We start from the raw sequence: 115,343 nt of genomic DNA, 5'->3' as shown, positions 1-115,343 counted from the left end.
TGCCCGGATTCCGATCAAGTTTGGTGGAATGTGAAGTGGTCCGAGCTCTGTGTAAGACTCGATATCGTGCATGACTTCATCTGTAATCAATACAGAGTCTGCATATTTTTCTTTACCATGAAGCACACGGTGTCCAACACCTTTAATCTCATCGTAAGACGAGATGATTCCGAACTCCATTAATTTTTCGAGTGACAACTCGACTGCTTCTTTATGTGTTGCAAGCGGGAGGACATCTGTATACTTTTGTCCTTCACCATATTTAATCGTAAAGATTGCATCGTCTTTACCGACGCGTTCAACGAGTCCGACTGCGATCATCGTTTCGTTCGGCATTTCGAGCAATTGGAACTTCAAAGACGAACTACCTGCGTTTACCGCCATAATTTTTGCCATGATTTTTCCCCTTTTCCATTTGAATCCAATGAACATTCACATCTGTTTAGGTTTTCTTCTATTTCTGTTCTACAACTAGAATAGTCAAATTAACGACAGATTTCAATCACTTTGCGTAATTCATTTTAATTCTGTGTTAATCCATTCATCAATCTGTTTCACCATACCACCAAACGCGCGGGCATCTGTGAACGATGGCAACTCAGCAAGCAATGCTTGTTTTGGCATCTTCATACCGGCTAAATGATTACGGACGATCAAATAACTTTTTGCTGCCTGTTCTTGTTTGAACATCGTGAGCGGCAACTGCAAAATACCGATGACATGCGCTTTGGATTCGAAGTACTGTTTCAACTTCCCTTCCGTATCATGCTGGAAAAGACCGTTCGGGATGACGAAGACACCGAATCCACCTGGTTTGACGTATTGCATCGCTTGTTCAATCAACAAGAAATGACTGTAGCTCATGCCTTCGTCTCGTTTCAAGATGTAAGAAGCGGCAGCCTCTTCATCCGGATAATAACCGACAGGAAGATCAGCCATCGCAAGATCAACTGGATCTAACAATAATGGTCGTAACGCATCTTGATGGGTATACGTGACTGGATAGTCGAGTAATTCCGTTACCGCTGCCGATAAACGAATCAATGTCTCATCCACCTCGACCGCCTCAGCAGATGTACCTGTCGAAAGTTGACTTAAGACAGCATGTAACATGCCACCTGTCCCACTCCCCAACTCAAGTAGTCGGATGTCCTCCTTACCTACCAATTTCCCGATTAGATAACCAGCAAACAAAGCGACGCTATCTGGCGTCGGCAAATGGTTCGGTTGCGCTTGTTTCATCCCTTCTAGAATAGCAAGCGATACTGCCTTCCGAATGACTTCTTTGTCTACATTTTCAGTATGACGATCGTTCAATCGATCAATCACCGTCGTCAACGCTTCTAAATAGGGCATATCAAGATCACGTTCGATTTGTTTTGTTTGACGTGTTAATTCCTTATATAACTTTTCTAACGGCTCCATGTACGTCATCCTCTCCAAAACGAAACGGCCCCCCGTAGAGCGGGAGCCGTTTCTATCATTAGTTCCATTGTAACGCTTCAGCGGCGTTTGTAAACCATTCTTACTTCGCTTCACGTGCTGCAGCGAGTGCTGCTTCGAAATTGACTTCGTCTGTTGATTCTTCAAGATATTCAACGTACGTAATCTCGTTGTTTGAATCAAGAACGAAAACAGAACGGGCAAGCAGGCGTAATTCTTCGATGGCTACGCCATACTGTGTACCGAATGAAAGATCACGGTGATCAGACAACGTCACGACCTGATCGAGACCGCTTGATGCGCACCAGCGACGTTGTGCGAATGGAAGGTCGTTTGAAACCGTCATGACCGTCACACCTTCGATTGTTGCTGCTTCTTCATTGAATTTACGTGTTTGCGCATCACAAACGCCTGTATCGATCGATGGGACGACGCTGATGATCCGGACACCTTGATATGTATCACGTGTTACCGGTGATAAGTCGTTAGCTAACACTTGAAAGTCAGGTGCTGTTTGTCCGACTTGAACCGCTGTACCTTGAAGTGTGATTGGATTTCCTTTAAACGTTGCCATTATGAATTCCCCTTTTCCCCTGATTGGATATACTATATTTTCTATTTAACTATAGGAATGATCCGCGAAGATGGCAAGCATTCTGCCATAATTGATGGACTTCAGTACCCGTCTTTCTAAAAAACAGGTATAATGAAAGAGTTCATGAAACGCTTTCAAGGGGGAATTGACCATGGCTCGAAATAATGTCTACCTGTACTACCGAAATACACAAAGACACGAGACGCAGGTGCGAAAGTTGATTGATGTCGGTACACGATACGGACTGAACGTCGTCCAAGATCACCGACAAGCAAACATCATCGTCTCGATTGGTGGAGATGGGGCTTTCTTGCAAGCGGCACGCTTCACAGGTTTCCGTGATGATGCGATCTATGTTGGATTCGCTGAAGGACCCAACTCGTTCTACTGTGATTTTGATATCAATGATCTTTCGGCGGTCGAAGCCATCTTTAAAGAGACAGGCAACCGTGTCTCGGATGGCGAAATCGAAGTACGTCGTTATCCACTGCTCGAAGCATCCATCAACGGTGGACCACCGATGCTCTGTCTGAACGAATGTTCCGTGAAGTCGAGCATCATCAAATCACTCGCAATCGAAGTCTATATCGACGACTTCCTGTTTGAGACATTCCGCGGGGATGGAATGGTCATCTCAACACCAACGGGCTCTACGGCTTATAATAAGTCACTCTCTGGTGCGATCGTCGATCCATTGATTCACTGTCTTCAAGTCAGCGAAATTGCTTCCGTCAACAACAACCGGTACCGGACACTCGGTTCTGCTTTCCTACTGAACCGTGGACGGAAACTTTCGTTACGCATCATCGAGGACGGAAACGACTATCCGATCATCGGGATGGATAACGAAGCACTCAGTCTCACACGAACAGATTCAGTCGATATCCAGCTTTCTGAAAAAGAACTGAAAACCGTCAAATTGACGAACAATACATTTTGGCATAAGATTCAACGCTCGTTCTTATGACCATAAAAAAATCTGCCTCCTCGGGGCAGATTTTTTTATTGCGTCTTCCGTTACGTCACCCTTTATACTCCAATCAAAGGAGGTACACAAATGATGTATTCCACTCAGGAAATCGCCAAACTGACCGGCGTCACAAAACGAACACTCTATCATTATGAGACGATCGGTCTCCTCGTGCCAAAGCGTACCAATGCTGGTCACCGAAGTTACAGCAGAGAGGATCTTTTACGTTTACAACAAATCCTGCTCTACCGCTCTCTTGATTTCCCACTGTCAGAAATCCAAAGATTACTCACGCAATCTGATTCCAATCATCATACGACACTGAAAAAGCAGATTGCACTCCTTCAAGAAAAAGCTTCGCATTATCAAATGCTTGCTCGACTCGCTGAACAGACATTACTCACCTTAAAAGGAGGAATTCCGATGAAAGACGAACAATTATTCCGCGGTTTGCGCCACGAAGAGATCGTTACGCATGAAAAGCAACATGCAGATGAAGTCCAGCAACACTACGGTGACACTGACGCCTATCGAATCAGTGCAAAAAGACAACAACAACGAACACCGAAAGAGAAAGAACAACTGAGCAGCATGCATAAGCAACTCGATCAGCGCTTGACGACCCTTTACCGCGACGGGCACGCGACGACGGATCCGGACGTTCAACAAGTCGTCAAAGAACAACATGATTTCATCGATACGTACTATTACCCGTGCGCATTATCTCTCTTTGCCTCACTCGGTCAGATGTATGTGTCTGACGAACGATTTCGTGCCTATTACGATGCGTATGCACCCGGACTTTCGACGTTCTATTCGGAAGCTATTTCACACTATGCGCAAACATCACACTAACGCGGCTTCCGCCTGATAAACGGTTTTTCCAGCTTGGACTGTCTCGACCAAACGGTTATTCAAGATGGCTTCCCCACGCAAGCGATAGAAGTCTTCTTCAAAGATGACGAAGTCGGCATCATAGCCTGGTAAGAGCAATCCTTTTCGACCGTGTGTTTCCGTCGCGAGATGTGGATTTTTCGTAAAGAGCAACAAGGCTTCAAACATCGATAACGTCTCGTTCGTCTTATTGACACGCCCTGCCGTTCCTTCCGTCGCTGCATAAAGCGACCGTCGGACATCGGGGTCAGAGATCGGCGCATCTGCTCCGCCGCACAACAGTGCGCCGGTCTCAGCTAACGAACGTAAACGATAACTCCAGTCTAAGCGGTTCAAGCCGAGTCGATCGACGATGAAGTCGGCGTCATCTAGTAAAAAGACTGGTTGAACGTCAATCAAGACCGGTAACTTCCGAATTCGCGCAAGCGTTTCTGGTCGGACGACTGTCGCATGAATGATGCGATCTCGTTTCCCTTTTGGTGCCGGATACTTCTCGAGCACCTGTACGAACCGCTCGATCGCTAAATCACCGATGACATGTGCCGCGACTGTGAACCCGTAACTACGTGCGCGTTTGACGAGTTGTTCGAGTTGTTCTGGCGTATGCACTTCGATACCACGTGTCGTCGGATCATCGGAATAACCACGACCGAGAAGAGCTGTTCGTCCTCCGAGCGCGCCGTCGACGAACAGTTTCATCGCACCGATTGACATCGTTGACGGTAAAGTAGGTTGTTGTTGCACGAACTCATCGATGACAAGATGATGCACGAGCAGATGCGTATGGAAGCCTGTCTCTTGCGTCACTTCCTTATAAGCTTGCAAAATGTCCGCGACATCTCCGTGATACGACAAGTCTTCTGTGTGTGCCGCAATGATGCCATATTGGTATAAGTTCTTAATCGCTGATCGAAGGGACGCTTTATTCCGCTCCAAGTTTCCAGCTTGTAACGCATATAGAGGTTCAAGCGCCGCATCGTACAAGAATCCGTCAGCTTCTCCATTATCCGATAAACCGACCTTTCCACCTTCGATGACAGTCGACGCTTTATATCCGAGCTGTTGGAACAAGACATCGTTGACAAGTGCTGTATGCCGGTCTGTTCGTTTCAACAAGGCAGGTGCGTCAGGGAACAACTGATTAAGCCATGCTTTCGTCGGTGCACGATCAAGCTTCGTTTCGTCATAGCCTTCTGCCACATGGATCCCATTGACTGGTTCCGCCTTGAGAAAAGCTTGCCCTAACGCTTCAAGCGTCGTATAGCGCGAGGCATCGACACGATTGATCGCTTCCCCGTAACCGATCAGATGAATATGCGCATCCGTAAAGGCTGGATATACAGCTTTTCCGTTCAAGTCGTGAATTTGATCAATGCGTCTACCGAAACGGCGGCGTAGCTTTCCTTCCTCTCCCATCGCGATGATCCGCGTCTTCTCGACGAACATCGCTGAATGGACATCCTCTTCGTGTGCCATCGTTCGAATCAATCCGTTTACGTATAGTGTTCCCATTCCACTCACTCCTCTTTTTACAAAAATAGGGTGACCATGACGGTCACCCTGAATTGTCGATCCTGATTTAAACGTGCAATGTTTCTTCTGGTGCACACGACCGTTTAATACGTTCGATCGCGGCCGGATCGTATTCATTTAGGACACGTTCCGCTAAGACAATCGTTCGTTCATAGTCTCCCGCTAAGAACTTCGTTTCCGCGATCGTCAGCGACATATGTATCTCGTTGTCGTGGCGACGGTACCGGTTCGCATACTGGACGAGCCGTTCGGCATACGTGACTTCGAACACTAATGTATCTAACCGTTCTTGCACATGTTTAAACGTTTCTTGGACGTCTTGACTTTGTGCGACGATCGATCGAACGTTAAACGGTAACTCCTCTAACCGTGTTTCAAGTGTCTGCAGTGAACGATTCGCATTTTTGAGCGCTTCTTCCACCTCAGCCGGTAAGTTCGGTAATCCGAGTCGTTTCAGACGGAGACGTGTTTGCGACAGCTGATGACGCCATTCGACGATTCGTTCGCGAACTTCCGTCTCTTCTTTTCGAAGTGCCTGGAGTTCGACCGTAAAGCGTTCGTACTGAATCATCAACTGTTCTTCGAGGCGAATCGCATCGCGCATCTGATCTTCGAGCATACTGAACGGGATGATTTTTCCGGCAATCGACTCATCAAGATCTTTCGCTGCTTCAAAGAGCAGCTCTTCGTCACGCTGAATCGTTTCATAGTGAATCCCTAAATCTGCTGAGATTTCATATTTTTCACGTAAGATACTGAACTCTTGTGCCAATTGATGAATCCGTTCACGCATCCGTAGCGCTTTTTGTTTCAAGAATTGGTTTTCTTTTTTCACTTGATGACGCGCATCGACCTCACGACGGAACGTATCATACATTTGATCCACATCGGCTGATAACTGTTGAATCGCCTCTTCCAAACCATCGACTTCTAGCATTTCGATTTTTTCAGAAAGGCTTAGACGTTGTTCCTCGAACCGTTTGATCTCGGATTGGAGACCGAGTGGTTCAAGTGGATACCCATCTAACGACATTTCCTTATAGCCTGCTCCGAGCTGATCAATCCGTTGACGTAATTCATGAGCAAGAATCTTCCATTGTTTCGGTACAAGTTCGACGAGTTGACGCGTCGTTGCTACTTCTTGCTCGAGTAGCAAGCTTGTTTCATACGCCTTCGTCACTTCACCTGAAGCTTCGTACTGACACATCTCATTCCAGTGCGCATCGATTTGTTCACTCCGTTCTTCGAGACGCGCAAGCGCCGGACCGAATGAGTTCGCTTGAATCAATAATGATTTCCGAACTTGCCCTGAATCGGCTTCCCCTTGCGCTTTCAGTTCGGCTAGAACCGATTGATTCGTTTTGAACGTCGACATCTCGACGAGCATCTCATCGATCAACCCTTCGAGTTCCGCAATCAATTGTTCCGTTACTTCGAGGTCATTCTTGACGGCGATGAAACGATATTTATCGAGCGCTTCCTCCGCCCGGTAAAGGGTCTCATCGATTTGGGCGACGTGGACCGTTAATAACTCTTCCCACGCTTGATGCCAGGAGCTGAACTTCGTCTCCGTCTCACCCGCCATCGGTAGTTGCTTTAAGTCCTGCAACTCCTTTGGAATCGATGCACTGACGATGCCTTGTTTGCGCATATCAAGTTCATCGATTTTCGTGTAGTATTTTTTTCGACTGATCATGCTAAATAGCATGACGAGTAATACGATGACGATGACTCCGATCACCCATGCCCACATTTGTCACGACCTCCACTCTGTCCTACGACTTTAGATTTTCTCTAAATCGCAATAATCTTATCCTTATAATAGTATAGCGCAACCGTTTTGCATAGATTTACAAGGGCTTTTCCTGATTTCTTCCGCTGTTTTGAATCCTTTTTCCAAAAATCAATTGTTTGTCAGCCACGCGAAAACTCGTTAAACTAAAAAAAATACGCTTTTTACGGGAGGAATTTTTATTATGTTCGAAACAAAGACATATGAAGGTGACCGGACGAAACAATACGACATGCTCTCAAAACAACTGGATGCGCTATTAATGGGAGAAGACAATCAAGTTGCAAACTTATCGAATGCGAGCGCGTTGCTCAACCAGTTCCTCGACCGTATCAACTGGGTCGGCTTCTATTTGACGGATACGGAGCAAAACCAACTCGTCCTCGGACCATTCCAAGGACTTCCAGCATGCGTCCGTATTCCATTCGGTCGTGGTGTCTGCGGAACGTCCGCAGCAGAACAGACGACACAACGAATCGAAGATGTGCATCAGTTCCCAGGTCACATCGCATGTGACGCGGCTTCGAATTCAGAAATCGTCATTCCACTCGTCAAAGACGGACAAACGATCGGTGTCCTCGATATCGACAGCCCAGAATTCAACCGTTTCGACGAAGTCGATCAAGCTGGTCTAGAAGCATTCTGTACGACACTGCTTCGCCATCTGTAATTCTGATTGACAGTCGATTGTCCACACCGTATACTTGTAAAAGTGCAGAAATGATAACGATAGCGGTCAAATCGCTTACGTATCACATTTCATGACTCGGTGAATAACCGGAGGGGCATCGTGTAACTTTGCTATCAAGCGAGGGTGCCACATCATGAAATGGGCGTAATGTGGGTTTGATGGCGTTATTATTTTTATGCAAATAATAACGAACAATAAGGAGGAGTCTTATTATGGCTCGCTATACAGGTCCAGCTTGGAAACTCTCACGTCGTCTCGGTATCTCACTTACTGAAACAGGAAAAGAAATCGCAAAACGCCCTTACGCACCAGGTCAACACGGTAACAGCCGTCGTAAAGTATCTGAGTACGGTCTTCAACTTCAAGCGAAGCAAACACTTCGTCACATGTACGGAGTAAACGAACGCCAATTCAACCGTATCTTCAACGATGCTGGCAAAATGCCTGGTATCCACGGTGAGAACTTCATGTTCTTACTCGAAGCACGTCTTGATAACGTCGTTTACCGTATGGGTATGGCTCGTACACGTCGTGCTGCTCGTCAGCTCGTCAACCACGGTCACATCCAAGTTGATGGACAACGCGTTGATATCCCATCATTCCGCGTGAAACCAGGTCAAACGATCTCAGTTCGCGAAAAATCGAAGAACTTTGTCGTTATCAAAGAAGCACTCGAAGTTGCTCCAGCAACTAAAGACTTCGTTACTTTCGATGCTGAGAAGCTCGAAGGAACGTTCGTCCGTCTTCCTGAGCGTTCTGAATTGAACGATCAAATCCAAGAACAACTCGTCGTCGAGTACTACTCACGTTAATCGATTGTTCCAGCACTCACTTCGGTGGGTGCTTTTTTTATGCCTATGACTAAAATGTATACCTGGTCTTAAAAAAAGAGTGACGTCATTCATTCGTTTGTGTTAACCTTTAAATATAAATAGTTAACACAAACAGAAAAGAGGACTTCATTTATGAAAACAAGAGATTTAACATTCGTCGCCCTTGGTGCTGCCATCATCGCAGCCGTCAGTTCTTTGCCACAAATTCAACTTGTCGGCGCTGTTCCGATCACGCTCCAGATGCTCGCGATCATGACGGTCAGCGCGATTCTCGGCGGAAAACGTGGTGGACTCGCTGTCTTAATCTTCTTATTACTCGCAGCAGCTGGTCTACCGGTGCTTGGCGGAAAAGGCGGACTAGCCCCATTCGTCGGACCAACCGTTGGTTATTTGATTGCCTTTCCGATTGCTGGATTCTTCATCGGTCTTGTTGCTGAAAAAACGCGTCGCTTCGTTCCCCTCTTCATCGGGATGATCGTCTTTGGTCTTGGTTTAGTCTACTTGCTTGGAACATTTGGTCTAATGGCTGTACTCGATCTATCGTTCAAAGATGCTTTTGCGATTAACTATCCTTTCGTCTTATGGGATACGATCAAAGCTGTCATTGCCACGACGATTGCCGTTCGCTTGTTGCCACTCCGTTTATTCCGAACAGCTTAAAAATATGGGGCTGACTCATAAGTCAGTTTATACAAAGATAAGGGTGGCAGATTCATAATCTGCCACCCTTATCTCGTAAAAAGAAGAATGACTCGTTGCACGCAACTCCTACAGGAATAAGCGCATTTTTGCGCTGTCAGAGATAAACAAGACCCGCTTTCCTGCTGGAGTGAAGCAGGAAAACTGGCTTGTGTCTCGCCTGAGGAAAGGGCGTGAAAAGACGAGTCATTCTATTTTTGAGTTAACCCCATTTAATTGATCATCAAGCATGCTCGACGACGAAGTATTTTTTCTTTCCGCGACGTACGATCGTAAAGCGACCGATTGCATCAGCTTCCGTGATTTCTTTCGTTAAATCTTGCTCGCGTTCTCCGTTTAGGTAGATTGCACCGTTCGTGACGTCTTCACGTGCTTGACGTTTTGACGGACTGATCTTCGCCTCAACGAGAACGTCGACAAGGTTTGTCACTTCACCGAGTGTAAAGCGCGGCATTCCTTTGAACGCATCTTCGATATCTTCGACTTGCAACGATTTAATATCTCCACTAAAGAGTGCTGTCGTAATACGTTGTGCTTGTGTCAGACCTTCTTCACCATGGACGAGAACGGTCATCTCTTCTGCAAGACGACGTTGCGCGACACGCTTCTCTGGTGCTGCCTTGACTTCTTCTGCGAGCGCGTCGAGTTCTTCGTGCGTTAAGAACGTGAAGTATTTCAAGAACTTGATGACGTCAAGATCGTCAACGTTGAACCAGAATTGGTAGAACTCGTACGGTGACGTTTTGTCAGCGTCTAACCAAACCGCACCACCTGCTGTCTTACCGAATTTTTGACCGTCTGCTTTTGTAACAAGCGGTACCGTCAAACCGAATGCTTTTTCTTCATGACCCGCACGACGAATCAATTCCATCCCTGCTGTGATGTTCCCCCATTGGTCACTTCCTCCGACTTGAAGGCGGCATCCTTTGTCTTCGTAGAGTTTCAAGAAGTCAAACGATTGAAGTAACATGTATGAGAACTCAGTGAATGAGATCCCGTTTTGAAGGCGTGAGTCAACAGAGTCTTTCGCCAGCATGTAACTGACCGGGAAGTGTTTTCCGATATCGCGTAAGAAATCGATGATCGTCAAATCTTTCGTCCAGTCCAAGTTATTGGCGATCGTGACCGGGTTTTCTCCTTCAAGTGGTAAGAAACGTGACAACTGGTCCTTAATCCGATTCGCGAACTCTTCGACGATATCCGATGTATTCAACGAACGTTCTGTTGCGCGACCACTCGGGTCTCCGATCATTCCCGTTGCTCCACCAACGAGACCTACGACATGGTGACCTGCTTGTTGGAATCGTTTTAAGACTAAGATCGGCAACAAGTGTCCGATATGCAATGAATCAGCTGTTGGATCAAAGCCTGTGTAAAGCGTCGTTGGTGTCTCGAGTAATGTCTTCAATCCTTCTTCATCCGTCATTTGGTTAATTAAACCGCGAAATTCTAAATCCTCTAATAACGTCATTGTGTCTCCTCCTAAAGTTCACTTTTAACAATAAAAAACCGCCCCTTCGTCTAAGACGAAGGGACGGAAGATTCCGTGGTACCACCCTGATTGCCCTTTACATAAAAGGACCACTTGGTTCGTCGATAACGGGACGGACCGCTTGATTTCTCAAGAAACTCCTGGAAGCGTAATTCGTAAGTTCACTGTGTCCTAGTTCGCAGCACCACTAGGTCTCTGTCACAGGGAGTGACTTACTACTGTATTCCGATCACTGTTTAACGTAATATATGAAAATAAGATGGTTTCATGATACGTCGAAGACGAATCCGCTGTCAAGTCCGATTTCACTGGTGGATTTATGGTATAATACGTCTATCTGTGATTTAATATTAATTTACACCTAAGTTTAAGATGCAAAGGAGATCATTTATGCGCGAGAACTGGTTCAAGTTTTGGAATCACCCCCGGACGAAAGCCGTTCGGCACTGGTCGAATATCACATACGATGTTTCGTGGAACATCATTTTATTCCTCATCATAGCAGTCCTTCTCATCGGCAGCTTCTCTGTCGGAGCGGCTGGAGGATATTTCGCTTCCCTCGTCAAAGATACGAAAGCCCCACCTTTGACTGAGATGAAACAAGAAGTGAACAGTTATGCGGTGACAAGTCAAATTTATTGGGGAAGTGGCGAAAAGCTGACGAACATCTCAACGGATGAAGAACGTCAGCCGGTCGATATCAAGAACATCTCCCCTTATTTAATTGATGCGCTTCTATCAACGGAAGACGTAGATTTTTATCAACATGATGGAGTCGTTCCAAAAGCGACTTTACGAGCAGTCTTACAAGAATTGACGAATTCAGCGTCACGCACCGGCGGAAGTACGCTGACACAACAATTAATTAAAAACCAAATCCTGACGAACGAAGTTTCATTCGAACGGAAAGCAAAAGAGATCATCTTAGCGCTCCGCCTTGAAAATGCGATGTCAAAAGATGAAATTTTACAGGCATACTTGAATGTCGTCTCATTCGGACGAAATTCACTCGGGCGTAACATCGCTGGTATCGAAGCTGCTTCCCAAGGGGTCTTCAACAAATCAGCGAAAAAACTGACGTTACCACAAGCAGCTTTCCTCGCTGGTATTCCGAAAAACCCTTACTACTACACACCTTATCTACAAGGCGGTGTCGTCAAAAAAGACTTGACGCCAAGTGTCAATCGGATGAAGACCGTGTTGAAGCGGATGTATGTCGCAAAAAACATTTCGAAAGAACAATATGAAAAAGCAATCAAACACGACATCACGAAAGACTTCGCGAAACAGTCGAAACGTTCGCGTGACACGTATCCGTATGTCTATGATTTAGCAGAACGTGAAGCGACGAAGATCATGACGAAGTACTTGATGAAACAAGATGGTGTGAAAGAAGACGAAGTCAAACCGTCTGAACTGGCAGAAGTCCGGGCAAACTATCAAGATCAAGCACTGGTTGCACTCCGTCAAGGTGGATACAAAGTTCACATGACGCTAGATAAAAAAATTCATGAATCGATGCAACAACCTGCGAAGAACAACGGGAACTTCCCTGGTGGCATGCAGTACAAACAAGTCGTCGATCCAAAAACGAAAAAAACCGTTTCGAAACAAGATCCAGAAGAAACAGCAGCAGTCATGGTTCAGAATGAGACGGGGCGTATCCTCGGATTCGTTGGTGGACGTTACCTTGATGGAAAAGCCGATGATTTTAACCGAGCATTCCAAGCGAAACGTCAAATCGGGTCAACGGCAAAACCAATTCTCGTCTACTCGAACGGGATTGAAAATCGTTTGATCACTCCGGCATCTACTGTCAATGATGAAGAGTACTACTACCAGACCGTACCACGTCAACCAGGTGATCGTCCGATCAAGAACGAAGGTGGACGTTATCGTGGAAACGTGACGGTTCGTACAGCACTTGAACTCTCATTAAACGTACCTGCCGTTAAGATTTACGAGAAGATGAACATGTCGAACTCGATTCAAAAACTCGTCGATATGGGTGTTGAAGTACCGGATGCGATTCGTTATGCTCCTTCGGCGGCACTCGGAACGATGGAGATTACACCGGTCGAACTTGCTGGTGCTTACGCGACACTCGCCAACTATGGTGAATTCGTGCAACCATACGTCATTTCGAAAATTACGAAAGACGGAAAAGATATCTATAAAGCAAAACCGAAGAAAAAACGAATTTATGAACCACGAACAGCTTACCTGACACTTGATATGATGCGTGGCGTCTTCTCAAAAGGTACAGCAACGTTTGCAAAAGATCGATTGAACGTTCCTGGAGATTGGGCTGGTAAGACAGGTACGACGAACGATGTCAAAGACTCTTACCTTGTCGGTTCCACTCCTGGTGTGACGCTTGCCGTTTGGACAGGACACGATCAGAACAACTCGCTCATCGGTCCAACGACGTATTACCAACGAACACAAACGCTGTGGTCACAAATGGCGAATGCGACGTATGCCGCGAACAGTAGTTACTTCAAATCCGGTGCCCGCTTCACACAACCATCTTCTGTAACAGCAAACGACTTTAAGAACAGTGGTCGCTTCAAAGAAGAAGATAAGAAGAAAAAAGCGGAAGAGGCAAAGAAAAAAGCCGAAGCGAAGAAAAAGAAAGAAGCAGAAGAAAAGAAAAAAGAAGCAGACGCACAGAAAAAAGAAGAGCAACAGAAAGAACAAGATCAGGCGAAAGAAAAAGCGGAAGCTGATGCTAAGAAAAAAGCAGCCGACGACGCCAAGCGTGCTGCCGATGCAAAAGCAAAAGCCGAAGCAGAGGCAAAAAAGAAAGCGGAAGCGGACGCTAAGAAAAAAGAAGCTGATGCTAAGAAAAAAGAAGCGGACGCTAAGAAAAAAGAAGCGGACGCTAAGAAACAGCAAGAACAACAGAAGAAACAAGATGAAAAGAAAAACGATGCTGCTTCTGAAAACTAACAAAAAGGATGAATCACCTGTTGCGGTGATTCATCCTTTTTTACGTTCAATCTTCCATCGTCGACAGATCACCTGTTTCAAGATTCAACTCCCATGCTTTTAGAACACGGCGCATAATTTTACCACTTCGTGTCTTCGGCAATTTATCCCGGAAATCGATTTCTCTCGGTGCCGCGTGAGCAGCAAGCCCCTCTTTGACGAATGCTTGGATTTCTTGTTTTAGCTCATCCGTTGGCTCGTAACCATCACGCAAGGCAATGAATGCCTTGATGATTTCACCGCGGACTGGATCTGGTTTCCCGATGACTCCAGCTTCTGCGACAGCTGGGTGCTCGACGAGACGACTTTCGACCTCGAACGGACCAACCCGTTCTCCAGCCGTCATGATGACGTCATCGACACGTCCTTGGAACCAGAAGTAACCTTCGTCATCCATATAGGCAGAATCCCCTGAGACATACCATCCTTTAAAGAAATACGATTCATATTTCTGCGGATTGTTCCAAATTTGACGCATCATCGATGGCCATGGTGTTTTTAAGGCAAGGTTCCCCATCCGAAATGGCGGTAACTCATTTCCTTGATCATCAATGATCGCAGCCTGAGTTCCTGGAATCGGTTTCCCCATTGATCCCGGTTTGATGTCCATCGACTTGTAGTTACAAATCATCATCGCGCCTGTCTCCGTCATCCACCATGTATCATGGATCCGTTGATCAAAGGCTTCTTTCCCCCAACGAATGACTTCCGGGTTCAACGGTTCTCCGACAGACAATACATGACGAAGACTTGAGAGATCATGATGATTTGCAACATCCGCTCCTGCTCCCATCAACATCCGGAAAGCCGTTGGTGCGCTATACCAGACCGTTACCTTGTACTTCTCGATGACACTGTACCAGAAATCCGGATTGAAGCGTCCACCGACGACGATGTTCGTCGCGCCATTCAAGAATGGTGCGAAGATACCGTAACTTGTTCCTGTGACCCACCCCGGATCAGCCGTACACCAGTAGACATCATCTTCTTGGAGATCAAGTACCCATCGGCCTGTCATTAAGTGCTGAATCATCGCATTTTGAACGTGGAGGACACCTTTTGGTTTCCCTGTCGATCCTGAAGTGTAGTGCAGGATCAATCCGTCTTCACGATCTAACCAGACCGGTTCGAATACATCGGATGCTTGCTCGAACGCTTTGCGGAAATCGAGTAATGTGTCCGATTCTTCGACATCTTCGTCGACAAGTACTACCTTTTCAAGTGATTCCAGTTCCCCAACTGGAACACGTGGGAGCAATGCCTTCGTCGTCACGAGTAACTTCGCTTCAGAATCAAGCAAGCGATCACGGACCGCTTGTTCCATGAATGCTTCAAATAACGGACCGACGATTGCGCCTACCTTCAGTGCGCCAAGCAAGGCAAAATACAATTCCGGTGAACGTGGCATGAAGATGAAAATACGGTCACCCGTTTTGACCCCTGCATCGACTAATACGTTTGCCGCTTTATTCGTCAATCGTTTCATATCTGCATATGTGAATCGTTGTTCCGTCGTTCCATCGAAATAGATCAGCGCATCCTTGTTCGCCCGCTCGCCTTCTGCGTGGCGGTCGATTGCTTCATGAGCCATGTTGACTTTCCCCGTTGTCGCCCATGAAAAGTACTGCTCAGCATCTTTCCAGTCGTACGTGTTCGTTTCATCATACTCTGCTAACCAATGCTTCCCCGGAAGCGCTTTCAAAACTTTCATGTCTCGTTCCTCCCCTTCTATGTTTTCCTCTTTATTATAAGCTAGTTATCCGTCAGTTCAATCCATTTGCCGTCAATTTGTTAAAAAATCCCTCTCTTTGCTCAAGCGCTTTCGTCTATAATGAATAGGAAGGTGGTGACGCTTACATGTTTGAAAAACAATTCAATCATCGGACGCATGAAACATCACTCGGTCCTGTTGACATCGAAGGTCCCGTACCGAGTCAAACACTAGCAATGTATACACTCGATTCAGGGTTGACGGCTTTTCGTCCACCCGCTGAACAACATCAAGCGCTCGTTGAGATTGCAGACCTTGAGGAAGGACGGATCATCGTCGCCCGTCAAGGAACGGAAATCATCGGTTATGTGACTTACTTATACCCTGATCCATACGAAACGTGGAGCGAAGGAAACAATCCGTACATCTTGGAACTCGGAGCGATCGAAGTCTCCTCTCGGTTTCGCGGACAACAGATCGGTAAAAAATTGCTTGAAATCTCTATGCTCGATCCAGCTATGGAACACTATTTGATTTTAACGACTGAATATTATTGGCATTGGGACTTAAAAGGGAGCGGACTATCGGTCTGGGATTACCGAAAAATCATGGAGAAGATGATGAACCATGGTGGTCTTGTCTTCTTCCCGACCGACGATCCGGAAATCGCCTCCCATCCTGCCAACTGCCTGATGGCGCGTATCGGAAAACACGTCTCACCTGAAGTCGTCGCTCATTTTGATGCGCTACGCTTGAGAAGACGTTTCATGTATGACTGAGCTCGAGGAGGAATCGTCATGTTAATCGAACAAATCATGAATACGACGTGCATCACGATGCAACCGACGAATTCCATCGCGCATGCGGTCGAACTCATGCAACGTCATCAGATTCGTCATGTTCTTGTCGTCAATGCCCGCCATGAACTCGTCGGTCTTGTCGGACTAAAGGAAATTCAAAGCGCAAGTAGTATCTTTCATCCGGATACGGCAAAACAAGACCTACAGTATCCGGTCTCAAGCATCATGATTGAAAGTCCTGTCACGGCTCACCCGCTCGATTTTCTCGAAGATGCGGCTGTGCTGTTTTATGAATATCGATTGACGTGTCTGCCAATCGTCCGCGGTCGACGCCTTGTCGGTGTCGTCACGGAAACGGATTTGTTGCGGACATTCGTTCAATTGACGGGTGCACTCGAACCAAGTTCTCAAATCGAAATCCGTGTTGAGAACACTGCTGGAACATTAGCAAAGATTGCCGCACTGCTTGCCAAAACGAATATCAATATCTTAAATGTACTCGTATATCCAACAGACGATCCGTATGTCCGGATCGTTGCGTTTCGTGTCCAGACGATGAATCCGATTCGGATCATCGAAAAGTTGCGCAAAGAAGGATTCGATGTACTTGGACCGGATGTGAGCAGATGAAGGATTTTGCCTATCTGTACAGTCCTGAAGAGGCGACTTATCGGTTTTCGGAGACACATCCATTCAATCCGATTCGCCTCGAATTAACGGTTTCTTTGCTTGAAGCGATGCATCAATTAGATGACATTCCTTGTATCGCGCCACGTCATGCGACTGATGAAGAATTGTCACTCGTTCATGATCAGGATTATATTGCTGCCGTCAAAGCAGCCGGGACCGGAGCATTAACGCCTCTGAAGGCACAGATGTATGGTCTTGGGACAGAAGACACCCCTTTGTTCCAGGGGATGCATTCGGGCGCTTCTCTCCTTGTCGGCGGCACGATCGAAGCATGTGACCTCGTCTTATCTGGTCAATATAAACGGACCTTTCATATCGGTGGCGGATTGCATCACGGATTCCGTGGGCGTGCCTCTGGTTTTTGTGTCTATAACGATACCGCTGTCGCCATGGCAGCCATGATTGAAAAATATCACTGTAAAATTCTTTATGTCGATACGGACGCTCATCATGGCGATGGAGTACAATGGGCCTTTTATAATCGAAAGGACGTCATGACATTGTCTCTCCATGAGACGGGTCGCTACTTGTTTCCAGGAACGGGAATGGTGACGGAACGAGGGTCTGAAGAAGGATATGGATTTAGCTGGAACGTGCCACTGGACGCCTTTACGGAAGATGATTCGTTTTTACTCGCTTATGAGACGGCACTCTTTGAAGCCTGTGAATTGTTCCAACCGGATCTCATCATTACGCAAAATGGTGCCGATGCACACGCGCTTGATCCATTGACTCATTTATCCTTAACGATGAAAAGTTATGAGCAGATCCCTCAAATCGCCCTCGCTGCAGCAAATAAATATACGAATGGAAAAATCGTTGCTTTAGGAGGCGGTGGCTATGACTGGTATCGTGTCGTCCCCCGCGCGTGGAGTCAAGTTTTTGCTGCCATGACCGGACAAGCTCCGTTTCGTGGAGAGATTCCTACTTCATGGCAAGAACGTTGGAGTGGACAAGAAACACCCCCACCAACACACTGGCATGATCCAACACCACTCTACCCCGCCATTCCGCGACGACCTGAAATCGAAGAAAAAAATTGGGAGACCGTCAAACGACTAATTTGGCCGTTCGTGAGCGATGAGCGTAAAAAACAATTGACTGCGACTTCCCCTTACTCCGTTGATTAATCGACTTTATATCTTCACATTTATTTCGTTCGGAGTTCACAACTTGTTGCTATACTAAATATGGAATTTTTACCTAGTAAATGAATAATAGTTGGGGGAATCATCATGAAAAAGGCATGGCTTTATTCCGGTCTTATTCTATCGACGGGGATCGTACTCGCAGGGTGCGGTAATGAAAAACAGGCAATGGATCACGATAACATGCAAGGGTCAGGAAAACCGACGGTCGAGGTCAACGTCAATGTTCCGGCCAAGACAATGGAAGAAGATAAAGTTGTTTTTAAAGCGTCAGCTGTCGAACAAAAGAAACCAGTCAATCTTGAGGACGTGACATTTGAAGTTTGGGAAGCCGGAAAACAAGACGGTGCCCATCAAAAGTTCAAGGCAACCTTGAAAAAGACGGGTTCTTATCAAGCAGAAGCTAAGCTTGCTGAAGGTGAGTATGAAGGACTGTATCATATCAATGATAAAAAAGGACTCCATCATATGGATAAGATCTCATTCGTCGTCATGGATCATTCACATGAAAAAGAGGAAGCATCGCACGAGCATGGACATGATCACGAAGCCGTCGACGGTCTGTCTGTCCATTACATGGGCGCAACAAAAGCGAAAGCTGGTGCTGAACTTCCCGTCTCCTTTCATGTTTTCCTCGATGGGAAACCGCTAAAAGCGAACGTACAAGTGGAAGTCATTGAAACGGGCATTGAAAAGCATAACTACGTTCCTCTAGAAAAAAAGGGCGATGCCTACAGCGGGAAAGTGACATTGACTGCACCTGGTCAGACGACGGTTCGACTCCATGTCGAAAATGACCAACTCCACCATCACCAAGATGAACTTATTACCGTCGCGAAATAAAAAACGTCCCTTTTTTCAAGCAGCTTGCTTGAGAGAAGAGACGTTTTTTCGATTAAGGACGTGTCGAATCCCGTTGTTCGATCCGGTGTGGTAACGTGACATCGTTCGTTTCAATTTCTTCTTTGTTCAAGATTTTCGTCAATAGACGCATCGAGACTGCTCCGATATCATACATCGGTTGAACGACAGTCGTCAGTTTCGGACGAATCATCGTCGCAAGACGTGTGTTATCGTGTCCGATGACTTCGAAGTCTTCCGGTACACGGTGTCCAGCATCCTGTAAGGCATGGATGACACCAAGAGCCATCTCATCCGTTCCAGCAAAAATCGCGCGTGGGCAATCTTCTCCAAGTTCAAGCAATTGATTCATCGCCTTCATTCCTGAATCATACGTATAGTTTCCAAGGACGACATTTTGCTCGTTAAACGGAAGATTTGCTTCTTCGAGTGCTCGGCGATAACCCGCAAATTTCTTTTCACCATTGATTTGCTGTTCGAGTGGTCCAGTGATGAATCCAATCCGTTCATGTCCACGGTCGATCAAAGACTTAACAGCATCGTGCGCAGCACTCTCATAATCGATGTTGACGGCAGGAAGATCATAATCTTGATTCAACGTCGCAGCAAGAACGATCGGAACTGGTGATGTTTTGAACTCACGAACGAGATCCTCATGCAAACGTCCGCCCATGAAGATGATTCCATCCACCTGTTTTCCGAGTAATGTATTGAGCAAATGAATCTCTTTTTCCCGGTTTTGGTCGGAGTTACATAAAATGATGTTATATTTATACATTGTCGCGACGTCCTCAATCCCGCGTGCTAAATCCGCAAAGAAGATGTTCGAGATATCGGGCACGATGACACCGACCGTCGTTGTTTTTTTACTTGCCAGTCCACGGGCAACAGCGTTCGGACGATAACCAAGCTGTTCGATTGCGTCTTGGACCTTCTTTCGTGTAGATGGTTTGACATTCGGGTTTCCGTTGACGACACGCGATACGGTCGCCATTGAAACAGCAGCCTCTCGCGCGACATCGTAAATCGTAATATTACTATTCAAAACAAATTCCTCCTTTAGTATGATCCATCTCAAGTGTTTTCATTTCGTTTTCATTTTTAGGCAACACGAAAGGAAGACAGGAAAAGATAGTTTTCTTTTCCCATTCTTCCTTCATTGTAAAACGTTTTCATTCGCTTTAGGTTACCCTTTTTCGGAAATCATTGAACGTTTAGTGCCGGAAAGGTAGTCGTCAAGTTTTCGATGAACGTATCGAATTCTTGGAAATCGAGTTGTTGGTTCGCATCAGACAATGCAAGTGCTGGGAACGGATGGACTTCGACCATGACAGCGTCTGCTCCAATCGCGTATGCCGCTTTTGCTGTTGGCAAGAGTAAATCCTTACGTCCTGTCGAGTGCGTGACATCGACCATGACAGGGAGATGCGTCTCTTGCTTCAGAATCGGAACTGCCGAGATATCAAGCGTGTTCCGTGTTGCACGTTCATACGTCCGAATGCCACGCTCACATAAGATGACTTGATCGTTACCACTCGCCATGATGTACTCAGCCGCGTACATGAATTCCTCGAGCGTTGCAGAAAGACCTCGTTTTAAAAGAACCGGTTTATTCGTACGACCGACTTCCTTGAGTAAATCGAAGTTTTGCATGTTGCGTGCGCCGACCTGGATGATGTCGACATATGGTAAAGCAGATTCAACGGCGCTCGGTGTCATGATTTCAGTGATGACATGCAAACCGTGCGCGTCCGCTGCTTTTTTCAACATCTTTAGACCTTCGAGTCCTAGACCTTGGAAGTCGTAAGGCGATGTACGTGGTTTGTACGCTCCGCCTCGCATGAACTTCACGCCGTGTTTCGCGAGCTGTTCCGCGACCTCAAATACTTGTTCTTCGCTCTCGACCGCACACGGTCCAGCGATTAATTGTTGCGAACCGTCTCCGATGACGGCATCTCCGATCCGGATGATCGTATTCGTCGGTTTTTGTTTCCGTGATACGAGTAATTTCCGAGTCCGATCTTCTCCTTGTAATTCGAGAGAAGCTTTGAAAATTTCTTTAAATACATGCTGAAGGCGTCCTGTTTCAAAAGGTCCATGGTTATTAGCGGCAATTGATTCGAGCATTTGACGTTCTCGAACAGGGTCGTATCGATCAAGCCCTTGTGCTCGTTTGACTTTTCCGATTTCAACGGCAATTTGACCTCGTCTGTTCATCAATTCCAATAATTCTGCATTCACTAAATCGAGTTCATCACGTAATCTTTTTAATTCTGCATGTTGATCCATGTCCTACCACTCCCTAATCAGCATATAGCTCGTAATAGCAACTAATTATAGCGAACTCTTTCCCTGTTGTACATAAAGAAGCTGCATGATTTCTTAAAATATGAAAATAAATTACGTTTTTTCATATAATTTTTTTGTGTTTTCTCTATAAGGAAACATAGAAAAAGAGCCCTCGTGATGAGAGCTCCTCATATATTGATTATTTCTTATGATTCACATCAGACTGCGGATCATTGTCTTCCTCTTGTTCGTCTGCTAACTGTTCGCGTAACTCCGAAAGTTCAACGACCGTCTCCGTGTCGATCTCTTCTGCAACAGACGCCCCATCCACTTCGTCGCCGATTTCACGTTCGATGTCACGTACGAGTTGCTCCGCTTCTGCGAGAGCAGCATCAATGCTTGCTTGATCCTTCTCAAAGCCCGCATATTGTGCCGCTTCTTGAACCGTTGAATTATTCTTCGCTTTTTCAATGACAGGTGCTGCCTTATCTTTCGCTAGTTGAATCCACTCACCTACGAGTGGCTCCGCTTTTTCACGGACAACTTGTGTCTGTTCCGTCAAACGTTGACGCGCAGGCGCCGTACGCTCGTCAATCAGATTGCGTACTTCACGACCTGATTTTGGGCTAGAAAGGAGAGCTGCCGCAGCACCAATCAATCCACCAACGATGACTCCGGCAAGGAAGCCTCCTCCTTTAGAAGAATCTTGTGCTTGATATGGGTGTTGTTTCGTCATGATTTACGATCTCCCTTCAACTCATCTGGAATGCTTTCAACGTCCGGTACTGACACGACTTCCGGTGTGACCGGCGCCTCTGCCTTTTTCCGGAATCGACGACGTGGCTTTTTCTCAACCGTCGTCGTTGCCGTCGAATGATTTTGAACCGTAGTCTCTGCCGGTTTATTTTTCTTAAATAACTCTACAGCGACTGAGCCCCAACGGACTGCTTGCGCAATCTGTTCTTTATTCGTATCCGCTGCACCAGCAACCGTATCGGATACTGTCCGGACAGAATCTGTCACTTTGTTTAAAGACGTACCGAGTTCTTCGATCGAGTTTGCGACAGGTGCAAGCAATTCTGTTTTTTCTTCAATCGTATCGACCAGACGATTCGTCTTATGTAACAACGCTGTCGTCTCCATCATGATACCGTCTAATTGACGTTCAAGTCCTGCTGTCGTGTTGGCTACATTGTTGAGCGTCTTACTCGCAGCACCTAATACACGGGCAAGGAAAATGACGAGCACTACGAATGCGATCGCAGCGACTAATCCGGCGATTCCGCCTAATGTGATTTCCATGGTTCTTGCCTCCAATTTTTTTGCATAGTCTTTTGTTGTTAGTTCGACATGTAGCAAGTCGTTCCTGCTACTCCAAATGGTTTATTTCCGTTACAATGATAAATGAAACCTACATAATCCATTTCGAGGGGGAAATTTCATGCGTGACCCACGTCTTACTCAACTGGCAACGAATCTCATTAACTATTCGGTTGCCCTTGAACCTGGTGAAAAAGTATTGATTGAAAACTTCGGCATCGAACGCGAACTGGTCGAGGCACTCGTTGAAGCTGCCTACGCGGCTGGCGGACATCCGTTCGTTTTACTTAAGGATAATCGTATCCTACGAAAATTATACCGAAATGCTTCAGAAGAGCAACTCCAATTGATGGCAGACATCGAACGCAAGCAAATGCAAGCGATGGACGCATACATCGGACTACGTGCTGGTGATAACATCAATGAATTGTCAGATGTGCCGGCTGAACAGATGAAACTTTACGGTCAAACGATCGGTAAGATGCACACACAAGATCGTGTCAAAGGAACGAAATGGGTCGTACTTCGTTTCCCAACTGCATCGATGGCGCAACTTGCGAATCAATCGACAGAAGCATTCGAAGACTTCTACTTCGATGTCTGCACGCTTGATTATGAAAAAATGGGACAAGCGATGGAACCACTCGTCGACTTGATGAACCGGACGGATCGTGTTCGTCTCGTCGGACCAGGAACGGATCTAACGTTTTCAATCAAAGACATCCCAGCCATCAAATGCGCCGGAAATGCTAACATTCCAGACGGTGAAGTCTTTACGGCACCCGTCAAGGATTCGGTCAACGGTGTCATCTCATATAACACACCATCTCCGTATCAAGGGTTCACGTTTGAAAACGTCAAACTGACGTTCAAAGATGGTAAAATCGTCGAAGCGACGGCGAACGATACGGATCGGATCAACCAAGTCTTCGATACAGATGCTGGTTCTCGTTTTGTCGGCGAATTCGCGATCGGCGTCAATCCCTTCATTCAGCATCCAATGAAGGATATTCTATTCGATGAAAAAATCGATGGCAGCTTCCACTTCACACCAGGTCAAGCTTACGAAGAAGCCTACAACGGTAATGACTCATCCGTTCACTGGGATCTCGTCAACATCCAACGTCCTGATTACGGTGGTGGAGAAATCTGGTTCGACGACGTATTGATCCGTAAAGACGGTCGTTTCGTTCTTCCAGAACTTGAAGTCCTCAATCCTGAAAACCTGAAATAAGAAAAAGCGGATGGCTCGTCCTTCATTAGGACGGGGTCATCCGTTTCTTTATCTTATTTTTTCAATGTCGCACGAAGCATCCAAATTTGTTTTTCGATTTCCTTCGCTTGACCAAGTAGATCATCTTCAACCGTCACGTCTTGTGCCTCAAGATGTTCAATCGCATCGAGCATCTCTTTTCGGACTTGTTGGAAGTCTTTGATGACAGAATCAATCATCTCATCTGCCGATAATCCCGATTTCGCTTCTTCAAGCGTTGTTTGCTCTAAATACTCTTTTAGTGTCGCAGAAGGTGTTCCGTTATTCATCAGGAGACGTTCTGCAACGACATCATATTGTTCAGACACCCATGTATAAAGTTCTTCAAGCTTCTCGTGAAGCGTTAAGAAGTCTGGTCCTTTAATGTACCAATGATAATTGTGGAGTTTGACGAACAGTACCCCATAGTTTGCTACCTGTTGATTCAAAGCTGATTTTGCATGATTACTAATCATCTGATATTCCCCTTTCCTGATTTCAAATGACGTTCTATTTCATCTTTATCCTTAAATAACAAAGAATAAACATCATTCTCAGGAAAAGTGCTCTATCGAGGACGCTTTAATCCTTTCAACATATACCCACCTTTGAAGTCGACAGAATCGAATGCGACGAGGAATGCTTTCGGTTCGTATTCTTCGACGAGATTACGAAGCACTTTCATACGTGTTCGAGCCGCGAGCACATCTAACCGATAACGGACACCGTCTCGTCCTTGACCTTGATAATGTGTCACACCAAAACCATTATCGCGAATGACTTGAATCAGTTCCGCTGGAAATTCTTGCGTATGCACTTGAATCATATTGTAACCGATGGCGAGTTTTCGCTCGACATATCCACCGACGAGTATTCCTAGACCAAATCCAAGCGCGTAAACGACCATACCGAGTGTCGTTAAGTCTTGGAATACGATTCCTAGTGCAAAAATGTAAATCAATGTTTCGACTGTGCCAAATAATCCGGCAATGACAGTTCGCCCTTTGACGAGCATGATCGTCCGTAATGTCAAAACAGGAACGTAAATCAACTGGAGCAATAAGATGAGTAAAATCTGTCCCATGGTGTCTTTCCTTTCTGTTAATAACTTCAACACATACACACTATTTCAAACTTTTTTTCAAGATGCAATCCTATTTTAGATTTTCCTCATCGGTTTTTTGAAATTACTATCATAATTCAAAAATACGACAAAAAAAGTGCCACTCGAGTCGAGTGACACTTTTGATTCTCGCTTATTTCACACTTTGATACTGATGCTGATACGTTTGGATATCGCCCGCTCCCATGAACAGAAGCACAGCATTTTCATGCTGACGTAGAACAGACACGTTATCGCGCGTCAGAATAGAAGCTTGCGGGATTTTCTCCTGCAGATCTTCGACGCGAACTTGCCCTTCCTGCTCACGTGCCGATCCAAAGATTTCGCATAGATATGTCGCATCTGCTTCACGTAAAGAAGTCGCGAAATCATCCATGAATGATTTCAAGCGTGTGTACGTATGCGGTTGGAAAATCGCAATGACTTCGCGGTCCGGATATTTCTTCCGTGCCGACTCAATCGTCGCGCTGATTTCCTTCGGATGGTGCGCGTAGTCATCTACTAGGATTTGTGTGCCGAATTCCGACTCACTAAAGCGACGTTTTACACCACCAAATGTGGCTAAACGTTCAGCAACGTCGTCTTTGCTCAGTCCTTCGTACTGACAGATCGCAATGACAGAGAGTGCATTCAAGACATGATGACGACCGAATCCTGGAATGAGGAACGTGCCGTAGAAATCATCACGTAAATAAACATCAAATGATGTACCATCTGGCGTTGACGTCGCGTTTTCCGCGCGGAAATCATTGTTTTCTCCAAATCCATAATAGAGAACAGGTACATTCGCTTGAATGTTTTGAAGATGCTCATCATCTCCACAAGCAACGATCGCTTGCTTAACCTGCATCGCCATTTCTTGGAATGCCGAAACGACGTCATCGATTCCTGTGAAATAATCCGAATGATCGAAGTCGATATTCGTCATGATAGCGTAGTCCGGCTTGTAATATAAGAAGTGACGTTTGTATTCACATGCCTCGAAGACGAATGCTTTCGCATCCTCTACTCCTGCCCCTGTCCCGTCTCCGATCAAGAAAGCTGTCGGCGTGATACCGCTCAAGACGTGTGAAAGCAAACCTGTCGTCGACGTTTTTCCGTGTGAGCCTGTAATGGCGACCGAACGATATTCATTTGCTAGGTGTCCTAAGAAATCGTAATAATGATGGATGGTTAAACCAAGTTCATTTGCCCGTGCGATTTCTGGATGATCATCTCCAAAAGCATTCCCTTGGATGATGACATAATCTTCTTTGATGTTATCCGCATTGAACGGGAAAAATGGAATTCCCTTAGCCCGTAACGCGTCTTCAGTAAAAATGTGCTTTTCGATGTCTGAACCTTGCACCTCATGATTCATCTCATGTAGTACTTGGGCGAGCGCACTCATCCCTGTTCCTTTGATTCCAACAAAATGATACTTTGTCATATAAAAGCCCTCCAATTCACGTTCCGGTCCGTACCATCGGGCTCGGGTACAAAACCTGTACCATTATAGCAAACCGATTTATTTTTTACCATGTAAATTATTTTGTTCTCGACGTGCGCGATACATCGCCATCAAGTCTTTCGTCGTCATGACGACGTTAACAGGCGGTCCGACCGGTTTTTTCACTTCCGACTGAACAGGCTTATCCACCTCAGTAACAGATGGATCTTGATCTACTTCAACAGCAGATGGATCAAAAGTCGGTGCGAAGCTCTCCGCTTGTTGCTCAGCTTCTTTTTCATCAGCAGACTCTTCACTTGATGTCTCTGTCGGAACAACTAATTGTTCCACCGTCTCACTGTTGGAAGATGTTTCAGTTCCGTCCGCTTCTTCTACTTCGGTTACGGTCGGCACTTCTTCTCTCACGAGCTCTTCACTTGTGTGAGGTTCCGGTACAAGTAATTCGACGTCCGTCACCGGTACAAGACCAGCATTCGCTTCGTCTGATACGACTTCTGTCGGATCAACTGATTGTTCCATCGTCTCACTGTCGGAAGATGTTTCAGTTCCGTCCGTTTCTTTTACTTCGGTTACGGTTGGCACTTCTTCTCTCACGAGCTCTTCACTTGTGTGAGGTTCCGGTACGAGTAATTCGACATCCGTCACCGGTACAAGACCAGCATCTGCTTCCGCTTCTTCTAATACGACTTCTGGCGCGATCAGTTCTTGATCCGTCAAAGCAACCTCATCAGTATTTCCCTCTTCGACTGTTTCCGAAACCTGCTCACTCATTTCCGTTTCTTCCGCAGCTTTTACGGTTTCCGATGCAGATTGCTTCGGACGTTGGAATCCATAAATCGGTGAAGGCACATCCGTTAAAACGAAGCGATCTTCACGCTCCTCTTTTTTCGGACGTTCCACCGGCTTTGTCTCACGTTCCCCTGCAAGCTCTCGACGAATCCGGGCAGCCTGCTCTTTTAGTGACTGTTCATAACGATTACTCATACGTTCACCCCTCCATCTTGTTAAAAAATCGGTCGAATCATCGACCGATTGAGAATGCTTCCCCTACTGCTTTTGTATCATCGAGTACAAGAATCCCTTTTTCTTGTGGTGCATCGACAAGTCCGAGCTCACGCGCTGAACAGAGCATACCGCTTGATGGTACGCCGCGTAACGCTGAAGGACGGATGATTAACCCAGACGGCATGACCGCTCCCGGTTTAGCAACGACTACTTTTTGACCCGCCGCTACATTCGGTGCTCCACAAACGATTTGTAAAGTTCCGTTATCTACTTCTACCTGACAGACCGATAATTTATCAGCATCCGGATGCTTCTCGCAAGAAGCAACGAACCCAACAACGAATTTCGGAGAATAATCCACTTGTTCGAGTGACAATTCGATATCTCGACTCGCCAGTTCCTTTTGGATGCGTGTTGCCAATTCTTCCGTCAATTCAACCGGTCCTTGTGTCTCGATCGTAAACGTAGTCGAAGCATCAAACAGGTTGTAACCGACGACACGATCACCATGCTTGATAGTTGCTACATCTCCTTCACGAGTCGCTGTCACTTCCGCACGTGGTGCGTCTTCCAAAATGATCATTAAGACGTCGCCGACGCCCTCTTTATTATAAAACACATTCATTCAATCCATGACTCCCTTCCGTCTTTCTCACAATGCCTATTGTATCAGATTCTTCACTCTTTCGGCTGCTTGTTTTTCGCAAGGACGAAGACCGGCTCCAGATTGCCATCTTCATATAAGAATGGCAGTGCCGTGACCGGTACACGACCGTTCGAGAAGAAGTCAAACATCAATTGCTGTAAGACATCATATCCGGCGTCATTCCGAATATCAGCGAAAATCAGGACATCCTGATGCGGAATTCCGACTGCGAATTCTCCTTCGATTTGCGCCGCATAATCGGCTAATAAAGTCTTGTTCAAAACACGACTCGCCTCATATCCGTCGCCGAGACTCAAGAAATAAAAGATATTCCCTGCGACTTCGTCTTGTTTAAATGGCGCTTCAAGCGATTTCACATTAAAACGCGCTGCTTCTGATAACTGTTCAGCTGTCCATTCAGCAGACGCCAGTAACTCCTCATCAATCAAACGATACGTCGCCCCTAAATCAAGTGCGTACATGATTTTCGTCTCACCCGTATGTGGTGTACTGACGAGCGTCTTCCCTTCTTTTGTCGTATCGGCAAACGATTTAGCGCGAATGACAGGAAAGATTTTTTGTTCTTGTCCAACGAGTGAGATTTGATCCGTTTGTCCGAGTACAGCACGGATATATTCGATCGTCTCTTCGACTGCGATGACACCTCTTCGTTTTGCTTTTGCGACAAGCGGATTCAATCCGACATCAACGCCTGATTTATCGTGCTTTCGCTCAATTCGTAATACAGACTTTTCACGATCGAAATATGTCGTGTACCCTTCTTCTTCAAATGTTTGTGTCATCATTCTTCGGATTTGTTGTAGTTCCATTCGAATTCATCCTTTCTATCATGAAAAAAAGCGAGTCAGCGCTCGCTTTTTTTCTTAAACCGTCTCTAAAAATGCTGTCACCTGTTCTGGTGTCTTCCGCTCTTTCCCGACATAACGCCCTGTCTCTTCACCATCGCGGAATGCAACAAAACTCGGAATTCCGAAGATGTCCATTTCCTGGGCAATTTCAATATGATCGTCGCGATCGACGTAGTAAAACTCGAAGCCGTTAAATGTTTGCTCGATTTCCGGCATGAACGGATCTAAGAAGCGGCAATCCGGGCACCAGTTTGCTGAGAATAAAAAGACGGCATTTCCTTGTTTTGCTGTATCGAATTCTTGTTTGGATTGTAATGTTTTCATGATGATTTCCTCCTTTGATTTCCCTAGAAGTCATTGCCCTCATCATAGCATATTCAATTGTGGCTGTGCGTTTTCGTGCTTGGTTTGCTATACTGCAACTAGAAAACACCTGGAAAGGACTTCACTATGGCAGATCAACCAATCAAACATCCGTTCGAACGCTTCGTCGGCTTCGTTGGCATGACGAGTTGTTTACGTTACGGCTATTCCTTCATTGATTCCGAACGAAGCTTACCCGAAATCTTTTTGTATTTGGTCGTCGGTTTTGCGATCATCATTTTACTCGAAGCACTCGGAAAACGACTCGCTCGAAAATTGCCTGTCGTACGCATGCGGTATTTGACTCCACTTTACCTCATTTACCTCTACGTTTTCTTTACGAGTTTTTATTCAAGTTCATTCGGATTCTCTTTATGAAAAAAGCTGATTCAAAAAGTCATATGCTTGTTCGTCCACCATCCGGTCAAACAGGCGTATCCTTTAGAATCAGCTTTTTGTATTTAATATTCGATTTTTAAATCGCCATCTTGAATCCGACCGAGACGTCGTAATATGCGATAAATGAAATAACTGATGATGCCGGGCGCAAGGAAACAGAGGACAGCGACTGCTAGGTAATACTCCATTTCGAACCCCATCGTTTTTAATAACATCAACGGACCAACGAATCCGCTCGTACCCATACCAGAACCTTCCGGATTGCTCTCAAGCATTAATAGAACAGTCGCAAATGGCGCTAGGATTGCACCGGCTACAGTTGGTGGTAGAAGAATCCAAGGATTTCGAATGATATTCCCTACTTGTAACATCGATGTTCCAATCCCTTGAGCAACCACACCACCGATTCCGTTATCACGGTAACTGATGACGCCAAACCCAATCATCTGTGCCGCACAACCGATCGTCGCTGCCCCTGCAGCAAGTCCATCCAAACCAAGCATGATTCCAAGCGCAGCACTCGAAATCGGCGCTGTCAATGCAAGACCCATGACGGTAGCAACGAAAATTCCCATGAATAATGGTTCGCGTTCCGTTCCCCAACGAATCAACTCACCAAGATCCGTCATCCCTTTTCCAATCCACTTTCCTGCGTAACGTCCGGCAACGAATCCGGCTAGTAACGTAACGAACGGCGTCAATAAAATATCGAGTCGCGTCGTCTTTGAAACGAGTTTTCCAACCTCTGTCGCAAGAAGTGTTGCAATGTAGCTACCTGCTGGTCCTCCTGCTTCATATCCGAACGCACCAACGGCAACTGCTGCGAACAAGATCAGCGGTGGTGCCTCAAGTGCAAACGCTACAGCCACACCGATTGCTGGCCCAGTCAGTGCGATCGCCTGCTCTCCTAACTGAATGAGGAACTTCGCCTCTACACCACGATCGACCAGTCCCTCACCAATCGTTCGGATGATGAGACCCATGATCAACGAACTAAACAAACCAAGTGCCATATAACTTAATACGGTGATGAAATATACTTTAGGGCTAAGTGAGATCCCTTTTTGTTTGAACATCTTGTCACGTCCTTTTCTTAACATCGCGTATCATTATATCAAATCTCCTTTCTATCCGACTACATTGTTTTTCCAACTGACAAGACAGTTCATGCTTACGTCGTTCTTATTAAACAAAAACAGACAGCGGATTCACATCCACTGTCTGTCATGTCATTCACTTGACTTGTAGCGTCGCGAGTGTCGTCGTATCGAGGTTCGTGACGAGTTTCCGAAGCAATTCCTTCGCCGCATCATAATCATCTGTATGCATGATCGATGCATGCGTATGGATGTAGCGTGCTGGTAAACCAACGACTGTCGTTGGAATCCCATTATTCGAACGATGGATGACACCACCATCGGTTCCACCTGCACCGACATAATATTGGTACGGAATCTTGTTCGATTCTGCCGTATCGAGGACGTAATCCGTCATCTCTTTTGAGAGGATCATGACACTGTCTTTAATTCGAAGCAATGGTCCTTGTCCGAGTTGACCAAATTCCGTTTTGTCTCCTGATGCATCATTGGCAGGAGAAGCGTCGACGACGAACGCGACGTCGGGATCGATGAGTGCCGTCGCTGTTTGCGCACCGCGCAATCCAACTTCTTCTTGAACCGTTGCACCCGAGAACAAAATGTTCGGATGATCCGCCGCTGTCGTCTCTTCCAACAATTCAATCGCCATTCCGACACCATAGCGGTTATCCCATGCTTTCGCCATGATCTTCTTCGGATTCGCCATCGGTGTGAACGGGAAGAATGGTACGGCAGGAATACCTGGACGTACTCCAAACGATTCTGCCTCTTCTTTTGAGTCTGCACCGATATCGATGAACATGTCTTTGATCGCCATTGGCTTATTGCGCACTTCTTCTGTCAATAAGTGTGGTGGAATCGATGCGATGACACCAGGGATGACACCGTTGTCCGTACAGATCGAGAAGCGTTGCGCAAGCAACACTTGGCTCCACCAGCCACCGAGCGGTTGAATCCGCAACATTCCGTTCTTCGTGATTTGCGTCACCATGAATGCCACTTCGTCCATGTGCCCGGCAACCATGACTTTCGGCCCTGTCGCATCGCCTGTTCGTTTTCCAAAAATCGAACCAAGCCCATCCGTAACGATCTCATCCGTGACAGGTGTGATGCGCTCGCGAACGAACTGACGAACGTCGTGCTCAAACCCCGGTGCCCCGTTCAATTCCGTCAGTGTTCGAAATAACTCTCTCGTTTTTTCATTCATATGTATCGCCTCCTGCTTCTCATTATACAAAAAATTGCTTCTATCACTTAACCTTTTGTTTCTCTCTGAACGAATTATTTGGTACAGTAGGAATAGAACCTGTAAGGAGGGGAATTTTAATGAAAAAACGCTATTGGATTATCGGATTGGCAGCAGCTGTCGTCGCCGCTTTCGCAGTGAAGAAAGCCGTTGATAACAAACAACTTTCTGCCGAGGAAGCGCTCGAAATCACGAAACGCACATTTTCAGCAAAAGGACGTGTCCAAGGTGCATGGATCTCTGCAACACCAGAGGCTTACGCATATGAGTCACGTGACTACCAAAGCTACAAAGGTGGCATCTCGGTCCTTGAAGGTGATGACGAAAAAACGTATCAATTCACAGTTGATGCCGAAACTGGCGCTTTACTCGAATACGCTTAATCAAAAGACCGTGCTTCGATCGACGAAGTACGGTCTTTTTTCCACGTTCATCTGAAGGAGGTATGATTCATGTCGATTCTTGCTACGCTGTTCGTTATCCTCGTTGCTTTGGAACACTTTTATATTTTAGCACTTGAAATGTTCTTTCTTTCTTCCAAAGCGGCTCGTCGAACGTTCGGTTTAACGGACGAAGCTGTTGCATCACAACAAATTCGGACACTTTTTGCGAATCAAGGCTTATATAATGGATTTTTAGCAGCCGGACTAGTATTTGGTCTGATTCGTCAGGATGTGGCTGTTCAATTGTTCTTTTTAGCATGTGTCATTATCGCTGCGCTTTATGGCGCCGTGACTGCCAATCGCTCCATTTTACTCAAACAAGGCTTGCCTGCCATACTTGCTTTCATCTTCGTGTTGCTTGCATGAGAAAAGCCTCTATCCGATCGGATAGAGGCTTTTTTTCTTAATTAACGCGGGTTGTCGTTGCGTTCGTAGATCGGGTTCATGTATTCCGTCGTCGAGTATAGACGTGGAACAACGATGTATAAGATGACCGCTGGTACAGCGATGATCAACAACATCAAGAGCATCGGTAACCAGTAGACGACTTTTTGTTGAAGATTATCCGAGTTACCGTCGATGTATTCTTTTACGCCATCAACTTTTGCAGCATCGGCACTCGTCAACAATTTACCGCTATCGGCATTGAAGAAGTGGATTTCACGTTTGATCGTGATGAAGATGCCGTCACGGACTGTCTCGATGACAGCGATTCCGCCAATGACTTCTTCTCCTTTTTCATTCGTGAACGTCTTCGGATCCTCGATTTCGACCGAACCTTTTTTATAATCGTAATGCGTCGTTGGTAATTCCTCATTTAATGCTTTCGTCATTTCTGAGGTATCAACCGCAGCAAGTACCGATTGACCGATACTTAATGCGAGAAAGAGCGCCGTTACGAAGGCTAAGCTTTTCTGCCACATCCCCAAATTCCCCCTTTACCTATAAGTACAAGTTCTTCAGTCAACAACATTGTACCAATTAATAAGAAAAAAGTGTGAAAGAAATACCAGGAAAATAAGAAAACTTTTTGTCTAAATTAATTTTGGTACGTTGCTTCCATCCGATAAATCGGTTGACCCATTGATGAAAAACGCTCTTCGTACTCTGTTCGGACGTTATCTTCCGGTTCATTCGCATGTAAATCAAGTGACATCCAGTCGAAGCGCATGCCGTATGCTGACATCGTCATCAAACTCGATTCGAACAACTTCCGATTATCTGTCTTGAAGTGGATTTGACCTTTCGCCGGTAAAATATCTTCATATGTCGAGAGGAATGTTTTATACGTCAAGCGGCGTTTCGCATGACGTGTCTTTGGCCATGGATCAGAGAAGTTCAAGTACACGCGGGACACTTCACCTTTTTCAAAGTAATCACGTAGGTCTTTTGCATCGACCGTCAAGACGCGAACGTTCGATTGTGGTGTTTCGACCAATTTTTGAACGATCGTCACGGCAACGCTTTCGAATAGTTCGATCGCGATGAAGTTGATATCCGGGTGTTGGTGCGCCATTCCGGTAATGAAAGCTCCTTTCCCTGATCCCACTTCGATGTAGATCGGGTTATCATTCTTGAACTCGCTAGCCCATGCTCCTTTAAGAGATGCTGGTTCTGCTATATAGATCGAGGATTGTTCCTTCATATAATCCTGCGCCCATGGTTTATGTCGTAAACGCACTATCGTTCATCCTTTCCAAACTTAAATTATCCGCAGATAAGTTTATCATGATTCGGGTAATTATATAAGAACTTCTTCGTTTCCTATCGAAGAATGTTCAGCAGTTCGTCACTTGAGAAATAGTGAGCATTCTAATACACTTAAGGTACGTAAGAACCGAAAAGGAGGGCTATACTGTGGATGATTTCTTGATTAGTTGGGCATCTCCCATCGTTCTCGTCTTGGGAATCACTGCTTTGTTCGTCTGGGCGACTTTCGGAAAAGTCGACGTCGAATAAGGGCAATCTCTGTACCTTGTGTAATCATACACAAGGTACTTTTTTTATTTTCTAAATGATTTTAGGTTGGTTTTACCATGAAACAGATGTATACTTTTTTTGAAACAGATACTTTATTACAGCTATCGAACACCAAAAACGTTGGTAAAAAGGAGAATTGTAATGAACGAAAATAAAAACAGTGATTCAAAAGAACTAGTACAGAAGAAAACAGGTGCGGATCTCGTCGTCGATTCACTCATCGAGCAGGGTGTCGATTACATCTTCGGTATTCCCGGCGCCAAAATCGATTCCGTCTTCAATGTGTTACAGGACCGGGGACCTGAACTGATTGTTGCACGGCACGAACAAAATGCTGCATTCATGGCTCAAGCCATCGGACGCTTAACGGACAAACCGGGTGTCGTCCTTGTGACATCTGGTCCTGGCGCATCAAATTTAGCGACTGGTCTTGTGACAGCGAACTCTGAAGGTGACCCTGTTGTCGCAATTGCCGGAGCTGTCACGCGAGCCGATCGTTTAAAACGAACACATCAGTCGATGGACAATCAGGCACTCTTTACACCGATTACAAATTTTAGTGCTGAAGTGCAAGATGCCGACAACATTCCAGAAGTATTATCGAATGCTTTCCGAACAGCTGAAACGACAGCTGGAGCTGCTTTCGTCAGTATCCCGCAAGACGTCGGGCTAAGCGAAGCGAACGTCACGGCGTTCCGTGCAGTTGAAGCACCAAAGCTTGGTGTTGCACCAGAAGCATGGGTCGATGAAACAGCCCGTCTGATTCAAGAGGCAAAACTCCCTGTCTTGTTACTCGGTATGCGTGCGAGTCAACCAGACGTCGTACACGCGATTCGTTCGTTACTCAAAAACGTCTCGATTCCTGTCGTTCAGACATTCCAAGCAGCCGGCACATTATCACGTGAGCTTGAATCGAATTTCTACGGACGTGTTGGATTGTTCCGCAATCAGCCGGGGGATGCGTTACTTGCAGAAGCGGATCTCGTCCTCTCGATCGGATATGACCCAATCGGTTATGACCCGAAATTCTGGAACCAACCAACGCACGATCGGACGCTTGTGCACATCGATCAAATGCGTGCTGAAATCGATCATTTCTATCGTCCAGATCATGAGCTTGTCGGTGATATGGCGAAAACCGTCGATGCGATCGCTGAACGCCTACGACCACTCACATTACCTGAAAGCTCTGTTCAGTTCCTTGAAGGATTACATCAACGCCTTGTCGATCGCGATGTTCCTCCTGTCGCGGATTCTCCGTTGACGCATCCACTTTATTTCATGAAGACGTTGCGTGAAAAAATTGCGGACGATGTCACCGTCACGGTCGATGTCGGCTCACATTATATTTGGATGGCACGTCACTTCCGTTCGTACGAACCGCGCCACCTCCTCTTTAGTAACGGGATGCAAACGCTCGGCGTCGCACTTCCATGGGCAATCGCAGCTACACTCGTTCGTCCCGGAAAGAAAGCTGTCTCGATTTCAGGTGACGGCGGATTCCTCTTCTCTGCAATGGAACTTGAGACAGCTGTCCGTTTGAACTCACCACTCGTCCACTTCGTCTGGCGCGACAGCGGATTTGATATGGTCGCGTTCCAACAAGAGATGAAATACAAACGGAAATCCGGTACGTCATTTGGTGACGTCGATCTCGTCAAATATGCGGAAAGCTTTGGAGCAAAAGGACTCCGCGTCAATCATCCTTCGGAACTCGCAGCAATCATGGATGAAGCACTCGCGACAGACGGTCCCGTCATCGTCGATGTACCGATCGATTACCGTGACAACATCGCGCTCGGAGAACAAGTTCATCTCGATCAATTGAACTAAGGAGGATTCACATGGCACACGATAAAACACTCGTCCAGATTTCAACGATGATGGCACTGCTTGACGGCGTATTTGAGAGTGAAGTCACGTATGCTTCCGTCCTTGATCAACGTGATTTCGGTATCGGAACGTTTGACCACTTAGACGGTGAGATGATTGGATTCGATGGTCAATTCTATCAACTCCGCTCAGATGGTAGTGCTCGACCGCTCCAACCTGAGACGACGACACCTTTCGCGACATTAACCCGTTTCGAGCCGGAACAAACCCTGACCGTGACGGAAGAGATGTCAAAAGCGACGTTTGAGCACTGGCTGAACGAACAACTCCCAACGATCAATAGCTTTTATGCTATCCGGATTGACGGAACATTCACGGAGGTTCAGACACGCACCGTCGCACGCCAGGAAAAACCGTTCGTTCCAATCACGGAAGCTGTCGCTTCTCAAAGCGCTCGTACGTTCGAGCACACGGAAGGAACGCTTGCCGGATACTATACACCACGATTTGGTCACGGTATCGCCGTCGCCGGATATCACCTTCATTTCATCGATGCTGCTCGCGCAGGTGGTGGTCACGTCTTTGACTACACAGTTAAGAACGTCACCGTCACATTCGAAGAAAAGCCGCAACTTGATTTACGTCTACCGACGACAGCGGCTTATCGATCGGCAGATCTCGAAAGTCACGATATTGAAAAAGAGATTAAAATCGCAGAAGGTTAAGCAAAAAAGCGTGTCGTTCCCTTTCGGAATGACACGCTTTTTAGTCGTTTGAGTATTCAAGTAGCTGTTCAAGAAAATGATAACTGTCGTCGACATCCGGATGACGAGTATCTTCATACCAGTAGAGTGACAATACTGCTTGCGCTACGACATACCAGTGCATGCGTCGCTTCAAATCACTCGTCAAAGGATGTCCATAATGTTCGAACCATTCTGGCCAAGCCGCTTCGTCGACATAACTATATAACATCATTCCAAGATCGTACGCACGGTCAGCAATGATCGCATCATCCCAATCGTTCAGATAGAGTTGGCCGTCTGCTCCCGTCAACCAGTTATTATGGTTCAAATCTGAATGACAAACGACCTGCTCATCCGTTCTGACCTGCTCCAGATTTTGTTCGAGGTAAACCATCGCATGTTCCACGAGCTCCGGATCCTCTAAATCATCCGGTTGAAAGTACAAACGACATTGTCGCAATAACTCATCAGGTTCGATCGGGCGCTGGTCAAGCTGTTGTAGCATGAACAGTAATTCCTTCGAATCATGGATTTTCCCAAGCAAACGTGCTACTTCAGGACGTTCCATCATTTCGGGCTCCAACTCGTCGCCTTCAATGAACTGTTGGGCGCTGATGACGTCCCCACTATAAATCCGTTTCGTCCATAATAGCTTCGGAACGATTCCGTCTGCGGATAAAATCGCCAAAAACGGCGATGAATTTCGTTTTAAGAACAACTTCGATTGTCCGGTTGAAGCGATGTACGCTTCTCCTGTGATTCCACCTGCTGGCGTAAGGGTCCAGCCTTCGCCAAGCGCATCTAAAATATCTAATTCCATTATAATCCGCTCAACTTTTTTAGTAGATTTGCCTAAGGCACAATGCTTATCTTAACACGTTGCGATCGTCGTTGACAACGGAAGGACCTGAATCCTGTCGACACCTTTCAGAAGCGGGTCGACCGAGGCCTCATCCCCTTGTACATGCACATTCCAGCGCGAATGATCAAGTGAGACTTCAATGATTTCTCGCGTCGTATTGTAAACGATGAGCGTGCGTTGCCATGCATCATACGAGTGGACCGCTCCAAGTTCATAAGCAATGACACCCGGACGTAAATCGATGAAATGAAGCAACTCGCGAATCTGATTCGCTCGGTGCAACCGGAATCCGCCATGCATTCTGCGAATCTGCAAAATCGTCTTGATGTATGTGACAAGGGACAGATGATCATCCCGCCGTTCCCAGTCCATTCGATTGATCTCGTCTGATGCGTTATAGCTGTTTTCAACACCTTGTTTCGTGCGCAAGAACTCTTGACCTGCGTGAAGAAACGGAATCCCTTGCGCAAACAAGGCAATCGTCTGAGCTAGGCGACTCATCCGCAATAATTGCTGTTCATCTGCCTCTGGACAAGATAACTTTAATTTATCGTATAACGTATGATTGTCGTGCGCCTCGACGTAATTGATGGAATAGGTAGGTTCCGGAAAACGTCCGTACGTTTGATTGTCGATATGGACACTTCCGGCAATCCCGTTTCGGACCTCCCCTTCCTTCCAGCCATCTCCCGCAACGAATCCTCGGTCGAATTCACTGAACGTCGATCCTTTTAACGCGTCACGGAACACATCATTAAAATGGGCGATCCGCGGCATTTGCGCAGCGGAGGCACTCATCGCCTTTAATCGTTCCGGCAACGCTGTCGCAAGATCCCACCCTTCTCCATACACCAGAATCGTTGGATCAATCGCATCGAGCGCCGCACGAACATCGTTCATCGTCTCAATGTCATGAATCCCCATCAAATCAAATCGAAAGGCATCAATCTGGTAGACTCGAGCAAAGTACGTCAAACAGTCAACGATCAGGCGGCGCATCATGAATCGCTCGGATGCGGTATCATTTCCGACACCTGTTCCGTTCGATAGTGTCCCGTCTACTTCGTAGCGGAAATAATAACCAGGGACAAGTTGTTCGAGAGAAGAGCGTTCTCGAATGAAGACGTGATTCATGACGACATCGAATGTGACACGAATGCCTGCTTCATGGAGTCGCTCTACCATTTCCGCGTATTCTCTGACGCGAACGAGTGGTTCAACCGAACTCGCATAACTCCCAGCTAGCCCGAACCAAAGCATTGGGTCGTATCCCCAGTTATATGGAGACCGTGTCCGTTCATCGGTCGTCTCAAAAAAGTGAACTGGTAGCAATTGCAGATGGGTGATCCCGAGATCTAGGAGATAATCAAGTCCCGTCGCATGACCTCGAGGAGAGCGCGTTCCTCGTTCCGTCATCCCTGCGTATTGCCCCGGATGACTTGAACCAGCTGAGTGATCGATCGTGAAATCACGGATATTCGCTTCGTAGATGACAGCGTCTGACGGTTTGACGAACAGAGGACGCGCGACGCGCTTCGGGAACCACTTGGTCATCGTCCGTTCGACGTCAACGATGACGCCGTATCGACCATTCTCCGATATCGCACTAGCGTACGGATCAACGACCTCTTGTGTGCCAAGGTATGTCGTCACTTCATATCGATACCAGCACTCTGCGATATCTTGTTCCAGTTGAAGATGATAAGCACCTTGCTCTTGTCGCTCCATTTCGTGCTTTTCGAGTAACCGTTCATCTTGATCGTACACGACACACATGATCCGTTCTGCGACCGGTGACCAAACAGCAAAGTGAAATGCATCCTCTTCTTCCCAGACACCGAGCTTCCCTTCGTAACGATACTTGCGCTCGAATGCTTCCGTCCGGACTAACCGGTCGGGAACGACGCGGATTGACCGACCTGCTCCAAATACCTCATATCGGCATTCTAGCTCGACCGGTTCCAGAACCGTCAATTCATAAATTACCAGTTGCCCCTCACGGTGTGTCTCGACTTGCTGGATCGCAAGTGATTGTCCATCACATTCAAGCGACCAGTGGATTGACGGATTGCCTTCGACCTCGACCCGGATGCTCTGGAACGATAAGAACTCCGCCCGGATCACTGGTATCGCTACTTCTTGATTCGTCATCTCTTTCGCAACGACAACGCCGTCGCTCCCTCCCTTACTCTCGGATTCGAGACTGTTCCTCACTTTGAATCGCCATGTGAAACGGAATCGATACCGTCTCTTTTAGGATTTTTTCACACACCCGCATCTGAAATGCCTTTGTATGTGTCGCATTCGCATTCATCCGTTGTACCCAGTTCGGAAAATCGACTTTATTGACATACGTCGTCGTCGTTTCTTTTGGAATTTGATCAAAATAACCTGAAGGAGCGAGGATGACTCGTTCGATCGGCAAAACGTAATCTCGGCCGAGTACGACCCGTAAAATATCTTCTGTCCGCTTTAAACCGATGTTCGGATTCAAGATTTGTTTCGCAGAAGCCTTAAACGGCTGCTCCCGCCATAACTTATCTCGTCGGATATGATAGATACTTTCGTCGCCATCAAGCCATTCCATGATATAGATTGCGGACGGACCGACGACGAACGGACTCAACTCGACTTCTCCGACTTGATATTGGATGACCGCTCGATAAAACATCGCATACTGTTCATTTAGTAGATGTAGCATCTGGTAGAAGTCTAAATGACGTTTCAATGGAATCCGCCAAATGTCCTCCTCTCCTGCTCCGCCAGTGACGTTCAAGAGTTTTTGTAACTCGAGACGTTTTTTGTACCATTTATCAAACGCTCTTCGAGATAATTGTTTACCTGGAAGTTGAATGACTTCACTTTTTTTCATCACTTGCCACCACTTCTTTGGACGGATGAGCGTTTCTCCTGGAAACAACTCTCCTGCCTCCCATCTGCGATAGACATGGGCATAATCAAGTGCCTGGTGTTCACCGAATCGTTTCGTCATCTCTAGCGGATTTTTTTCAAATCGACTATCTAAGTCATATAGTTTCATCAAAATTGCGATGGGGATCACCTCATTCCTCTTCACCTAGATGAATCCGGTAAACCGGCTCATATCGAGGTGAAACCTCTGGTCGTACTTCAAATAGAACGAGTTCACGAACAGTCCACTCTACTGATTGTATCGAACTCGTCTCCCATTCGGCTGCCTCAGTGCGCCATTTTTTCGCGATCGTGACATGCGGAACGAATGGTCTGGTCGAATTCGGATCAATCTGTTCCACTAATTGAAACAATTCTTCCGATTCTGTTCCAAATCCTACGACGCGTGGTCGTTCATCCCGACCGAACGTGATCAAACGATCGAATCGTAGCACGAAGGGTTCCATCGTACGCGCGATCTGCCGTAACTGCTGTTTCCACGACTGCTGTTCTTTTTCCTCCAATGGACCGAAAAAACGAAGTGTTAGATGATACTCTTCTAACGTATAGACGTTACGAAAGTACTCAGGTAGCGATAACCGTTCAGCAAGATTCGCCAAATCTTTAGAAGGGATCGGCAAAGCAATGAAAAAGTGTCGTTCTTGTCTCATCGTAGCGTTCACTCCTTCATACGACCACTGATACCATACAGAATCGCGCCTAGGATACTACTACTTGTATATACCCAAAAGACGGTATAGATTGTACTCTCCTCGAGTACAAAACCACTCATCAGATTAAACAACGCTGTCGCGAGTCCCGTCGTCGTCGCCATATATGTACTGACGGCTGTTGCGACCATCGTCTCTGGAACGAGCGATCGCACATAATCTAAGGCGACAGGGATCAACAGACCAACGATCATTCCTTGCATCGCAGATAATACCCAAAGCATGACGATTGGAAGTTCTAAAGCAATCATCGCCGTCCGCGCAGCCGACAACAAGGAGACGAATACAAGAACCGGAATCGCTCCGAATCGTAATAACAGACGCGAGGCGATGCGCATGAACGGAATTTCGCACAGAACGGCGACAAAGAATAATGTTCCGACGAGTGCCGTCGTCTCGCCACGAATCGTGACGTAGCTCCCAAAGTAATAATTGTTGGCGAAGATGGGTCCAAAGATCAAACTCCCCCCTGCTAGGAACAACAGGAAGCGTCGATTCGAGAAGAGCTGTTTTAACGGTACGGGTTGCTGATGTGAAACATGGACGCTGCCCGTCTCTTCAATACCGATCAGCACAAGGAAACCGAGAACCCATGCTGCGCCAGTTGCGTAAAAAATCAGATTTAGTCCGCCACCCTCAGTGATTTGCCCAAGAACAAAAACAGCTAAAGCGAACCCTGCTGAGCCGAAAAGACGCAAAGCGCCATAATCCACCTTACGCTTTCGCGTGTACTCGATCGCTAATGTATCAACGAGCGGAATATGCGCGCACTGGAACAACGCCCAGACGCAAGAAATCAACAATAAAAGTAGATAAGCAGACGTCAGTAAGTAACTGAGTGTAAAAATACCGGCAGCAAGCATCGCGACGAGTAAGAGTCGTTTCGGCTTCCCGAGTCGATCCGCTGCGATTCCCCAGACAGGTTGTAGGAAAATGGAGAGAATCGGTCCAATCGCAACGATTGTTCCAATCTCTGAAGCCGACAGTCCGAACGCGTCGTTCGAGAAATAAAGCGCGAGGTACGGAATGAGTGCTCCTTGTCCAAAGAAAATAAAGAAATATAAGGCTTGGAAATGATAGGTTTGACGATTTTTCACACGGAACTTCCTTTCAAGAAGCAATCCCCCCATCTTTACGATGCGGGGATCATCAATCATTATTTTGCGAGCTCATAAATCGCTTCTGCATAGATTGCGACAGCAAGCAATAGTTCATCAAAATCAACATATTCATCGACTTGGTGAGCAACTTCAGGACCACCCGGGAAGACTGGACCAAAAGCCACTCCCGCCGTCAACGAACGCGCATATGTGCCGCCACCAATTGCTATCAGATCAGCTGATTGGTTTGTGTGGCGCTCATAGACGGCACTTAGCGTCTTGATCAATTCATGGTTTGGATCAACATGGTGCGGAGTCATATGCGTACGCGTCTGCAATTCAAAACCATATCCTGCCGCGGCTTCTTTGATGATTTGCAGACGTTCCGTGAAGTCTGCCGTATACGGGTAACGGATATTGATCGATGCCGTTCCTTGCTCTTCGGCGTAACGGAATACACCGCCGTTGATCGTTAAGTCACCTGTCTCGTCTGAAGCAGCTACACCGATCGCTACACCGCGAGAATCTCGGAACATATGCGTCACGAGTTGAATGTAACGACGACCGTTATAATCCAAGTGAAGCGTGTTGAGGAAACGCGCCAAATGTAAGGCCGCATTTTTACCATTGTCCGGCTCCATCGCATGAGCTGCGACACCGTTCACATCAAGAACGAGACCTTCCGTTTCTTGCTTGACTGTCCCCGTCAAACCTTGTTCTTCAAGATAAGCATGGAAATCCGTTTCAAGTGTTCCTACTTCGACGACACGAAGAAGCGCCTGGGCATGACCCGGAACCATGTTCGGACGTTCGCCACCTTCAAAACGAACGAGATGATAGCCTGTATCAGATGCTTGCGCTGGTTTCCCTTGAATCAATAACCCGTCATAGAGTCCTTTTTCCGCATTGATGATCGGGAAGTCGGCATCTGGTGCAAAACCGAGTGTTGGCATCTCTTCATGTTTGAAGTAATGATTGACACAACGCCATTCACTCTCCTCATCCCCTCCTGCAATCAGACGGATGCGTTTCGAGAGTGGTAAGCCAAGTTCTTTGACGATTTTCAAAGCATAATAAGCTGCCATCGTCGGTCCTTTATCATCGATTGCTCCACGCGCATACAGTTTTCCATCTACAAGCGTCGGGTTGAATGGACCATATGTCCAGTGATCGCCACCAGCTGGTACGACGTCTAAGTGACAAAGAATACCGAGTAACTCTTCTCCTTGACCATACTCCAAATGTCCTGCGTACCCATCGACATTTTTTGTCGCGAATCCATCGCGTTCCCCTGTCGCGAGCATCCAATCGAGGGCACGTTTGACTTCATGACCAAACGGCGCGCCCTCTTCAATCGTGGATTCGTCGAGTACACTCGGAATCCGCAATAATTCTTTTAAATCTTCTAATAAGTCCTCGCGACGTGCGAGTACTTCCTCTTTCCAATTCACCATCTGATTTCGCTCCTTCATTACGGGTTTTGGATTCGTTTCCTATACACCTTCCTAGTATAGCGAATATTCGTTCAGATACGAACATCCAAATTCTGTTTTCTTTTTTATTTATTGAAATGACGAACATTCAAACGAAATAAACCCCTAATCATCGAATTTACAAACCATTTGAATATGTTTTTTATACAAACGTTCGGTTAAATTACTTGCATTTTAATATCAAAACGTTATACTAAAGGCGAAACAACTGGATATTGCATTGTCTTTTGTCACCCGAAGCTTTAGAACACTATTCTATCCATTGGGGGAGTGGTTATACCAATGAAAGATTCTACAGACCGTATGTTGACCCGGATTAAATCGATCTATCTCTACATCCAAGAGAACGGAGCTACTACGACAGCAGAGTTGGTTGAAGAGTTTGGCATCACTTCAAGGACCGTCCAGCGGGATTTGAACGTGCTCGAATACAACAATCTCATTGTGAGCCCTCGACGCGGTACATGGACGTCGAGTAAGAAACAAAAGCAAGCGGGTTGATCCACTGTTTCACTATGTATATCTTTCGATGACGCGATTCTTCGCGTCTTTTTTTGTTATCTTTTTTAAAACGTGGGGTATAGCTATTGGGAGAAGGAGATGATAAGCATGAATATTTTAATCATTGGAGCAAACGGAACGACGGGACGCAAAATGGTCGAATTGATCGCTAAACAAGGAGATCACCAAGCCGTCGCTGTCGTACGGGAAGAAAATCAAATCAACGATTTGATCGCACTCGGTGCATCTGAAGTCAGACTTGGGGATTTGACGAAGGATGTCAGTGGCGTCGTCAGTAACGCGGACGTCGTCATCTTTGCAGCGGGTGCTGGTGGCGCATCGGACGAATTGACACGCGCCGTCGATCAGGAAGGTGCGATCAAAGTCATCGATGCAGCAAAAGCCAACGGAATCGATCGTTTCCTAATGCTCAGTTCAGTCGGTACAGAAGAACCAAAAGGCGAACTAAAAGTATATCTCGAATCGAAAGCAGCAGCAGACGCTCACCTAAAAGAAAGCGGACTCGACTATACGATCGTCCGTCCTGGTCCACTCAGCTACGATGACCCAGCAGGTACTGTTGAAACGAAAGAGCATTTTGATTCATACGAAGATCGTAAGGTGTCTCGTGACGATGTGGCGGCGCTGTTCGTTCACTTGATCGATCACCCGACACAGTCTCGTGTATTCGAAGTACTCAGCGGTCCTTATCCGATCGCAGAAGCACTACGTAATCAATAATTGAATCCCACAATAAAAGGCGATGGAATGCACATTCATTCCATCGCCTTTTCGTTTTGCTTATTCAGGTTGCCAATCAAACAAGGATAATTCATCCGGTGTCAGTTCCCGGTAGTCCCCGAGTGCAAGTGCCGGATCAAGCTCCAAGCGACCAATCGAACGCCGTTTCAAGAATGTGACCTCTTTACCGAGGGCAAGCATCATCCGTTTGACTTGATGAAACTTCCCTTCCGTGATTGTCAATTCAAGCGTTGAATCTGTTTCTGTCGTCGATAAGATAACGAGTTTTCCTGGCTTTGCCTGATAACCGTCTTCTAAGGTGACGCCTGCCGCAATTGCCTCGACGTCTTCTTGCGTCAACACACCTGTCACTTCCGCATAATACGTTTTTTCGACGTGTTTCTTCGGAGACATCAAGGCATGATTGAATGATCCATCGTTTGTCAGTAACAACAAGCCTTCTGTATCCTTATCAAGTCGTCCGACCGGAAACGGTTTGAAATACGTCACGTCTTCAAACAACAGATCAATGACGGTCTCATCTCGTTTATCCTCCGTCGCACTAATGACACCCGGTGGTTTATTCATCATCAAGTAGATGTATTTTTGATACGTGACCGGTTCGCCGTACATCAGAACCTGTTGCGTCTCGACATCGACATGTTGTTTCGGATCACGTACGATCTCACCATCGACTTGAATTGCCCCTGCCTTGAGCAGAAGTTTTACTTCTTTTCGGGAGCCTGCCCCCATGTTGGATAATAGTTTATCTAGACGCATGACCTCGTCCTCGTTTCAATGAAATTTTACGTCCTAATACGACTTCTGCTAATCCACTCCAAATCGAGAGTCCAGCGAAAATCACGATTCCAACTGCCGCACCAATGATCAGGATCAACAGAGATGCCCATGTAGTCTCTGGTAAGAAGGACACCATTCCCCACTTCACGAGTGCAACACCTGCTCCCATCAATGCACTGATGATTAGAATCAATGATGTCCGGCGCAAGACGGTACTGAATGGGAACTTCACCGTTTGTGTGATCCGGAAGAACATCAATCCCGTCGCAACGAGATAACCGATGATCGTCGCATAACCAGCACCCGTTCCATCACCCGTCAAATGAATCAACGGCGCATTCAAGAGATACTTCGCAAGTAGTCCAGCAAGTGTTGCGATGATCGTGAAGTACTGACGGTTAATCCCTTGAAGGACTGCTGCCGTAACAGAATACAAGGCAAGGAACAACGCACTCGGCGCATAACTTAATAGATAGACCCAGGCCGCTTGATCTTTCGGGAAGAGCACATGGAACGTTTCTTCACTGAGGAGAATCATCCCGACGACTGCCGGAATCGTCACGAAAAAGACGAGTTGATAAATCTGTGAGATTTGAGCCCGTACTTTCCGCATATCCCCTTGCGTGAAGGAAGCTGTCAACAGTGGAGTCGCAGATAACGACAATCCTGTTGCGACCGACACCGGAATCAAGACGATCTTATGACTATCCGCAATCAGATAGGCAGTCGCGTTTCCGGCCGCTTCGAGCGTGTAACCGATACTTTGTAATGCGGCATTCATCGTATTTTGGTCGATGACTTGGTAAAGGGGTGTCGAAAGACCGACCATGACGATTGGAATCGCATACGTCAATAATTCCTTATACAAATCCGTTAACGGGCGATCCGGCGAACGGACGGTTTGAGTAGCACGTAGTTCCTGCAAGCCGCTGGCACGTTTGCGGAAATAATAGATCAGAACCGCAACACTACCGATTGCACCAATGAAAGCGCTGAACGTTGCAATCGTTGCGGCAAATGCTGCACCTGAATCAAATAAATAAATCGCGATGCTGACTCCTGCAAGCAAAAAGATGATCCGGACGATTTGTTCCAAGATTTGCGAAATCGCTGTTGGTCCCATCGATTGATACCCTTGGAAGTAACCTCGGGTCATACTCATCGGGGGAATCAAGAGTAAAGCGAAACTCACGCCACGAATCGTCATCGTGACGGCATCAACGTAGGCTGCTGAATCAACGTCACCACCTGGAATCGCCCGGTGTGCTAAATACGGTGCGAGAAAGAATAAAGCGAGGAAGGAAACAATCCCGGTCAAGGACATGATTTTCAGACCAGACCGATACAACCGTTCACTCGTATCATATTCTCCTAATGCATTGTATTTGGCGACGAATTTCGAGACGGCGACAGGAATCCCCGCTGTCGCGAGTCCGATCATGATCGCATAATAGTTATAGGCATAGGTATAGAACATGATGCCTGTCGCGCCGACCATGAACTGAAACGGAAAGAGATAAATCAAACCCAGTGCGCGGGAAATCAGTGACGCACCGGACAGGAGCATCGTTCCACGAACGAATCCTGAATTGCCGGAAGAAGTAGACTGCTTATTACTGACTGTGGACATGGTAACATCCCTCACGCTTTCTAATTTTTAAACTCGACACTCTGATCGTGACTGTCTCATTATACAAGTTCTCTCGTACACAATTGCAAATCATTATACCGCTGTCTATCTTGAATTGAAAGAGACGGTTTGTTTACAGTCGCAACTTCTGCTAAAGTGAAACAAGCAGAATTCTATGAATGAGGTGACCTTATGTACGATGTAATCGTAATCGGAGGCGGACCGAGCGGCTTGATGGCGACGCTCGCCTCTTTACAGGCTGGAGCTCGAACACTCCTGCTTGATAAAGGAAATAAATTAGGTCGGAAGCTTGCGATCTCTGGCGGCGGACGTTGTAACGTCACGAACCGAAAACCACTCGACGAACTCGTCCAGTCGATTCCAGGAAACGGACGTTTCCTTTATAGTGCCTTTTCTCAATTCAATAATGAATCGATCATCGAACTCTTCGAAGGGTTTGGTGTCGCCCTCAAAGAAGAGGACAATGGACGGATGTTTCCTGTCTCGGATAAAGCAGCAGATGTCGTCCGTGTATTGATCGATCAAATCCGCGCGCATGGTGCCGAGATTCAAACAGACGCGCAGGTCGCTACGCTCGACTTCCATCCAGACGGTTCTTTTGCAGCTGTCATCTTAGAGAACGGCATGCGTCTTGAAGCAAAAAGTTGCATCGTTGCAGTCGGCGGACAATCTGTTCCACATACCGGTTCGACAGGTGACGGCTACCCGTGGGCTGAAAAAGCGGGTCATACGATCACGGAACTCTTCCCAACTGAAGTTCCAATTTTGTTAGGTGATACGTTCATTCATGAAAAAACATTACAAGGGCTGTCGCTACGTGACGTCGCCTTAACGGTCCACGGCAAAAAAGATAAAGCAATCAAAACACACACGGGTGACTTACTCTTTACCCACTTCGGTTTAAGCGGTCCGATTGCTTTACGCTGTAGCCAGTACACGATCAAGGAGCGCAAACGTTCGAAGGAGACGATCGTCCATTTATCAATCGATCTCTTCCCGGACGAATCACTCGGTGCGTTAACCGAACGCTTCCAAGCCGCGCTTGCAGCAAATCCCAAGAAAACGGTACGCAACGCTCTCCGCGGCTTCGTGCCGGAACGTCTGCTTGAACTTCTATTTGCTCAAATCGGCTTTGGCGATGAAGTCTGCACACAAGTCAAGAAACAGGACTGGACGGACTTCTTGCAAAAATTAAAGCGATTCTCACTTAAAGCAACGGGAACGCTCGACTTTGATAAAGCTTTCGTCACGGGTGGTGGCGTCTCAATCAAAGAGATTGATCCAAAGACGATGATGTCGAAAAAAGCGGAGCGGTTATTCTTTGCCGGGGAGATTCTTGATATCCATGGCTATACAGGTGGTTACAACATCACAGCTGCATTCGTGACGGGTCATTGCGCCGGTAGTCACGCCGCAGAGATGGCACGTGATACTGTCTTTTAATATGAACAAGACCCGATTCTTCTGCTTAACAGAGGAATCGGGTCTTATTGTGTCAGGATTTAATCAATCGGTGTAAACGATCGGCTTGAGAATTTATCCGTGACGACTAACGCGAACAACTCGTTATCCTGCACGAAAATCCCCTTCGAACCATATACTTTCGGACTGGCTGTCTCACCCGTGATCGTTTTGTCCTTTCGATCGATCGAATAGAGATAGAGCGCTTCTGAATCGAGTGTGTAGATCCGACCTTGCCGTTCAGCAAGACCAATCGGACGGAACTCGGACTCGAACGATTTCTTCGCATCACTTCGCATCCCACTCGCCGCTTCAATCTTCTCACGTTTGATGACTGACAGATAAGGCGGTTTCTGTTTTTTCTTCAATGCACGTTTTTTCTTTTCCGAGGCGTCAGGATCAATCTTGATCTTATCCTCTTTCATCGCGAAATAAGTCACCTCGACTCGTCCCAGTGCTCGAATATGATTAATCGTATAGAATTCTTTTTTCTTCGCATCATATCCAAGACCATGGAAACTATCCCGTATCGTTGTTCCTTGTACTTTTTCACGTTTTTCTTCGCTCCAGACACCGTCTTTTCGCGTAATCGTGACTAGAATCTGATTCGACGTCAATAGCGCGACGGTCTCCCCGTCAACGAGCGTCATACCGTCTAAACCAGCGAGCAACAACTTTCCTTCTTCTAACTGGAAAGATGCGTTGATGCGTTCTCCGGTTCCACTGATTTCAAAGAAACGATAATCGTCTGTGACGACGAGGTACGAACCAATGGAATCATCATATAACATATGTTGGACATTTTTGATTAATGGCTCTTCCGGGTTCGGAATAGCTGAAGGCGTTTTCGGTGGCACCTGTTTAACGGCTGCCTGATGCTTTGATTGCGTCTCGATTTTCGCGAACGTTTCTTGAATACGTGACAACGTCTCTGGCTTCGAGAAGACGAGCAGTACGCAAAGGATCAACCCCGAAACGACAGCAAAAATCGTTGTATAGACTATATAAGATCGTTTCATTGATGGTACTCGCCTTTCTTTCTCGGTTTCTGATTCAGTGTAGCAGAAGGTCGTTGAAAAAAAAAGCGGACTTGCGACGGAAATGAAGAAACCCCCTCCATTCGCATCAAACGAATGAAAGGGGCTATGGCTTAGTTTGCCACGATATTGATTAATTTTTTCGGTACGACGATGACTTTACGAACTGTTTTGTCGCCGATCCATTCTTGTGTCTTTTCATCAGCAAAGGCAAGTGCTTCGATTTCTTCTTTTGTCGCATCGATGTTGATTTCGATTTTCGAGCGAACCTTTCCGTTCACTTGAATGACGAATTCCATCGTATCGCTGACGAGTTTCGATTCATCGAATGTTGGCCATGCTGCATACGTCAATGTCTCTTCAAATCCAAGTTGTTCCCAGAGTTCTTCACCAAGGTGTGGTGCGACTGGCGTTAACAATTGGATGAATCCACGAAGGAAGTGACGCGGAAGAACCGGCTGTTTGTTTGCTTCGTTGACGAAGACCATGAGTTGCGAAATTCCGGTGTTGAACTGGATGTTCGCGAAGTCTTCCGTGACCTTCTTGACCGTCTGGTGGTACGTCCGCTCGAAGTCAGCATCGACTTCTGTAACGTCCTGAATGTCTGCTGTCCGTTCGAACAAGCGCCAGACACGATCGAGGAAACGACGCGCCCCGTCAAGACCGTTCTCCGACCAGGCAACTGATGCATCGAGTGGTCCCATGAACATTTCGTACAAGCGTAATGTATCCGCACCATGCGATTTGACGATTTCATCCGGATTGATGACGTTACCGCGTGATTTCGACATCTTCTCATTGTTCTCTCCAAGAATCATCCCTTGGTTGTACAACTTCTGGAATGGTTCTTTTGTTGGTACGACGCCTGCATCATACAAGACTTTATGCCAGAAGCGCGCATACAACAAGTGGAGAACGGCGTGTTCCGCACCACCGATGTAAATATCGACTGGAAGCCAGTATTTTAATTTTTCTGGATCCGCGATCGCCTCTTCATTGTGCGGATCGATGAAACGGAGATAATACCAGCAGCTTCCGCCCCATTGTGGCATCGTATTCGTCTCGCGACGCCCTTTCATTCCTGTTTCAGGATCCGTATAATCCAACCAGTCTTCCGCAAGCGCAAGTGGTGATTCGCCTGTACCAGACGGTTTGATTTCCGGAATGATTGGAAGTTCAAGCGGTAATTCCTCTTGACTGAGCGTCTTCATCGAACCATCTTCCATATGAACGACTGGAATCGGCTCGCCCCAATACCGTTGACGACTGAACAACCAGTCGCGGAGACGATACGTGATTTTCTTACGTCCGACTTGATTCGTTTCGAGTTCAGCAATCATCGTCTCGATTGCTTCTTGTTTTCCAAGACCATCAAGCATATGCGAGTTGACGTGTTCGCCCTCTCCTGTATAGGCTGCTTCATCGACGTTTCCACCCGCGACGACTTCAACGATTGGCAAGTCGAATTGTTTCGCGAATTCATGATCGCGCTCATCGTGTCCTGGGACCGCCATGATTGCACCCGTTCCGTACGAAGCAAGGACATAATCAGCGATCCAGATTGGAAGACGATCACCTGAGATTGGATTGACGGCGAAAGCACCCGTGAAGACGCCTGTTTTTTCCTTCGCTAAATCCGTCCGCTCGAGGTCCGACTTCGTTTGGACTTGCGAAATGTACGTATCGACGGCTTCCTTGTGATCCGCTGTCGTGATGTCAGCTACGAATGGATGCTCCGGCGCAAGCACGAGGTACGTCGCACCGAAGATTGTGTCCGGGCGTGTCGTAAAGACCGTGACTTGTTTTTTGTGTCCATCAATCGTGAAATCGATCTCAGCACCTTCTGATTTCCCGATCCAGTTCCGTTGCATCTCTTTGACAGAATCCGGCCAATCGAGGTCATCGAGATCTTCAAGAAGACGATCCGCATATTCCGTGATTTTCAAGACCCATTGACGCATCGGGACACGCACGACCGGATGATTTCCGCGTTCAGATAATCCGTCGATGACTTCTTCATTCGCAAGAACGGTTCCGAGTGCTGGGCACCAGTTGACCGCGACTTCGTCCACGAACGCAAGTCCTTTTTCATACAACTTCGTAAAGATCCACTGTGTCCATTTGTAGTACTTCGGATCTGTCGTGTTGATTTCACGATCCCAGTCATAGGAGAATCCAAGTTCTTTCAACTGACGCTTGAACGTCTCGATGTTTTTCGCTGTGAATTCACGTGGGTCATTCCCTGTATCGAGGGCGTATTGTTCTGCTGGTAATCCGAACGCATCCCATCCCATCGGGTGCAAGACGTTGTATCCTTGCATCCGTTTCATCCGTGCGAGGATATCCGTTGCTGTGTAGCCTTCCGGGTGACCGACGTGGAGACCGGCACCTGACGGATACGGGAACATATCAAGGGCATAAAACCCTTCTTTTTCTGGATCTTCTGTCGTGACGAAGGCGTTGTCTTGATCCCAACGCGCCTGCCATTTTGGTTCGATTTCGCGATGATTGTACGGCATGTCTTTTCCTCCTCTAATCTAAAAAAACCGGTCCTCCGCCCCTAGGAATAGGGACGAAAGACCGGTTTGGCTTCCGCGGTACCACCCACGTTGTCTGTCTATGACAGACCGCTTGATTCACGGATAACGGTGTGAAAGACCGGATTCGCTACTACGACTTCACGAATCGTGCTCCCTGACGAGTTCACGGTTGTTACCGACTGGTTCGCACCTTCCACCAGCTCTCTTGACGGCACCTTTCCCCTACTACTTCAGTTCCATGCAATTGACTATCTTTTCCTAGTGTAATCTGTTTCTTCCTCAAGCGTCAACGCTTCCGTAAAATTTCCTCGATTTCTGCATGCGATCGTGCTACATGATCCGCTTGTTCTAGACGTTGCATCGGCATCCGATCATCGAGAAGCGCAATCACTTCCATGCCTGCTGCTTTTGCGCCGATCATCCCGTTTGCAGCGTCTTCAATGACGAGACAATCTTCAGGCGCGTGCCCGATTCGTGATGCTGCAAGATGAAAAATCGCAGGATCAGGCTTTGAACGCACGACTTCTTCTCCACTGACGTAATGCGTGATTGGAAGCTCATAATGACGGATGACGCGTTCGATTTTTTGAAGCGAACTCGAGGAGGCAATCCCGATATCGTAACCAAGAGACGCCGCTTGCTCGATGACTTGTTTGACTCCCTCTTTTAAACCACATTCCTCCGGTTTTGCATGAATTTGAAACAACCGATGTTCTTCTTCTAGTAACGCACTAGCTGTTTCTTTTAGCTGATGCTGGGCGACAAGCTCTTCCCACATCTCATCACCTGTTTTTCCCATGAACGTCGCATACTGAACTGGATCGAGCGGAATCGATAACGTTTTGAACATCTGCTGATGGACCTCGAAGTAGCGAATTTCACTATCTAAAATGACCCCATCCATATCAAAAATAAGACCTCGTTTTTTCAAGACACATCCCCCTTAATGATCTATCATGATTTCAGCATATCAAAAAAACGACTACACGATGTAGTCGTTTCGCCTTCTTCATTTAGTTACTGTTTAACTTGTCGCCATTTGGACACTGGTTTGTCGGTAAGCTGGAAAATAATCCGAATCAGCATCTGACCCGTATCGTACACATAACTGATCGTATATGGCTGGTTGAAGAATGGATTTTCCTTGATGATACTCAAATAAACGATACCCGGTGTAACGGCATTTACTCTCAAAGAGACTATCCCGTTCTTGATATCCACCCCCGAGATGTTGTTCGACGAGACCGCGTGCTTTCGTCTGAAGAATCGCTTCGTACTCGAGTCGCTGATTCGGGAACATCTTCGCTTCGTCCCGCTTACACCCAATCAAATGACCGTGGGCATATTCTTTTCCGAGCAATACGAAGTATCCACCAACAGGTTCTCCGTCGATTTCCGCAATCAGTAACAATGGCTCACAGAGTGGATTTGCTTCAAATAATTGTTCAAAATAACTGTCCGTAAAATAGTAATGAGCCGAAGCATTCTTCCGGTCCATCGTTTCATGATACAACGCTACAAAGACAGGTAGGTCGTCTCGTGTTCCTGTTCTAACGGTTAAAGGAGAGGCAAGCGATTTGCGAATCATACTTCTCGTCTTCTTATGAAATGTCTGCATGATGTCTTCTATTGAAGGGCGTAAATCGATACTCGTCGTATGACGGATGAAGGAGACTTTCGTCCAATCCCGCATGAAGCGTTCATTACCCGTCAATGGATTAAAGCGAATCATTTCCGAGACAATCGCTTCTCGCTTTGCCCACCTTTCAAACAATAGACGTGCATGCTGCATTTCAGTCGCAGTCAGTTGACCGATGATTTCCGGTCCACCATAGCCATACGGCGTGATGAGATCTGAATAAGGCGTATCAAAAATTCGGCGCTTCAAAAAGGGATAGAACAGTGTTCCTGCATCACCTTCATAACGGAATAGCACCGCTTGCTCAGACGGTCTAGCGTTGAGCGTGACATATTGGTGACTGTAGAAGATATCAAGAGGTTGTTGCTGTACGTGTGTCGTCCAAGTTGCGGCATCTGTGATGAATTGACACCTTTCCATTCGTGCACCTCCAGTCAAAAAGAAGCAACGTTCATATGACCTTTCTTTTTCAAGTTCTTGATTAGAAAGTACCCGTTTCTTTGCCGAAATATTCCATATTATTAAATGTTTATTTTATGATTTTCGAACGAATGACGTAACAAAAGACAGCGGTCATAATGTCCGCTGTCTTACAGATGATGCTCATGATGTGATTTTTGGAATAGCACGAAGGAAGACGACGCCCGCTAACAGAATCAATCCAATTAATGTCAAGAAGACCGCTGACATACCTGATACATCGTAGATCAACCCTCCAACGGTCGGACTGATCATCCGCCCCGCTGAAGCAGCAATATTGACGTACCCTTGGAATTCTCCTTCTTTTCCGATCGGCGCGAGTCTCGCTGCCATAGCAGGAACTGCTGGCCAGATGAACATCTCACCAATCGTCAGGATGATCATCGCGACGAGGAACATCTTGAAGCCGCCTGCGAACGGAACGATCAGATAAGACAAGAGGAAGATTCCTGTACCGGTCATCAATTGTCGCTTTAAGTCATCTCCAAACCAACGAAGAATTGGTGTTAGTAAAGGTTGTGCGAACACGATGAGTGCTCCGTTGATCGTCCAAAGAATCGAGTACTCGGAAATCGTGACACCGAGCGATTTCGTGTGTACGGCAAAGGTTCCTTGCCATTGCACATAAACGAACCAAAGTAAGGCATAACCAATCGAGACGAGCAACATCGTCCGTGCCGCACCGCGTGCAAGGGGTGTGCGTGTCGTTTCGATCTCGTCATGCGCCGCATGCATCCGCGCCGGTGCCTGAATCCAGGACAAACCAACGAACAAAATGATGGCAAAGGCGATGTAGAGGACGAGATTGGCGATGAAGATGTACTGAATCGAAAAGGCAGCGATTTGACCACTGACTGCTGTCCCGAGCGCTACACCGACGTTTTGTGCGACATAGATCGCATTAAAGGCACGGCGCCCGCCTTCCGGCCAGATGACACCCGTCATCGCGTAGATCGTCGGAAAAACCATCCCACCGACGAATCCAATCAATCCAAGCATCGCGACGTATCCGAGGTACGTCTGATGAAACAGCAACAAGCCGACGGAAGACAGGACAAGTCCGATGACACTGATGACAAGCGTCTTCTTGCCACCGAGACGGTCAAACGCTTTTCCACCTAAGTAGTTTCCGACGATTGCTAAGGCCGAGTTGACGAACAACGCCATCCCTGCTTTTGTCATCGACTCTCCTAAATATTCATGAATATATAATGTATTAAACGGCCATAAAAAAGAGGATCCCGTCGTATTGATGGCCATCGCAAGGACGAGGATCCAGACCGCTTTTGGTAATTTTGGCATACCTGTGGTCCTCCTATTTCATTCTCAACCTTGCCACTTTACGCAATCCGTCCCCTAACTGTCAAGCCACTTCGCTTTTCGTCAACGAATCAAAAAATGATATAATGCAGAAAGAATCTTGCACATACTGAACCATTACTAGAAAAACAGACCATAGGAACAGGAGTCTATGCCATGTCACTTGCCCGTGTACTACCTTATACGAAACAATTACTCGAGTCCGTTATCGAACCCGGAGACTGCGTCGTCGATATGACTGCCGGAAATGGACATGATACACAGTTTTTAGCAGAACGCGTCGGTCCAGAAGGTCGAGTCCTTGCGTTCGACGTCCAGGCACAAGCCATCGAGGAATCGACGCGACGTCTCGACGAAGCCGGAATGTTAGCACGCGTCGACCTTTATCATGAAAGCCACATCCATGTCGGTGCCCGTCTTTCGGACGAACAACGTCCTGTCCGCGCCGGTGTCTTCAATCTCGGCTACCTGCCTGGAAGCGACAAATCAATCACGACGACAGGAGAAGAGACGCTCGAAGCACTCGATGCCCTCCTCCCGGTCCTCGCTCCCGGCGGTCTTGTCGTCCTCGTCGTCTATCACGGTCACCTGGAAGGAAAACGTGAACGCGACGCTGTCCTCGATTACGTCACAGCCCTTGATCAGCAAGATTATGCCGTTCTCCAGTACCGTTTCTTGAATCAACAAAATCATCCCCCGTTCATCATCGCGATCGAGAAAAAAGTACGCGGATGATGGGACACAAAAAAGTGATGCCCTTTTTTAGAGGCATCACTTTTATTATTTCATTCTTCAACAAGCTTAAAGAACAACATTAATTTTTCTGCAAACCGAGTGTTCAACCGTTCGAAACTAAAATGCGGAAAACCGTGTAGACGTTGTAAGTAAATCTGATCGCCACCCATTTTCCGGCATACTTCAAGCGTCAACTTGACGTCTGCGAACTGATCGTCTGGTGCATAAAAACAAGCCAAGTTCACACGCGGCAGTTTTTTTCGTTCCTCGTCATGTACGACGATCTCTTCTTCGATTTCCCGGTACTGTGCATAGGTCAGTTCACCGATGCGAACGGTATCTTCCGTACTTTGACCAAACGGCAACGTACCGAGTGGCGCATCGGGCCGGAAACGATCAAATGCACTCGCGAAGACTTGTTTGACGCCTCCGAGTTGTTTCGAAGGATGCCAATCAAATAACGGTGAAATGAACGCAAGGCTTGCGACCGGTAATTCATATTCTTGCAACAGACGATTGACGACGAGTGCGCCCATGCTACAGGCGACGATATGAATCGGTAGCTTGCGTTTCCCGGCTTCACGTAATGCTTCTTTTAACAGTTGACCATGCTCTTCAAACGAGATGCGACGTGGTGCGTCGACAAGTAATACTTCATACTCTCGTTCGAGTACCCGAATCAAGGCTTCACTCGGACGGGCACGCAGTTGTAACGGATAAACTAATACGATGATTCCTGTTGGTTGTTCAACCACAAACTCACCTCTTCACTTCATACTTCCTTTTTACGATACCTTATTTCAAACGCACACGAAACCGTCCCAAGACGGATTTCATGAGGCGACATGGCGAAGACGAATGACAGATTCTACTTGCCCAAAGACTTCTTCCGTCATCTCACTGAGTTCTTCAAAACCGAATGAGGTTAAGAACTGACGTGCTTTATAGTTACGTGCCTCCACGTATACTTCGAGTGGGACGGCTCCTTGTCGTTCGAGTTCACGGATCAGCCGTCGTCCGATTCCGTTTTGCTGATATTTCGGCAAGACGTACAGACGAATGATCTCCCACGTTCCCTCAACATCAACAGCATGAATGAAACCGACGATTTCCTCATCGATGATTCCGACATAAAAATACTCTCCCCGTGCTTCTTCCGCCGTCCGGATCGCACGAACGACTTCTTCTTGCGGATACGCCTCCTGCACGAAATGCGCTTTCGAACGTTCGGAATAGATTTCTGCATACGTATCCAACCAAGATGTGACGGCAATGTCATGAATACGTCCTGCATCAGCTGGAATAGCTTCGCGTATTTCCATAATCGGAACCCCCCTTTGTATTCATACGAATCGACTCATGTACTTTTACCCTCTTCTAGAAAAAACATTCGTTTCCTGCAAAGTTCCACGGAAACAAAAAAGTCCGAAAACCCGCGTAGGGTTTTCGGACTTTTTGATTATGCGAAACGTTTTGCTTGTTCTTCAAGAACTGCTGCTTTATCTGTTTGCTCCCATGGAAGCTCAACATCTGTACGACCGAAGTGACCGTATGCAGCTGTTTGACGATAGATCGGACGACGGAGATCAAGCATGTTGATGATTCCAGCCGGACGAAGATCGAAGTTTTCAGCAACCAATTCGACGAGTTGCGCTTCAGGAAGTTTTCCTGTACCGAATGTATCAACCGCGATTGATACTGGGTGCGCGACACCGATTGCGTACGCGAGTTGAACTTCTGCTTTGTCTGCAAGACCTGCAGCAACGAGGTTCTTCGCGACGTAACGTGCTGCGTATGCAGCTGAACGGTCGACTTTTGTTGGATCTTTACCTGAGAATGCTCCACCGCCGTGGCGTGCGTATCCACCATACGTATCAACGATGATCTTACGACCAGTTAATCCAGCATCTCCTTGTGGTCCGCCAATGACGAAACGACCAGTTGGGTTGATGAAGAATTTCGTTGCTGCGTCGATGTATTCAGCCGGGATAACCGGTGTGATGACGTGTTCTTTCAAGTCAGCTTGGATTTGCTCAAGCGTGACTTCTTCTGCATGTTGTGTCGAGATGACGATCGTATCGACACGAACTGGCTCGTTGTTCTCGTTGTATTCGACCGTGACTTGTGTTTTTCCGTCTGGACGAAGGTAGTCGAGTTGACCGTTTTTACGCACTTCTGCCAAACGGCGTGCGAGACGGTGTGAGAGCGAGATTGGAAGTGGCATGAGTTCTGGTGTTTCTTTCGTTGCGTAACCGAACATGAGACCTTGGTCTCCTGCACCGATTGCATCGATTTCTGCATCAGACATGCTACCTTCACGTGCTTCAAGCGCTTGGTCGACACCAAGAGCGATGTCTGCTGATTGCTCATCGATTGATGTCAATACAGCACACGTGTCAGCGTCGAAACCGTATTTCGCGCGTGTATAACCGATTTCACGAATCGTTTCACGGACGACTTTTGGAATGTCGACGTAAGTCGATGTCGTGATCTCACCTGCAACGAGAACGAGACCTGTTGTAACAGAAGTTTCTGCCGCAACACGCGCGTTTGGATCCGCTGCGAGGATTGCATCAAGAATTGAATCCGAAATTTGGTCACAGATTTTATCTGGATGACCTTCAGTGACTGACTCCGACGTGAATAGTCGGCGATTAAGGTTTGTCATGTATGACCCTCCCAAAAAAGAATTTGACGGTGTACTCATTTCCCCTAGTTGAGTGGGACGGTAAAATGAAAAAAACCTTTCCAAGTCCAAAAAATGGTCAGGGAAAGGTTGTGCGTTCTTCCTTTACCCTCTTATCGTTCGAAGTGTTTACTTCGCTTCAGGAGAGCACCTTTTCCCTCATTAATATGTGAATTAATGTAGGACGGTTGCCGGGTTTCTTCGGGCCTTGTTCCCTCCACCTGCTCAGAATAAGAGTATCCGTTACGAATTACATGATATAAAGTTGTACCTACTCTGTCAAGCAAGGTTTCAAATTCTAGTCGAAACTTTTTGAAAGAGATGTTAAACTGTTAATGCTGAAAGCGTTTCCAGATAAATAGAAATCAGCACCAGAAAATGATTGCTCTCTCTTTAGTATGTCATATATAATAAATGTGTCATACTAAATACAGTGAGCCAAAACCAACGTAGGGGAAAGGTGGGGTCAGGATGCCGATGACGGTCCTGAATATCGAAGAACTACTCAAGAAAGAGCATGTGTTCAAACAACTATCTGTTGCTGAACTTGTCGAACATGCGATTCGAAACGAAGAAGGTGTCCTTGCTGAGAACGGCGCATTATCTGTAGAAACGGGGAAATTTACAGGTCGTTCACCAAAAGATAAGTTCATCGTCCGTGATTCTTCCTGCGAGTCTCACATTGATTGGGGTCATGTCAACCAACCAATGGATGGAGACAAATTTGAACAATTGTTGCAAAAGGTTCTTCGTTACATGAACGAAGCCGATCAGCTCTACTACACAGAAGCTGCTGCTGGAGCAGATACGCACTTCACCCTTCCGGTCCGTGTGCTCACACAATACGCTTGGCATAACCTGTTTGCCAAACAACTTTTTTTACGCGAGTATCCTGAAGTGGCTGCCTTCGAACCGTTCACGGTCGTCTATGCGCCACATTTCAAAGCAGATCCTGCCGTTGACGGAACGAACTCTGAGACGTTCATCGCGATGTCGTTCGAACACCGGATCGTCTTGATCGGTGGAACGGAATACGCGGGAGAAATCAAAAAATCAATCTTTTCCGTCATGAACTATCTCTTGCCACAAGAAAATGTCCTTTCGATGCACTGCTCGGCAAACGTCGGACACGAAGGCGACGTCGCCTTGTTCTTCGGTCTATCCGGTACTGGTAAGACCACCCTCTCAGCAGACGATAGCCGTCAATTGATCGGCGACGATGAGCATGGTTGGTCGCACGACGGTGTCTTCAACATCGAAGGTGGATGTTATGCAAAGACCGTTAACTTATCGCGTGAAAAAGAACCGCAAATCTTTGACGCGATCCGTTTCGGAACCGTCCTTGAAAACGTCGTGCTCGACGAAGCCCGTCACCCTGATTACGATGACACATCGTTGACGGAAAATACGCGTGCTGCTTATCCGATCACAGCGATTGATAATATCGCTGTTCCGTCACGTGCTGGTCATCCGAAGACGATCGTCTTCTTGACGGCTGATGCGTACGGTGTTTTGCCTCCGATCAGTAAATTGACGAAAGAACAAGCGATGTACCACTTCCTATCAGGGTACACATCAAAACTCGCTGGAACAGAGCGTGGTGTCACGGAACCGGAAGCAACGTTCTCGACATGCTTTGGTTCACCGTTCCTTCCACTAATGCCAGAAAAATATGCGACGATGCTGGGCGAATTGATTGATCGTCACGGTGTCACTGTTTATCTCGTCAACACAGGTTGGACAGGTGGTGCTTACGGAACAGGTAGCCGCATGAAGCTATCCTATACACGGACGATGGTCAACGCTGCCGTCAACGGTACACTTGCAACGATTCCAACAGAAGAACATCCGATTTTCGGACTTCACATGCCACTGGAAGTTCCAGGTGTTCCAAGCGAGTTACTCAATCCAGTACGTGTGTGGTCGAATCCAGACGAATACGACACACAAGCGCGTTCGCTTGCTGAGAAATTCCAACATAATTTCCTTCGCTTCGAAAGTGCGACGGATGCGATCAAGTCAGCTGGTCCACGCCTATAAAAAAAGAGCCTTCGGGCTCTTTTTTTATAGGATAGAATCCGTTCTTTCTTGAAGATGTGTTTCTTTTTGTTTAAGCCATTCCTGACTTTCTGCTAGTAGCGCATAGGCTCGTGGAAGTGAGACACCTAAACGTTGACTGAGTAGTTCGAACTGATCAAAATCACCGCGATCTGCACTGATCACAAGCACTAAACAATCCCGGAATGGATGATCTTTTCCTTGTAGGACAACCTTCAAAGAATCTTCGATTGGTAATTGACCGATGATGTCGTCGATATCCACAGACAATAACGCATCAATATGTGACAGCAATCCGATCATATAGGCACTCTCTGACTTCAACGTGCGTGTTTCTTTTGCAAATAGCTCGCAAAGCTTAGCACAATGTAAAGAAGACCGGAGTAACTCATTTGACCATTCGTAAGGACTAGCAAGCTTCATCTCACGCAAGACGATTAACGAAATCCAGCTTTTGAGTTGCGAGAAGCCAAGTAGTGAAATGGCTTGACGAACAGAGCTGACTGTATTTCGTAATCCCATTCCTGGAGAATTGATCAGTTGCAGTACTTGAATGCTGATATACGGATTTGCTTCAATCTCATCAATGACTTCATCGTATTTTTCATCCGTATCGAGCCATTTTAGCATCTTCAGCAATACCGGCAATTGAGGAGGGACAGCTTTTCCCTTCATCAACATCGGCTTAGCATAAAAATAGCCTTGGAACCAGTCATATCCCATTTCAAGACAACGTGTGTGATCTTCATGTGTCTCGACTCGTTCGGCAAGCATCTTGATGTGGGGATAATTACGCCGGACGATATGCAGGATCGCACTTTGCTCGCGAGGAGAAATCGCCTCGATGTCGATTTTAATTAAATCAATTAGCGCGAATAATTCTGTTCCATGTTGACGAAGTAAATCGGTCACAAAATCATCGAGTGCTAGTGTAAAACCTGCTTCTTTCCAACTGTGCAACACAGATAACATCTCTGTATCGATATCAACAGTTTCTAAAATTTCGATAACGAACCGTTTTGGATCTAAATAGTGAATCAGATCACTTTTCAAGAGATCCGCTGTAAAGTTGACGAAAAGTTTTTTACCTTCAGCGACATGCTCTACACCCATATGAACGAGTGTATTCGTTAAAACATCCATTGTCGCTAGATCACCGTCGAATACATTCATTTGTTTGACGGAACGATACAGTAACTCGAATGCATCAACTGCTCCGATTCGGTCAACGATGGGTTGACGTGCTAGTAAGATATCCATCGTCCTCCATCCCCCTCTACATTACTCATATGGTTCTAATTATATCAAAATTTATTTTTCAGGAAGTTTATTGTTTTTTACAACGAATCAATATTCTTTTTTTCCCATTATGTATGTAAGTTCAATTCTTCAGATGACAAAAAAACCGATACGACATTCATCGTACCGGCTAAATCATCGATTATAGATACCAGTCTCAAACCAATTCAACACATTCCGCGTCACACGCAACTTGTCATGAATCGGAAATTGATGGGCATAGGCATAAGTCTGAAGCGTCGTATGCTCAGGATGACGTGTAGCATAAGCGGTTGCGTGTCGTAAACGAACGTTCTCATCGTATGCACCGTGAATCAATAATACTTCACCTTGAGGTTCGACATGGAGCGGCGAGCGAACCGCGTATTCATCAGGAACCGTGTCTGGTGTACCTCCCGTGTATCGCCGCAGCATCTTTTGCATCGTCTTCTGCTCTTCATACGTCCACGTCAACTCCGTCACCCCTGCCCAGGACACCGTTCGGGCGACTGGACGGTGATGCGCAAGGAGCAACGCCATCTGTCCACCACGTGAAAATCCAAATGCGTGAACATGTGAGACACGTTGCTGCAACCAGTCAAAGGCACTGCAGGCGTCTTCGATATCGTGATGTCCAAAGTCTTCTTTTCCCGTACCGCCTAGATTCCCTCGATAGAAAGGTGCCATGACAAAAAAGCCTGCCTGTGCGAACGCGAGCAGTCGAGTCGGTCGGACCATTCCGATCGAACGCGTTCCACCACGCAAGTAGAGAATCCCCTGACCGTTCGCAACTTGCGGGAGTACGATATAGGCACCGACCCGTTCTCCGTCCGCTGTGGTATAAAACATCCGAAACGTCCGAAACGGACCTTGCCGCGGAAGTTCAAACCAATCGGCGTTCGCTAAGTACACGGAGTGTCTCCGGAAGGACACGGTCCTTCATCATAAAGCTGTATTGTCGATTCGTATCGAGACGATCAGGGAGTTCCTCGAATAGAAAAGCACCATCTGTTTCATCCACGGCAAGATGAGACGACAATGATCCGATTTGCGCGAAATAGATGTTTTTGATGATCGTATCACCTTTTCCAGCAACACGATACTGTCCGACATATGAGAGAGAATCGATTTCCCCACCCGTCTCTTCCATCACTTCGCGACGTGCGGCTTCTTCTGCCGTTTCCCCTGGTTCAACCTTTCCACCAGGAAATTCATACCCCCGCTGCTTATGATGGGTCAGCAACCATTTTCCTTCGTACACGGCAATGACCCACACGTGCAAGGGACGATCCGAGAACGGATGGTCATCAAAACTTAACTCCACTTGATTTTGATAATAATCCAAGAATGTAATCACGTACGTGCACCTCATTTCTTCTTCTAACTTCACTTTACCTGTTTCACGGGTATTCTAAAAGTGAAAACGCTAGGATTACCTGTAAATCTGGAAAATGATAGCCTACTATCATCCGGTAAAGACAAAAAAACAGCCGATGTTCCACTAAGGAACAATCGACTGTCGTTTTACATTACTTCAAACGTGCTTCGAGTTCTGCTTTTTCTGCTTCGAATCCTGGTTTCCCAAGAAGAGCGAACATGTTTTTCTTGTACGCTTCGACGCCTGGCTGATCGAATGGGTTCACTCCGAGGAGGTAACCACTCATCGCACAAGCTTTTTCGAAGAAGTAGAAGAGGAATCCGAGGTGATACGGTGTCATCTCTGGAAGTTCGACTGTCAAGTTCGGTACTTGTCCGTCCGTGTGTGCAAGCAACGTACCTTCTGCCGCCTTTTCGTTGACGAATTGAATTGACTTACCTGCAAGGAAGTTCAATCCATCGAGATCCTGAGCATCTTCTTCAACAGTCAACGCATGACGCGCTTGACCGACTTTGATGACTGTCTCGAACAGGTCACGACGACCTTCTTGGACGTATTGTCCCATCGAGTGGAGATCCGTCGAGAAATCGACTGCTGCTGGGAAGATTCCTTTGAAGTCTTTTCCTTCTGACTCGCCGTATAATTGTTTCCACCACTCCGATACATAATGAAGTGCTGGTTCGTAGTTGACGAGAAGCTCGATCGTCTTCCCTTTCGCATAGAGCGCATTTCGTACGACCGCGTATTGATACGCTTCGTTGTCAGCTAGGTTTTCGCTCGCATAGCGCTCTTGCGCATCACGGGCACCTTGCATCAACTCTTCAATTGAAATACCAGCTGCTGCGATTGGTAATAGACCAACCGGTGTCAACACAGAGAAACGACCGCCGACATCGTCCGGAATGACGAATGTTTCATATCCTTCAGAGTCTGCGAGTGTTTTTAATGCACCACGCGCTTTATCCGTCGTTGCATAAATCCGGTGTTTTGCTTCTGCTTTACCGTATTTCTCTTCCATGAACGATTTCAAGAGACGGAACGAAATTGCTGGTTCTGTCGTCGTACCCGATTTCGAGATGATGTTGACCGATACATCTTTTCCTTCGAGGACTTCGAATAAATCGTGCAGATACGTCGATGAGATATTATGTCCTGCATAGATGATTTGTGGTGCTTTGCGCTCTTCTTTTGATAACAAGTTATGGAATGAGTGTCCGAGCATCTCGATCGCAGCACGCGCTCCGAGATATGAACCGCCGATTCCGACGACTAACAACACATCAGAATCCGACTTGATTTTTTCTGCAGACGCTTGAATACGTGCAAACTCCGCTTGATCGTAGTTCGTCGGAAGATCCACCCATCCTAAGAAATCACTTCCTGCGCCTGTTCCTGCATGAATCGCATGGTGAAGCGTCTTTACCGTTTCCGCCATATGATCTACTTCATGTTGACCTACGAATTGTAGGGCTTTCGAATAATCAAAACGTACTGTTGACATGCCATCGTCCTCCTTATTCATTCGCAACGAAATGCGACCTTCCTTTTCATTAAAACGCAAGAAGGAAGGTCGTTCAAGTCTTTTGTGAAATGAGTAGCAAATGTTACAGATTGTTATAGGGCAGCTGTCACGATTTGACGAACGTCTTCGTTTCCAAGTGATTTGAAGTTTCCGAAGTCGCCGCGTGTCATTGCTGACTTGACGATTGCGTCAACTGTATCTTCTTTGATGTCGTAATCAGCAAGACGATTCGGTGCACCGAGTGATGTCCAGAAAGCACTGATTGCGTCGATTGTCGCGTGTGCTGCTTCCATCTCTGATTTACCTTCCGTATCGACGTTAAAGACGTTCTCACCGAGTGTGACGAAACGATGTGCGTTTGATTCGTCGAGTACGTGGCGCATCCAGTTCGGGAAGAGGATCGCGAGTCCACCTGCGTGCGGGATATCGTGAACAGCTGAGACAGCATGCTCGATGTTGTGTGATGCCCAGTCGCCGCGTGCGCCCATTTGAAGGACACCGTTGAGTGCCATCGTACCAGCGAAGAGAATCGTGCCACGAAGTTCAACGTTCTCGAGATCGTTGACGAGTTTTGGTGCTGCTTCGACGACTGCTTTCATGACACCTTCTGTCATCCGTTCTTGGACCGGTGCATGCGCAGGGTGGAAGTATTGCTCGAGGCAGTGGCTCATCATATCGACGATACCGTAGATTGTTTGATCTTTTGGCACACTGACCGTGTACTTCGGATCAAGGATTGAGAATGTTGGGAACGTAAGCGGGCTACCCCAACCGTACTTCTCTTGTGTCTTCCAGTTCGTGATGACGGATCCTGAGTTCATCTCAGAACCTGTTGCTGCAAGCGTCAAGACTGTTCCGAATGGGATGACTGTTTCTGGTGTTGCTTTGCCGATGACGAGATCCCATGCTTCGCCTTCATAAGGAATACCAGCAGCAATCAATTTCGTGCAGTCGATGACAGAACCGCCACCGAGTGCAAGCAATGCGTCAACGCCTGCTTCACGTGCGATTTTGATACCGCGCTCTGCTGTCTCGATACGCGGGTTCGGTTCGACACCGTCGCATTCGACGTACTCGATTCCTGCCGCGTTGAGTTCACGTGTGACATCATCATAGACGCCATTACGTTTAATACTGCCGCCACCGAAGACGAGCATGACTTTCTTTGCACCGAGTGCTTCGAGTTGTGGTTTCAGTTGGCTGACTTGACCGTCACCAAAAATAAGTCTTGTTGGATTGCGATATTCAAAGTTTTCCATCTGTGTTGCCTCCTCAATAAGTAATGAACACCTTACATTATCCACACATTCCCCTTTCGCATCTAATTTAATGCTTATTCTATGTAAAAATCGCATAAAAAAAGAGAACCGACCGATGTCGATTCTCTCATGTGGCTTATTTTTGGAAGTTTGATTTTTCAATCCATTCTTCCAATTTACCTTTAAGAACGTTGAATCCAGGTGCTTCTTCTTGTTTGAAAGCAGGACCTGCATCGCGACGTCCAGCGTTTTTGCGTGGACCTTTCGCGCGTGCTTCACGTTTTGGAGCTTCCTGAGTTGCTTTGATCGAAAGCTTCATTTTTTTGTTAGCTTCGTCGATGTCGAGAACTTTAACAGTTACTTCATCGCCAACTTTTACGTAATCGTTGATGTCTTTTACGTAATCGTGTGAGATTTCTGAGATGTGGACGAGACCTTGTGTTTGCTCGTCAAGTGCTACGAAAGCACCGAAGTTTTGAATACCAGTTACTTTACCAGTAACGACTTGGTCTTTTTCAAAGTTTGCCATAATGTATACACTCCCTAACTAAATTCATCAACTTATAATAACACACTTTTCTTGTATCGTAAAAAATATTTTTGGAATTTGTTTATTTTTTATTTCACAAGGGAACATTTTAATAGCAAGACTTCAAGTATTCCCCCTGATTCTGCCGAACTTTCCGAGTTCGGCCCTTTTTTTGTTCTTTTGCTCAATTGACCTAAGTGACAAAGAAAAGTAATGCTTGAAACGAGAAAGACGAAAAACAGATAAGACTATCAAAAAAACGGACAGTCTCGGTCTGCTCGCTTTCCGCGGACAAGCCCTCATGCCGCTTCAGATGCGTCGCATCTTCCATGGTCATGATGACTTGTTTTTTCGCGGGAGTCGAGCAGAACCTCACCTGTCCTAGCGTAAAGGAAATATAGAGTAGAAGCAATCATCAATTGATTACTTACAGATCGTCGAATCCATTCGCATCCGTTACTTTCGCATACGAACGTGATTTTTGTTCGAAGAAGTCTGATTTCGTCGCGTTCATCGAATCATCTGAATACGCACGAATCCATGGCATGACGTCTTCGTCGTGCCCTTCATAGAGATCCGACAAACCGATGACGCGAAGGCGTTTGTTCGCGAGATATTTAACGTAGTCACGCATTTCACTGACGTCAAGTCCGTCTAGATCACGTAAGACGTATTCGCTCCACTCGATTTCAAGATCAACGGCACGCTTGAACGTGTCATAGACGAATTGTGTGAATGAGCCATCGGCATCAATTTCCGGATGCTCCGACAAGACAGCACGTAACAATTGGCTGATGAAGTACGAATGTTGCAATTCATCACGTTGAATATAACTGATCATCGTCGATGTTCCGACCATCTTTTGGTGACGCGCTAAGTTATAGAAGAAGGCAAAGCCTGAATAGAAGTTGATTCCTTCAAGAACGATCGAAGCAACGAGCGATTTCGCGAAGTTCTCTGGAGTCCGGTCATTTTGGAAATCTTCGTATAAATCAAGAATGAATGCATTACGCTTCATGACCATGTCATCGTCTTTCGCAATATCAAAAATCCGGTTTTGTTCAGCCAATGGAACTAAGCTGGATAAGACGTAGCTGTACGATTGATTATGCACGACTTCCTGTTGCGCGATGATCGCGAGAATCGCATGAACGGACGAATCCGACGTAAACATTGCCGATTCCAAGATATAACGTGTCTGAACCGAGTCAAGGATCGAGAGTAGTCCGATGATTCGTTTAAATGCATCCTGTTCCCGTTCGCTTAATTGATTCCACTGTTGCATGTCCTTCGACATCGAGATCTCATCTGGGATCCAGAAGTTCGATAACAGTTGTTTGTAAATCGAATAAAACTGTGGATACGCAATGTCGTTCCAGTTGACGATGGCACTCGTTTCGCCACCGATGATCGCTGTCGCGCGATTCGGATGACGTGCATCAAGCAGTTTGATTTTTTGTAGCTGTTCCATGTGCTTCGACTCCTTCTTGCTGTAATTGAAGAATGGTCCGTTTCGTCCATTCCTTGACGAGATGTGGGCGATTGCGTGGTGACTGTTCGATTTTCAACAGTTCTCCAGCAAGCGGTACCCCGAATTTCGAGAGATGATACGCCATCTCATCCACGGCGCGACAATATTTGACGAACATCTTGTCTCCTGTTCCAAAAACAGCTGCCTGCGGAATCGCATGCGAACTCTCCTTCAGAACAGTTCTAAGACAATCGCGCATATCGTCGGGTAGTTGCCCATCTCCCCACGTATACGAACCAAAATAGACGATATCATAAGGCATTAACTGATACGTCGTCACTTCGTCTGCAAACAACATCGTCGGCTCGATTCCCATCTCAGAACACGTCTTCGCGACGAGTTCTGCCACCTCCTCCGTGTTTCCACTCAATGACGCATATACGATTGCTGCCTTCATGATATCGTCCTCCTTATCTTATGATGAACACGATTCACATTCGTCGATCTCAACCGTCGTCGAACGCGTGTAGTAGATCGTCTTCATCCCGAGTTGCCATGCTTCCATGTGCATCTCGAGTAATTCTTTCGCCTTGACGTTATTTTTCACGTACAGATTGAAACTGATCGCTTGGTCGATGTGACGCTGACGCGAAGCATTTTGACGAATGCTCCATAGCTGGTCAATCTCAAACGCTGATTTATAGAACCAGTTCGTTTCCGGTGTCAAATCTGGAACAGTGACTGGAATCTTATAGTTTTTCTTCTCTTCCGAGTAAACTTTTTTGTAGATTGGATCAATCGATGCTGTACTACCCGCAATGATCGCCGTCGATGAGTTCGGTGCGACTGCCATCAAGTATGCGTTACGCATTCCATACGCCGTGATGTCGGCTTGGAGACGATCCCAATCGAGTTCATCCGTCGTTTTGTAGTGGCGACGTTTGATGTACTCTCCTGTTTGCCATTCCGAACCTTCGAAGAGACGGTACGCGCCCTTCTCTTTCGCAAGTTGCATCGACGCATCGATCGTCAAGTAAGCGATCTTCTCGTAAAGACGGTCTGCGTATTGTACCGCTTCGACCGATTCCCAACGGATGCCTTCGAGTGCGAGTAGATGGTGCCAACCGAACGTCCCAAGACCAACGGCACGGTATTTTTGATTCGTCAATTGTGCTTGCGGGACATCGATCGTATTCAAGTCGATGACGTTATCAAGCATCCGCATTTGAATCGGAATCAATCGCTCGAGGACGTCAGAACGAACTGCACGCGCAAGTGCGATCGATGACAAGTTACAGACGACGAAGTCCCCTGGTGTCTTCGTGACGATGATCTTACCGTCTTCCGTGTATTCTTCCGTCACGGTCGTCGGGCTCATGTTCTGCATGATTTCCGAGCAAAGGTTTGACGAGTAGATCATCCCTGCATGTTTATTCGGGTTCGCACGGTTAACGGCGTCACGGAAGAACATGTATGGCGTCCCGGTCTCAAGTTGCGAACGCATGTAGCGCTTGACGAGATCGATTGCCGGAACTGTTTTTTTGCTGAGGCGTGGTTCGTTGACACACGCTTCGTATCGTTCCGTGAAGCTGCCACCTTGTTCCGTCTCATCGAAGTAATCCTCGAGGCTAAAGCCCATGACCGTCCGAATTTCGTGTGGGTCAAATAAATGCCAGTCTTCTCGTGCTTCGACGGCACGCATGAAACGGTCCGGTAAGTTGACGCCTGTGAACAAGTCGTGTGTCCGAAGTCGCTCATCCCCATTGTTGAGCTTCGCGTCCAGGAACTCGAGAATGTCCTTATGCCAGATGTCGAGATACACTGCGATCGATCCTTGGCGCATACCGAGCTGGTCGACGCTGACTGCCGTGTTGTTCAATTGTTTCATCCACGGGATGACACCGCTTGAGACGCCTTTGAAGCCTTTGATGTCTGATCCGCGTGAGCGAATCTTACCCATGTAGACGCCGATTCCGCCGCCACCTTTAGAGAGTGTCGCCACGTCCGTGTTCGAGTCGTAGATGCCACGTAGCGAATCATCGACTGTATCGATGAAACATGAAGAAAGTTGACCGTAAGACTTACCAGCGTTCGAAAGCGTCGGAGTCGCAACTGTCATATAGAGATTCGACAATGCCCAGTAAGACTCTTTGACGAGTTCTAAACGACGTTCTTTCGGTTCGTTCTGCATCAGTGTCATCGCGATGACCATGAATCGTTCTTGTGGTAGCTCGTACAAGTTTTTGACGTGATCACGTGCGAGGTACCGGTCTGCCAGTGTTCGAAGACCAATGTATGTGAACAAGTGATCGCGGGATGGATCGATCGTTGCCGACAGTTCGTTGATGTCTTCTTTCGAATACGCATCTAGTAAATGTTTCGTGAAGATGCCGATTTCTGTCAGTTTTTCAATCAGCGTATACAGCGAACCATACCGTTCTTCTGCTGCATATCCGCGATTTTCACCTGCTTCAAGGTATAACCGATTTAAGTAAGTCGCTGTCGCTACGAATGTCCAGTTCGGCTCTTCTGCCTTTAACATATCGAGTGCGTGCATCGTTAACAGTTCATAGACTTGATCGGCTTGTAGGGATTTTCCTTCAAGCGCTCGGATGGCACGTTCAGTATAGCGGTCGATATCAAGTTCCGGATACGTTTCCGTCGCCTGTCGAATCACGACATATACGTCTTCTATTGTCATTGCACCCTTAAAGATGCGTGCTGTATTCAGTGGAGATGCCACTATGAACCACTCCCATTCTCTATCGTTAAACAGGTTCGCATTACACAATGAAATACGCTAAACTAAAAAAAGACGTCCTACATATAGAAAGGACTCTACAAGTATCACTCTATATATAGACGTTTTAGCCGTTTTTAAACCTGTTAATGTACAAGATATAGGTTATCACTGAAATTCAAAAAAATAACCCCTTGCTTTGAAATTCAGGTCAAACAATTTAAAAAAGGCATCATGACGCCTTTTGAGATATATTGAGATAGCGAGTAAAATGCATTATAAGGTCAAGTGAACCGTTAAAATAAAGATGGTCCATTTCTCCTACTAGAAGAAAAATATTCTCTTCGAATTTTCTGATATACTGAACGTATCGATCTTCCGTCTATCAGGAAGAAGGATTCCATCCATCTATCACGAAAAGACGGCATATACGTATGTACGTTGAAAGGAGCTTACCTCATGCAAGTCGATTACACACCAAATCCGAATTCCGTCAAAATCACGCTCGAAGAACAGCGCTTCGGTGCTAAAAGTACGAGTGTCAAAAAAGAAGATACACCTGAAGATGCGTTGCTCGCATCATTGATCGCCCTCGATGGCATCGACAATCTATTCGCTTACGGCGACTTCGTGACGGTTACGAAAGAACCAGAAGCAGAATGGAACGAATTGCTACCACGCATTGAAGCAAACATGTAAAAAACAAGAAGACACCTGTTCCTGGACAGGTGTCTTTGTTCAAGGAGCGATCACTGATGCCAACCGTATCCATCATCATTCCGACGTACAATCGTCCTCGTGAATTAGCAGAAGCGCTAGAAGCATTGACGCGTCAACACTATCAAGACTTCGAAGTCATCGTCTTAAACAATAATGGAGACGATGTCTCAGCAGTGACGACTGCGTATCAGGACCGTCTTCAACTGACCTATGTCGAGTTACCTGAAAACCATCATGTTCGTGCTCGAAATCATGGTGTCACGCTCGCTTCCGGTCGGTATATCTTACTTCATGACGATGACGACCTCTTATTACCGAGTCACCTCGAAGAAGCGGTCGGCGATCTCGAAGCTGGTGCCGACCTCACCTATACGGACGCGGAACTCTTTACGTATCGCTGGGAAGCGGATCACCGGATTGCAATCGATTCTGAGCCATTCGCGTATCCGTACGATCCGGAGACGATTCGAGAAGACTCGACGTATATTCCGTCCGGGTCACTCTACCGTAAATCGCTCCACGATCAACTCGGTCCATTTGATGAGGACGTCTTCAACTACTGGGACTGGGATTGGATCTTACGCGTCGGCAAGGAACATTTAATACTGCACCCGGCGCGCGCGACCGTCTTATATGCTTTCAATCCGTCGGGTAATCATGAATCCGCGCGTCAGGATGCAGCGCGACGCGTCTTTTTTGAACGCCTCGTTGAAAAACACCAACTTCCGACAAATGAAATGAAGAACTTCCATATCGTCCAGGCTGAGCGACGCGCACGATTGCGCCAGACCCGCCGTACCTTTAATGGTCAATTGACAGAAAGTGAGTGATCCCATGTACACCGAAAAACAACTCGAATTATTAGCATTATTAACACAAAATGGTCCGATGGACGTGGACTTGCTTGCGCAAATGCTCGACTGGGAAGCGTCAGAAGTAGCAGCTTCCATCGAGACATTCAAACGCGACGGTGTCCTACTCGGTTACACCGCTGTCATCGACTGGCAAAAGATTCATGCCCATCATGGCGTGACAGCTTTCATCGATGTCAAAGTCACACCGAAACGTGGACGCGGTTTTGACGAGGTAGCGGAGCGCATCCATCGTTTCCCGGAAGTGACGTCCCTTTATCTGATGTCGGGCGCATATGACTTACAAGTCGTACTTGATGGCAAATCGCTACAAGAAGTCTCTCAATTCGTTTCGGAAAAATTATCGACGCTCGACTCCGTCATCTCGACGACGACCCATTTCCGCTTGAAGACCTACAAGCACGATGGTGTTCTCTTCAGTCAGGATGATGACGACAAACGATTGAAGGTGTCTCCATGAAGTCTCTATCTGAACGTGTCGAACAGCTAGCCCCATCTGGCATCCGTCGTTTCTTTGATTTAGCAGGATCGATGGAAGACGTCATCTCCCTTGGTGTCGGCGAACCTGATTTCGTCACGCCATGGAATGTTCGCGAAGCGAGCTTCGCAGCACTCGAGCAAGGCTATACAGCGTATAGTGCCAACGCCGGTTTACTCGAGTTACGTCAGGAAATCGCGCTTTACATGCAAGAAAAATTCGCCATCTCCTATTCGACGACGGAGGAGATCATCGTCACGACTGGAGCCTCAGAAGGACTCGACCTTGCGTTTCGTAGTTTGATCAATCCCGGTGATGAAGTCATCGTCGTCGAACCGGCATTCGTCTCGTATGCCCCTTTGATTGAACTCGCTGGTGGCATTCCTGTCGCCGCTGCGTGTCATGCAGAAGACGGTTTTGCGATTCAACCGGAAACGATCGAACAATTGCTGACAGATAAGACGAAAGCGATCATTTTCTGTTTCCCATCGAATCCGACAGGCTCGACGATGTCGCGCGATCAATTAGCGGACCTAGCGTTACTCGTCCAAAAGCATGATCTATATGTCATCAGTGACGAAATCTATGCGGAACTATCCTACGAAACGGAAGCGATCTGCTTCGCGACCCTTCCCGGTATGCGAGAGCGGACGATCATCATCAACGGTTTCTCGAAAGCCTTCGCGATGACAGGATGGCGGCTCGGTTTCACTTGTGCGCCACCTGCAATCACACAATCGATGCTGAAGGTCCATCAATACGGGATGATGTGTGCCCCGACACTCGTTCAATTCGCGGGCATTGAAGCACTGCGTTCTCGTCATAAAACGGTCCCTGACATGGTGACGAGTTATCGTCAACGCCGGAACTACTTCGTTAAGGCGTTAAACGATGCGGGTCTCCCAACACACTTACCAGGTGGCGCCTTCTATGCCTTTCCGTACATCGGTCATACCGGACTAACGAGCGAGCAGTTCGCCGAGCAATTGTTACTCGCTGAGCGCGTCGCCGTCGTTCCAGGATCTGTCTTCGGAGCAAGTGGTGAAGGTTATGTCCGGGCAAGTTATGCAAGTTCGATTGAACAACTCCAAGAAGCGATCGCTCGCATTCAGCGCTTCATGAAAAAATGGCAGACTCAAGATGAGGCAGCATCGTCTCATTCACATTAAAAAAATGATCCGCCTTGCTCAAAAGAGCAGGCGGATCATTTTTTAGTCTACATAGAGAACGAGAAACATCCGATGGTCGTCTTCCGCATGATACGGCGAGATCGGACCGAGTTGTGGCGCAAAGACTTCTAAGCGATACGGTGAATCCTTGAAGTCAAGCGGTGTCCGCTCTTTGATCAAGCGTCCCATTTCGTCCGCTAGTTCTTTCACTTCAACCAAACTACGCGAGCGTTCCATCGGTGCTTCGAAGACGAATGCTTCGATTCCCTCAATCGACGCACATCGGAGGAAACGCCGGAGTGACGGCAATGCTGCTTCCATGTTATCCTCTATCGTTTGGTTCTCCTCGTACACAGGGGCTCCCCAGAGGCGTGCCTCGCTTCCTGTCGCACTTCGGAAATGATCAATCGTCTCTTCCGTGATGGGATCACGCGTCAACGCGAAGCGTGTTTTATCCCGCTTCAGATTCTTTTCATTCGTCCGGTCGATTTCTGTCAGTAAATCAAGTTGAAGTGGTCGTGCTAACCGAAACAGTTCGCGTTGCAGACGTGCTAAGGAATGACCAATCGGAACAATCATGTCTTTCGCTTTCGGTGGTTTGTCCCCTTCATAACCGTTCATGACACGTGCGATTTGTCCGGCCTCATGCACGAGTCGATAAAACGAACCGTCCTGATCATCATTTACTGTACCGAGCGTCTCATGCTGTGCTGCAAGATCCGTCACGTATTGGTTCGCAAGACAGGTCGAGATCATCAAGACGTCGACAAGTTCAAAACAAAGGGCTTCTAAATCATTTTGTTCCAGTGCTTCTCCGACTTCACCGACTTCTTCCGTCAGGCGCGCGAGACCAGATAGCGGTCGAAAATAACCACCGAGTGAGCGAATCGTCGCATCAACCTTTTGTTGCAGTGTCTTCATCTGTTCCATCTGTCTGACCCTCCACGATTGCCTGGCGTACGTGCATTTCTGTCTCCTGTTTAACGCGTTGCGTAAATGACTGGTTTTTCTTCCATTCTCGGATTCCGACAGATGTCGCAGCAATCAATGCAGCAATTAGTCCAATTTCTCTTTTACGCATCGAGATCTCCTCCTTTTGAATGACTCGTAACCTATCTAAACATGATATGATGATATCAATTAATTCTACATAATCCAGTAAGAGGTGTTGCTTGTGTCGACTGAACGTCTTTGGCAAATGGCCCGGTTCCTGACGGTGATCTTCGCCTTCTTAGTTGGTGGATGGTTACTCATCCGCCTCTCGTCCATTTTGTATCCGTTTGTCTTTGCGTTTCTGCTTGCCCTTTTGAGTCGACCGCTCGTCGATTTTTTCCAAAAGCGGTTACGAATCACTCGCGGATGGGGTGCGTTGTTGTCCATCATTTTGATCAGTGGCTTATTAGTTGGTTCGCTCGCCTTGATCATCATGCAGTTGATTCGCGGTCTTGTATTTGTCGCCAACCAATTACCGGCGCAAATCCAAGAGTTGAGCCTGTATTTTCAAAAGCTGTACAATGAAAAACTGGCACCCATCTGGAACGATGCTTCCGAAGCCTTACGCTCACTGGAGCCATCGCAACAAAATACGGTTCAAAACAGTATCCAATCTCTCGGGAGTTCACTTGCGAGTGCGATTGGCGAAGGATCAAAAAGTATCGCCATGATGCTACAGACGGTCCTTGCGACATTGCCATCGATTGCATTGATTTTCGTCATCGTCTTACTTGCTTGGTTTTTCATCGCAAAAGATTGGCACCAGTACGAGATGCGATTGAAGCGCTATGAGATGCTTCCTTGGTTCGCTCGTTTCGAATCCGTCTTCTTGAGTTTACGCTCCGCCTTGTTCGGCTATATCAAAGCACAATTCACTTTGATTACAATCACGTTCTTCATCGTCCTAATCGGTTTGTTCATCATTGGTGTCGAGCATCCATTTGCAGTCGCGTTTATCGCTGCCTTCTTCGACATTTTACCGTATCTCGGTACAGGTTCCGTCTTCCTGCCTTGGATCGCTTACTCCTTGATTACCGGAGATACGACACTTGCGATTGGTCTCGGGATTCTATACGCGCTCGTCATTCTCCAGCGCAACATCATGGAACCGAAAATCGTCGGCGATAATATCGGGATTCAACCCATCACGGCGTTGATTGCGCTGTTCGTCGGAATCAAATTCTTTGGTGTCTTCGGACTGATTCTCGGACCATTGATCGCTGTCATCTTAAAAGCACTCTACAACGCCCAGATTTTTCATTATATCTGGGACTTCGTCAAAGGATCACCCACACCATTTCGGTGAGGGTGATTTTTTTGGTACAGCTGCATATAACGGATATCCTTCCGGATCCACCGGTCGACTCGCCGGCAAATAATCACACGGAAAACGGGCGCCCGTCGCAAGCAGACAAGCGTCGAGCCAATCATCGACCGCAACATGCGACTGACGCTGTTCCCATAACGGCGGACAATCAAAACGCTCGAGCAATTCAATCCGTTCCGCAATGCCTTCGGTCGTTTTCTTTGAAAAGCGTGCCGGATGACCGGCGAGTCGCGCGAAACAGACTTCCGGATGGGCTTCAATCATCTCCGTTCGATATACGCTGCGGACTTCTCGGATTTTCGGTAATAGGTACCACGCTTGTTTTGAAAGCCCGATCCCCGCATGTTGTTTGGCTAAATCATTTGCTTCCATATAGGTAGAAGCTGTCAACGCACTACGAAACGGTGCATTAAAAACACTGCTCGTCCGCCCAGGTCGTAGCTCCAGTCGCAACAGTTGATCCGTTTCCCGTCGTCCTTCCATCAAGCCGATTGGCATATCGATCCAAATCCGGTCAGCTAGCGGAATCTGAGTAAGCGTCGGTTCGACGAATCCCGTATAACGACCATTTTCGTACATAACGACGACCCACCCCGCCTTTGCCGCATCAATCCCGATGACGTGCATTCGTCTTCTCCCGGAAAGAACGCAGTAGTGATAAGACGGTGAAGATACCGATGAACGTCGCGAGACCGAGCGATAGACGGTCGCGCGCCTCCATATACCAGACGACGGCAAGAATCGTCAACAAGACGCCGAGTAGATTCCAACGTCTCATTTTTCTTGCTCGACGAACCGGTACAGACTACGGACCATGACGCCCGTTGCTCCTTTTGGACCAATCTCAGACGCTTGATTCTGTTCCGATGTTCCCGCAATATCGAGGTGTAGCCAAGGTGTATCACCAACGAATTCGCCGACGAACGCACCACCGAAGATCATGTGTCCCATGCGTCCCGGTGAGTTGTTCAAGTCTGCGACTTCCGAGCGGCGGACTTGTTTGATGAAGGCATCAACATATGGCATTTGCCAAACCATCTCATTCGTTTCTTTCGTCACCTGCTCAAAACGTTCGTAAAGTGACGCATCGTTCGTCAAGGCACCTGTGATTTCTGTTCCAAGCGCGACAAGGACACCACCTGTCAACGTTGCGAGATCGATGATCGCTTTAGGTTGATACTCTTTCACGTACGTGACTGCGTCAGCAAGAACAAGTCGTCCTTCCGCATCCGTGTTCAAGACTTCAATCGTTTTTCCCGCCATCGATGTGATGACGTCGTCCGGCTTGAAGGCATCCCCGGAAATCATGTTGTCGGTTGCTGGAATGACACCGATGACGTGAACATCTGGCTTCAGTTGACCGAGTGCTTCGAATAGCCCGAGAACTGCTGCTGCGCCCCCCATATCCCCTTTCATTCCGACGATCCCGTCTTTTGGTTTGATGGAATAACCACCTGTATCGAATGTGACGCCCTTCCCGACGACAGCGATTGGTGCTTCTGCTGAACCTTTATATTCAAGGACGATCAATTTCGGTGGAATGACGGATCCTTGGTTGACGGCAAGCAAGGCGCCCATCCCGAGCGCTTCCATCTCTTCCTTATCGATGATCCGGAGATCATGCCCATGACGCTCCGCGATGAAGCGTGCTTCATCCGCAAGCGCTGGCGCCGTCAAAAGATTCCCAGGCATCGTTACGAGACGACGCGCTAAGTTCGTCGCTTCAGCCAAGACCGTTCCGCGGCGTACGGCTTCTTCCTCTACAGGTAAGACCGTCAGTTGTAACGTATATGCTTTCGAAGGCGACGTCTTATAATGTTTGACCTCATATGTAGCGAGGGTGAATGTCTCGGCAATCAGTTCGACCGGTTGCCCTGGGAACGTTGTTGCGTCAACTGTGACATGTTCTAAGCGACGTGCTTTGACATGTTGTGCCGCTTTCCCGAGCAAGCGACGTAAATCGTCTTGCGCGAGCTGATCAACTTTCCCGAGTCCAACAAACAGTACACGTGCGACGTCGCCCGCTAACGTTGGCAATAGACGCAGTTCTCCTCGTTTCGTTGAGATATCGCCTTGACGAACCCACTCTTCTAGTTTGTCACCATACAGTGCTTGTAAACGTTCATCGAGCGGTTGATTTCCAGAAATCCCGACAACGAGTACATCTACGGATTGATTCGTTTGCATATAAAACTCCCCCTTTGACTAGTATCTATTAGTATGAAGTGTTTTCAGTCATTTTCCAACTGATAGCCTCTCGACTGACCGCAAACGCTTTCACTACTTCTGTTCGACAATTTGTCGAAATGCTTGGTTTCAAACAATTGTTGCCCGTTTCACAATATGATAGGATTATACAGGTGAAATGTTGAGACACTTCAAGAAACGATGCGTTTGCTGTTCCGAGAAATGTCTACGTTTTCATTCAAGGGAGAGTGCGCAGAAGGCTCGTTAAGAGAGAGGCGTTTATGGGTATCTATAGATAGCTAAGAAACGAAGTCGTCGCGTTAAAAAAACTTACTGAAAAGAGGGTAATGCACATGGCACAACATATCAAGGGAATTGGCGCTTCTGCAGGGATCGCGATTGCAAAAGCATTCGTGATGGAAACACCGGTCTTTGAGATTCCATCGCACAAAATCGAGGATGCAGCTGCGGAAAAAGAACGTTTCCAAGCAGCGATCGCAAAATCGAAGACAGAACTCGAAGTCATTCGTGAAAATACCTTACAAGAATTAGGTCCAGATAAAGCGGAAATCTTCTCGGCTCACCTTCTCATCTTAGAAGATCCGGAAATCGTCAGTCAGGTGAACGCAAAAATCGAGGACGAGCAAGCAAATGCTGCAAAAGCACTCGATGAAGTCGCAAACATGATGGTCATGATTTTCGAATCGATGGATAACGAATACATGCGCGAACGTGCAGCAGACGTTCGTGACGTCACGAAACGGACGATGGCTCACCTTCTCGGTATCACGTTCGTCACTCCAGCTCAAATCAACGAAGAAGTCATCATCATCGCGGAAGACTTGACTCCTTCGGATACAGCTCAATTGAACCGTAAATATGCTAAAGGTTTCGCAACGAACATTGGTGGCCGGACATCGCACTCTGCCATCATGTCACGTTCACTCGAAATCCCAGCAGTCGTCGGAACAAAAGTCGTCTTGACGGACGTTAAACACGGCGATCTTCTCATCCTTGATGGTGCAGAAGGTGACGTCATCGTCAACCCAAGCGAAGAGCAAGTTGCTGAGTATGAAGCAAAACGCGCAGCATACATCGCACAAAAAGAAGAGTGGAAAAAACTCAAGAACGAAAAAACAATGACGGCTGACGGTCATCACGTCGAGCTCGCTGCAAACATCGGTACACCAAACGATGTCAAAGGCGTTTTGGATAACGGTGCAGAAGCAGTCGGTCTCTACCGTACGGAATTCCTCTACATGGATGCAGAGACATTCCCAACGGAAGATGAGCAGTTCACAGCTTACAAAACGGTTCTCGAATCAATGGGCGATAAAAAAGTCGTCATCCGGACACTTGATATCGGTGGCGATAAAGAATTGTCGTACCTTGATCTCCCACACGAGATGAACCCTTTCCTCGGTTACCGTGCGATCCGTCTCTGTCTCGATCAAACAGACTTGTTCCGTACACAATTACGCGCACTTCTTCGTGCGAGTGCATACGGTAAACTCGCTGTCATGTTCCCGATGATCGCAACGATCGAAGAGTTCCGTGCTGCAAAAGCACTTCTCCTTGAAGAGAAAGCAAACCTCCAAGCTGAAGGCGTTACGGTATCGGAAGACATCGAAGTCGGTATGATGGTCGAAATCCCAGCAACGGCAGTCATGGCTCGTCAGTTCGCAAAAGAAGTCGACTTCTTCTCTGTTGGAACGAACGATTTGATTCAATACACGATGGCGGCAGACCGGATGAACGAAAAAGTATCATACCTGTACCAACCGTTCAACCCAGCGATCTTGAACCTCTTGAACAACGTCATCACTGAAGCACACAAAGCAGGCAAATGGGTCGGTATGTGTGGTGAGATGGCAGGAGAAGAATTGGCACTCCCAATCCTTCTTGGTCTTGGTCTCGATGAGTTCTCAATGTCAGCATCATCTGTTCTTCGCGCTCGTAGCTTGATGACACGTCTCAACAAGTCAGAATGTGAAGCAATCGTTGAGCAAGTACTCGATATGGATACAGCAGAAGAAGTCGTCGACTTCCTCAGCACGACTTTCGACATCAAAAAATAAGTGTTGTCAGACGAATCTGGAGTAATCCAGGTTCGTCTTTTTTTGTCTAATTCAACAAAAAAACAACGCCTCTTTCTAATAAGAAAGAAGACGTTGTTGAGATGGTGATCATTGAGCTTGTTTCTTCTTTTCTGGAGTAGCTTGTTCCGATAAAATCGGACGCTCGTTCCCCATCAAGAAGATAAAGATGACACCGAGTACTGCTGGAATCAACGCCCAGAAATAAACGGTTGAGATCGATTCCGCAAGCGACGTCTTGATCGCTGTTGCGACTTCTGGTGGCATCTTCGCAAACGCATCAGCCGTTGGGAACTGTCCACCGGACGGCGCTCCACCTTGCGGCAACCGATCCGCTACAGCTGACGTGAACGTCCGTGATTGGATGATTCCGAGGACTGTGACACCAAGCGTCATCCCGATTGTCCGGAATGTCGAGCCCATCGAGGTCGCTGCGCCACGACGTTGCATCTCGATGCCATTGATACTCGCTAGGTTCAACAAGGAGAAGCTGAAGCCAACACCGAATCCGAGAATGATCATATAGATCGTTACCGCTGTCCGCGATGTCTCAAGCGTCATCGTACTAAGGAGATAGACACCGAGTAGGAAGAAGACCGCCGAGACGATCATGATGTTCCGGAAACCAAACTTATTCGGCAACTGTCCACCAAGTTGCGCCGAGATGACCGAGGCGATCAACATCGGCATTAGGATCAGACCGGAGTTCGTCGCGCTTCCACCAAAGACACCTTGCACGAAGATTGGAATGAATACACTCGCTGAGATAAAGACGAATCCATAAAAGAACGCCACGCCTTGTGTTGCCGCAAATAAGCGACGGCGGAATAGACTGAACGTAATGACGGGATCCGCGGCACGTCGTTCAGCAAATGCGAAGGCAACGAACGCGACGAGCGCTGCTCCGAACAGACCAAGAATTTGTGGCGAAGACCATGCATACTCTTTGCCACCCATTTCGAGCGCGAGTAAGAATAAAACTAATCCGGCGACAAGCGTAAAGGCACCGACGTAGTCGATTTTCTGTGTCCGGTGCACCGGTGATTCCTGATAGAAGACCGTCACGAGACCAAGGGCAATCAATCCGAGTGGGATATTGATATAAAACACCCAGCGCCAGTCGAGGGAATCCGTTAATACGGCACCAAGCAATGGTCCGAAGATACTCGAGATTCCGAAGACTGCTCCGAACAATCCACTGACTTTCCCCCGTTTTTCCGGCGGGAAGATATCAAAGATGATCGTAAAGGCAATCGGCATCAATGCCCCTCCACCGAGTCCTTGTAAGGCTCGATAGGCAGACAATTCAATGATCGAGTCTGCCATTCCACACAAGATACTCCCTACCATGAAGAGGAGCATCCCAAAGAGGAAGAAGCGTTTTCTTCCATACATGTCACTCAGTTTACCGAAGATCGGCATCCCAGCAACGGTTGCGATCATGTAAGCCGACGTGACCCATGCATACTGATCAAACCCATTCAGTTCACTGACGATCGTCGGCATCGCTGTCGCAACGATCGTGTTATCCATTGCTGCGACTAAAATTCCAATCAATAATCCGATGACGACAGGTGTCGTATTCGTTTTTGTTGTAGTCGAAGACATCGACGCACCTCATTTCTCAAAAAATTAGCTAACTCTTATAATAGCTAACTTATTGTATCATCATATGTGCAAAATCTCATTATCAAATGTGCTCTACAATCGTTTCACACAAAAAAGACGGATCGCTCAGGGCGATCCGTCGCTTTTCTTCTTTACTCTACACGATACGAAATCGCTTCTCCGGCTTCGACCGTCCGTCCGACATCAACGTCGACTTTTCGATCGCCGCTGTTCGTGACGATGATTGGTGTCAGTAATGATGGTACGAGCGGTCGTACTTGTTCAAGATCGACATTGAGGAGTGGTGTCCCCGGTTCGACACGATCGCCGGCTTTCGCCAACGCCTCGAATCCTTTTCCTTCGAGTGACACCGTATCAATACCGATGTGAATCAAAATTTCATCTCCATTATCCGCAAGAATACCGATCGCGTGTTTCGTCGGGAAGAACGTCGTAATCTCACCAGAGACTGGAGAGACGACATATCCTTCCGTTGGCTCGATCGCATATCCGTCGCCCATCATGCGACCGGAGAAGACTTGGTCCGGTACATCATCGAGAGAACGAATGATACCGCTCAGCGGTGCGACATATCCATCTTCAGGCACGTAAGCCCCACCACGATCTCCAGCGAGTGGACCGGCATCTGCTGTAGTTCCAGAAGTGCGCGCTTCGTCTCCCGTTGGAACTTGTGGAATTGGATCAGCTTCCGGTGTCTCTTTCGGTTTATAATTTGGATCTTTCATGATATCTGCCATTTCTGTCTTGATCCCATCGGATTTCGGTCCAAAGATGGCCTGGACGTTATCTCCGACTTCAAGAACACCAGCAGCACCAAGTTCTTTCAAGCGATCCTTGTTGACGCCTGATTTATCATTGACCGTAATCCGAAGTCGTGTGATACAAGCATCTAAATGTTTAATGTTTGATGGACCACCGAATGCTTGTAGAATTTCATACGGTAGATCGCCTGCTTGTGCCGTTGAGGTAGCGGCACCTTCTTTAATCGCTTCGCGTCCCGGAATCTTCAGATCAAACTTCGTGATGACGAAACGGAATCCGAAGTAGTAGATGACGGCGAAGACAAGACCGACTGGAATGACGAGCCACCACGAGGTTCGGTTCGGTAGAATCCCGAATAACGTGTAGTCAATCAATCCACCGGAGAACGTCATCCCGATCTTGACGTTCAGTAAATCCATGATCATGAATGAAAGACCTGCAAAGACAGCGTGAACGGCAAACAAGAGTGGTGCAACGAATACGAAGGAGAACTCGACTGGCTCCGTGATACCAGTCAGGAAAGAAGTCAACGCAGCTGAGAAATAAAGACCTTCGACGGCTTTACGACGATCTTTTGCGACCGTATGGTACATCGCAAGACAGGCTGCTGGCAGACCGAACATCATGAATGGATATTTTCCGGTCATATACGTCCCTGCTGTAAATGGTACACCGTCCTTCAACTGTGCGAAGAAGATCCGCTGATCCCCGTTGATGATCGTTCCGGCTTTATCCGTATATTCTCCGAACTGGAACCAGAAGCTTGAGTACCAGATATGGTGAAGACCAAACGGAATCAACGAACGTTCGACGAGTCCAAAGATAAAGGCAGACAACGGTTCGTTCGCTTCGATGATTGTTTTTGAGAATGTGTTGATTCCACTACCGATCGGTGGCCAAATATACGACAAGGCAAACCCGGCGACAAGACTGAATAAGGCGGTTGCGATCGGAACAAAACGCTTCCCTGCGAAGAATCCTAGGAAATCAGGCAGTTTGATTTTAAAGAATTTATTATAACTGTACGCTGCTATCAAACCGGCAATGATCCCTCCGAATACCCCCATTTGCAAGGTCGGTATCCCGAGGACCGTCGCATACGACAAGTCACTCGCTTTCTGTGCTTCCGTGATTTTTTCTGGTGTGATCTGTAAAAACGAACTGATGACCTTGTTCATGATCAAGAAACCGACGATCGCTGCTAGACCGGCGACTCCTTCCCCATTCGCAAGACCAATCGCGACCCCGACGGCAAACAGTAACCCGAGGTTCGCAAAGATGATATCACCCGCATCCTGCATGACCCGCCAGATGACGACTAGCGAATCGTTCTCGAGGAACGGTAAATATTGCGTCAAGTTCGGGTTTTGAAACGCTGTCCCGAACGCGAGCAATAGCCCCGCTGCCGGCAAAATCGCTACCGGTAACATCAGGGCCTTACCGATCCGCTGTAAGACACCAAACACGTTTTTCCACATGCGTATATTCCCTCCTTTTTTAAACAAACTACTTAATTCATACCCTAAAATATTCTAGCGCAAAACGATTCTAAAAGATTTTTCCAAAAAAAAATGAGCCCTTCCGCAGAAGGACTCATTTTAAAAACATTAGACTGTTTTTTCTTGTTTACGTGATGCGATGACGGCTTGGATTTCAGACTTGATGTTGTCTGATTTCGGTCCGTAGATCGCTTGAACGTTGTTACCAACTTCAAGGACACCAGCAGCACCTAATTTTTTCAACTCATCTTTGTTGACTTTTGATTTGTCGAGAACTTCGACACGAAGACGTGTGATACATGCATCCAAGTGTTTGATGTTCGACTCTGAACCGAGTGCATCAAGAATACCTTCAGCGAGTTCAGAACCTTGAGCAGATGAAGTCTCTTGCGCTGCATCTTCACGACCTGGAGTTTTCAGGTTGAATTTGCGGATTGCGAAACGGAATCCGACATAGTAGATGACAGAGAGTGCAAGACCGACGACGATGACGAGCCACCACTGCGTGCGTCCTGGAAGAACACCGAAGAGAAGGAAGTCAATCAAACCACCAGAGAATGTCATACCGATCTTAACGTTCAACAATTGCATCGTCATGAACGAGAGACCTGCGAAGACTGCGTGAACTGCGAACAAGATTGGAGCAACGAACAAGAATGCGAATTCGATTGGCTCTGTGATACCTGTCAAGAATGCTGTAAGTGCTGCTGATCCAAGAAGACCACCAACGACTGCACGGCGCTCAGGACGAGCTTCGTGGTACATAGCGAGTGCTGCTGCTGGAAGACCGAACATCATGAACGGGAATTTACCAGTCATGAACGTACCAGCAGTCAATTCAACGTTATCTTTCAATTGAGCGAAGAAGATCGCTTGGTCACCACGAACGACATCACCTGCTGCATTCGTGTACGAACCGAATTCGAACCAGAATGGTGCATAGAAGATGTGGTGAAGACCGAATGGAATCAACGAACGTTCGATGAGACCGAAGACGAATGCTGCAAGTGTTGGGTTCTTCTCCATCATGAAGTGGGAGAATGTGTTTAATCCGTCCTGAGCGAACGGCCAAACGAATACAAGCACAAGACCAGCGAACAATGAAACGACAGCAGTAACGATTGGAACGAAACGTTTACCAGCAAAGAATCCGAGGAACTGCGGCAATTCGAGATTATGGTACTTCCCATACGCCCAAGCTGCAATCAGACCGATGATGATACCACCGAATACCCCAGTTTGAAGTGTTGGGATACCGAGTACGTTTGCATATCCTTGACCGTTAGCAACCATTTCTGGTGTAACGCCGAGCCAAACGCTCATTGTTTTGTTCATGATCAAGAATCCGACGATTGCCGCAAGTCCGGCTGCGCCATCCCCTGCAAGACCAATCGCGACACCGACCGCGAATAAGAGTGCTAAGTTACCGAAGATGATATCCCCGGCTGCTTCCATCAATTTTGCAACCTTGATGATTGCATCATTTTTCAAGAACTCGAGTTTTGACGTCAAGTTCGGATTTTGCATCGCGTTACCGAATCCGAGTAGGATACCGGCAGCTGGCAAAATCGCTACAGGAAGCATCAACGCTTTACCGACACGTTGAAGAACAGCAAAAATCTGTTTGAACATGTGTGTTTCCTCCTTTTCCTGTTAAGAGCGAAGTATGATGAATAATGCCAATGATTGAGACGAAAAAAGTCAGACATCTGACCGATTTTTTACAGAAAAAAATCAGGCACGAGCGGATTGTAGACAATAGACTTATCCCGTTGCATAACGGAAATAAAGCTTCTTGCCCGACATCCCACTCATGCCTGATCGTATCAGTAACACGTAGTCCGTGCGGTCATTTACCTGAATCGTACTGCACTAAGCGTTGCAGATGCATCGTAAGATACGTCGCCTCACCGCGCGGTACCGCTTTCTTCAACTGACGTTCCATGATGGACATCAGCTCCCAAGCAGTATCATAGCATAGCGGATATTCTTCACGCAATAGCTTTTCTACTTTTTCTGGAGCCTCTAGATACTCCCCATTGGAAACCCTTTCAATCGCTGAACGAAGATGCCGAATCAGACGCTTGTAATCAAGCGATTTTCGGTCGATTTTAATCTCCAGTCGCTGTTCGATATGACTGGCAATTAAACCGACGAGTTGATGATGGCGGTTGACTTCGAGTACGTCTTTGAAGTTCGTCGCTGAATGAATATGAAGTGCGATGAATCCTGTCTCCGCTGGAGGCAGGTAAAAATTCATCTCGGCACTGATGAACTCGACGATTTCTTCTGCAAGGGCGTACTCTTCTGGATACAAGGCTTCCGTTTCAGCAAGAAACGGATTCGTGACTTCCATTCCTTGTTCTAGTCGCTTGAACGTGAAAGTCAAATGATCCGTCAATCCGATATGGATATGTTCGTCGACCTTTTTTCCGAAGCGTGTCTCGATCATCGAGACGATCTCGTTCATCAACGCGATGAAATTCTCATCGAGATGACCGACGAGCGCCTTATATTGATCCTGTTCTTCTTTATCCTTCAACGTGTAGACTTTTTCCAACTTGTCGAGATCTGTCAGTTGATCGCCTGGCTTCCGACCGAAGCCAATCCCTTTCGCGAGGATAATGACTTCCTGATTCGCACCAGTCGAACAAATGACGACATTATTATTCAATACCTTGATAACGTGGTACATTTGTTTATCCATTCGCTCTCAACCCAATCTGCTCTTACACATTTATTTAAAGACATTGTTTTTATTATAACGGTTTTTCAGACACGAAAAAAGCCTACTTACTCAAGTAGACTTTAAAACATTTGGTAACCGCTCTTACGCAAGAAGCGAATCGATAGACCGGCGATGATGATTCCGGCAAGACCAGCCGCGAACATCGTGATATCCGCTGTCTGTAGACCAGCAATCCGGTCCCCAAGATTCGGAATCGCTTCACGAGCATTCGTGAAGTATTCGAGCGTCGATTGGTTGTCGATCATCATGATGATGATGACCGGATAGAGTACGAGCATCACCCATGTACTCCGCAACAACATGTTTAAGATGAATCCGATACTAAAGAACATGACGAGATAAAGCACACTCCCGATCACGGCTTGAATGATATGCATACTGTTCCCCCTTTGAATCTCTTCTAGTATAACCGACAAAAAAGGCAAATGCACGAGTGTACATTTGCCTAAAACGTGAACTTAGAACTTCCCTTTTTTGATCGCAAGACCAAGTTTTTTCAGTTCGAAGAAGTGTTTGTTGTCGATGACTTTTTTCATGAACGATGCATTACGACCGTAGATCTTCTTACCGAAGACCATGCCGATGCCGTCTTTGTGACCAAGCGAAGCGACCGTTCCTTTGTTCTCGTACGTGAACGTCGATGTTTGACGGCCCGCGATGAGTGCTGCAATGTTCTCAGCGACTTTGTGTGCTTGTTGTGTCGCGATTTGTGCAGTCGGTGGGTACGGACGGTTCGAACTTGGGTCCATGACTGCTGAACAGTCACCGATCATGAAGACGTTGTCGTGTCCTGGAACACGGAGATCTTCTTCAACGACGACACGGTTACGCATCGCTTCGAAACCAGATGCTGCAACGACAGGATTACCGCTGACGCCACCAGTCCAGATGATCGTGTTCGCTTCGATCGTCTCAGTCGTGTCGCCTTGAAGCGGACCGAATGTGACGCTTCCTGGTCCACATTCCTTGATGCCGTTACCGAGTTTGAACTCGATGCCTTGGCGCTCAAGCCATTTGTGTGCATAGTTGACGAGATCTGCATCGAATCCTGGAAGGACTGTCGGTGCTGCCTCGATGTTGACGACACGAACGAGTTCGCGTGGAATGTCATATTGTTTGCACAGTTCTGGAATACGGTTGACGAGCTCACCCATGAACTCGATTCCTGTGAATCCAGCACCACCAACAACGATCGTCAAGAGTGAACGATCTTGTGATCCTGTTGTTTTGTACTGTGCGAATGAGTAATCGATATGTTCCTTGATTTTACGGACGCTGTTCAACGAGCTGATCGTCAGCGCGTGTTCCTTCAATCCTTTGATACCGAATGTTTCAGGAACGCCACCGAGAGCAACGACGACGTAATCGTAAGGAACTGTTCCGCCATCTTGTAAGAGAACCGTTTTAGCAGCCGTGTCGACTTTCTCAACGATACCTTTGACAAGTTTGACGCGTGACGGGTTGATGACATCATTGATGTAGATGCGCGCTTGCTCCGCAGACATCGTACCTGCAGCTGGTTCATGCAACCAAGTTGTTTGGTAATGATAGTCGTGTTTGTTAATCAACGTGATGTTCGCTTGATCGACGCCGAGTTTCTTTTGAAGGTTGACTGCTGTGATCAATCCACCGTAGCCCGCTCCAAGAATAACAATGTTAGGTGTGTTCATGTTCTGATACTCCTTACGAATCGTAGTTTTGTTGTGATTTTCTTCACATTCAATTACAGACGAATGCTCAAAAATTTTGTTCAAATAATGTTCACATGTCTATAAGCTTATTGAAACACTTTTTAGAAGTGATTGCAAAAGAAAAATGTAAATTCCCTAAAAAAATGTGAGATGTCCCGCACTTGCACCTTAACCCCCTACTTCCTATATAATAGACCTATCCAACGCTAGGAGGGAATCAGATGCACCAACCATATGATGTCACGATCATCGGCGGCGGTCCGGTCGGACTGTTCACCGCGTTTTATTCAGGGATGCGCCAGATGAAGACGAAGGTCATCGAGAGTCTACCTCAATTAGGTGGTCAACTCGCTACGCTTTATCCTGAAAAATATATATACGATATTGCCGGTTTTCCGAAAGTAAAAGCACAGGAACTGGTTGATCGGTTGCTTGAACAAGCAAATGAATTCGATCCGACCTATGTACTCGGTGAGACCGTCATCGCTTATGAACGGATGGATGATGGGATCATCCGCCTCGTCACGAACAAAGGCGAGCATTATACGAAGACCGTCATCTTGACGGCAGGAAACGGCTCGTTCGCGGCACGTCCACTCGGCGTCGCTGACGCAGAACGCTTCGAAGAAACGAACTTGCACTATTTCGTCAACGATATGGAACGTTTCAAGGATCGCCAAGTCGTCTTACTTGGTGGTGGTGACTCAGCAGTTGACTGGTCATTGATGCTTGAGCCGATTGCGAAATCCGTCACGCTCGTCCACCGTCGTGATAAGTTCCGTGCCCATGAACATTCAGTCGAACTGTTGCATGATTCGTCCGTCAACGTCATGACGCCGTATACACTTGAATCGGTCACAGGTGAGACGCACATCGAGACGCTGACGTTCAAACATGCTGAAAGTGGTGAAGTCGTCGTCGTCGCTGCCGACGATGTCGTCTGTAACTTCGGTTTCGTCTCGTCACTCGGACCGCTCAAAGAATGGGAAGTCGAATTCGAACGCAATTCGATTCGTGTCAATTCGAAGATGGAGACTGCGATTCCAGGCGTCTTCGCTTGTGGTGATATCGCGACTTATGAAGGACGCGTCAAACTGATCGCAACGGGCTTCGGTGAAGCACCAATCGCCGTTAACCAAGCGAAACTTCTCGTTGATCCATCTGCTCGTCATCCGCAACACTCGACGAGTCTGTTCGAAAAAGTAACGAATCATTCTTGATTAGTCACTTTACAGTCCATCTTTACGGACCGATCCAATATTCTCGCTTTCCTCAGGCGGGAGATAAGCCGCGGTATCCCGCACTCCGTGCGGCTTTCCGGGTCTTATCTATCCCTGACGGAAGCACATAACATGCTTCCTTTTCCTGTAGGAGTCGAGAATATATGGTTTCGCCCGTATCATGAATAATAAAGAACCTTCCAGATCAGCTTCTGGAAGGTTCTTTATTTGTTCGTAGCTCTCGCAATGTATTCATCAGTCTATCTCGTTCTTAGTTGGATAGGCATCCGATAAACCCGTTGCACGAATTCCACTCCACCACGCTCAATCATCGATTCTTTGAAGACCTGACCACCGAATCGTTCGTAAAACTGGCACGCAGGATTATCCCGCAAGACAGAAACCTGCATCGTCTCATATTCCGCTAAGTCCTCAGCGATGCGTTGAAACAACGCTTTCCCGAGTCCCTGCCCTTGAGACGCTTGCAAGACATAAATAGCATAAAGCTCCCCTTCACGCGCATCACTTCGATTCGGTCCGCCTTGCGCGAAGCCAACGACTTCTTCTCCTGAAACGGCAACATACACGCGCTGATCGACTAACGTCTGCTCCCATTGTTTCGTCCGTTTTTCGTACGATAACTGCGCTAAATAAGTGTCCGGGATGATACCTTGATACGTCTCCCGCCAAGCGTCGATATGAACGCGAGCGATGGCTGACGCATCTTCAAGATGTGCTTCACGGATTCTCATAACAAGATGATAAAGCGACGTGTCTCGCGTCCATTACGAACAGTCGGCTCGATTTCTTGTCCGCCGTTCGCCAAGATGACACGACATGATGCTAGATTATCAACGCCACACGTCAACAGTACTTGATCCAGTCCACGCTGGCGTGCTTCTTCAAGCGCAAGTCGAAGACCACTCGTCGCATATCCTTTCTGACGCTCGGATGGTCGGATTCCGTATCCGATATGTCCGCCGTACAACTTCAAGTTCTCCGTCAAGTCATGCCGGAAGTTCAACGCTCCGACGATTCGTTGCCCGTCGACCATCCAGTACGTCGTATGGGTGACGAGACCCGGTCTGACCGTCGTCTCCATTTCCTTAAGTTCCGCGAAATAAGCGCCAAGTGGTTCATATGTGTCTCCGACTGCTTCCGGCACGATCGTTTCGCCCGATTCTCGCCAGTCTTCTAAAAAAGCGCGGTACTCCATTTCCCATTCAAGAGTCGGTTTCATCAACTGCATCATTGGTGATTGCGCACCTCCTCTTCAATCAAACGATCGAGCCAGTCATCGATATGTTGAAACAGATAGCCTGCTTGTTTTGCAGCTGTCGTATCCATATAGAAATCACGTTCCGTTGCAAGCGGCGATTCATCTTCTCCTTTTGCAACGAGTTGACTCGTCGTTCCCGCAACGTGGTCGATCTTATCCATCAGATCTTGAATCGATAAGACACCGTCACTCGCAGCGTTGATTGGTCCCGTCATTTCCGAACGACCACACCACTCAAGAAAGGCAGCGGCTTCGTAACTTGAGATGTAGCCCATCTTGGCATAGCTGTTTTCAGCGACGATTGGACGACCGTCAAGCGCCCGTTTGATATGAAAGACGAGTCGCTCCGTATAATCATCTGGTCCGAGGACGACCGGGAAACGGACGGCAACGACTGGGAACGTCGCCCGTTGGAAGAAATAACTCTCCGCTTGGCGTTTCCCTTCGCCATATCCATGTTCCTTCTCGAGGTCATATTTCCCGGGAAACGGATTATAGGCACGCTCCGTGATGTTCGCACCACCGCCTTCATAGACAGACATCGTCGACGTCAACACATAGCGTCCGACTTTCCCTTCAAACGCATCGATCGCAAGCTTGGCTTGATACGGCGTGAAGCAAATGTTGTCATAAATGACATCCCAGTGCTGTTGGCTTAAGTCCTTCATCGTACTACTTGACGTCCGGTCCCCTTTGAAAAATGTCAAGCCCTTCGCGACTGGTGGTGTATGCTCGCCGCGTGTGACGATCGTCACATCATCCCCCGAATCGGCTAAACGAATCGCTAACCGTCGTCCGAAATAACGCGTTCCCCCGAAGATCAATACTTTTCTCATCCTGAAGCCCTCCCTGTTCGTAGTAGCATTCACTCTCTTAAATATTTCGAGTCAATGGAACAGGTCTCCTGTATATGAGCAATAAAAAAAATCGTGGACGATGTCCACGATTGGATTCATTAACAGCCACCCGGTGTCCCAGCGTTCGTTGCTGTTCGAAACGATGTCCCGCAACCGCATGTTGCGATGGCATTCGGATTCGTGATTGTGAATCCACCGCCGAGCATCGACTGTTTATAATCGATTTCCAGTCCTTTGACGACCGGGTAATCTTTTTCGTCCACGATGACGGTCACGCCGTGCTGTTCGAAAACGAGATCCGTTTCTTTCTGTTGGTCGAATCCCATTCCGTACGACAGACCACTACATCCACCACCTTGGACGAGCATCCGAAGATTCCGTTCATCTGCTGGTGCCTGCGCCATCATGTCCTGGACTTGTAGCGCTGCTGCCTCCGTTAAATGGATCATGTCATCACCTTCCTTTTCTTTAGTATACGCAACTTCTGAGCGAATCGAAACCTAGTTGCTTGAAACTATCTTGAATTCGTTGTATAAATGGTATGTACAACAAAATAATCGTTCCATCTTCAGGGCAGGGTGAAATTCCCGACCGGCGGTAAACAACTCTTCTTAAGTTGAAGCCCGCGAGCGAATAGGGCGCTATTTGCTGATTCTGTGTAATTCAGGAGCCGACAGTACAGTCTGGATGGGAGAAGATGGCGGCATGAGTTTGAATTTGATCGATTTTTGCAATAATCGATTAGGTTTATTTAATGCGGACTTCTCCCCTGTTGATCTCATCAATAGGGGTTTCTTTATGGACGCAGTCATGCCAATACTTCATCGAGAGGAACGAGCAAAAGGAGACAATACTCGTATGAAACGCACACAAAAAATGGTCACTCTGTCAATGTTAGGTTCAATCTCATTTGTTCTTATGCTTATCAATTTTCCACTACCGTTCTTACCGAACTATCTGAAGATTGACTTCAGTGATGTTCCTGCTCTCGTCGCAGCGATCATGTTCTCACCGGTCGCAGGTGTCATCGTCGAAGCACTGAAGAACGTGCTATACTACATCTTCCGCGGAAGTGGTGTTCCGGTCGGAGAATTCGCGAACTTCGCTGCTGGCGTCGCATTCGTGCTTCCTGTTAGCTGGTTCTACCATAAAAAGAAATCAACACAAGGTCTCGCAACTGGTCTCGTCGCTGGTACGATCACGATGGCACTCGGTCTTGCGATTCTCAACTATATCTTGATCCTTCCAGCGTATGCATGGTTCCTCGGTATGGACTACATGGCGGATCCAGCTGTCAAATGGACAGCGATCACAGCTGGTATCTTACCGTTTAACGTCATCAAGGCGTTGTTCATCTCGGCACTCTTCATTCCGTTGTTCTTGAAACTACGACCATGGATGATGCGCCGTCAACAATCTGCCTGATCCGAAAAGCTGCGCCCGCTGACGGACACGAATCCCCTCGTTCAGACGAACGAGGGGATTTTTTGGCTGTCCGTGCTCACAGCTCATTCTCTTCGATTTTTAGGTAAATTTTTTCAAGCAACTCTTCCGGCGTCTCGCCTACGACCGTCTCACCATCAACGAGACAAAAATGATCAAGCGAACAAATACCGCAATAGCCGAGGCAACCGTATTCGACGACGTCGACGTTCGGGTCACGTTCGAGTTGCTCCATGACGACCTGTGTACCAGCCGCTAAGTTACTGATACAAAATTCAATAATCGGATTCACTTTTTTTCCTCCTTCAAGCAGGAAACGACCTGCCTCATGTCGTATTATACAAGGTCAGACTGATTTAGGGGAACTAAGGGGGATTTTACGTTATGAAGCAATTGGTCGTACTCGGCGGAGGATATGGTGGAATGCGGATTTGTGAGCGATTCAAGGACGAGGAAGTTGCCGTCACGCTCGTCGACCGTCTACCGTACCACGCACTCAAAACGGAATATTACGCACTCGCAGCAGGTACATTATCAGATCGGGATGTCCGGATTGAATTTCCGGAGGGGAAACATCTTACTTATAAATATGGACATGTCATTAAAATCTCACCAGAGACGAATACGGTCCACCTGCAAGACGGATCAGAATTATTCTATGATGACTTGATCATCGCCCTCGGTTGCGAGGATAAATACCACAACATTCCGGGTGCTCAAGAGTTTACATACAGCATCCAGACACTTGAAGAATCGCGCAAGACACAGCAAGCGATCTGTGGTCTGTCACCGGGGTCCGTCGTCTCGATCGTCGGTGCTGGTCTATCTGGTGTCGAACTTGCCAGTGAACTGCATGAGAGCAGGAAGGATTTAACGATTCGTCTGTTCGACCGCGGTCCATCCGTCTTGTCATTCTTATCCGACAAAGTCTCGTCTTACGTCCAGGAATGGTTCGAGGAGCATGACGTGGAAGTCATCAACAATTCGAACGTCACGCTCGTCACGGCGGACGACGTGCGAAACGGCGACGATACGTACCCGTCGGACTTAACGATTTGGACGGCAGGTACGCAGCCGGTCAAGGTCGTTCGTGATCTCGGCTTTGCTGCAGACAGTGGTGGTCGGATCAAATTGACGGAACATCATCACGTACCGGAATACGATAACGTCTTCGTCATCGGCGATTGTGCCAGCTTGCCTTATGCGCCAAGCGGTCAACTCGCAGAACATCAGGCAGAACAAGTCGTCGACGTCTTGCAAGCGAAATGGCAAGGGAAGAAATTGCCGAAACTGCCAGAAATCAAACTGCGCGGGATGCTCGGATCGCTCGGAAAATCAGACGGTTTCGGGATCGTCATGGGCAAGCAAGCTCTGACGGGGAAAGTCCCACGTCTCTTGAAGTCCGGTGTCTTATGGAAACACAAAAAGATTAAATGAGCAAAAGAGGTGTCCCGATCTTGGGATACCTCTTTTTCATTCATCCCGTCTGACTTAACTTTGCATCAATCGCCGCCGTGATCGTCTTCAGCTTGACGTACCCCTCGTCAATCATCTCATCATCAAGCACGATCAATGGATAAAAATAGACATCCTCTTTTAAGGCTTCCGTCCATTGATCCGCTGTCGCTGTCTCGAAATCGACATAGCGTAGCGTCATTTCTTGCTCATATTTTCGCCCGAGGACGGCTTGTAGCCAACTGAACGTCTCTTCCGAGCTGGGTGCCCCGACACAACTCGGACAAGTGACCGCTGTCCCGTAAACCGTGATTTCCATCTTGAAGTCCCCCTTTTCAATTTTCTCCTCTTTAGTATACAAGTTTTCCAGATTGAGAACATTTTTCAACCCTGTTACAATGAAACTATACGAAAGGATGTGTTTACGCATGGAAATGTTTGATCAAGTGAATGAAGTTCTTGAAAAATTGCGTCCGTTCCTTCTTCGTGATGGAGGAGACGTTGAACTCGTAGATGTAGAAGACGGAATCGTAAAACTCCGTTTGATGGGAGCTTGTGGTAGCTGCCCAAGTTCAACGATCACATTGAAGGCCGGTATCGAACGTGCCCTTCTTGAAGAAGTCGCTGGCGTCGTTGAAGTCGAACAAGTCTTCTAATACATGAAATCCCGAACGAATTCTCGTTCGGGATTTTTTGATTCATAGAATCCATTCGGCTAACGTATCGACCATATATGTCGGTTGACGATCCTGACCTTGAATGAAGATAGGTGTATGGACGCCAGAATTGACGTGCATCGTCCGGATGCCTCCATTGATTCCGAATAGGATATCCGTATGGTAGTTATCCCCGACCATGATGACGTCTTCTTTTGACAGACCAATCATCTCCGTTGCGATATCGACCATGACCGGTTCCGGTTTACCGATGAAGAACGGTTCCTTCTCCGTCGTCACGCGCAGGACGGACGTCAAGGCACCGTTTCCTGGTAAGAATCCACGTTCTGTCGGAATGGCGATGTCTCCGTTCGTCGAGATGAAGCGAGCACCGGCACGAATCGCGAGGGCCCCGACAGCGAGTTTTTCATATGTGATCTGACGGTCGAGACCGATGACGACGTAATCTGCCGCTTCCGTTGCGACGACGTCTAACCCTTCCCGTTCAAGCGCATCAATCAGTCCTGTCTCACCGATGGCATAGACGCGCGCTTTCGGTGATAAATCAGCGATATAACGACCAGTCGCCATCGCACTCGTCAAGACGTGTTTCGCATCGGAATGAACACCCATCCCGCGTAATTTCTCCGCCACGGCTTCTGCCGTCATCGACGCATTATTCGTCACGAACAAATACGGAATGCCTTCTGCTTGCAGACGATTGACGAACTCGACCGCTTCTTTTACCGGTTCCGTTCCGTTATACATCGTTCCATCTAAATCAAATAAATAGCCTTTTGCCTTCATCCTGACTCACTCCTCGTTTGGTAAAAATGCAGACACCGGTCCGAGTTCTGTCTCGATATACCGGCGAATCGCTTCCGGGAAACGACGTAGTTCTGCTTCCTCTGTCTCAAGTACCGCCCGAATCTCCGCCATACTCGACTGTGTGAATGACCGGACGATCAACGTACGTAACGCAACGAGCTTCTTCAGACTCGTCGCGAGCGGTCCATCGATGACCTTCTCATCTTCTAAAATGAGAATGATATCTTCATAACTTCCCGGATCCCGCATGATGAATCCATCAATCATACTGTTTCCGATGTCGATGACACTTTCGATGACTAAAAAACCGATCCGTTCCATAGCCAGTGCCGTCGTCACCGGATCCCCCGTAACTTCCTTACTTTGTCGAAGTGCCGTCTCATAACAGACGACCGTCTCTTCGATTTTTTGACGATTGACGAAATACATCTTCATTCCCCCTCACATCCTCCATTTTATCGTTATCCGGCAATCCTGAAAAGCAGAAAGGTCATTTGCATCACATTCCCCAATGTGTTATCCTCAATTTAGATTTTTGCTGAAAATAGTATGTCACATTGGTGACGTGGAGGTTATATACATGGAACGGGAACTCGCACTGGAAATCGTACGCGCTACGGAAGCAGCAGCATTAGCTTCTGCTCAATGGATTGGTCGCGGTAAGAAAAATGAAGCGGATGATGCAGCAACGACTGCGATGCGCGAAGTCTTGAACACGGTCAACATGAACGGAACGGTCGTCATCGGTGAAGGTGAGCTCGACGAAGCACCAATGCTCTTCATCGGCGAACGTGTCGGAACAGCAAACGGTCCAATCGTTGACATCGCCGTCGACCCGCTTGAAGGTACGAACATCGTTGCCAAAGGTCTCGGTAATGCAATGGTCGTCATCGCCGTCGCCGATCAAGGTGCCCTGCTCCACGCACCGGATATGTATATGGATAAATTAACAGTTGGACCAAACTTAAAAGGGCACGTCTCGCTCGACGATCCACTTGAAGTCATCATTGAAAAAGCAGCTCAATACAACAATAAACGGATTGAGGACGTCACGGTCATCATGCAAGACCGCCCACGTCACAATCACTTCCGCGAAGCCGCGATGCGGATGGGCGCACGGGTTCGTCTGTTTGAAGACGGCGACGTCTCGGCTGGAATCGCACCACTCTCTCCTGCGACAGGAATCGATATCTTCATCGGTACAGGCGGTGCTCCTGAAGGTGTCATCACGGCTGCTGCCGTTAAAGCAATGGGCGGCGACATGCAGGCACGCTTACATCCGATGAATGAAGAAGAAACTGCTCGTGTCATCCGGATGGGGCTTGAAGATCCGCTTCAACTCTTGACGCTTGATGACCTTATTAAAAGCGACGATTGTATCTTTGCCGCGACCGGCGTCACGACGGGCGAAATGCTCGACGGCGTTAAGTTCTTGACGGATGATATCGTCGAAACGACATCCCTCGTCATGCGTTCGAAGACACGGACGATCCGAAAAGTCATCGCCGAGCATAGCTTATCGCGTAAACCATACTTGCAAAAAGTCCCCCAAACCCTTTAATCTGAAACAGATGTTAGGGAAATGAGGGAAGCTGAATGATGGAAGAACGTGATTTTTTATATGATGATGTCGAACAAACGAAGACACGCTTCGTCAGTTGGATTGGAGAAGCCAGTCGGTTTGATCTCGCCATCACCCACTCAGAGCATTTTTACGGTAAGATTCTCGTCTTGAATCTCTTATCGAATCGCTTTGCGATCATCGGCGCGGATGATTTTGATGAACCTGGCTACATCGCGACGGCGTTTGACGTCGAAGACGATGCGGCAACGGAACTTGAGATGTACCTGCGTGCTTATATCGGTCTATGAAAAAAGCCTTCGTCCGTGGACGAAGGCTTTTTCTTATAAGAGACGATCGTTTCGTTCATTTAGTGTGTTCGGTCCGCTGAAGACGTTCGTATTGTCTGACTCGTCATGGGCACGGCGTTCTGAATGCTGATCCGCTTCATCACCGACGAGTAATACGAATTGACCACTTTCGACCGCATGATTCGCACGATCGACGTCTTCCTTCGTCAAGCCACTTCCATGAATCGCGTCGCCATGAGAAGCCGTATCATCCTTTTTGAAGATACTCTTGATTTCCTGCCAGAGATTACGATGATCTTCCTGTGACAGACGCGTAGATGTCTGTTGGTTGTTCAAATCCGCCAATTCCTCGATTTGTTCGAGATCGTATTTGTCGTGCGCTAAAACTTTTAAATCAGTCGAGACGACACCGGCAACACGGAGATCGTGCACGGCACTGACGACTTCTGGTACGGATGAGTAAATTCCAACGATTCGCATGGATAGTTCCCCCTATAGGTACATGATACTTATAGTAATAGCCGAATTCCGTCCACTAGAAACGCTTTTCTGTATGACAGTTTGATTACTCGCTTTCCGTCTTCTCTGGTGCAGGTGCGAACTTCCGTTTCAACTTCAACGTATTGGATGAAGAACCGTCGAAGCGAGGTGGTGCTTCTTCTCCTTCTACCAATCCGATCTTCTTGACGATGAAGTAGGCACATCCGAAGTTACAGTATTCGTAGAGATAATCCGCCACATGCGAAATCTTCGTATCGAATGTCGCTTTCTCGTGTTGATCCTCATAGAAGCCACGTAGCCGTAATTGACCGTGCCCCCAGTCCCCCACGATATAATCATATTTCTCAAGGACGTCGCTAAAACGACCGATGAAGGCTTCCTCATTAAAACCTTCGCGCTTCTCTTCGACGACCTCATAACGTTCCCGATTGACTTGTATCATTATTCCCACCTCCTGCTGTTCTTATCATAGCATATTCCATTTCGCCTGGCAGACGAAAAACCGTCCGAGCAACTGCTCGAACGGTTTTTGATCATTAGTCGATCGGAAGTGCTGTTTTATTCTTTTTCGCTGCGTTGACTTGCTCATCCGCGTGATACGACGAACGAACGAGTGGACCTGCCTCACAGTGCGAGAACCCTTTGCTGAGGGCGATCTGCTTCAGTTCAGCGAACTCTTGTGGTGTATAGTATTTGATGACGTCGAGGTGTTTTTTCGTCGGTTGGAGATACTGACCGATCGTCATGATGTCGACGTTATTTGCGCGAAGATCATCCATCGTTTCAAGAATCTCTTCCCATGTCTCACCAAGACCAAGCATCAAGCTCGACTTCGTTGGAATTTCAGGTGCGAGTTCCTTCGAACGACGAAGGAATTCAAGCGTCCGGTCGTAAGTTGCTTTCGCACGAACGGTCGGCGTCAGACGGCGGACCGTCTCGATGTTGTGGTTCATGATGTCTGGTTGTGCATCGATCAGCGTTTTCAATGCCTCAAAGTTCCCGCCCATATCTGAAGGCAAGACTTCGATTGATGTCTCTGGGTTCATCCGACGCACTTCACGGACAGTTTCAGCGTAAACGCCTGCTCCGAAATCATTCAGATCGTCACGAGCAACCGCTGTGATGACCGCGTGCTTCAGGTTCATCAAACGAACGGATTCCGCGACACGTTTTGGTTCTTCGAGATCGAGTTCGTTTGGACGTCCTGTCGTCACGGCGCAAAAACGGCACGCACGTGTACAGATACTTCCAAGAATCATGAACGTCGCCGTCCGGCGTACCGCCCAACACTCGTGGATATTCGGACACTTTGCTTCCTCACAGACAGTATGTAGCTTTTTCTCGCGCATCATACTTTTTAATTCTGTGTAGGTTTCATTCGTATTCAGCTTGATTTTCAACCATTCCGGTTTACGTTGGATTTCTCCGCGTCCCATGGTTTCGCTTCCCCCTTCATCCCCAAAAAGTCAATTAATGTCTGCTTTAGTATAACAAACAATCAGGGTTTGCGAACAGGCAATTCATTATATTCCGACTTCTCCGATAAGCGTTTGAACAACAAATCCCGTAACAATTCCGGCATGAAATATTCTTTTGGCATTTCTTTGATTGCTGGGAAGAGTGGACCGAATGTGAACATATCCGGCAAGACGACCGTATAGTTTCGCGTTGGCTCAAGCGGTTGATGTTCCGCCAAACCAGCATAATGCATCCGCCCCATCAACTTACCACGGAAACCGAGACCACGAACCTTTAGTTGTTCGAACTGATCTGTTCTGACTTCGTCGAGGAAAGTTTGGACTTCCACACCGGTCATCGTCACTTTACAGGGATTGATCGGGTGCGGACAGAGTCGATGTAAATCAAAGGCAGAGACAGGACCTGGTGGAAGTGACCCAAGCAGAATGCCTGCAGGGACACAAGCGATATCCGCATCACACCAGTCGCGCATCGTCTCGACAAGCAATTGTGAGAATGGCGACTCGCTGAACCAGTCATTGGCTAGACCCGATGTCTCGCCAATCGGCTCCTTCATCTGTTGTTCCGCCAGATATTGTTCCCGGTCGAGCAATTTTGCCGTCGCTTCATCCTCGGCGTAATCGTGCAAGGAGTGAAGGACCGCTTCCTTCTCACCCGTATCCGTATTCATGTAGATCTCACCTGCATATTGTCCATGTTTTCCCGCTTGCGTGATCAAGACACCATTCTTAACGACACCGTCATCAAGGACATGATGCGTATGCGCACCGATGATCAAATCAAGTTCCGGAAAACGCATCGCCAGTTCTTCGTCTTGATAGAAACCGAGGTGACTTAAGCAAATCAAGACGTCGACTTCTTGACGCAACCGCTCGATTTCACGCGCTGCGACGTCAAACGGTTCTTCGATCGTCCAACCAAGTAAACCGTATAGTTCAATATACGGTGCCGTCAGACCAAAGACGCCGACTTTGCCGGTCGGTAATTCGTGAATGACACCTTGCTTCGCAAACGGTGCTTCTAAATTCGAGACGAGGACCGGAAAGTCCGCTTCCATGTAGAGATTCGCTAACCAGTCATGTGGAAACGTGATGCCTTCATTGTTCCCGATCGTCACTGCGGTCGGCATCAACGCATTCAATAAATGCGTATTGATTTTTCCTTTTGTTGCTTCCGTCGCTGGATCCACACGGTCCGCATGATCGCCGAGATCAAAAACGAGCGAATCGTACGTCCGGTGTTCCTTGACGAAGGACATGTAGCGAGGCCACATATCGAAGTGTGAGTGCAAATCATTATAGTGAATGATGTGTAACTTCATGCAGAAGCCCCCCTTGATGATTTAGAACAAAGAGATTTGTCGCGGCGCGAGTTCATAGTCGAGATCGAGAATCTCGATTAATCGTTTCGCATTCGGGGCAGCATCTCCTGCTGAGTTGTTATTAAAAAAGACATAGACATCCTTTGCTTCCGCTGCAACGTCGCGGACGTGACTTGCGAGTTCTTGTAGCTCGTCTTCCGAATACCGGTAGAGACAGCGGACTTTTCGCCAATCTTCGCTGCTTTGACCGGGTTTCTTTAACCAACCGGCTTTATTTCGTCCGTGGAGGCGGATGAATGCCGTCTCCTGCGTCACGACCGGTACGAATGGTACGGAACCATCTTCCGTCTGCGGTTCGTCACAAATCGTATGAATGAACTGATGTTCCTTCAGAAAACGGAGCGTTCGCTCACGATAAGCTTCCGAATACCACGATGGATTTCGGAACTCGATCGCGACCGGCAGTCCGGCAAGTGATTTTCGGATTGTTTGCAAATATTCCAAGTGCATTTTGCTGACATCGAACCAGGGCGGCAACTGCACGAGGATTGCCGCAATCTTTCCACTCTTTCGCATCGGTTCGATCGACGCGATATATTGTTCAAAAATCGGTCCGAGCGGATCTTTGTTGTCCCGGTCGTGCCCACTCATCGCGCGGTGAACCTTGACGATGAAGCGAAATCCATCCGGCGTCTCGGATACCCATTTTTCATAGTTTCGTTCCGGTTGAATCGCATAGAATGTCGAGTCGACCTCGACCGCTGGAAAATGACCGGCATAGGCAGCCAGTTTCTCTTTACGATCTTGCGGGGTCAAGTAGAGACTATCATGATCTCCCCAGCCCGTGACACCGATATATATCATGCTCTCTTCCCCCTCGTGTGTTCTATTCTACCTATTCATCATAGCATAGCAGAATCCGGGATTTCTTCTTCGATGCTTCCTAAGCAAACACTCTTTTTTCAGAAAAAAGACATCCCTCCCCTCCCTACTCATGCAGGAAGGAAAAGGATGCCTAGTCACCGTTCTCATCATGAAGCAGTAGACTGTGCCTCGACGATTTTCGGAGCAGGAGCTCTTCGTTTTGGAACCGGAACGATATAGTTTCCGTACGGCAATAGACTGATCACATAAGAGACAGAAATCGAAGCCGCAAGCGTGACGATCATCGCACAAATGAACATACTCGCAGAGTCGAAGTAAGCGAAGAGATCCGTCCGACCGATTCCGCGAATGACGAGCGGGTGAATTAGGTAAATGCCCATCGAATGTGTTCCGATCGTCTGGAAGATGCGCATCGCTGTCGCATCCGTCTGGACACGGCGGAAGACATAGTTCAAGACGACGAGAACGAACGGGATGTAGACCAGATTCGAGAGATTCGTCGACGTGTACGTCCGCTCTAAATCGATGCTGACCCAAATATCAAGGATGATCAATCCACTGATCAGCAATAAGATCGTCCGATGACGTTTTAAAATCTGCTGAATCTCTTCATAATAGACGGCGTATGTAATCCCCATCATGAAATAGGCAATCCAGTTAAGTAAGAAGGAGCGGCTATTGACGAGTCGATCCAGAAACTCGATGTCCGTCGTTAAGCTTCCTGAAGTCAGCCAGAAGTAGTTGACACCCATCGACACCACTGTCGCGACAAGTAGCAATGTTCCTTTCTTAAGTCGTGCAAGTACCGGAAATACGACATAAAACTGAAGCACCGTCAAAATGAAGTACAGATGGAAGTTTGCCGTTCCATAAAGGAAGTAATCCGATAGTGGCATACCCGGCTTTAGACTATCTTCTACATGATAACGATACACGAGGTAAATCGTGCTCCAAATCAAATAAGGAATGAAAATTTTAGAGAAACGGGACTTGACGAATGTTCCAAAATCAAATCCTTTGCGCTGGACCATCGACATCAACAGAAACGCACTGATGATGGCAAAGATCGGCGTACCAATCCGGGAAAATTGATCGATGTAACCAATCGCTTCATTTTCGAATTCCCCTTTCGAATGGTAAAGACCGGCGATGACATGGACAGCGACGACCATGATTGCCGCAATTGATCGAATGACAGGAATTTCTTGATAAAATTTCATTTTTTCACACCTTAATCATGTTTATAGATTTTTTCACAAAAGTTATTATAATCTATTTTCGTCCAAATTAAATGATAATATCCAAATTTTATCGGATGTAACGAAAAAGAATCTATTTTGAAATGAGGATTCGTCTTATACACATCTGCTAAAATGTCATACTGCTTTTCTGTTCTTAATAGCTTGAAGAAAAAAGAGAGAAGTGTTTTTGTTCGCTCGAAATCGCTTCCTAGGGAAAAAACAAGCAAGAGCGACCCTGCAGCGAAGCGAAGCGACGTGATGCTTTGTCCCAGGAAAACGATTCGAGATGAACAAAAAAAGCGCGATCCTTCTCTTTAGAGAAAAATTGCACTTTGTCTTTAATCTGAAAGAATCCCTTTTGAAATAAGAGACTCTTTTTTGTGAAGACTAGATTTTTTCGTAAGATAACGCGATACATCCGGAAGCAAAGACGCGTGTTTCGACTAACCGTAGCGTCTGTGGTTGATCAAATACCGGAAACATCCGTTTTCCACTACCGAGGAGAACAGGATAAATCACGACATGATAGCGATCGACGAGTCCAAGCTCAATTGCTTCAGAAGCAAGCGTCGCCCCACCGATCGCAATCTGTTTTCCAGGCAATGCTTTTAGTGCTTGAAGTTCCTCGGCAAGCGACTGATTCGCTAGACGCGCATTTCTTGTGACGGAATCAAGCGTCCGCGAGAAGACGACCTTCTCAAGCGATTGCCAGGTTTTCGCATACTCAACGACAATCGGCTCGTCTTCCTGATCCGCTGTCTCCCAGTATTGCATCATCTCGTACAAACGGCGTCCGTAGACATGGGTATCGAACGCTTTCTCGTAGTCATTGAAATACTGATGTAATTCCGCATCCGGTGAAGCGAAATCGATCCTTCCTGACGCATCCTCGATGTAACCGTCAAGCGAGACTTGAAAGGAATAGACGATGTCACGCATAGTAACCCCTCCTTTTTCATTCTTTACCCGAATAACCATTTCATGAAAAAAACTCCCCCATCCGTAGATGAGAGAGTAAGACGAATTATCCGATTGAACCTTCCATCTCGAACTTGATGAGACGGTTCATTTCGACCGCATATTCCATTGGAAGTTCTTTTGTGAATGGCTCGATGAAGCCCATGACGATCATTTCCGTTGCTTCCTCTTGTGAGATCCCGCGGCTCATGAGGTAGAACAATTGCTCTTCCGAGACCTTCGAGACTTTCGCTTCGTGCTCGAGCGAAATGTTATCATTGAGGATTTCGTTGTACGGAATCGTATCCGACGTCGATTGGTTATCCATGATGAGCGTATCACATTCGATGTTCGAACGTGCACCTGTCGCTTTCCGTCCGAAGTGAACGATACCGCGGTACGTGACTTTACCACCGTGTTTTGAGATCGACTTCGAGACGATCGTCGACGATGTGTTCGGTGCTAAGTGAATCATCTTCGCACCCGCATCTTGGTGTTGACCTTTACCAGCGATTGCGATTGACAATGTCATACCACGTGAACCTTCACCTTTGAGGATGACGGCTGGGTATTTCATCGTCAGTTTCGAACCGATGTTACCATCGACCCATTCCATCGTTGCGCCAGCTTCACAGATCGCACGCTTCGTAACGAGGTTGTAGACGTTGTTCGCCCAGTTTTGGATCGTCGTGTAACGGCAGTAAGCGTTTTTGTTGATGAAGATCTCAACGACCGCTGAGTGAAGCGAGTTCGTCGTGTAGACCGGTGCTGTACATCCTTCGACGTAGTGAACCGATGCTTCGTCATCAACGATGATCAACGTCCGCTCGAATTGACCCATGTTTTCCGAGTTGATCCGGAAGTAGGCTTGAAGCGGCGTGTCGACTTTGACACCTTTTGGTACGTAGATGAACGATCCACCTGACCAGACCGCTGTGTTCAAAGCTGCGAACTTGTTGTCTGTTGGCGGGATTAATTTTCCGAAGTACTCACGGAAGATATCTTCGTTCTCTTTTAACGCTGTATCTGTATCTTTGAAGACAACACCGATTTCTTCGAGATCTTCCTTCATGTTGTGATAGACGACCTCTGACTCGTACTGAGCCGAGACACCTGCCAAGTATTTTTGCTCTGCTTCAGGGATACCGAGCTTATCAAACGTACGTTTGATTTCTTCCGGTACTTCATCCCACGATTTCTCTGCCCGTTCAGACGGCTTGACGTAGTACGTGATGTCGTCGAAGTTCAATTCTGAGAGATCGCCACCCCACGCTGGCATTGCTTGTTCGTTGAAGATCTTGAGTGATTTCAAACGGAAATCAAGCATCCATTGTGGTTCTTCCTTCATTTTCGAGATCGTTTCGACGACTTCAGTCGTCAAGCCGCGTCCAGAACGGAAGATCGAGATATCGCGATCGTGGAAACCATATTTATAATCGCCAATTTCCGGCATGTTCTTTGCCATGTTCATTTCCTCCTCTTACTTGCTTGTGACCGAAGTTTACTTCCCTTCTTCTACGCCGCGTTCGAGCGCCTTCCAGGCAAGTGTCGCACATTTGATCCGTGCCGGGAATTTCGTGACACCCGAGAGTGCCTCGACGTCCCCGAGGTCGAACGATTCGTCGTCATAGTCTTTTCCTTGGACCATGTCCGAAAAGATATCCGCGAGTCGTAAGGCTTCTTCGATAGTCTTACCTTTGACGAGTTGCGTCATCATTGAAGCAGACGCCATGCTGATCGAGCAGCCCTCCCCGTCAAATTTCGCATCACGGACGACATCGTCTTCAATCGCGAGCTGGAGACGAATCGTATCGCCGCACGTCGGATTGTTCATGTCGATCGTGACGCCCCCCTCGATCGCACCGCGATTTCGGGGAGTTTTATAGTGATCCATGATCACTTGACGATACAAGTGATCGAGATTGTTAAAATCCATGACTGAAATACTCCTTCGTTTGGCGAAGTCCTGTCACGAGTGCGTCAACCTCTTCTTTCGTGTTGTAGAGATAGAAGCTAGCGCGAGCCGTCGAGCTCGCTCCGAGCCAACGCATCAGGGGTTGTGCACAGTGATGACCGGCGCGAACCGCGATTCCCTGCATATCAAGGACGGTTGCGACGTCATGTGCATGGACATCACCGAGATTGAACGTGACGAGTCCAACGCGTTCTTCCGGACCGTAAATCGTTAGTCCGTCGATGTCACGCATTTGTGCCATCGCGTACTGCGCGAGTTCACGTTCGTGTGCTTCGACGTTCTCTAGACCAATCTCTTCTAAGAAATCAATCGCTGCTGATAAACCAACGGCACCTGCGATGATTGGTGTACCGGCTTCGAAACGATATGGAGACGGTTTGAACGTCGACTCTTCAAGACCAACGTAATCAATCATCTCGCCACCGAATTCGACTGGTTCCATCGCATTGAGTAATGCCTTTTTCCCGTAAAGGACACCAACACCTGTCGGACCACACATCTTGTGTGCAGAGAAGGCGAGGAAGTCACAGTCGAGATCCGTGACATTGATCCGTTGATGCGGTGCACTTTGCGCAGCATCAACGACCATGACGGCACCTCTAGCGTGCGCAAGACGCGCGACTTCTTTGATCGGATTGATCGTACCTAAAACGTTCGAGACATGTGCCATCGCTACGATCTTCGTCCGGTCGGACAGTTGTGCTTCGACCGCTTCGACCGTCACGCGACCATCAGCTGTCAAATCGACGTATTTCAACTTCGCTTTTTTGCGTTTAGCGACTTGTTGCCACGGAATGAGATTCGCATGGTGTTCGAGGTACGTGACGACGATTTCGTCGCCTTCTTCGACATGCTCCATGCCGTAGCTTGACGCGACGATGTTGATCGCCGTCGTCGTGCCGCGGGTAAAGATAATTTCTTCATGGTGTTGCGCCTGGATGAAACGACGAACGTTCTCACGCGCACCTTCGTACGCATCCGTCGCTCGTGTTCCGAGCGTATGGACGCCACGGTGCACATTCGAATGAATCGTCTTATAGTAGTCGTCAATCGCATTGATGACGACGAGCGGCTTCTGCGAAGAGGCCGCACTATCGAGATAGACGAGTTTCCGGTCGTTGACCTGTTGGTCGAGGATCGGAAACTGATTGCGGATGGATGCATCGATTCCCATATTAGTTTACTTTCCCTTCGATGACTTGAACGAGACGTTCTTTCACCGAGTCAATCGCAAGTTCCGAGACGACTGGCTGGAGGAATCCGTGAACGACGAGGCGTTCTGCTTCCTTCCGTGAAAGGCCACGGCTCATCAAGTAGTAGAGTTGTAGTTCATCGACACGACCGACAGATGCCGCGTGTCCTGCCATGACGTCATCCTCATCGATCAAGAGGATTGGGTTCGCATCACCACGTGCCTTTTCAGACAACATGAGGACACGTTCCGTTTGAACGCCGTTTGATTTCGAAGCACCGTGATGGATCATCGACGTTCCGTTGAAGATAGATGTTGCTGCGTCTTTTTGGACACCGTGGATCAAGATGAAACCTTCTGATCCTTTACCGAAGTGGTCCGTCCGGACGTTGAAGTTTTGTTTTTGCTCTCCACGACCGACCGTAACGGCTTTCGTATCTGAGAACGAATCGTTTCCGACGAGGTGTGTTTTCGTTTCTGTAACCGTGTGACCGTCATTCATGTGACCGAGTGCCCATTCGAGCTTCGCGCCTTGTTTGACGACACCACGACGGTTCATATACGTGATGGCACCTTTTGATAGCGTGTCGACACCACCGAAGAGGACTTTTGCGTTGTCTTCAACGAAGACTTCTGTGACGACGTTGACGTTGTGCGCTTCATCACCATAAGAGACGAAGTTTTCGATATACGTCAATTCGCTGTCCGCATCTGCGACGATGATTGCGTGGTGGTAAAGCGCTGCGCCTGATTGCTCAAGCGTGTAGATTGCTTGCATTGGTACAGAAAGCTTGACGCCTTTTGGTACATAAAGGAACGTACCACCGTTGCGAAGTGCTGCGTTTAATGCCGCAAGACGATCTTCGTTGACTTGAACACCTTCCGTCATGAAGTACTTCTCGACGAGTTCCGGGTGTTGTTTTAATGCGTCTTCGAGCGTCGTGAAGATGACGCCGTTCGCCGCTTCACTGTTTTGCGCATGGACGAGTTGTCCGTTACGCGTGACGAGCATGTGATCACGGTTTTCGCCGATCAATGATTCGATATCTGAAGAAAGACCAGTGACGGTTTCAAGTTCCGTCGTACCTTCTGTGAAGTTCCAGCCTTCGATCTTGATTTTTTCTACTTTTGGCAATGCGAGCGTTGGGGCAAGATCAAGCGCGTCTTGACGCTTTGCGACCATCCAAGATGGTTCCCCTAAGCGAGTCGCACGTTCTGCCACTGCCTCGCGATTTACTGCAAGATTCAGTTCTACAGTCATCATGCTTCCTCCCTCGTCTTACGCTTTTGTTTCGATTTCGACGTCTTCGATGCCGAGTTCTTTTTTAACCCAGTCATAACCTTCTGCTTCGAGACGGTGTGCGAGTTCTTTACCACCAGACATGACGATTTTTCCGCCCATCATGATGTGGATGAAGTCTGGCTCGATATAGTTCAAGAGACGTTGGTAGTGCGTGATGATTAAGCAGCCGAATTCAGGTGAACGCATTTCGTTGACACCTTTTGCGACGACTTTCAGTGCATCGATATCAAGACCTGAATCGATTTCATCAAGAATCGCGATCGCTGGTTTAAGCATCATCATCTGAAGAATTTCGTTACGTTTCTTTTCTCCACCAGAGAAACCTTCGTTGAGGTAACGGTGTGCCATTTCTGAAGGCATCTCGAGAAGACCCATTTGTGAATCAAGCTCACGGATGAACTTCATGAGTGAGATTTCATCGCCTTCTTCACGACGCGAGTTGATCGCTGAACGAAGGAAGTCTGAGTTCGTGACACCACTGATTTCGCTTGGGTACTGCATTGCGAGGAACATACCCGCTTGTGCGCGCTCATCGACTTCCATGTCGAGGACGTCTTCGCCGTCGAGTGTGACTGAACCAGATGTCACTTCGTACGATGGGTGACCCATCAATGCTGATGCGAGTGTTGATTTACCTGTCCCGTTTGGTCCCATGACCGCGTGGATTTCCCCGCCTTTGATTTCCAAGTTGACGCCTTTCAAGATTTCCTTGCCGTCGATCGCGACGTGTAGATCTTCAATCTTCAAGTGTGAAGCCTTCATGTTAGAATCCCTCCATCTATTCATTTCGTGACTGACGATTCAGAACACGAGCGTTACTAATTTAGTATCATTCTAATCTTAAAGAAACATCGCGTATTATTCAAGCGTCATCGCTCGTTGATTTTTCTCAAAATCATGCGTTTTGTTGAGAATCATTCGAAAGTTTCACCGGTTCCTCGAGTTCCTCGATCGTCGAAGCCCGATGAATCCGTTGTGACAGTAAGAGCAGTGGTATTCCGAATAATGTCAAGCCCGCTAATATCCCGAAAATCGGTAACGGACGGTCCGCTCCATATAAACTTAACAAATGTCCTCCGGCGATCGGTCCGATTGATTGTCCGATCGACGTCAAGCCCATCGCCCCGAAATAACTGCCCCGTAATTCTGGCTTCGCGAACCGATCGGTCAAGATGTCGGTCATCGTGAACATCATGACTTCCCCGCACGTGAAGATGAACATCGCGACGATCATCAACCAGATCGCGTTCGCATTTCCCATGATGAACAATCCGATCGCAACAGTCGCAATCCCAGTCGTGATCGAGACGAGTGGTGACGTCTTGACACCAAACTTCATGATCGGATATTGGACGATCAAGACGGTGATCGCATTGATCGTGATTAAGATCGCATAGAGTGTCTTCCCACCTTCAAGGAGTGACGTCTCCGTCAAGAACTGTGGCAAGGTCGAGTTGAACTGGCTGTAGCCGAAGACACCGAAGATGATACCGGCGAGTGCCAGCGTAAAGGCGATATCCGTCCGCAACAGACGAACCGTTGCTCCGAATGACACCTTTTTCCCACCATGCGTCTCGGTGATTGGATGACGTTTGAATAAGATACCAATCATCACCCCGTACACGATATAGACGAACGCCGTGATGTAAAACGTCGCGGACGTGTTTCCCGCACTCAGCAGTAAAGCGATTCCCGGTCCAATCGCTGCTGCGATGTTGATCATCGCGTAACGGATATTGAAGACGAACAATCGGTTCGCTTCGTCCGTCGTATCACTGATCAAGGCACGGGCGGACGGTTCAAAAATCGAGCGACAGACACCGTTCAAGGCACTGAGCGTAAAGAACGCCCAGAACGTCTCGACTTGTGCTAGCGCGATGAAGACGACCGCGAACCCAATCGTTCCGGCAAGCATCATCGCCCGCCGTCCATAACGGTCCGACAAGGTACCGCCGATGAAACTCATGACGAGACTGGCGATCGCCGAAATACTGAGCACCCAGCCAACATCGACCGGATCAAACTTTAGAACAGTCGTCATGTAGATGGCGAAGAACGGCATCGTGATGAACGTGCCGAGACGTGAGAAAAACGTCCCGAACAAGACCCCGAGTGTCAACGGATGCAGTTGACGTATGCGTTGCATATGATTCCCCCTAACCCCTGTTTCAGACAAATGAAAAGCATCCTTCCATTATATAGGAAGGATGCCGGTTTCGGTGAACTTATTTGCTGACTGGAACGACCGCACCTTTGTACTTGTCGAGGATCCAATCTTGGTTTTTCTTTTCGTGCAGAACGTCAAGAAGTGCTGTGACACGCTTGTCTTTCTCATCACCATCACGTGTAACGATGATGTTGACGTATGGTGACGACTCATCTTCTGAAGCGATCGCGTCTTTCAGTGGGTTCAGACCGTTATCGATCGCATAGTTCGTGTTGATGAGGACAGCGTCGCCTTCATTGTTTTTGTAAGCTTGCGGAAGAAGTGATGCTTCGATGTTCGTTTTGAACTTAAGTTTCTTCGGGTTCTCCGCGATATCACCGAGTTGTGCATCTGTCGTTTTACCGTCTTTGAGCTTGATCAATCCTTCATTTTGAAGGAACGTCAAGACACGACCGCGTTCCGCGACGTTTGAGCTCGTTAAGATCGTTGCACCGTTTGGTAACTTATCGAGTGACTTGTATTTCTTCGAGTAGATACCGAGTGGTTCAACGTGGACGCCACCTGCGTTCGCGAACTTATATGATTTGTTTTCTTTCTCTTGTTGCTCGAGATACGGTACGTGCTGGAAGTAGTTCGCATCGATTTCTTTTGAAGCGAGTGCTTTGTTCGGAAGTACGTAATCTTGGAACTTCTGGATCTCAAGTTTGTAACCTTTTGCTTCATATTCTTTTTTAACGTGCTGAAGAATCTCAGCGTGCGGTACGTTTGAAGCACCGATGACAAGTGTTTTGTCGTCGCTACCTGATCCTGATGATTTTTCGCCACATGCAGCAAGGCTGATTGCTAAGACGGATACAGCAGCAGTACCTACGAATTTTTTCCAAACTTTCATGAATGATTCCTCCAATATGATTAAGTTTTGAATTAACGTTTATCGATTGCTCGGATCAGCAAATCACCAATGATTTGGATGACGAAGACGATCGCTAAGATTAAGAGTGTCGCAATGACGATGACATCGTTTTGAGAACGCTGGAATCCTTCGATGAAGGCCATGTCCCCAAGTCCACCTCCGCCGACTACTCCGGCCATTGCCGTATAACCGACAAGTGAGACGAGTGTGACCGTGATACCAGAAACGATGGCAGGCAACGCTTCCGGGACTAAGACTTTATAGATGATTTGGAACTTCGTCGCTCCCATCGATTCAGCTGCCTCGATGACACCTTTATCGACTTCGCGTAACGCGAGTTCAACCATCCGACCGTAAAATGGTGCAGCACCGAAAATCAGTGCCGGTAATGCTGCCGTTGGTCCGAGGAACGAACCGACGATTGCTGTCGTAAATGGAATCAATAAGATCAGTAAGATGATGAACGGAATCGAACGGAAGACGTTGACGATCAAGCTCAACACTGAATAAAACGCCCGATTCTTGAACAATAACTCTTCGTTTGTCGCATACAATAGTAAACCAATGATCAAACCGAGGACGAATGTCGAAACCCCAGCGATTGCCGTCATATAAACGGTACTGCCTGTCGCTTCCCACACCATGTTCCAATCTAGATTGTCAAAGAATGAAATCATCGGTGATCCACCTCCACTTCAACATCACTGGCTTGAAGCTTCGTGATGACCGCTTGTGTTGCTTCTGTTTCCCCGATCAACTGAATGAACAGTGTACCGAGTGCCCCTTCCTGCGATTGACCGACGTTTCCGCCGATGATATTGAACAGGACCGGTGAATCCTTCATGACTTCCGCGAGGATCGGGCTTTCCGCTGTCGATCCGACGAACGTCAACTGAACGATTTTTCCGGTTGGGTACCGTTCGCGTAGTTTCGCGAACGTTAACTCGTTCTCTGACGGTGACGTCAATTGTTTGACGAATTCCTTCGTCATCGCTTGCTTCGGATGACGGAAGACTTCTGCGACCGGTCCTTGCTCGACGATTTTACCGGCTTCCATGACGGCGACCCGGTGACAGATTTTTTGAATGACGTGCATCTCGTGTGTGATCAAGACGATCGTCAGTTTCAGTTTTTCATTGATGTCGACGAGTAACTCAAGGATTGAGTCCGTCGTCTTCGGATCGAGTGCACTTGTTGCCTCGTCACATAAGAGAACGTCCGGGTTCGATGCCAGTGCCCGAGCGATACCGACACGTTGTTTTTGACCACCCGATAATTGTGACGGATAGGCTTTTTCGCGTCCGTCCAAACCAACGAGTTGGATCAGTTCCGCTACCCGTTCCTTGCGGTGTGCTTTCGGGAAGCCACCCAGCTCGAGTGGGAACATGATGTTCTCTTCAACCGTCCGTGACCATAGTAAGTTGAAGTGCTGAAAGACCATCGAGACATTCTTGCGGACGCCTCGTAATTCCTTTGGTTTCAGTGATGTCATCTCAACAC

At 47.4% G+C, this 115,343-nt stretch carries 116 protein-coding genes, 2 riboswitches and 2 other annotated features (2 of these 120 cut by a window edge); of the genes, 34 read left to right on the top strand and 82 right to left on the bottom strand.

Annotation, left to right across the window (positions count from 1 at the left end; genetic code table 11):
- The 3 genes from KNQ06_RS02845 to tpx form a co-directional block, all read right to left on the bottom strand.
- On the bottom strand, positions 1-396 hold the 5' portion of the coding sequence (locus tag KNQ06_RS02845) for an acetate kinase (protein ID WP_023469051.1). Its footprint begins 816 nt before the window's first position; the window shows 396 of its 1,212 coding nt (coding positions 1-396); the start codon lies at positions 394-396; its stop codon lies beyond the left edge, outside the window.
- Positions 397-516: 120 nt separating this feature from the next.
- Entirely contained in the window at positions 517-1,425 is a 909-nt protein-coding gene (locus KNQ06_RS02840; RefSeq protein WP_023469052.1) for a class I SAM-dependent methyltransferase, read from the bottom strand.
- 100 nt (positions 1,426-1,525) lie between these two features.
- Entirely contained in the window at positions 1,526-2,017 is a 492-nt protein-coding gene (gene tpx / locus KNQ06_RS02835; RefSeq protein ID WP_035396538.1) for a thiol peroxidase, read from the bottom strand.
- A gap of 172 nt (positions 2,018-2,189) precedes the next feature.
- On the opposite strand from tpx, the gene KNQ06_RS02830 reads away from it, so the two are divergent.
- Both KNQ06_RS02830 and KNQ06_RS02825 read left to right on the top strand, forming a co-directional pair.
- Positions 2,190-3,005, top strand: coding sequence for an NAD kinase (locus KNQ06_RS02830; RefSeq protein ID WP_023469054.1), 816 nt, complete (start codon positions 2,190-2,192; stop codon positions 3,003-3,005).
- A 90-nt stretch (positions 3,006-3,095) separates the two neighbouring features.
- On the top strand, positions 3,096-3,863 hold the full coding sequence (locus tag KNQ06_RS02825; RefSeq protein WP_214771114.1) for a MerR family transcriptional regulator: 768 nt from the start codon (positions 3,096-3,098) through the stop codon (positions 3,861-3,863).
- Here the strand turns inward: KNQ06_RS02825 and KNQ06_RS02820 are convergent.
- Both KNQ06_RS02820 and ezrA read right to left on the bottom strand, forming a co-directional pair.
- Positions 3,855-5,414, bottom strand: coding sequence for an amidohydrolase (locus KNQ06_RS02820; RefSeq protein WP_214771117.1), 1,560 nt, complete (start codon positions 5,412-5,414; stop codon positions 3,855-3,857). The genes KNQ06_RS02825 and KNQ06_RS02820 overlap by 9 nt on opposite strands.
- Positions 5,415-5,481: 67 nt before the next feature.
- A complete protein-coding gene (gene ezrA / locus KNQ06_RS02815) occupies positions 5,482-7,188 on the bottom strand; it encodes a septation ring formation regulator EzrA (protein WP_214771120.1) in 1,707 nt (568 codons plus the stop codon).
- A 223-nt stretch (positions 7,189-7,411) separates the two neighbouring features.
- Here ezrA and KNQ06_RS02810 point away from each other — a divergent pair, with 223 nt between their 5' ends.
- The 3 genes from KNQ06_RS02810 to KNQ06_RS02800 all read left to right on the top strand — a co-directional run bounded on the left by KNQ06_RS02810 (position 7,412) and on the right by KNQ06_RS02800 (position 9,411).
- Entirely contained in the window at positions 7,412-7,897 is a 486-nt protein-coding gene (locus KNQ06_RS02810; protein ID WP_023469058.1) for a GAF domain-containing protein, read from the top strand.
- Between the two features lie 233 nt (positions 7,898-8,130).
- Complete coding sequence (gene rpsD / locus KNQ06_RS02805) at positions 8,131-8,730, top strand: 30S ribosomal protein S4 (protein ID WP_023469059.1); 600 nt, start codon at positions 8,131-8,133, stop codon at positions 8,728-8,730.
- Between the two features lie 153 nt (positions 8,731-8,883).
- Positions 8,884-9,411 carry a biotin transporter BioY gene (locus tag KNQ06_RS02800; protein ID WP_214723802.1) on the top strand — a complete coding sequence of 176 codons (528 nt, stop codon included), beginning with the start codon at positions 8,884-8,886 and terminating at the stop codon, positions 9,409-9,411.
- A gap of 262 nt (positions 9,412-9,673) precedes the next feature.
- Here KNQ06_RS02800 and tyrS read toward each other — a convergent pair whose 3' ends face one another.
- Positions 9,674-10,921: a tyrosine--tRNA ligase gene (gene tyrS / locus KNQ06_RS02795; RefSeq protein ID WP_214771123.1), complete on the bottom strand. Its 1,248-nt coding sequence runs from the start codon at positions 10,919-10,921 to the stop codon at positions 9,674-9,676.
- Positions 10,922-10,977: 56 nt separating this feature from the next.
- Positions 10,978-11,184: a binding site (T-box leader), on the bottom strand.
- A 148-nt stretch (positions 11,185-11,332) separates the two neighbouring features.
- Here tyrS and KNQ06_RS02790 point away from each other — a divergent pair.
- Positions 11,333-13,894, top strand: a complete 2,562-nt coding sequence (locus KNQ06_RS02790; protein WP_214771126.1) for a transglycosylase domain-containing protein — start codon at positions 11,333-11,335, stop codon at positions 13,892-13,894.
- 46 nt (positions 13,895-13,940) lie between these two features.
- Here KNQ06_RS02790 and acsA read toward each other — a convergent pair whose 3' ends face one another.
- Positions 13,941-15,644 carry an acetate--CoA ligase gene (gene acsA, locus KNQ06_RS02785; RefSeq protein ID WP_035396511.1) on the bottom strand — a complete coding sequence of 568 codons (1,704 nt, stop codon included), beginning with the start codon at positions 15,642-15,644 and terminating at the stop codon, positions 13,941-13,943.
- Positions 15,645-15,790: 146 nt separating this feature from the next.
- On the opposite strand from acsA, the gene KNQ06_RS02780 reads away from it, so the two are divergent.
- The 4 genes from KNQ06_RS02780 (at position 15,791) to KNQ06_RS02765 (ending at position 19,125) form a co-directional block, all read left to right on the top strand.
- Complete coding sequence (locus KNQ06_RS02780; protein ID WP_149427723.1) at positions 15,791-16,423, top strand: GNAT family N-acetyltransferase; 633 nt, start codon at positions 15,791-15,793, stop codon at positions 16,421-16,423.
- Between the two features lie 18 nt (positions 16,424-16,441).
- The gene (locus tag KNQ06_RS02775) at positions 16,442-17,074 is read left to right on the top strand and encodes an acetoin utilization AcuB family protein (protein ID WP_023469065.1); all 633 of its coding nucleotides are present in this window, start codon (positions 16,442-16,444) and stop codon (positions 17,072-17,074) included.
- Positions 17,071-18,264 carry an acetoin utilization protein AcuC gene (locus KNQ06_RS02770; protein WP_215147306.1) on the top strand — a complete coding sequence of 398 codons (1,194 nt, stop codon included), beginning with the start codon at positions 17,071-17,073 and terminating at the stop codon, positions 18,262-18,264. The genes KNQ06_RS02775 and KNQ06_RS02770 overlap by 4 nt, the downstream gene beginning before the upstream one ends.
- A 105-nt stretch (positions 18,265-18,369) precedes the next feature.
- Positions 18,370-19,125 carry a maltotransferase domain-containing protein gene (locus KNQ06_RS02765; RefSeq protein WP_149427725.1) on the top strand — a complete coding sequence of 252 codons (756 nt, stop codon included), beginning with the start codon at positions 18,370-18,372 and terminating at the stop codon, positions 19,123-19,125.
- A gap of 52 nt (positions 19,126-19,177) precedes the next feature.
- Here the strand turns inward: KNQ06_RS02765 and ccpA are convergent, their stop codons facing one another.
- From ccpA to KNQ06_RS02745, 4 genes are all read right to left on the bottom strand, one after another.
- Positions 19,178-20,188, bottom strand: coding sequence for a catabolite control protein A (gene ccpA, locus KNQ06_RS02760; RefSeq protein ID WP_023469068.1), 1,011 nt, complete (start codon positions 20,186-20,188; stop codon positions 19,178-19,180).
- Between the two features lie 158 nt (positions 20,189-20,346).
- Positions 20,347-21,432 (bottom strand): bifunctional 3-deoxy-7-phosphoheptulonate synthase/chorismate mutase, encoded by a 1,086-nt coding sequence (locus tag KNQ06_RS02755; protein WP_023469069.1) that lies wholly within the window; start codon positions 21,430-21,432, stop codon positions 20,347-20,349.
- Between the two features lie 199 nt (positions 21,433-21,631).
- Complete coding sequence (locus KNQ06_RS02750; RefSeq protein WP_064299494.1) at positions 21,632-22,168, bottom strand: YtxH domain-containing protein; 537 nt, start codon at positions 22,166-22,168, stop codon at positions 21,632-21,634.
- The gene (locus tag KNQ06_RS02745) at positions 22,165-22,734 is read right to left on the bottom strand and encodes a DUF948 domain-containing protein (protein ID WP_029342359.1); all 570 of its coding nucleotides are present in this window, start codon (positions 22,732-22,734) and stop codon (positions 22,165-22,167) included. Before KNQ06_RS02745 ends, KNQ06_RS02750 begins: the two co-directional genes overlap by 4 nt.
- A gap of 139 nt (positions 22,735-22,873) precedes the next feature.
- Here KNQ06_RS02745 and KNQ06_RS02740 point away from each other — a divergent pair, with 139 nt between their 5' ends.
- Entirely contained in the window at positions 22,874-23,986 is a 1,113-nt protein-coding gene (locus tag KNQ06_RS02740) for an aminopeptidase (protein ID WP_029342360.1), read from the top strand.
- 53 nt (positions 23,987-24,039) lie between these two features.
- On the opposite strand, the gene KNQ06_RS02735 is transcribed toward KNQ06_RS02740, so the two are convergent.
- From KNQ06_RS02735 to KNQ06_RS02705, 7 genes are all read right to left on the bottom strand, one after another.
- On the bottom strand, positions 24,040-24,480 hold the full coding sequence (locus KNQ06_RS02735; RefSeq protein WP_023469073.1) for a Dps family protein: 441 nt from the start codon (positions 24,478-24,480) through the stop codon (positions 24,040-24,042).
- Positions 24,481-24,572: 92 nt separating this feature from the next.
- A complete protein-coding gene (locus tag KNQ06_RS02730; RefSeq protein WP_023469074.1) occupies positions 24,573-25,088 on the bottom strand; it encodes a DUF2179 domain-containing protein in 516 nt (171 codons plus the stop codon).
- Positions 25,089-25,260: 172 nt separating this feature from the next.
- The gene (gene murC / locus KNQ06_RS02725; RefSeq protein WP_023469075.1) at positions 25,261-26,556 is read right to left on the bottom strand and encodes a UDP-N-acetylmuramate--L-alanine ligase; all 1,296 of its coding nucleotides are present in this window, start codon (positions 26,554-26,556) and stop codon (positions 25,261-25,263) included.
- A gap of 78 nt (positions 26,557-26,634) precedes the next feature.
- The gene (locus KNQ06_RS02720; protein WP_215147304.1) at positions 26,635-27,561 is read right to left on the bottom strand and encodes a hypothetical protein; all 927 of its coding nucleotides are present in this window, start codon (positions 27,559-27,561) and stop codon (positions 26,635-26,637) included.
- 37 nt (positions 27,562-27,598) lie between these two features.
- Positions 27,599-28,207 carry a YtpR family tRNA-binding protein gene (ytpR, locus tag KNQ06_RS02715; protein ID WP_058264712.1) on the bottom strand — a complete coding sequence of 203 codons (609 nt, stop codon included), beginning with the start codon at positions 28,205-28,207 and terminating at the stop codon, positions 27,599-27,601.
- A 53-nt stretch (positions 28,208-28,260) separates the two neighbouring features.
- Positions 28,261-29,058, bottom strand: a complete 798-nt coding sequence (locus KNQ06_RS02710) for a DUF1444 domain-containing protein (protein ID WP_055968792.1) — start codon at positions 29,056-29,058, stop codon at positions 28,261-28,263.
- Between the two features lie 54 nt (positions 29,059-29,112).
- Positions 29,113-29,421, bottom strand: coding sequence for a thioredoxin family protein (locus tag KNQ06_RS02705; protein WP_023469079.1), 309 nt, complete (start codon positions 29,419-29,421; stop codon positions 29,113-29,115).
- A gap of 126 nt (positions 29,422-29,547) precedes the next feature.
- On the opposite strand from KNQ06_RS02705, the gene KNQ06_RS02700 reads away from it, so the two are divergent.
- Positions 29,548-29,838 (top strand): hypothetical protein, encoded by a 291-nt coding sequence (locus tag KNQ06_RS02700; RefSeq protein ID WP_023469080.1) that lies wholly within the window; start codon positions 29,548-29,550, stop codon positions 29,836-29,838.
- A gap of 83 nt (positions 29,839-29,921) precedes the next feature.
- Here KNQ06_RS02700 and KNQ06_RS02695 read toward each other — a convergent pair whose 3' ends face one another.
- Together KNQ06_RS02695 and KNQ06_RS02690 are read right to left on the bottom strand one after the other, a co-directional pair.
- Positions 29,922-30,935 (bottom strand): PTS sugar transporter subunit IIC, encoded by a 1,014-nt coding sequence (locus tag KNQ06_RS02695; RefSeq protein WP_149427730.1) that lies wholly within the window; start codon positions 30,933-30,935, stop codon positions 29,922-29,924.
- Positions 30,936-31,092: 157 nt separating this feature from the next.
- On the bottom strand, positions 31,093-32,163 hold the full coding sequence (locus tag KNQ06_RS02690; protein WP_035396484.1) for a M42 family metallopeptidase: 1,071 nt from the start codon (positions 32,161-32,163) through the stop codon (positions 31,093-31,095).
- A gap of 119 nt (positions 32,164-32,282) precedes the next feature.
- Between KNQ06_RS02690 and KNQ06_RS02685 the strand changes: the two genes are divergently transcribed.
- Together KNQ06_RS02685 and KNQ06_RS02680 are read left to right on the top strand one after the other, a co-directional pair.
- Positions 32,283-32,585, top strand: a complete 303-nt coding sequence (locus KNQ06_RS02685) for a PepSY domain-containing protein (protein ID WP_012371126.1) — start codon at positions 32,283-32,285, stop codon at positions 32,583-32,585.
- 69 nt (positions 32,586-32,654) lie between these two features.
- Entirely contained in the window at positions 32,655-33,011 is a 357-nt protein-coding gene (locus tag KNQ06_RS02680; protein ID WP_058264707.1) for a DUF1304 domain-containing protein, read from the top strand.
- A gap of 41 nt (positions 33,012-33,052) precedes the next feature.
- On the opposite strand, the gene KNQ06_RS02675 is transcribed toward KNQ06_RS02680, so the two are convergent.
- Positions 33,053-33,568: a hypothetical protein gene (locus tag KNQ06_RS02675; protein WP_058703918.1), complete on the bottom strand. Its 516-nt coding sequence runs from the start codon at positions 33,566-33,568 to the stop codon at positions 33,053-33,055.
- A gap of 116 nt (positions 33,569-33,684) precedes the next feature.
- Positions 33,685-34,326: a tRNA (guanosine(46)-N7)-methyltransferase TrmB gene (trmB, locus tag KNQ06_RS02670; protein ID WP_023469086.1), complete on the bottom strand. Its 642-nt coding sequence runs from the start codon at positions 34,324-34,326 to the stop codon at positions 33,685-33,687.
- Between the two features lie 176 nt (positions 34,327-34,502).
- Here trmB and cydS point away from each other — a divergent pair, with 176 nt between their 5' ends.
- From cydS to budA, 3 genes are all read left to right on the top strand, one after another.
- The gene (gene cydS / locus KNQ06_RS17165) at positions 34,503-34,604 is read left to right on the top strand and encodes a cytochrome bd oxidase small subunit CydS family protein (protein ID WP_023469087.1); all 102 of its coding nucleotides are present in this window, start codon (positions 34,503-34,505) and stop codon (positions 34,602-34,604) included.
- A 162-nt stretch (positions 34,605-34,766) separates the two neighbouring features.
- Positions 34,767-36,458: an acetolactate synthase AlsS gene (alsS, locus tag KNQ06_RS02665; protein ID WP_149427732.1), complete on the top strand. Its 1,692-nt coding sequence runs from the start codon at positions 34,767-34,769 to the stop codon at positions 36,456-36,458.
- Positions 36,459-36,469: 11 nt separating this feature from the next.
- Positions 36,470-37,183 (top strand): acetolactate decarboxylase, encoded by a 714-nt coding sequence (budA, locus tag KNQ06_RS02660; protein ID WP_023469089.1) that lies wholly within the window; start codon positions 36,470-36,472, stop codon positions 37,181-37,183.
- A gap of 40 nt (positions 37,184-37,223) precedes the next feature.
- Here the strand turns inward: budA and KNQ06_RS02655 are convergent, their stop codons facing one another.
- The 6 genes from KNQ06_RS02655 to pepV are packed head-to-tail and all read right to left on the bottom strand — an operon-like array spanning position 37,224 to position 44,261.
- Positions 37,224-38,024, bottom strand: coding sequence for a phosphotransferase family protein (locus tag KNQ06_RS02655; RefSeq protein WP_087681261.1), 801 nt, complete (start codon positions 38,022-38,024; stop codon positions 37,224-37,226).
- A gap of 51 nt (positions 38,025-38,075) precedes the next feature.
- On the bottom strand, positions 38,076-40,280 hold the full coding sequence (gene pulA, locus KNQ06_RS02650; protein WP_353049185.1) for a type I pullulanase: 2,205 nt from the start codon (positions 40,278-40,280) through the stop codon (positions 38,076-38,078).
- Positions 40,252-41,127 (bottom strand): hypothetical protein, encoded by an 876-nt coding sequence (locus KNQ06_RS02645; RefSeq protein ID WP_244290055.1) that lies wholly within the window; start codon positions 41,125-41,127, stop codon positions 40,252-40,254. The genes pulA and KNQ06_RS02645 overlap by 29 nt, the downstream gene beginning before the upstream one ends.
- Position 41,128: 1 nt before the next feature.
- Entirely contained in the window at positions 41,129-41,647 is a 519-nt protein-coding gene (thpR, locus tag KNQ06_RS02640) for an RNA 2',3'-cyclic phosphodiesterase (protein WP_149427733.1), read from the bottom strand.
- An 8-nt stretch (positions 41,648-41,655) separates the two neighbouring features.
- Positions 41,656-42,804 (bottom strand): MFS transporter, encoded by a 1,149-nt coding sequence (locus tag KNQ06_RS02635; RefSeq protein ID WP_050678602.1) that lies wholly within the window; start codon positions 42,802-42,804, stop codon positions 41,656-41,658.
- Positions 42,805-42,863: 59 nt separating this feature from the next.
- The gene (pepV, locus tag KNQ06_RS02630) at positions 42,864-44,261 is read right to left on the bottom strand and encodes a dipeptidase PepV (RefSeq protein ID WP_215147302.1); all 1,398 of its coding nucleotides are present in this window, start codon (positions 44,259-44,261) and stop codon (positions 42,864-42,866) included.
- Between the two features lie 321 nt (positions 44,262-44,582).
- Between pepV and KNQ06_RS02625 the strand changes: the two genes are divergently transcribed.
- Positions 44,583-44,801: a DeoR family transcriptional regulator gene (locus KNQ06_RS02625; RefSeq protein WP_023469095.1), complete on the top strand. Its 219-nt coding sequence runs from the start codon at positions 44,583-44,585 to the stop codon at positions 44,799-44,801.
- A gap of 108 nt (positions 44,802-44,909) precedes the next feature.
- A complete protein-coding gene (locus tag KNQ06_RS02620; protein WP_064299483.1) occupies positions 44,910-45,542 on the top strand; it encodes an SDR family oxidoreductase in 633 nt (210 codons plus the stop codon).
- Positions 45,543-45,602: 60 nt separating this feature from the next.
- Here KNQ06_RS02620 and KNQ06_RS02615 read toward each other — a convergent pair whose 3' ends face one another.
- On the bottom strand, positions 45,603-46,322 hold the full coding sequence (locus tag KNQ06_RS02615; protein WP_214771149.1) for a pseudouridine synthase: 720 nt from the start codon (positions 46,320-46,322) through the stop codon (positions 45,603-45,605).
- Positions 46,309-47,973, bottom strand: a complete 1,665-nt coding sequence (locus tag KNQ06_RS02610) for a putative polysaccharide biosynthesis protein (RefSeq protein ID WP_149427736.1) — start codon at positions 47,971-47,973, stop codon at positions 46,309-46,311. The genes KNQ06_RS02615 and KNQ06_RS02610 overlap by 14 nt, the downstream gene beginning before the upstream one ends.
- Positions 47,974-48,165: 192 nt before the next feature.
- Here KNQ06_RS02610 and KNQ06_RS02605 point away from each other — a divergent pair, with 192 nt between their 5' ends.
- Positions 48,166-49,437 (top strand): BaiN/RdsA family NAD(P)/FAD-dependent oxidoreductase, encoded by a 1,272-nt coding sequence (locus tag KNQ06_RS02605; RefSeq protein WP_215147300.1) that lies wholly within the window; start codon positions 48,166-48,168, stop codon positions 49,435-49,437.
- A gap of 59 nt (positions 49,438-49,496) precedes the next feature.
- On the opposite strand, the gene KNQ06_RS02600 is transcribed toward KNQ06_RS02605, so the two are convergent.
- The 5 genes from KNQ06_RS02600 to KNQ06_RS02580 form a co-directional block, all read right to left on the bottom strand.
- Positions 49,497-50,474: a hypothetical protein gene (locus KNQ06_RS02600; protein ID WP_149427738.1), complete on the bottom strand. Its 978-nt coding sequence runs from the start codon at positions 50,472-50,474 to the stop codon at positions 49,497-49,499.
- A 131-nt stretch (positions 50,475-50,605) separates the two neighbouring features.
- Entirely contained in the window at positions 50,606-53,011 is a 2,406-nt protein-coding gene (gene leuS / locus KNQ06_RS02595; protein ID WP_029342384.1) for a leucine--tRNA ligase, read from the bottom strand.
- A 46-nt stretch (positions 53,012-53,057) separates the two neighbouring features.
- Positions 53,058-53,280, bottom strand: a binding site (T-box leader).
- 38 nt (positions 53,281-53,318) lie between these two features.
- Entirely contained in the window at positions 53,319-53,963 is a 645-nt protein-coding gene (locus KNQ06_RS02590; protein ID WP_214805300.1) for an HAD family hydrolase, read from the bottom strand.
- 93 nt (positions 53,964-54,056) lie between these two features.
- Entirely contained in the window at positions 54,057-55,091 is a 1,035-nt protein-coding gene (locus KNQ06_RS02585; RefSeq protein ID WP_214771170.1) for a peptidoglycan bridge formation glycyltransferase FemA/FemB family protein, read from the bottom strand.
- Positions 55,092-55,274: 183 nt separating this feature from the next.
- On the bottom strand, positions 55,275-56,453 hold the full coding sequence (locus tag KNQ06_RS02580; RefSeq protein ID WP_064299476.1) for an MDR family MFS transporter: 1,179 nt from the start codon (positions 56,451-56,453) through the stop codon (positions 55,275-55,277).
- Between the two features lie 153 nt (positions 56,454-56,606).
- On the opposite strand from KNQ06_RS02580, the gene mnmM reads away from it, so the two are divergent.
- Complete coding sequence (mnmM, locus tag KNQ06_RS02575) at positions 56,607-57,206, top strand: tRNA 5-(aminomethyl)-2-thiouridylate-methyltransferase MnmM (protein WP_255343803.1); 600 nt, start codon at positions 56,607-56,609, stop codon at positions 57,204-57,206.
- A 50-nt stretch (positions 57,207-57,256) separates the two neighbouring features.
- Here mnmM and KNQ06_RS02570 read toward each other — a convergent pair whose 3' ends face one another.
- The 3 genes from KNQ06_RS02570 to metK all read right to left on the bottom strand — a co-directional run bounded on the left by KNQ06_RS02570 (position 57,257) and on the right by metK (position 59,874).
- On the bottom strand, positions 57,257-57,961 hold the full coding sequence (locus KNQ06_RS02570; RefSeq protein WP_035396459.1) for a serine aminopeptidase domain-containing protein: 705 nt from the start codon (positions 57,959-57,961) through the stop codon (positions 57,257-57,259).
- Positions 57,962-58,039: 78 nt separating this feature from the next.
- Complete coding sequence (locus tag KNQ06_RS02565) at positions 58,040-58,528, bottom strand: GNAT family N-acetyltransferase (protein ID WP_023469107.1); 489 nt, start codon at positions 58,526-58,528, stop codon at positions 58,040-58,042.
- Between the two features lie 137 nt (positions 58,529-58,665).
- Positions 58,666-59,874: a methionine adenosyltransferase gene (gene metK, locus KNQ06_RS02560; protein WP_023469108.1), complete on the bottom strand. Its 1,209-nt coding sequence runs from the start codon at positions 59,872-59,874 to the stop codon at positions 58,666-58,668.
- 128 nt (positions 59,875-60,002) lie between these two features.
- Positions 60,003-60,129: riboswitch (SAM riboswitch) on the bottom strand.
- A gap of 234 nt (positions 60,130-60,363) precedes the next feature.
- Between metK and pckA the strand changes: the two genes are divergently transcribed.
- Positions 60,364-61,932, top strand: a complete 1,569-nt coding sequence (pckA, locus tag KNQ06_RS02555; RefSeq protein ID WP_195864591.1) for a phosphoenolpyruvate carboxykinase (ATP) — start codon at positions 60,364-60,366, stop codon at positions 61,930-61,932.
- Between the two features lie 24 nt (positions 61,933-61,956).
- On the opposite strand, the gene KNQ06_RS02550 is transcribed toward pckA, so the two are convergent.
- From KNQ06_RS02550 to KNQ06_RS02510, 9 genes are all read right to left on the bottom strand, one after another.
- Positions 61,957-63,210: an EAL and HDOD domain-containing protein gene (locus KNQ06_RS02550; protein ID WP_149427742.1), complete on the bottom strand. Its 1,254-nt coding sequence runs from the start codon at positions 63,208-63,210 to the stop codon at positions 61,957-61,959.
- A 174-nt stretch (positions 63,211-63,384) separates the two neighbouring features.
- The gene (locus KNQ06_RS02545) at positions 63,385-64,140 is read right to left on the bottom strand and encodes an alpha/beta hydrolase family protein (RefSeq protein WP_215147298.1); all 756 of its coding nucleotides are present in this window, start codon (positions 64,138-64,140) and stop codon (positions 63,385-63,387) included.
- A complete protein-coding gene (gene ytkD / locus KNQ06_RS02540) occupies positions 64,112-64,585 on the bottom strand; it encodes an RNA deprotection pyrophosphohydrolase (RefSeq protein WP_149427744.1) in 474 nt (157 codons plus the stop codon). The genes KNQ06_RS02545 and ytkD overlap by 29 nt, the downstream gene beginning before the upstream one ends.
- A gap of 172 nt (positions 64,586-64,757) precedes the next feature.
- On the bottom strand, positions 64,758-66,107 hold the full coding sequence (locus KNQ06_RS02535) for a glucose-6-phosphate isomerase (protein ID WP_215147297.1): 1,350 nt from the start codon (positions 66,105-66,107) through the stop codon (positions 64,758-64,760).
- A gap of 113 nt (positions 66,108-66,220) precedes the next feature.
- Positions 66,221-67,387: an iron-containing alcohol dehydrogenase gene (locus KNQ06_RS02530; RefSeq protein ID WP_023469114.1), complete on the bottom strand. Its 1,167-nt coding sequence runs from the start codon at positions 67,385-67,387 to the stop codon at positions 66,221-66,223.
- A gap of 136 nt (positions 67,388-67,523) precedes the next feature.
- On the bottom strand, positions 67,524-67,916 hold the full coding sequence (gene yugI, locus KNQ06_RS02525) for a S1 domain-containing post-transcriptional regulator GSP13 (protein WP_012371159.1): 393 nt from the start codon (positions 67,914-67,916) through the stop codon (positions 67,524-67,526).
- A gap of 427 nt (positions 67,917-68,343) precedes the next feature.
- A complete protein-coding gene (locus tag KNQ06_RS02520; protein WP_035406099.1) occupies positions 68,344-69,387 on the bottom strand; it encodes a ribonucleotide-diphosphate reductase subunit beta in 1,044 nt (347 codons plus the stop codon).
- The gene (locus KNQ06_RS02515) at positions 69,356-69,844 is read right to left on the bottom strand and encodes a flavodoxin domain-containing protein (RefSeq protein WP_023469116.1); all 489 of its coding nucleotides are present in this window, start codon (positions 69,842-69,844) and stop codon (positions 69,356-69,358) included. Before KNQ06_RS02515 ends, KNQ06_RS02520 begins: the two co-directional genes overlap by 32 nt.
- A gap of 18 nt (positions 69,845-69,862) precedes the next feature.
- Positions 69,863-72,130 carry a ribonucleoside-diphosphate reductase subunit alpha gene (locus KNQ06_RS02510; protein WP_023469117.1) on the bottom strand — a complete coding sequence of 756 codons (2,268 nt, stop codon included), beginning with the start codon at positions 72,128-72,130 and terminating at the stop codon, positions 69,863-69,865.
- Positions 72,131-72,586: 456 nt separating this feature from the next.
- On the opposite strand from KNQ06_RS02510, the gene KNQ06_RS02505 reads away from it, so the two are divergent.
- Genes KNQ06_RS02505 through KNQ06_RS02490 form a run of 4 tightly spaced genes read left to right on the top strand, consistent with a single transcriptional unit; the run spans position 72,587 to position 75,366 of the window.
- Positions 72,587-72,826 (top strand): NifU N-terminal domain-containing protein, encoded by a 240-nt coding sequence (locus tag KNQ06_RS02505; protein ID WP_023469118.1) that lies wholly within the window; start codon positions 72,587-72,589, stop codon positions 72,824-72,826.
- A gap of 56 nt (positions 72,827-72,882) precedes the next feature.
- Entirely contained in the window at positions 72,883-73,677 is a 795-nt protein-coding gene (locus tag KNQ06_RS02500; RefSeq protein ID WP_215147296.1) for a glycosyltransferase family 2 protein, read from the top strand.
- A 4-nt stretch (positions 73,678-73,681) separates the two neighbouring features.
- On the top strand, positions 73,682-74,179 hold the full coding sequence (locus KNQ06_RS02495) for an Lrp/AsnC family transcriptional regulator (protein ID WP_050678638.1): 498 nt from the start codon (positions 73,682-73,684) through the stop codon (positions 74,177-74,179).
- Positions 74,176-75,366, top strand: a complete 1,191-nt coding sequence (locus tag KNQ06_RS02490) for an aminotransferase (RefSeq protein WP_058713852.1) — start codon at positions 74,176-74,178, stop codon at positions 75,364-75,366. The genes KNQ06_RS02495 and KNQ06_RS02490 overlap by 4 nt, the downstream gene beginning before the upstream one ends.
- A 42-nt stretch (positions 75,367-75,408) precedes the next feature.
- Here KNQ06_RS02490 and KNQ06_RS02485 read toward each other — a convergent pair whose 3' ends face one another.
- Positions 75,409-76,296 carry a MazG nucleotide pyrophosphohydrolase domain-containing protein gene (locus KNQ06_RS02485; protein ID WP_251133467.1) on the bottom strand — a complete coding sequence of 296 codons (888 nt, stop codon included), beginning with the start codon at positions 76,294-76,296 and terminating at the stop codon, positions 75,409-75,411.
- Positions 76,262-76,447 (bottom strand): hypothetical protein, encoded by a 186-nt coding sequence (locus KNQ06_RS02480; RefSeq protein WP_215147295.1) that lies wholly within the window; start codon positions 76,445-76,447, stop codon positions 76,262-76,264. Before KNQ06_RS02480 ends, KNQ06_RS02485 begins: the two co-directional genes overlap by 35 nt.
- Before the next feature lie 93 nt (positions 76,448-76,540).
- Here KNQ06_RS02480 and ytvI point away from each other — a divergent pair, with 93 nt between their 5' ends.
- On the top strand, positions 76,541-77,665 hold the full coding sequence (gene ytvI / locus KNQ06_RS02475; RefSeq protein WP_215147294.1) for a sporulation integral membrane protein YtvI: 1,125 nt from the start codon (positions 76,541-76,543) through the stop codon (positions 77,663-77,665).
- Here the strand turns inward: ytvI and KNQ06_RS02470 are convergent.
- Genes KNQ06_RS02470 through KNQ06_RS02460 form a run of 3 tightly spaced genes read right to left on the bottom strand, consistent with a single transcriptional unit; the run spans position 77,645 to position 79,873 of the window.
- Entirely contained in the window at positions 77,645-78,313 is a 669-nt protein-coding gene (locus KNQ06_RS02470; RefSeq protein WP_035396398.1) for a DUF429 domain-containing protein, read from the bottom strand. The genes ytvI and KNQ06_RS02470 overlap by 21 nt on opposite strands.
- A complete protein-coding gene (locus KNQ06_RS02465) occupies positions 78,294-78,464 on the bottom strand; it encodes a hypothetical protein (protein ID WP_215147293.1) in 171 nt (56 codons plus the stop codon). The genes KNQ06_RS02470 and KNQ06_RS02465 overlap by 20 nt, the downstream gene beginning before the upstream one ends.
- Complete coding sequence (locus KNQ06_RS02460; RefSeq protein ID WP_133207640.1) at positions 78,461-79,873, bottom strand: leucyl aminopeptidase; 1,413 nt, start codon at positions 79,871-79,873, stop codon at positions 78,461-78,463. Before KNQ06_RS02460 ends, KNQ06_RS02465 begins: the two co-directional genes overlap by 4 nt.
- A 353-nt stretch (positions 79,874-80,226) precedes the next feature.
- Between KNQ06_RS02460 and ptsP the strand changes: the two genes are divergently transcribed.
- Positions 80,227-81,951, top strand: a complete 1,725-nt coding sequence (ptsP, locus tag KNQ06_RS02455) for a phosphoenolpyruvate--protein phosphotransferase (RefSeq protein ID WP_023469128.1) — start codon at positions 80,227-80,229, stop codon at positions 81,949-81,951.
- Between the two features lie 108 nt (positions 81,952-82,059).
- On the opposite strand, the gene KNQ06_RS02450 is transcribed toward ptsP, so the two are convergent.
- The 6 genes from KNQ06_RS02450 to KNQ06_RS02425 all read right to left on the bottom strand — a co-directional run bounded on the left by KNQ06_RS02450 (position 82,060) and on the right by KNQ06_RS02425 (position 90,278).
- Positions 82,060-83,577 (bottom strand): MDR family MFS transporter, encoded by a 1,518-nt coding sequence (locus tag KNQ06_RS02450; protein WP_064299465.1) that lies wholly within the window; start codon positions 83,575-83,577, stop codon positions 82,060-82,062.
- 152 nt (positions 83,578-83,729) lie between these two features.
- Positions 83,730-85,838 (bottom strand): glucose-specific PTS transporter subunit IIBC, encoded by a 2,109-nt coding sequence (gene ptsG / locus KNQ06_RS02445; RefSeq protein ID WP_064299464.1) that lies wholly within the window; start codon positions 85,836-85,838, stop codon positions 83,730-83,732.
- Between the two features lie 129 nt (positions 85,839-85,967).
- Entirely contained in the window at positions 85,968-87,491 is a 1,524-nt protein-coding gene (gene ptsG, locus KNQ06_RS02440) for a glucose-specific PTS transporter subunit IIBC (RefSeq protein ID WP_029342409.1), read from the bottom strand.
- A gap of 217 nt (positions 87,492-87,708) precedes the next feature.
- Positions 87,709-88,566, bottom strand: coding sequence for a glucose PTS transporter transcription antiterminator GlcT (gene glcT, locus KNQ06_RS02435; protein ID WP_023469132.1), 858 nt, complete (start codon positions 88,564-88,566; stop codon positions 87,709-87,711).
- 101 nt (positions 88,567-88,667) lie between these two features.
- Complete coding sequence (locus KNQ06_RS02430) at positions 88,668-88,985, bottom strand: YuiB family protein (RefSeq protein ID WP_023469133.1); 318 nt, start codon at positions 88,983-88,985, stop codon at positions 88,668-88,670.
- A gap of 81 nt (positions 88,986-89,066) precedes the next feature.
- The gene (locus KNQ06_RS02425) at positions 89,067-90,278 is read right to left on the bottom strand and encodes an NAD(P)/FAD-dependent oxidoreductase (protein WP_029342410.1); all 1,212 of its coding nucleotides are present in this window, start codon (positions 90,276-90,278) and stop codon (positions 89,067-89,069) included.
- A 242-nt stretch (positions 90,279-90,520) separates the two neighbouring features.
- Here KNQ06_RS02425 and KNQ06_RS02420 point away from each other — a divergent pair, with 242 nt between their 5' ends.
- Positions 90,521-91,519, top strand: coding sequence for an NAD(P)/FAD-dependent oxidoreductase (locus KNQ06_RS02420; protein ID WP_023469135.1), 999 nt, complete (start codon positions 90,521-90,523; stop codon positions 91,517-91,519).
- 260 nt (positions 91,520-91,779) lie between these two features.
- Here the strand turns inward: KNQ06_RS02420 and KNQ06_RS02415 are convergent, their stop codons facing one another.
- The 4 genes from KNQ06_RS02415 to KNQ06_RS02400 all read right to left on the bottom strand — a co-directional run bounded on the left by KNQ06_RS02415 (position 91,780) and on the right by KNQ06_RS02400 (position 94,104).
- A complete protein-coding gene (locus KNQ06_RS02415) occupies positions 91,780-92,271 on the bottom strand; it encodes a GNAT family N-acetyltransferase (protein WP_215147291.1) in 492 nt (163 codons plus the stop codon).
- The gene (locus KNQ06_RS02410; RefSeq protein ID WP_215147289.1) at positions 92,268-92,771 is read right to left on the bottom strand and encodes a GNAT family N-acetyltransferase; all 504 of its coding nucleotides are present in this window, start codon (positions 92,769-92,771) and stop codon (positions 92,268-92,270) included. The genes KNQ06_RS02415 and KNQ06_RS02410 overlap by 4 nt, the downstream gene beginning before the upstream one ends.
- The gene (locus KNQ06_RS02405) at positions 92,768-93,634 is read right to left on the bottom strand and encodes an NAD-dependent epimerase/dehydratase family protein (protein ID WP_215147286.1); all 867 of its coding nucleotides are present in this window, start codon (positions 93,632-93,634) and stop codon (positions 92,768-92,770) included. Before KNQ06_RS02405 ends, KNQ06_RS02410 begins: the two co-directional genes overlap by 4 nt.
- Positions 93,635-93,753: 119 nt before the next feature.
- Complete coding sequence (locus tag KNQ06_RS02400) at positions 93,754-94,104, bottom strand: HesB/IscA family protein (RefSeq protein ID WP_029342414.1); 351 nt, start codon at positions 94,102-94,104, stop codon at positions 93,754-93,756.
- Between the two features lie 111 nt (positions 94,105-94,215).
- Positions 94,216-94,358, top strand: a riboswitch (FMN riboswitch).
- A 155-nt stretch (positions 94,359-94,513) separates the two neighbouring features.
- On the opposite strand from KNQ06_RS02400, the gene KNQ06_RS02395 reads away from it, so the two are divergent.
- Positions 94,514-95,080 (top strand): ECF transporter S component, encoded by a 567-nt coding sequence (locus KNQ06_RS02395; RefSeq protein ID WP_029342415.1) that lies wholly within the window; start codon positions 94,514-94,516, stop codon positions 95,078-95,080.
- 76 nt (positions 95,081-95,156) lie between these two features.
- Here the strand turns inward: KNQ06_RS02395 and KNQ06_RS02390 are convergent, their stop codons facing one another.
- Positions 95,157-95,390 (bottom strand): YuzB family protein, encoded by a 234-nt coding sequence (locus tag KNQ06_RS02390; RefSeq protein WP_023469141.1) that lies wholly within the window; start codon positions 95,388-95,390, stop codon positions 95,157-95,159.
- Positions 95,391-95,482: 92 nt separating this feature from the next.
- Between KNQ06_RS02390 and KNQ06_RS02385 the strand changes: the two genes are divergently transcribed.
- Positions 95,483-96,535: an NAD(P)/FAD-dependent oxidoreductase gene (locus KNQ06_RS02385; RefSeq protein WP_055968842.1), complete on the top strand. Its 1,053-nt coding sequence runs from the start codon at positions 95,483-95,485 to the stop codon at positions 96,533-96,535.
- A gap of 40 nt (positions 96,536-96,575) precedes the next feature.
- Here KNQ06_RS02385 and KNQ06_RS02380 read toward each other — a convergent pair whose 3' ends face one another.
- Positions 96,576-96,872: a DUF1462 family protein gene (locus KNQ06_RS02380; RefSeq protein WP_064299461.1), complete on the bottom strand. Its 297-nt coding sequence runs from the start codon at positions 96,870-96,872 to the stop codon at positions 96,576-96,578.
- A 109-nt stretch (positions 96,873-96,981) separates the two neighbouring features.
- On the opposite strand from KNQ06_RS02380, the gene KNQ06_RS02375 reads away from it, so the two are divergent.
- On the top strand, positions 96,982-97,209 hold the full coding sequence (locus KNQ06_RS02375) for a NifU family protein (protein WP_012371190.1): 228 nt from the start codon (positions 96,982-96,984) through the stop codon (positions 97,207-97,209).
- Between the two features lie 42 nt (positions 97,210-97,251).
- On the opposite strand, the gene KNQ06_RS02370 is transcribed toward KNQ06_RS02375, so the two are convergent.
- Both KNQ06_RS02370 and KNQ06_RS02365 read right to left on the bottom strand, forming a co-directional pair.
- Complete coding sequence (locus KNQ06_RS02370) at positions 97,252-98,016, bottom strand: TIGR01457 family HAD-type hydrolase (RefSeq protein WP_215147284.1); 765 nt, start codon at positions 98,014-98,016, stop codon at positions 97,252-97,254.
- Between the two features lie 6 nt (positions 98,017-98,022).
- A complete protein-coding gene (locus KNQ06_RS02365; protein WP_023469145.1) occupies positions 98,023-98,466 on the bottom strand; it encodes a DUF86 domain-containing protein in 444 nt (147 codons plus the stop codon).
- A gap of 151 nt (positions 98,467-98,617) precedes the next feature.
- Between KNQ06_RS02365 and glpX the strand changes: the two genes are divergently transcribed.
- Complete coding sequence (glpX, locus tag KNQ06_RS02360; protein ID WP_215147282.1) at positions 98,618-99,598, top strand: class II fructose-bisphosphatase; 981 nt, start codon at positions 98,618-98,620, stop codon at positions 99,596-99,598.
- A gap of 35 nt (positions 99,599-99,633) precedes the next feature.
- The gene (locus KNQ06_RS02355; RefSeq protein ID WP_034786088.1) at positions 99,634-99,909 is read left to right on the top strand and encodes a DUF3055 domain-containing protein; all 276 of its coding nucleotides are present in this window, start codon (positions 99,634-99,636) and stop codon (positions 99,907-99,909) included.
- A gap of 33 nt (positions 99,910-99,942) precedes the next feature.
- Here KNQ06_RS02355 and KNQ06_RS02350 read toward each other — a convergent pair whose 3' ends face one another.
- From KNQ06_RS02350 to KNQ06_RS02275, 16 genes are all read right to left on the bottom strand, one after another.
- Positions 99,943-100,389, bottom strand: coding sequence for a general stress protein (locus KNQ06_RS02350; protein ID WP_029342422.1), 447 nt, complete (start codon positions 100,387-100,389; stop codon positions 99,943-99,945).
- A gap of 85 nt (positions 100,390-100,474) precedes the next feature.
- A complete protein-coding gene (locus KNQ06_RS02345) occupies positions 100,475-100,852 on the bottom strand; it encodes a YutD family protein (protein ID WP_023469149.1) in 378 nt (125 codons plus the stop codon).
- A 94-nt stretch (positions 100,853-100,946) separates the two neighbouring features.
- The gene (gene lipA / locus KNQ06_RS02340) at positions 100,947-101,846 is read right to left on the bottom strand and encodes a lipoyl synthase (protein WP_023469150.1); all 900 of its coding nucleotides are present in this window, start codon (positions 101,844-101,846) and stop codon (positions 100,947-100,949) included.
- Between the two features lie 62 nt (positions 101,847-101,908).
- Entirely contained in the window at positions 101,909-103,210 is a 1,302-nt protein-coding gene (locus KNQ06_RS02335; RefSeq protein WP_215147280.1) for a bifunctional metallophosphatase/5'-nucleotidase, read from the bottom strand.
- 21 nt (positions 103,211-103,231) lie between these two features.
- A complete protein-coding gene (locus KNQ06_RS02330) occupies positions 103,232-104,074 on the bottom strand; it encodes a DUF72 domain-containing protein (protein WP_214723855.1) in 843 nt (280 codons plus the stop codon).
- A 167-nt stretch (positions 104,075-104,241) separates the two neighbouring features.
- Positions 104,242-105,315, bottom strand: coding sequence for an acyltransferase (locus KNQ06_RS02325; protein WP_214723857.1), 1,074 nt, complete (start codon positions 105,313-105,315; stop codon positions 104,242-104,244).
- A gap of 408 nt (positions 105,316-105,723) precedes the next feature.
- The gene (locus KNQ06_RS02320; protein WP_214723859.1) at positions 105,724-106,275 is read right to left on the bottom strand and encodes a dihydrofolate reductase family protein; all 552 of its coding nucleotides are present in this window, start codon (positions 106,273-106,275) and stop codon (positions 105,724-105,726) included.
- An 85-nt stretch (positions 106,276-106,360) separates the two neighbouring features.
- Positions 106,361-107,758 carry a Fe-S cluster assembly protein SufB gene (gene sufB / locus KNQ06_RS02315; protein ID WP_023469154.1) on the bottom strand — a complete coding sequence of 466 codons (1,398 nt, stop codon included), beginning with the start codon at positions 107,756-107,758 and terminating at the stop codon, positions 106,361-106,363.
- 36 nt (positions 107,759-107,794) lie between these two features.
- On the bottom strand, positions 107,795-108,229 hold the full coding sequence (gene sufU / locus KNQ06_RS02310) for a Fe-S cluster assembly sulfur transfer protein SufU (protein ID WP_023469155.1): 435 nt from the start codon (positions 108,227-108,229) through the stop codon (positions 107,795-107,797).
- Positions 108,219-109,442 carry a cysteine desulfurase gene (locus KNQ06_RS02305; RefSeq protein WP_035396382.1) on the bottom strand — a complete coding sequence of 408 codons (1,224 nt, stop codon included), beginning with the start codon at positions 109,440-109,442 and terminating at the stop codon, positions 108,219-108,221. Before KNQ06_RS02305 ends, sufU begins: the two co-directional genes overlap by 11 nt.
- 1 nt (position 109,443) lies before the next feature.
- On the bottom strand, positions 109,444-110,721 hold the full coding sequence (gene sufD, locus KNQ06_RS02300) for a Fe-S cluster assembly protein SufD (protein WP_215147278.1): 1,278 nt from the start codon (positions 110,719-110,721) through the stop codon (positions 109,444-109,446).
- Positions 110,722-110,739: 18 nt separating this feature from the next.
- Positions 110,740-111,525: a Fe-S cluster assembly ATPase SufC gene (gene sufC, locus KNQ06_RS02295; protein ID WP_023469158.1), complete on the bottom strand. Its 786-nt coding sequence runs from the start codon at positions 111,523-111,525 to the stop codon at positions 110,740-110,742.
- Positions 111,526-111,658: 133 nt separating this feature from the next.
- Positions 111,659-112,909 carry an MDR family MFS transporter gene (locus KNQ06_RS02290; RefSeq protein WP_214771212.1) on the bottom strand — a complete coding sequence of 417 codons (1,251 nt, stop codon included), beginning with the start codon at positions 112,907-112,909 and terminating at the stop codon, positions 111,659-111,661.
- 79 nt (positions 112,910-112,988) lie between these two features.
- Positions 112,989-113,822 (bottom strand): MetQ/NlpA family ABC transporter substrate-binding protein, encoded by an 834-nt coding sequence (locus tag KNQ06_RS02285; RefSeq protein ID WP_215147275.1) that lies wholly within the window; start codon positions 113,820-113,822, stop codon positions 112,989-112,991.
- A 32-nt stretch (positions 113,823-113,854) separates the two neighbouring features.
- The gene (locus KNQ06_RS02280; RefSeq protein ID WP_215147273.1) at positions 113,855-114,520 is read right to left on the bottom strand and encodes a methionine ABC transporter permease; all 666 of its coding nucleotides are present in this window, start codon (positions 114,518-114,520) and stop codon (positions 113,855-113,857) included.
- Positions 114,517-115,343: the 3' portion of a methionine ABC transporter ATP-binding protein gene (locus tag KNQ06_RS02275; protein WP_023469162.1), read on the bottom strand. The gene runs 196 nt beyond the window's last position; the window shows 827 of its 1,023 coding nt (coding positions 197-1,023); its start codon lies off the right edge, out of view; it ends in the stop codon at positions 114,517-114,519. The genes KNQ06_RS02280 and KNQ06_RS02275 overlap by 4 nt, the downstream gene beginning before the upstream one ends.

Source organism: Exiguobacterium sp. s91, from assembly GCF_018618915.1.
Lineage (GTDB): Bacteria > Bacillota > Bacilli > Exiguobacteriales > Exiguobacteriaceae > Exiguobacterium_A > Exiguobacterium_A abrahamii.
The sequence above is the reverse complement of the archived record's forward strand: the minus strand, read 5'-3'. Positions and strand labels throughout refer to the sequence as shown.

Coding starts and splice junctions, on each gene's coding strand:
- glcT (WP_023469132.1), bottom strand. CDS start 88,566: ATGGATAAACAAATGTACCACGTTATCAAGGTATTGAATAATAATGTC.
- KNQ06_RS02305 (WP_035396382.1), bottom strand. CDS start 109,442: ATGGGAATCGATGCATCCATCCGCAATCAGTTTCCGATCCTCGACCAA.
- KNQ06_RS02695 (WP_149427730.1), bottom strand. CDS start 30,935: ATGTTCAAACAAAAAGGGATCTCACTTAGCCCTAAAGTATATTTCATC.
- KNQ06_RS02490 (WP_058713852.1), top strand. CDS start 74,176: ATGAAGTCTCTATCTGAACGTGTCGAACAGCTAGCCCCATCTGGCATC.
- KNQ06_RS02365 (WP_023469145.1), bottom strand. CDS start 98,466: ATGTATTTCGTCAATCGTCAAAAAATCGAAGAGACGGTCGTCTGTTAT.
- sufB (WP_023469154.1), bottom strand. CDS start 107,758: ATGGCAAAGAACATGCCGGAAATTGGCGATTATAAATATGGTTTCCAC.
- KNQ06_RS02550 (WP_149427742.1), bottom strand. CDS start 63,210: ATGGATATCTTACTAGCACGTCAACCCATCGTTGACCGAATCGGAGCA.
- ptsP (WP_023469128.1), top strand. CDS start 80,227: ATGGCACAACATATCAAGGGAATTGGCGCTTCTGCAGGGATCGCGATT.
- KNQ06_RS02750 (WP_064299494.1), bottom strand. CDS start 22,168: ATGACGAAACAACACCCATATCAAGCACAAGATTCTTCTAAAGGAGGA.
- metK (WP_023469108.1), bottom strand. CDS start 59,874: ATGACAAACCTTAATCGCCGACTATTCACGTCGGAGTCAGTCACTGAA.
- KNQ06_RS02420 (WP_023469135.1), top strand. CDS start 90,521: ATGCACCAACCATATGATGTCACGATCATCGGCGGCGGTCCGGTCGGA.
- leuS (WP_029342384.1), bottom strand. CDS start 53,011: ATGCCGTACAATCATCGCGAAATCGAACCAAAATGGCAGGCGCGTTGG.
- KNQ06_RS02690 (WP_035396484.1), bottom strand. CDS start 32,163: ATGAATGAAAAAACGAGAGAGTTATTTCGAACACTGACGGAATTGAAC.
- KNQ06_RS02285 (WP_215147275.1), bottom strand. CDS start 113,822: ATGAAAGTTTGGAAAAAATTCGTAGGTACTGCTGCTGTATCCGTCTTA.
- KNQ06_RS02770 (WP_215147306.1), top strand. CDS start 17,071: ATGAAGGATTTTGCCTATCTGTACAGTCCTGAAGAGGCGACTTATCGG.
- KNQ06_RS02380 (WP_064299461.1), bottom strand. CDS start 96,872: ATGGAAATCACGGTTTACGGGACAGCGGTCACTTGTCCGAGTTGTGTC.
- glpX (WP_215147282.1), top strand. CDS start 98,618: ATGGAACGGGAACTCGCACTGGAAATCGTACGCGCTACGGAAGCAGCA.
- sufU (WP_023469155.1), bottom strand. CDS start 108,229: ATGGATTTTAACAATCTCGATCACTTGTATCGTCAAGTGATCATGGAT.
- KNQ06_RS02625 (WP_023469095.1), top strand. CDS start 44,583: ATGAAAGATTCTACAGACCGTATGTTGACCCGGATTAAATCGATCTAT.
- KNQ06_RS02520 (WP_035406099.1), bottom strand. CDS start 69,387: ATGGAACAGCTACAAAAAATCAAACTGCTTGATGCACGTCATCCGAAT.
- KNQ06_RS02710 (WP_055968792.1), bottom strand. CDS start 29,058: ATGGAACTACAACAAATCCGAAGAATGATGACACAAACATTTGAAGAA.
- rpsD (WP_023469059.1), top strand. CDS start 8,131: ATGGCTCGCTATACAGGTCCAGCTTGGAAACTCTCACGTCGTCTCGGT.
- ptsG (WP_029342409.1), bottom strand. CDS start 87,491: ATGTTCAAACAGATTTTTGCTGTTCTTCAACGTGTCGGTAAAGCGTTG.
- KNQ06_RS02530 (WP_023469114.1), bottom strand. CDS start 67,387: ATGGAAAACTTTGAATATCGCAATCCAACAAGACTTATTTTTGGTGAC.
- KNQ06_RS02740 (WP_029342360.1), top strand. CDS start 22,874: ATGCGTGACCCACGTCTTACTCAACTGGCAACGAATCTCATTAACTAT.
- KNQ06_RS02345 (WP_023469149.1), bottom strand. CDS start 100,852: ATGATACAAGTCAATCGGGAACGTTATGAGGTCGTCGAAGAGAAGCGC.
- KNQ06_RS02600 (WP_149427738.1), bottom strand. CDS start 50,474: ATGAAACGATCTTATATAGTCTATACAACGATTTTTGCTGTCGTTTCG.
- KNQ06_RS02515 (WP_023469116.1), bottom strand. CDS start 69,844: ATGAAGGCAGCAATCGTATATGCGTCATTGAGTGGAAACACGGAGGAG.
- KNQ06_RS02780 (WP_149427723.1), top strand. CDS start 15,791: ATGTTTGAAAAACAATTCAATCATCGGACGCATGAAACATCACTCGGT.
- KNQ06_RS02425 (WP_029342410.1), bottom strand. CDS start 90,278: ATGAACACACCTAACATTGTTATTCTTGGAGCGGGCTACGGTGGATTG.
- acsA (WP_035396511.1), bottom strand. CDS start 15,644: ATGAAAGTTTTGAAAGCGCTTCCGGGGAAGCATTGGTTAGCAGAGTAT.
- KNQ06_RS02790 (WP_214771126.1), top strand. CDS start 11,333: ATGCGCGAGAACTGGTTCAAGTTTTGGAATCACCCCCGGACGAAAGCC.
- KNQ06_RS02705 (WP_023469079.1), bottom strand. CDS start 29,421: ATGAAAACATTACAATCCAAACAAGAATTCGATACAGCAAAACAAGGA.
- KNQ06_RS02385 (WP_055968842.1), top strand. CDS start 95,483: ATGAAGCAATTGGTCGTACTCGGCGGAGGATATGGTGGAATGCGGATT.
- KNQ06_RS02680 (WP_058264707.1), top strand. CDS start 32,655: ATGTCGATTCTTGCTACGCTGTTCGTTATCCTCGTTGCTTTGGAACAC.
- thpR (WP_149427733.1), bottom strand. CDS start 41,647: ATGAGACAAGAACGACACTTTTTCATTGCTTTGCCGATCCCTTCTAAA.
- KNQ06_RS02290 (WP_214771212.1), bottom strand. CDS start 112,909: ATGCAACGCATACGTCAACTGCATCCGTTGACACTCGGGGTCTTGTTC.
- KNQ06_RS02580 (WP_064299476.1), bottom strand. CDS start 56,453: ATGCCAAAATTACCAAAAGCGGTCTGGATCCTCGTCCTTGCGATGGCC.
- KNQ06_RS02370 (WP_215147284.1), bottom strand. CDS start 98,016: ATGAAGGCAAAAGGCTATTTATTTGATTTAGATGGAACGATGTATAAC.
- tpx (WP_035396538.1), bottom strand. CDS start 2,017: ATGGCAACGTTTAAAGGAAATCCAATCACACTTCAAGGTACAGCGGTT.
- ezrA (WP_214771120.1), bottom strand. CDS start 7,188: ATGTGGGCATGGGTGATCGGAGTCATCGTCATCGTATTACTCGTCATG.
- KNQ06_RS02745 (WP_029342359.1), bottom strand. CDS start 22,734: ATGGAAATCACATTAGGCGGAATCGCCGGATTAGTCGCTGCGATCGCA.
- KNQ06_RS02655 (WP_087681261.1), bottom strand. CDS start 38,024: ATGGAATTAGATATTTTAGATGCGCTTGGCGAAGGCTGGACCCTTACG.
- KNQ06_RS02335 (WP_215147280.1), bottom strand. CDS start 103,210: ATGAAGTTACACATCATTCACTATAATGATTTGCACTCACACTTCGAT.
- KNQ06_RS02415 (WP_215147291.1), bottom strand. CDS start 92,271: ATGAGAATCCGTGAAGCACATCTTGAAGATGCGTCAGCCATCGCTCGC.
- KNQ06_RS02465 (WP_215147293.1), bottom strand. CDS start 78,464: ATGAGACGTTGGAATCTACTCGGCGTCTTGTTGACGATTCTTGCCGTC.
- pepV (WP_215147302.1), bottom strand. CDS start 44,261: ATGGTGAATTGGAAAGAGGAAGTACTCGCACGTCGCGAGGACTTATTA.
- KNQ06_RS02685 (WP_012371126.1), top strand. CDS start 32,283: ATGAAAAAACGCTATTGGATTATCGGATTGGCAGCAGCTGTCGTCGCC.
- KNQ06_RS02375 (WP_012371190.1), top strand. CDS start 96,982: ATGGAAATGTTTGATCAAGTGAATGAAGTTCTTGAAAAATTGCGTCCG.
- KNQ06_RS02565 (WP_023469107.1), bottom strand. CDS start 58,528: ATGGAAATACGCGAAGCTATTCCAGCTGATGCAGGACGTATTCATGAC.
- pckA (WP_195864591.1), top strand. CDS start 60,364: ATGCCGATGACGGTCCTGAATATCGAAGAACTACTCAAGAAAGAGCAT.
- KNQ06_RS02485 (WP_251133467.1), bottom strand. CDS start 76,296: ATGGAACAGATGAAGACACTGCAACAAAAGGTTGATGCGACGATTCGC.
- KNQ06_RS02480 (WP_215147295.1), bottom strand. CDS start 76,447: ATGCGTAAAAGAGAAATTGGACTAATTGCTGCATTGATTGCTGCGACA.
- yugI (WP_012371159.1), bottom strand. CDS start 67,916: ATGGCAAACTTTGAAAAAGACCAAGTCGTTACTGGTAAAGTAACTGGT.
- tyrS (WP_214771123.1), bottom strand. CDS start 10,921: ATGACGTTATTAGAGGATTTAGAATTTCGCGGTTTAATTAACCAAATG.
- KNQ06_RS02500 (WP_215147296.1), top strand. CDS start 72,883: ATGCCAACCGTATCCATCATCATTCCGACGTACAATCGTCCTCGTGAA.
- KNQ06_RS02820 (WP_214771117.1), bottom strand. CDS start 5,414: ATGGGAACACTATACGTAAACGGATTGATTCGAACGATGGCACACGAA.
- KNQ06_RS02730 (WP_023469074.1), bottom strand. CDS start 25,088: ATGGGACAGATTTTACTCATCTTATTGCTCCAGTTGATTTACGTTCCT.
- KNQ06_RS02505 (WP_023469118.1), top strand. CDS start 72,587: ATGCAAGTCGATTACACACCAAATCCGAATTCCGTCAAAATCACGCTC.
- KNQ06_RS02610 (WP_149427736.1), bottom strand. CDS start 47,973: ATGTCCACAGTCAGTAATAAGCAGTCTACTTCTTCCGGCAATTCAGGA.
- KNQ06_RS02775 (WP_023469065.1), top strand. CDS start 16,442: ATGTTAATCGAACAAATCATGAATACGACGTGCATCACGATGCAACCG.
- murC (WP_023469075.1), bottom strand. CDS start 26,556: ATGACAAAGTATCATTTTGTTGGAATCAAAGGAACAGGGATGAGTGCG.
- ytpR (WP_058264712.1), bottom strand. CDS start 28,207: ATGAATGTGTTTTATAATAAAGAGGGCGTCGGCGACGTCTTAATGATC.
- KNQ06_RS02765 (WP_149427725.1), top strand. CDS start 18,370: ATGAAAAAGGCATGGCTTTATTCCGGTCTTATTCTATCGACGGGGATC.
- ptsG (WP_064299464.1), bottom strand. CDS start 85,838: ATGTGGAAAAACGTGTTTGGTGTCTTACAGCGGATCGGTAAGGCCCTG.
- KNQ06_RS02535 (WP_215147297.1), bottom strand. CDS start 66,107: ATGTCAACAGTACGTTTTGATTATTCGAAAGCCCTACAATTCGTAGGT.
- KNQ06_RS02280 (WP_215147273.1), bottom strand. CDS start 114,520: ATGATTTCATTCTTTGACAATCTAGATTGGAACATGGTGTGGGAAGCG.
- KNQ06_RS02405 (WP_215147286.1), bottom strand. CDS start 93,634: ATGAGAAAAGTATTGATCTTCGGGGGAACGCGTTATTTCGGACGACGG.
- KNQ06_RS02330 (WP_214723855.1), bottom strand. CDS start 104,074: ATGATATATATCGGTGTCACGGGCTGGGGAGATCATGATAGTCTCTAC.
- KNQ06_RS02615 (WP_214771149.1), bottom strand. CDS start 46,322: ATGCGTCTAGATAAACTATTATCCAACATGGGGGCAGGCTCCCGAAAA.
- lipA (WP_023469150.1), bottom strand. CDS start 101,846: ATGGGACGCGGAGAAATCCAACGTAAACCGGAATGGTTGAAAATCAAG.
- sufD (WP_215147278.1), bottom strand. CDS start 110,721: ATGACTGTAGAACTGAATCTTGCAGTAAATCGCGAGGCAGTGGCAGAA.
- KNQ06_RS02350 (WP_029342422.1), bottom strand. CDS start 100,389: ATGCGAATCGTTGGAATTTACTCATCCGTACCAGAAGTCGTCAGTGCC.
- KNQ06_RS02400 (WP_029342414.1), bottom strand. CDS start 94,104: ATGATCCATTTAACGGAGGCAGCAGCGCTACAAGTCCAGGACATGATG.
- KNQ06_RS02700 (WP_023469080.1), top strand. CDS start 29,548: ATGGCAGATCAACCAATCAAACATCCGTTCGAACGCTTCGTCGGCTTC.
- budA (WP_023469089.1), top strand. CDS start 36,470: ATGGCACACGATAAAACACTCGTCCAGATTTCAACGATGATGGCACTG.
- KNQ06_RS02460 (WP_133207640.1), bottom strand. CDS start 79,873: ATGCAAACGAATCAATCCGTAGATGTACTCGTTGTCGGGATTTCTGGA.
- KNQ06_RS02800 (WP_214723802.1), top strand. CDS start 8,884: ATGAAAACAAGAGATTTAACATTCGTCGCCCTTGGTGCTGCCATCATC.
- KNQ06_RS02495 (WP_050678638.1), top strand. CDS start 73,682: ATGTACACCGAAAAACAACTCGAATTATTAGCATTATTAACACAAAAT.
- KNQ06_RS02825 (WP_214771114.1), top strand. CDS start 3,096: ATGATGTATTCCACTCAGGAAATCGCCAAACTGACCGGCGTCACAAAA.
- KNQ06_RS02470 (WP_035396398.1), bottom strand. CDS start 78,313: ATGCACGTCATCGGGATTGATGCGGCAAAGGCGGGGTGGGTCGTCGTT.
- KNQ06_RS02410 (WP_215147289.1), bottom strand. CDS start 92,771: ATGATGCAGTTGATGAAACCGACTCTTGAATGGGAAATGGAGTACCGC.
- KNQ06_RS02395 (WP_029342415.1), top strand. CDS start 94,514: ATGAAACGCACACAAAAAATGGTCACTCTGTCAATGTTAGGTTCAATC.
- sufC (WP_023469158.1), bottom strand. CDS start 111,525: ATGAAGGCTTCACACTTGAAGATTGAAGATCTACACGTCGCGATCGAC.
- KNQ06_RS02325 (WP_214723857.1), bottom strand. CDS start 105,315: ATGAAATTTTATCAAGAAATTCCTGTCATTCGATCAATTGCGGCAATC.
- KNQ06_RS02605 (WP_215147300.1), top strand. CDS start 48,166: ATGTACGATGTAATCGTAATCGGAGGCGGACCGAGCGGCTTGATGGCG.
- KNQ06_RS02840 (WP_023469052.1), bottom strand. CDS start 1,425: ATGGAGCCGTTAGAAAAGTTATATAAGGAATTAACACGTCAAACAAAA.
- KNQ06_RS02585 (WP_214771170.1), bottom strand. CDS start 55,091: ATGGAAAGGTGTCAATTCATCACAGATGCCGCAACTTGGACGACACAC.
- KNQ06_RS02320 (WP_214723859.1), bottom strand. CDS start 106,275: ATGCGTGACATCGTCTATTCCTTTCAAGTCTCGCTTGACGGTTACATC.
- KNQ06_RS02450 (WP_064299465.1), bottom strand. CDS start 83,577: ATGTCTTCGACTACAACAAAAACGAATACGACACCTGTCGTCATCGGA.
- KNQ06_RS02355 (WP_034786088.1), top strand. CDS start 99,634: ATGATGGAAGAACGTGATTTTTTATATGATGATGTCGAACAAACGAAG.
- KNQ06_RS02620 (WP_064299483.1), top strand. CDS start 44,910: ATGAATATTTTAATCATTGGAGCAAACGGAACGACGGGACGCAAAATG.
- KNQ06_RS02810 (WP_023469058.1), top strand. CDS start 7,412: ATGTTCGAAACAAAGACATATGAAGGTGACCGGACGAAACAATACGAC.
- KNQ06_RS02720 (WP_215147304.1), bottom strand. CDS start 27,561: ATGAGTAATCGTTATGAACAGTCACTAAAAGAGCAGGCTGCCCGGATT.
- KNQ06_RS02755 (WP_023469069.1), bottom strand. CDS start 21,432: ATGGATCAACATGCAGAATTAAAAAGATTACGTGATGAACTCGATTTA.
- KNQ06_RS02430 (WP_023469133.1), bottom strand. CDS start 88,985: ATGCATATCATTCAAGCCGTGATCGGGAGTGTGCTTTATCTCGTCATG.
- KNQ06_RS02735 (WP_023469073.1), bottom strand. CDS start 24,480: ATGATTAGTAATCATGCAAAATCAGCTTTGAATCAACAGGTAGCAAAC.
- KNQ06_RS02830 (WP_023469054.1), top strand. CDS start 2,190: ATGGCTCGAAATAATGTCTACCTGTACTACCGAAATACACAAAGACAC.
- KNQ06_RS02675 (WP_058703918.1), bottom strand. CDS start 33,568: ATGTGGCAGAAAAGCTTAGCCTTCGTAACGGCGCTCTTTCTCGCATTA.
- alsS (WP_149427732.1), top strand. CDS start 34,767: ATGAACGAAAATAAAAACAGTGATTCAAAAGAACTAGTACAGAAGAAA.